Origin of the sequence: Flavobacterium sp. KMS (genome assembly GCF_000813005.1) — a bacterium.
Lineage (GTDB): Bacteria > Bacteroidota > Bacteroidia > Flavobacteriales > Flavobacteriaceae > Flavobacterium.
Genome location: NZ_JSYP01000002.1, coordinates 288,358 through 379,099 on the forward strand (window position 1 = coordinate 288,358; position 90,742 = coordinate 379,099).

At 33.1% G+C, this 90,742-nt stretch carries 81 protein-coding genes, 2 tRNA genes, 2 pseudogenes and 1 riboswitch; of the genes and pseudogenes, 41 read left to right on the top strand and 44 right to left on the bottom strand.

Annotation, left to right across the window (positions count from 1 at the left end):
* Positions 1-70 precede the first annotated feature (70 nt).
* The 12 genes from OA93_RS03970 to ahcY form a co-directional block, all read right to left on the bottom strand.
* The gene (locus tag OA93_RS03970) at positions 71-784 is read right to left on the bottom strand and encodes a 2OG-Fe(II) oxygenase (RefSeq protein WP_039111929.1); all 714 of its coding nucleotides are present in this window, start codon (positions 782-784) and stop codon (positions 71-73) included.
* 288 nt (positions 785-1,072) lie between these two features.
* Positions 1,073-1,939: a methylated-DNA--[protein]-cysteine S-methyltransferase gene (locus tag OA93_RS03975; RefSeq protein ID WP_039111828.1), complete on the bottom strand. Its 867-nt coding sequence runs from the start codon at positions 1,937-1,939 to the stop codon at positions 1,073-1,075.
* A gap of 263 nt (positions 1,940-2,202) precedes the next feature.
* Positions 2,203-2,664, bottom strand: coding sequence for a GNAT family N-acetyltransferase (locus OA93_RS03980; protein ID WP_039111829.1), 462 nt, complete (start codon positions 2,662-2,664; stop codon positions 2,203-2,205).
* A 33-nt stretch (positions 2,665-2,697) separates the two neighbouring features.
* Positions 2,698-3,651 (bottom strand): Fic family protein, encoded by a 954-nt coding sequence (locus tag OA93_RS03985; RefSeq protein WP_039111830.1) that lies wholly within the window; start codon positions 3,649-3,651, stop codon positions 2,698-2,700.
* A 41-nt stretch (positions 3,652-3,692) separates the two neighbouring features.
* Positions 3,693-4,025 (bottom strand): multidrug efflux SMR transporter, encoded by a 333-nt coding sequence (locus OA93_RS03990; RefSeq protein ID WP_035623719.1) that lies wholly within the window; start codon positions 4,023-4,025, stop codon positions 3,693-3,695.
* A 33-nt stretch (positions 4,026-4,058) separates the two neighbouring features.
* Positions 4,059-4,538 (bottom strand): hypothetical protein, encoded by a 480-nt coding sequence (locus OA93_RS03995; RefSeq protein WP_039111831.1) that lies wholly within the window; start codon positions 4,536-4,538, stop codon positions 4,059-4,061.
* 66 nt (positions 4,539-4,604) lie between these two features.
* Positions 4,605-5,639: a hypothetical protein gene (locus OA93_RS04000; RefSeq protein ID WP_039111832.1), complete on the bottom strand. Its 1,035-nt coding sequence runs from the start codon at positions 5,637-5,639 to the stop codon at positions 4,605-4,607.
* Between the two features lie 55 nt (positions 5,640-5,694).
* Complete coding sequence (locus tag OA93_RS04005; protein ID WP_039111833.1) at positions 5,695-6,330, bottom strand: hypothetical protein; 636 nt, start codon at positions 6,328-6,330, stop codon at positions 5,695-5,697.
* A 6-nt stretch (positions 6,331-6,336) separates the two neighbouring features.
* Positions 6,337-6,579: a hypothetical protein gene (locus tag OA93_RS04010; protein ID WP_240474658.1), complete on the bottom strand. Its 243-nt coding sequence runs from the start codon at positions 6,577-6,579 to the stop codon at positions 6,337-6,339.
* 418 nt (positions 6,580-6,997) lie between these two features.
* Entirely contained in the window at positions 6,998-9,316 is a 2,319-nt protein-coding gene (locus OA93_RS04015; RefSeq protein ID WP_039111835.1) for a patatin-like phospholipase family protein, read from the bottom strand.
* A 141-nt stretch (positions 9,317-9,457) separates the two neighbouring features.
* Positions 9,458-10,084 carry a hypothetical protein gene (locus OA93_RS04020; protein WP_039111836.1) on the bottom strand — a complete coding sequence of 209 codons (627 nt, stop codon included), beginning with the start codon at positions 10,082-10,084 and terminating at the stop codon, positions 9,458-9,460.
* Between the two features lie 121 nt (positions 10,085-10,205).
* Entirely contained in the window at positions 10,206-11,522 is a 1,317-nt protein-coding gene (gene ahcY / locus OA93_RS04025; RefSeq protein ID WP_039111837.1) for an adenosylhomocysteinase, read from the bottom strand.
* Between the two features lie 372 nt (positions 11,523-11,894).
* Between ahcY and OA93_RS04030 the strand changes: the two genes are divergently transcribed.
* Positions 11,895-12,527: a 4'-phosphopantetheinyl transferase superfamily protein gene (locus tag OA93_RS04030; protein WP_039111838.1), complete on the top strand. Its 633-nt coding sequence runs from the start codon at positions 11,895-11,897 to the stop codon at positions 12,525-12,527.
* Positions 12,528-12,760: 233 nt separating this feature from the next.
* Here OA93_RS04030 and OA93_RS04035 read toward each other — a convergent pair whose 3' ends face one another.
* The 3 genes from OA93_RS04035 to OA93_RS04045 all read right to left on the bottom strand — a co-directional run bounded on the left by OA93_RS04035 (position 12,761) and on the right by OA93_RS04045 (position 14,106).
* Positions 12,761-13,150, bottom strand: a complete 390-nt coding sequence (locus tag OA93_RS04035) for a group III truncated hemoglobin (RefSeq protein ID WP_039111839.1) — start codon at positions 13,148-13,150, stop codon at positions 12,761-12,763.
* A gap of 2 nt (positions 13,151-13,152) precedes the next feature.
* Positions 13,153-13,434, bottom strand: coding sequence for a hypothetical protein (locus tag OA93_RS04040; RefSeq protein WP_039111840.1), 282 nt, complete (start codon positions 13,432-13,434; stop codon positions 13,153-13,155).
* A gap of 75 nt (positions 13,435-13,509) precedes the next feature.
* The gene (locus tag OA93_RS04045; RefSeq protein WP_039111841.1) at positions 13,510-14,106 is read right to left on the bottom strand and encodes a Crp/Fnr family transcriptional regulator; all 597 of its coding nucleotides are present in this window, start codon (positions 14,104-14,106) and stop codon (positions 13,510-13,512) included.
* A 95-nt stretch (positions 14,107-14,201) separates the two neighbouring features.
* On the opposite strand from OA93_RS04045, the gene OA93_RS04050 reads away from it, so the two are divergent.
* The 9 genes from OA93_RS04050 to OA93_RS04090 all read left to right on the top strand — a co-directional run bounded on the left by OA93_RS04050 (position 14,202) and on the right by OA93_RS04090 (position 25,270).
* Positions 14,202-14,930 carry a geranylgeranylglyceryl/heptaprenylglyceryl phosphate synthase gene (locus OA93_RS04050; RefSeq protein WP_039111842.1) on the top strand — a complete coding sequence of 243 codons (729 nt, stop codon included), beginning with the start codon at positions 14,202-14,204 and terminating at the stop codon, positions 14,928-14,930.
* A gap of 32 nt (positions 14,931-14,962) precedes the next feature.
* A complete protein-coding gene (pnuC, locus tag OA93_RS04055) occupies positions 14,963-15,586 on the top strand; it encodes a nicotinamide riboside transporter PnuC (protein ID WP_039111843.1) in 624 nt (207 codons plus the stop codon).
* Positions 15,547-17,655, top strand: a complete 2,109-nt coding sequence (locus OA93_RS04060; RefSeq protein WP_039111844.1) for a DUF4301 family protein — start codon at positions 15,547-15,549, stop codon at positions 17,653-17,655. The genes pnuC and OA93_RS04060 overlap by 40 nt, the downstream gene beginning before the upstream one ends.
* The gene (gene arfB / locus OA93_RS04065; protein WP_039111845.1) at positions 17,655-18,059 is read left to right on the top strand and encodes an alternative ribosome rescue aminoacyl-tRNA hydrolase ArfB; all 405 of its coding nucleotides are present in this window, start codon (positions 17,655-17,657) and stop codon (positions 18,057-18,059) included. Before OA93_RS04060 ends, arfB begins: the two co-directional genes overlap by 1 nt.
* A gap of 283 nt (positions 18,060-18,342) precedes the next feature.
* Complete coding sequence (locus tag OA93_RS04070; RefSeq protein WP_039111846.1) at positions 18,343-20,523, top strand: TonB-dependent receptor; 2,181 nt, start codon at positions 18,343-18,345, stop codon at positions 20,521-20,523.
* A 278-nt stretch (positions 20,524-20,801) separates the two neighbouring features.
* The gene (locus tag OA93_RS04075; RefSeq protein WP_039111847.1) at positions 20,802-21,011 is read left to right on the top strand and encodes a hypothetical protein; all 210 of its coding nucleotides are present in this window, start codon (positions 20,802-20,804) and stop codon (positions 21,009-21,011) included.
* A gap of 65 nt (positions 21,012-21,076) precedes the next feature.
* Positions 21,077-21,793 (top strand): GLPGLI family protein, encoded by a 717-nt coding sequence (locus OA93_RS04080; protein WP_165572087.1) that lies wholly within the window; start codon positions 21,077-21,079, stop codon positions 21,791-21,793.
* 105 nt (positions 21,794-21,898) lie between these two features.
* Positions 21,899-22,594: a GLPGLI family protein gene (locus tag OA93_RS04085; protein ID WP_276203394.1), complete on the top strand. Its 696-nt coding sequence runs from the start codon at positions 21,899-21,901 to the stop codon at positions 22,592-22,594.
* A 9-nt stretch (positions 22,595-22,603) separates the two neighbouring features.
* Positions 22,604-25,270: a carboxypeptidase-like regulatory domain-containing protein gene (locus tag OA93_RS04090; RefSeq protein WP_039111850.1), complete on the top strand. Its 2,667-nt coding sequence runs from the start codon at positions 22,604-22,606 to the stop codon at positions 25,268-25,270.
* A 6-nt stretch (positions 25,271-25,276) separates the two neighbouring features.
* Here OA93_RS04090 and OA93_RS04095 read toward each other — a convergent pair whose 3' ends face one another.
* Positions 25,277-25,693 carry a hypothetical protein gene (locus tag OA93_RS04095; protein WP_039111851.1) on the bottom strand — a complete coding sequence of 139 codons (417 nt, stop codon included), beginning with the start codon at positions 25,691-25,693 and terminating at the stop codon, positions 25,277-25,279.
* Between the two features lie 155 nt (positions 25,694-25,848).
* Here OA93_RS04095 and greA point away from each other — a divergent pair, with 155 nt between their 5' ends.
* Both greA and OA93_RS04105 read left to right on the top strand, forming a co-directional pair.
* Positions 25,849-26,325, top strand: a complete 477-nt coding sequence (gene greA, locus OA93_RS04100) for a transcription elongation factor GreA (protein ID WP_039111852.1) — start codon at positions 25,849-25,851, stop codon at positions 26,323-26,325.
* Positions 26,326-26,389: 64 nt separating this feature from the next.
* Positions 26,390-26,776: an HIT family protein gene (locus tag OA93_RS04105; protein ID WP_039111853.1), complete on the top strand. Its 387-nt coding sequence runs from the start codon at positions 26,390-26,392 to the stop codon at positions 26,774-26,776.
* 70 nt (positions 26,777-26,846) lie between these two features.
* Here OA93_RS04105 and OA93_RS04110 read toward each other — a convergent pair whose 3' ends face one another.
* Positions 26,847-28,001, bottom strand: a complete 1,155-nt coding sequence (locus tag OA93_RS04110; protein WP_039111854.1) for a HAMP domain-containing sensor histidine kinase — start codon at positions 27,999-28,001, stop codon at positions 26,847-26,849.
* A 157-nt stretch (positions 28,002-28,158) separates the two neighbouring features.
* Here OA93_RS04110 and OA93_RS04115 point away from each other — a divergent pair, with 157 nt between their 5' ends.
* The 4 genes from OA93_RS04115 to OA93_RS04130 all read left to right on the top strand — a co-directional run bounded on the left by OA93_RS04115 (position 28,159) and on the right by OA93_RS04130 (position 30,943).
* Entirely contained in the window at positions 28,159-29,043 is an 885-nt protein-coding gene (locus OA93_RS04115) for a flavin reductase family protein (RefSeq protein ID WP_039111855.1), read from the top strand.
* A gap of 23 nt (positions 29,044-29,066) precedes the next feature.
* A complete protein-coding gene (locus tag OA93_RS04120; protein ID WP_039111856.1) occupies positions 29,067-29,438 on the top strand; it encodes a DUF3127 domain-containing protein in 372 nt (123 codons plus the stop codon).
* 76 nt (positions 29,439-29,514) lie between these two features.
* Positions 29,515-30,159 (top strand): leucyl/phenylalanyl-tRNA--protein transferase, encoded by a 645-nt coding sequence (aat, locus tag OA93_RS04125; protein ID WP_039111857.1) that lies wholly within the window; start codon positions 29,515-29,517, stop codon positions 30,157-30,159.
* Complete coding sequence (locus OA93_RS04130; RefSeq protein WP_240474661.1) at positions 30,146-30,943, top strand: MOSC N-terminal beta barrel domain-containing protein; 798 nt, start codon at positions 30,146-30,148, stop codon at positions 30,941-30,943. Before aat ends, OA93_RS04130 begins: the two co-directional genes overlap by 14 nt.
* On the opposite strand, the gene OA93_RS04135 is transcribed toward OA93_RS04130, so the two are convergent.
* The 13 genes and pseudogenes from OA93_RS04135 to OA93_RS04195 all read right to left on the bottom strand — a co-directional run bounded on the left by OA93_RS04135 (position 30,940) and on the right by OA93_RS04195 (position 41,105).
* Complete coding sequence (locus OA93_RS04135) at positions 30,940-31,650, bottom strand: HesA/MoeB/ThiF family protein (RefSeq protein ID WP_039111859.1); 711 nt, start codon at positions 31,648-31,650, stop codon at positions 30,940-30,942. The genes OA93_RS04130 and OA93_RS04135 overlap by 4 nt on opposite strands.
* A 70-nt stretch (positions 31,651-31,720) precedes the next feature.
* Positions 31,721-32,842: a 2-iminoacetate synthase ThiH gene (gene thiH, locus OA93_RS04140; RefSeq protein WP_039111860.1), complete on the bottom strand. Its 1,122-nt coding sequence runs from the start codon at positions 32,840-32,842 to the stop codon at positions 31,721-31,723.
* Positions 32,843-32,943: 101 nt separating this feature from the next.
* A pseudogene (locus OA93_RS04145) lies at positions 32,944-33,320 on the bottom strand (GxxExxY protein).
* Positions 33,321-33,466: 146 nt separating this feature from the next.
* A complete protein-coding gene (locus OA93_RS04150) occupies positions 33,467-34,240 on the bottom strand; it encodes a thiazole synthase (RefSeq protein WP_039111861.1) in 774 nt (257 codons plus the stop codon).
* Positions 34,221-34,859: a thiamine phosphate synthase gene (locus tag OA93_RS04155; RefSeq protein ID WP_039111862.1), complete on the bottom strand. Its 639-nt coding sequence runs from the start codon at positions 34,857-34,859 to the stop codon at positions 34,221-34,223. The genes OA93_RS04150 and OA93_RS04155 overlap by 20 nt, the downstream gene beginning before the upstream one ends.
* Positions 34,852-35,604: a hydroxymethylpyrimidine/phosphomethylpyrimidine kinase gene (locus OA93_RS04160; RefSeq protein ID WP_039111863.1), complete on the bottom strand. Its 753-nt coding sequence runs from the start codon at positions 35,602-35,604 to the stop codon at positions 34,852-34,854. Before OA93_RS04160 ends, OA93_RS04155 begins: the two co-directional genes overlap by 8 nt.
* On the bottom strand, positions 35,571-36,185 hold the full coding sequence (locus OA93_RS04165) for a thiamine phosphate synthase (RefSeq protein ID WP_052259370.1): 615 nt from the start codon (positions 36,183-36,185) through the stop codon (positions 35,571-35,573). Before OA93_RS04165 ends, OA93_RS04160 begins: the two co-directional genes overlap by 34 nt.
* Positions 36,186-36,244: 59 nt before the next feature.
* Positions 36,245-38,068 carry a phosphomethylpyrimidine synthase ThiC gene (gene thiC / locus OA93_RS04170; protein ID WP_039111865.1) on the bottom strand — a complete coding sequence of 608 codons (1,824 nt, stop codon included), beginning with the start codon at positions 38,066-38,068 and terminating at the stop codon, positions 36,245-36,247.
* 116 nt (positions 38,069-38,184) lie between these two features.
* A complete protein-coding gene (gene thiS, locus OA93_RS04175) occupies positions 38,185-38,391 on the bottom strand; it encodes a sulfur carrier protein ThiS (protein WP_039111866.1) in 207 nt (68 codons plus the stop codon).
* A 63-nt stretch (positions 38,392-38,454) separates the two neighbouring features.
* Positions 38,455-38,552: riboswitch (TPP riboswitch) on the bottom strand.
* A gap of 176 nt (positions 38,553-38,728) precedes the next feature.
* The gene (locus OA93_RS04180; RefSeq protein WP_039111867.1) at positions 38,729-39,289 is read right to left on the bottom strand and encodes a DNA-3-methyladenine glycosylase I; all 561 of its coding nucleotides are present in this window, start codon (positions 39,287-39,289) and stop codon (positions 38,729-38,731) included.
* Positions 39,290-39,295: 6 nt separating this feature from the next.
* Positions 39,296-39,760: a lipocalin family protein gene (locus OA93_RS04185; RefSeq protein WP_131474450.1), complete on the bottom strand. Its 465-nt coding sequence runs from the start codon at positions 39,758-39,760 to the stop codon at positions 39,296-39,298.
* Between the two features lie 23 nt (positions 39,761-39,783).
* Positions 39,784-40,428, bottom strand: coding sequence for a hypothetical protein (locus OA93_RS04190; protein ID WP_131474451.1), 645 nt, complete (start codon positions 40,426-40,428; stop codon positions 39,784-39,786).
* On the bottom strand, positions 40,425-41,105 hold the full coding sequence (locus OA93_RS04195; protein WP_039111870.1) for a queuosine precursor transporter: 681 nt from the start codon (positions 41,103-41,105) through the stop codon (positions 40,425-40,427). The genes OA93_RS04190 and OA93_RS04195 overlap by 4 nt, the downstream gene beginning before the upstream one ends.
* Before the next feature lie 167 nt (positions 41,106-41,272).
* Between OA93_RS04195 and OA93_RS04200 the strand changes: the two genes are divergently transcribed.
* Positions 41,273-43,402, top strand: coding sequence for a M3 family metallopeptidase (locus tag OA93_RS04200; RefSeq protein ID WP_052259371.1), 2,130 nt, complete (start codon positions 41,273-41,275; stop codon positions 43,400-43,402).
* A 63-nt stretch (positions 43,403-43,465) separates the two neighbouring features.
* On the opposite strand, the gene tsf is transcribed toward OA93_RS04200, so the two are convergent.
* From tsf to OA93_RS04230, 6 genes are all read right to left on the bottom strand, one after another.
* Complete coding sequence (tsf, locus tag OA93_RS04205; protein WP_039111871.1) at positions 43,466-44,428, bottom strand: translation elongation factor Ts; 963 nt, start codon at positions 44,426-44,428, stop codon at positions 43,466-43,468.
* 137 nt (positions 44,429-44,565) lie between these two features.
* Entirely contained in the window at positions 44,566-45,348 is a 783-nt protein-coding gene (gene rpsB / locus OA93_RS04210) for a 30S ribosomal protein S2 (protein ID WP_039111872.1), read from the bottom strand.
* 174 nt (positions 45,349-45,522) lie between these two features.
* A complete protein-coding gene (gene rpsI / locus OA93_RS04215; RefSeq protein WP_007808909.1) occupies positions 45,523-45,909 on the bottom strand; it encodes a 30S ribosomal protein S9 in 387 nt (128 codons plus the stop codon).
* Complete coding sequence (gene rplM / locus OA93_RS04220; protein WP_039111873.1) at positions 45,909-46,364, bottom strand: 50S ribosomal protein L13; 456 nt, start codon at positions 46,362-46,364, stop codon at positions 45,909-45,911. Before rplM ends, rpsI begins: the two co-directional genes overlap by 1 nt.
* Positions 46,365-46,556: 192 nt before the next feature.
* Positions 46,557-47,369: a ferritin-like domain-containing protein gene (locus tag OA93_RS04225; protein WP_039111874.1), complete on the bottom strand. Its 813-nt coding sequence runs from the start codon at positions 47,367-47,369 to the stop codon at positions 46,557-46,559.
* Positions 47,370-47,394: 25 nt separating this feature from the next.
* Positions 47,395-48,147, bottom strand: a complete 753-nt coding sequence (locus tag OA93_RS04230) for a ferritin-like domain-containing protein (RefSeq protein WP_039111875.1) — start codon at positions 48,145-48,147, stop codon at positions 47,395-47,397.
* Positions 48,148-48,379: 232 nt separating this feature from the next.
* Between OA93_RS04230 and OA93_RS04235 the strand changes: the two genes are divergently transcribed.
* Positions 48,380-49,408, top strand: a complete 1,029-nt coding sequence (locus OA93_RS04235) for a LacI family DNA-binding transcriptional regulator (RefSeq protein WP_039111876.1) — start codon at positions 48,380-48,382, stop codon at positions 49,406-49,408.
* Positions 49,409-49,528: 120 nt separating this feature from the next.
* On the opposite strand, the gene OA93_RS04240 is transcribed toward OA93_RS04235, so the two are convergent.
* The 3 genes from OA93_RS04240 to polA all read right to left on the bottom strand — a co-directional run bounded on the left by OA93_RS04240 (position 49,529) and on the right by polA (position 53,073).
* On the bottom strand, positions 49,529-49,882 hold the full coding sequence (locus OA93_RS04240; RefSeq protein ID WP_039111877.1) for a hypothetical protein: 354 nt from the start codon (positions 49,880-49,882) through the stop codon (positions 49,529-49,531).
* A gap of 12 nt (positions 49,883-49,894) precedes the next feature.
* A complete protein-coding gene (locus OA93_RS24925) occupies positions 49,895-50,095 on the bottom strand; it encodes a hypothetical protein (protein ID WP_123912103.1) in 201 nt (66 codons plus the stop codon).
* A 131-nt stretch (positions 50,096-50,226) separates the two neighbouring features.
* Positions 50,227-53,073: a DNA polymerase I gene (gene polA / locus OA93_RS04245; protein WP_039111878.1), complete on the bottom strand. Its 2,847-nt coding sequence runs from the start codon at positions 53,071-53,073 to the stop codon at positions 50,227-50,229.
* Positions 53,074-53,466: 393 nt separating this feature from the next.
* Between polA and OA93_RS04250 the strand changes: the two genes are divergently transcribed.
* The 6 genes from OA93_RS04250 (at position 53,467) to OA93_RS04275 (ending at position 57,962) form a co-directional block, all read left to right on the top strand.
* A complete protein-coding gene (locus tag OA93_RS04250; RefSeq protein ID WP_039111931.1) occupies positions 53,467-53,646 on the top strand; it encodes a hypothetical protein in 180 nt (59 codons plus the stop codon).
* A gap of 183 nt (positions 53,647-53,829) precedes the next feature.
* Entirely contained in the window at positions 53,830-54,504 is a 675-nt protein-coding gene (locus OA93_RS04255; RefSeq protein WP_039111879.1) for a response regulator transcription factor, read from the top strand.
* Between the two features lie 10 nt (positions 54,505-54,514).
* On the top strand, positions 54,515-55,849 hold the full coding sequence (locus OA93_RS04260; protein ID WP_240474663.1) for a HAMP domain-containing sensor histidine kinase: 1,335 nt from the start codon (positions 54,515-54,517) through the stop codon (positions 55,847-55,849).
* A 109-nt stretch (positions 55,850-55,958) separates the two neighbouring features.
* On the top strand, positions 55,959-56,153 hold the full coding sequence (locus OA93_RS04265) for a hypothetical protein (RefSeq protein WP_039111881.1): 195 nt from the start codon (positions 55,959-55,961) through the stop codon (positions 56,151-56,153).
* Between the two features lie 197 nt (positions 56,154-56,350).
* Positions 56,351-57,592: a metallophosphoesterase gene (locus tag OA93_RS04270; protein ID WP_039111882.1), complete on the top strand. Its 1,242-nt coding sequence runs from the start codon at positions 56,351-56,353 to the stop codon at positions 57,590-57,592.
* Between the two features lie 73 nt (positions 57,593-57,665).
* The gene (locus OA93_RS04275; RefSeq protein ID WP_035623602.1) at positions 57,666-57,962 is read left to right on the top strand and encodes a thioredoxin family protein; all 297 of its coding nucleotides are present in this window, start codon (positions 57,666-57,668) and stop codon (positions 57,960-57,962) included.
* 59 nt (positions 57,963-58,021) lie between these two features.
* Here the strand turns inward: OA93_RS04275 and OA93_RS04280 are convergent, their stop codons facing one another.
* Both OA93_RS04280 and OA93_RS04285 read right to left on the bottom strand, forming a co-directional pair.
* Positions 58,022-58,666 (bottom strand): polysaccharide deacetylase family protein, encoded by a 645-nt coding sequence (locus OA93_RS04280; RefSeq protein WP_039111883.1) that lies wholly within the window; start codon positions 58,664-58,666, stop codon positions 58,022-58,024.
* Positions 58,667-58,759: 93 nt separating this feature from the next.
* On the bottom strand, positions 58,760-62,035 hold the full coding sequence (locus tag OA93_RS04285) for a DUF2723 domain-containing protein (protein ID WP_039111884.1): 3,276 nt from the start codon (positions 62,033-62,035) through the stop codon (positions 58,760-58,762).
* 245 nt (positions 62,036-62,280) lie between these two features.
* Here OA93_RS04285 and OA93_RS04295 point away from each other — a divergent pair.
* Positions 62,281-62,351: transfer RNA gene (locus OA93_RS04295), tRNA-Gln, on the top strand.
* A 256-nt stretch (positions 62,352-62,607) separates the two neighbouring features.
* A tRNA-Gln gene (locus OA93_RS04305) sits at positions 62,608-62,678 on the top strand.
* 101 nt (positions 62,679-62,779) lie between these two features.
* Here OA93_RS04305 and OA93_RS04310 read toward each other — a convergent pair.
* Positions 62,780-63,604 (bottom strand): universal stress protein, encoded by an 825-nt coding sequence (locus OA93_RS04310; protein WP_039111887.1) that lies wholly within the window; start codon positions 63,602-63,604, stop codon positions 62,780-62,782.
* 176 nt (positions 63,605-63,780) lie between these two features.
* Here OA93_RS04310 and rimP point away from each other — a divergent pair, with 176 nt between their 5' ends.
* Genes rimP through infB form a run of 3 tightly spaced genes read left to right on the top strand, consistent with a single transcriptional unit; the run spans position 63,781 to position 68,442 of the window.
* A complete protein-coding gene (gene rimP, locus OA93_RS04315; RefSeq protein ID WP_035623815.1) occupies positions 63,781-64,245 on the top strand; it encodes a ribosome assembly cofactor RimP in 465 nt (154 codons plus the stop codon).
* A gap of 13 nt (positions 64,246-64,258) precedes the next feature.
* Positions 64,259-65,506, top strand: coding sequence for a transcription termination factor NusA (gene nusA, locus OA93_RS04320; RefSeq protein WP_035623592.1), 1,248 nt, complete (start codon positions 64,259-64,261; stop codon positions 65,504-65,506).
* A gap of 47 nt (positions 65,507-65,553) precedes the next feature.
* Complete coding sequence (gene infB / locus OA93_RS04325) at positions 65,554-68,442, top strand: translation initiation factor IF-2 (protein WP_039111888.1); 2,889 nt, start codon at positions 65,554-65,556, stop codon at positions 68,440-68,442.
* Positions 68,443-68,498: 56 nt separating this feature from the next.
* On the opposite strand, the gene OA93_RS04330 is transcribed toward infB, so the two are convergent.
* Complete coding sequence (locus OA93_RS04330) at positions 68,499-69,416, bottom strand: hypothetical protein (protein WP_052259372.1); 918 nt, start codon at positions 69,414-69,416, stop codon at positions 68,499-68,501.
* A gap of 399 nt (positions 69,417-69,815) precedes the next feature.
* Between OA93_RS04330 and OA93_RS04335 the strand changes: the two genes are divergently transcribed.
* Positions 69,816-70,589 (top strand): phosphatase PAP2 family protein, encoded by a 774-nt coding sequence (locus OA93_RS04335; RefSeq protein WP_039111933.1) that lies wholly within the window; start codon positions 69,816-69,818, stop codon positions 70,587-70,589.
* A 281-nt stretch (positions 70,590-70,870) separates the two neighbouring features.
* Here the strand turns inward: OA93_RS04335 and OA93_RS04340 are convergent, their stop codons facing one another.
* On the bottom strand, positions 70,871-71,260 hold the full coding sequence (locus OA93_RS04340) for an SPOR domain-containing protein (protein ID WP_039111889.1): 390 nt from the start codon (positions 71,258-71,260) through the stop codon (positions 70,871-70,873).
* Positions 71,261-71,480: 220 nt separating this feature from the next.
* Here OA93_RS04340 and OA93_RS04345 point away from each other — a divergent pair, with 220 nt between their 5' ends.
* The 11 genes and pseudogenes from OA93_RS04345 to OA93_RS04395 all read left to right on the top strand — a co-directional run.
* The gene (locus OA93_RS04345) at positions 71,481-72,809 is read left to right on the top strand and encodes a c-type cytochrome (protein ID WP_039111890.1); all 1,329 of its coding nucleotides are present in this window, start codon (positions 71,481-71,483) and stop codon (positions 72,807-72,809) included.
* A gap of 32 nt (positions 72,810-72,841) precedes the next feature.
* Entirely contained in the window at positions 72,842-75,898 is a 3,057-nt protein-coding gene (locus OA93_RS04350) for a TAT-variant-translocated molybdopterin oxidoreductase (RefSeq protein WP_039111891.1), read from the top strand.
* 38 nt (positions 75,899-75,936) lie between these two features.
* A complete protein-coding gene (gene nrfD, locus OA93_RS04355; protein ID WP_039111892.1) occupies positions 75,937-77,337 on the top strand; it encodes an NrfD/PsrC family molybdoenzyme membrane anchor subunit in 1,401 nt (466 codons plus the stop codon).
* Positions 77,330-77,854, top strand: coding sequence for a DUF3341 domain-containing protein (locus OA93_RS04360; protein WP_039111893.1), 525 nt, complete (start codon positions 77,330-77,332; stop codon positions 77,852-77,854). The genes nrfD and OA93_RS04360 overlap by 8 nt, the downstream gene beginning before the upstream one ends.
* An 8-nt stretch (positions 77,855-77,862) precedes the next feature.
* A complete protein-coding gene (locus OA93_RS04365) occupies positions 77,863-78,408 on the top strand; it encodes a cytochrome c (protein ID WP_039111894.1) in 546 nt (181 codons plus the stop codon).
* 30 nt (positions 78,409-78,438) lie between these two features.
* Positions 78,439-79,800: a hypothetical protein gene (locus OA93_RS04370; protein ID WP_039111895.1), complete on the top strand. Its 1,362-nt coding sequence runs from the start codon at positions 78,439-78,441 to the stop codon at positions 79,798-79,800.
* A 19-nt stretch (positions 79,801-79,819) separates the two neighbouring features.
* Positions 79,820-80,983, top strand: coding sequence for a cytochrome c oxidase subunit II (locus OA93_RS04375; RefSeq protein WP_039111896.1), 1,164 nt, complete (start codon positions 79,820-79,822; stop codon positions 80,981-80,983).
* Between the two features lie 31 nt (positions 80,984-81,014).
* Positions 81,015-82,811, top strand: a complete 1,797-nt coding sequence (locus OA93_RS04380) for a cbb3-type cytochrome c oxidase subunit I (RefSeq protein WP_039111897.1) — start codon at positions 81,015-81,017, stop codon at positions 82,809-82,811.
* A 71-nt stretch (positions 82,812-82,882) separates the two neighbouring features.
* Positions 82,883-83,905: a Holliday junction branch migration DNA helicase RuvB gene (gene ruvB, locus OA93_RS04385; protein ID WP_039111898.1), complete on the top strand. Its 1,023-nt coding sequence runs from the start codon at positions 82,883-82,885 to the stop codon at positions 83,903-83,905.
* Between the two features lie 109 nt (positions 83,906-84,014).
* Positions 84,015-84,938, top strand: coding sequence for a tRNA epoxyqueuosine(34) reductase QueG (gene queG / locus OA93_RS04390; RefSeq protein WP_039111934.1), 924 nt, complete (start codon positions 84,015-84,017; stop codon positions 84,936-84,938).
* A gap of 578 nt (positions 84,939-85,516) precedes the next feature.
* Positions 85,517-90,742, top strand: a pseudogene (locus OA93_RS04395) (hypothetical protein); the annotation flags it as partial.

Consider the following 90,742-nt stretch of genomic DNA (forward strand, 5'->3'; position numbering starts at 1 on the left):
GTGATGTTAGACGCACAGCGGTGCGTCTCTACAGATATACTGTGCATTGAAACCTCTGCACCTCTGCACCTTAATTTAACGCATCATGAAAAATAATCCCCAGCGTATGTCGCTCGCCAGAATGAATCTCACTAACACCATGTTTCATATTAACACGGTAATAACCTTTAGAACCTTTTACGGGTCTGAAATTGGTGGTAAAAACTAGAATATCACCTTTTTTTGGTTTCAGAACTATGGCTTTCGATTGTGCTCTGGGAGTCTGTTGTGTTAATACAAATTCGCCACCAGTAAAATCTTCATCGGGTTCGTTTAGAAAAAGTACAATCTGAATCGGAAAATAAACATCGCCATATAAATCTTGATGTAAAGTATTAAAACCGCTTTTGCCATATTTTAAAATTAAAACAGTTGCTTTTAATTGATTATTGGCGTGACATTGTTCGAGTAATTTCTCGTGCGTTTCTGGAAAAATAGTATTGATATTTAATACTTTCATCCATGCATTTGCAATTGGAGCAAGTTTAGGATAAATAGCTGTTCGAATTGTTTGGATTAAATCTGGCAATGGATAATTAAAATATTTGTATTCGCCTAAACCAAATCGATAACGTTCCATAACGACCGTTTTTCGGTATAAATTGGGATTTGAATAATCGAATTTCAAATCTTCACATTGATCGTTATTAAGCACATTAGGAATTATTGCATATCCATTTTCGTGCATAGATTTGGTGATGCTTTCCCAATTAAGAGAAGCAATTTTTGATTGTATATTTTGCATGGTAATTTTAGATGTTATTGAATTTATCATGAAGAATCATTCACATACAGTTTGTCTGTAGAGATGCACCGTAATGCATCTACGCAAAGAGTACTATATTTTTTGCCACAGATTAAAAGATTAAAATGATTTAAAATCTGCCATATCTGCTAAATCTGCGTGAAAAAAATTATGTATTATATTTTACCACAATTTCATTCTGTAGAGACGCACCGCAGTGCGTCTACGCAAAGATTGTCGACATAGAAATATGGAAATACATGACGTTAGACGTACTACGGTGCGTCTCTACAGATGTACGTTGTGTAGTGCAGGATTTACCTGTACGCCTTCCCAACCGATAATGGCTGTTTTTCGGGTATTTCCCCACATATATCCGCCAAAAGTTCCAGATGCTTGAATTACACGATGACAAGGAATAAGAAAAGCTACAGGATTACTGCCAATCGCGGTTCCTACTGCACGCGAAGCATTAGGTTTTTCTATTTGTTGTGCGATAGAACCGTAGGTGGAGAGTTGTCCCATGGGGATTTTGAGTAAGGTTTCCCAGACTTTTAATTGGAAATCAGTTCCTTTTAAATGCAGTTTTATTTCGGATAATTTACTCCAGTCATTCTGAAAAATAAATAGTGCATTTTGTTGTACCAAATCTAGTTTTCGGGAGAATGTTGCATTTGGGAATTTGTGTTGTAAATTTTCAAAACCAGTTTCTTCATTTTCGGCGAAAGCCATAAAACAAACGCCTTTACTAGTCGAAGCAACAATAATATTCCCAAACGGACTTTCGGCAAAACTGAAATTGATTTCTAGGTTTTTACCTCCGTTTTTATATTCGGCTGGCGTCATTCCTTCGATGTTTACAAATAAGTCATGAAGGCGACTTGTACCCGAAAGACCAGTATCGAAAGCGGCATCAGATAAAGTTGCCTGATTGTTTTCTTTGAGGATTTTTTTTGCGTGTTCGACACTAATATATTGCAAGAATTTCTTCGGACTTGTTCCTGCCCATTCGGTAAATAAACGCTGAAAGTGAAACGGACTTAAATGCACTTTTTCGGCAACCTCATCTAAGTTGGGTTGCTCCTTAAAGTTAGCTTTGATATAATCTATTGCATCGGCAATGCGATTATAATTAATGTTTTCCTGTGTATTCATTTCGTTCAATTTTATAATACAAATATCGACAGGATTCTTCGGTCATAAAATCCGAAACTTGCTGTTTTTTTACCGCAAAGTGCGCTAAGATTTACGCAAAGCACGCTATGTTTTTTGCTCGCAAAGTCGCAGAGACGCAAAGTTTTCTGCAATATTGTCACCCTGAGCGAAGTCGAAGGGCGTAAAGTACGTCGACAAAGATTGATTTAAAAATTTGTGTCTCTGCACCTTTGAGAGAGATTTACTCCGTTAGACTTTTAGTGTTATAATTGCTTCTCCATTTTGTAATTAATCAGTTCTACGCCTAATCTTATATTTCGTTGTTCGGCTTTTACAATAAAGCCTTTCTTTTCGAAGAATGGTTTTGCTGTTATACTTATGTCAGATGTTATGGTTTTTGTATGTTGTTTCTTTGCTTCAAGTTCTAATTCGGTTAAGATTTTATCAGCGATTCCTTGTCGTTGATATTCTTTATGAATGTAAAAGAAGTCGATGTAATTTCCATCTTTTAAAGTTCCAAAACCAGTAATTTTATTTGCTATAATTGCTAATAAAACAAATTGTGTATTGATAACTTCAATCCAGCGTTCGGTATTATCAACTCCCGAAATCCAAACATCAATTTGGACTGGATTATAATCGTCTTTGCAAACATGTTTTATAGTTTCGATATACAATTCCTGCATTTCTTTTAAATCGGAAATAGTAGCTTTTCGGAAGTTCATTGTATTTGTAATTAGATGATAAAGAAATTCAATTTATAGTAAAATGTACTTTGTTTTATTTTGATTTCCTTCAATTTTAAAAATCTTAAGTTCCACTCCTTTTTTTAAATCCCTACTTGCTGTAGCAGATGATATTTCTTTAAAAACATTCATATAATCTTTTCTTGTAAATTCACGAACTCCTAGCATCGAAAAGTAATCCAGGCGGTCTATATCTCTTATTGTTCTATTGTTGTAGTTCAATAAATTCTCCAACGATGTATTTATGACCCCAAGCATATACTCAATAAAGTGAGTTGATTTTCCAGTATTGTCGCTTGTTTCAAGTGATTTGTAATATTCTTTTTGGGTCTGGCTAATTAAAGTTTCAAAAGGTAAAAATTCAAAAACGGGATATTCATTCATTAAAATTAAGGTTTGCCATAATCTTCCCATTCTACCATTTCCATCTAAAAAAGGATGAATGAACTCCATTTCATAATGAAAAACACAACTTTTTATTAGAGTTAATTCATCTTTATCTTTTAAATAATCAAATAAATCATTCATTAAATGAGGAACATTGCCATGTGGCGGGGCAACATGTGTAACTTTTAAACCTTTTACTATTCCAACACCTTGTTTTCGATATTTTCCAAAATCAGGAATTAAACCTTTCATCAATGCAGAGTGTGCATTTAAAAAGCTTTTAGATGATGTTGATTTGTACTGATCTAATTTTTCATATACCTTAATGGCATTAAGAACTTCAAGGACATCTTTTTCAGGACCAATGACACGTTTGTTTTCTATTAAAGCTGTAATTTGTTCTTCTGTCAAAGTGTTTCCTTCAATTTGTAAAGAAGAATGAATTGTTTTTATTCTGTTTTGTTTTCTTAACTGAGGAGATTGCTTGTCTAAATTGACGGCGTTTAGTGCTCCAATTTTTTCAGAAATAGAACTGATAAGTTTTAATATAATTGGAGTAATGTCATATGGAGGCTTCATGATAGTATCATTTGATGCTATCAAAAGTACTATTTTTTAATCTAATGTGATGTAGTTTTAGAAAAAACATTGATCACAACAACGCCAATAATGATTAATGCTAATCCTATTATTGCAGGTAAATCGGGAGTTTGTTTAAAGAATACAGCTCCAATAATAGTAATTAATACAATCCCAACTCCAGACCAAATAGCATAGGCAACACCAACAGGAATTGTTCTTATAGCAAAGCTAAGGAAGTAAAATGCACCTGCATATCCTATAAAAGTTATTATACTTGGGATAAGTTGAGTAAACTGTTCTGATTTTTTTAATGCTGAAGTTGCAATGATTTCAAATATAATGGCAATTCCTAAAAATAAAAAGTTTTTCATAATTCACGTTTTTACAAAGTTAACCTTTGTGTTTTAGTGAAAAGAAGAATTTGTTGAATATTGTTTTATTTCATTCAAATCTACTTTTTGGATGAGTTTTTCAGAAATTGGATCATAATAGCGATAGGGAATACTAGGTCCTAACCCACGAAAAGGTCCATCCTTATGATTTAAAAAAGCCGAATATCTTCCGCAGCACTCTAATGTTATGTAGCTAAAATTTGAATCACAACTATTAACCTGAACATTAATCCATTGTGGGACTTTACCATTTCGCCATAAATAATCAATTACAGTCGATTTTGTAGCAGGATTAATTGAGCTTGATTCATTGATTTTATCATCAGGATAAATTTCTTCATCGTTTTCTAGCTCATTTCCATCGTATGAACAATTAGTTTTAATTATGAATTTACAATCGTATGGTAATTTGTTTATTACCATTTTCTGTGTAAAATCAATAAGACCATCAAGGGCTTTATCCAGATTGATTTTAAAATCTTCTTTTGTCATGATTTATTTGCTGAGAAGGATGCTGAAAATCCAATAATCTAAAAACTATTTAAGTTTCCCTTAACGTTAACGTATAGAAACACTTATTAATTGATATCCATTTTCGGTTCTCAGGAAATCAAAATGATCCTGCGTGGAATCTTTTTTATCACGGTGATTAATAATAATACTCTTCATTGGATATTTCCAGTCTTTGGATTCATTACAATTATTAAAGTACTGATTGTATTTGTCTGCTTCGTAGATAAATTGATTTAGGCCATTTGTTGTAACAAAGTAATCACAAGTTGGATTGCTAAGTTCTAGCAATTTATCTTTTATGAGTTTGTAGTTTTTATTAATGAACTTAGTTTTTGGTTCACTTATCCAGCCCACAGGTTCTTTCCAATAGAAAAATTCTTCATAGGAATGTTTTAGTAAATTCTCTTTGGATAAATCTGTGAGTAAATTGTTTTTTAGCCACAATTTAAATTCTTTATCATAATTTATAAATGAATAGTATTGTCCATCAACACCAAGGAAATTTTCTCTTATCGGGTCTAAGCTTGGTTCTTTTGATTTTTGTAAAGAATAAAAATTCAGCTCATCATTATATACAAAGTTCTCAATAAGGATTTTGTTATTGGTATTAATAAGATAATCCTTTCCACCAGCCCAACTAAAATGATTGCAACCTCCACCATGATTATCATTTACTTTTTCGGCGCCTTTTAATGCTATAATCATTCCGTTTATAACTTTGGTTATGCTGCTATATTCGGCAGGAATTACAATTTTACCATCACCATTAAACACGCCCATTTTATCAGTTTTTGGGTCTCGAAATCTAATAAAACCTTCATTCTCGCAATCAGGACCATTGTCGAATATATACAAACTATCTCGACCAACTATTTTTCCAGTCTTTGTTAGATAATAGTTTTTCCAACTTTCATTTTCTTCTTCGGAAACAACAATAATATCATCAAATTTATGGGCAATTGTCATTCCCATAAATTTAGGTTCGATTTTTATAATGCCGTTTTTATCTTTATATCCGGTATGCGTTGTGTCTTTATCCCAGAATGCAGTCCATGTATCATTATTTTGTGCAAATGACATACAGTTTATAAGGAGAAATATATAGAGGAAGAAAATGCGTTTCATTGCTGTTTATCTATTTAAAATCGTATTCGTAATTTATTTCTTTTAAATCTTCTTCTAGTAATTCCCAATCTTCAATTTCGTCTACAATAGACAAAACCATTTCTTTGGTCAGGATTTTACCTTGATAAATTTCGGTTACAGTTTTTAATGGAATTCCAGTTTCTTTATAAGATTCATCAAAATACTCGCTTGCCCAATCGATATATGTTTGCGGATTTCCATCAAAAATAGTTAGTAATTCTGCTGAGTTGTCATTATAATCTTCAATCGTTCCAACTTCCCAATTCTCGGTTTCGTTTGTCCACAAACAAAATGTTGTTCCAAAGGATGCAACAGGCTCACCAAAAATAAAGTCATTATAAATCTCAGGAAGGTTTTTAGTCAGATCACTTTTCTCGTTATGCTGATATTCGTGTGCAAAACCATTTATTACGCAATGATTTTCGAGAAAAAGAATATTCATTAAATCTCCAGATTCGTCTCTCATTTCGAAAAATTCTTCGCCTTCTCCCCATTTAGAGTTGTAGGAGTAATATCGATATTCCCATTCTTGGCAAATAATAGCGTCCAGAACTGAAATTGCTTTGCAGATATTCTGGAGTGAATTTTTATTAGGTAATAATTTAAAGTCTTTTGTAGAAATCATGTTTGTTTATATTTTATCAGTTCCGAACTGTATTTCTTTGGCTTCGTCATAACAATCGGAGCATAATATTTTGAAATCGGCTAAATTTTCAAATGCTTCATTCCACTCTTCGCCGTTATCGAGTAGCCATTGCTCACATGATCCACACCAGGCAATTTGCGGTAGATTTTCTTCGGCTTCGGAATAAAAAAAGCCAACTTTTTCTTTTTTGTCTATTGCCATTGCAAGATGTATACAGGCAAAAGACATATCTTTTGAACCATGTAGTTCACATATAACTTTTTCAATCATATTTTTAATCGTAATTAATCTAATCGGGTTTGTTTACATTATAGATAGTTGAGGTTTTAAAATATTCAAGTTCATTACGTTGATATGATTAACTAATTCTTGATTTGATTTTAAAACATTTTCTTTATCCTAATAATGTTTTATAGCTAATATATAAATATAATCTAGGAGTTAGTTCCTGAATGTAAAAAGAAAGGTCTTAAATTAATTTGATGATTTTGTTTGCGTGAGGGATAGGAGGTAGCTACCAAAGTAGCCCGGATAGCCCGACAGCATTAAAGAAAAGAGCCAATGAACTAATGCTCATCGGCTCTTTTTTTTAATGGTGGCACGCCCAAATTATAAAATTTAGATTTTAAAAAGAAATCCGATTTTTTTAAGGATTTAGTGATAATCCGACACTAAAAAACAATCTCACTTTATCGATATTATTTATCCAGGAAGTATCAAAATGGATTGGACCCAAAATGGATTGGTAGGAAATCGCGGCTCCTCCAGATATTACAAGGCTAGGGTCGAAGCCATCATCCCATTTTCCTTTTGGACTAAATGCCTTATTAATGTATTTATCAAAAGATTCAAACCCAACAGTTGCAATATTAAAATGGGGAGTAAGATAGATTTTTCCCATAAGATTTATTTGAGAAGCAATTTTTAAGCCCATATATTGTGAAACATTGAGTTCATCTTCATGTAGGCCAGGAAATGAAAAACGATTACTACCAGAACTTGGTATAATTCCTCCTAAGAAATATTTTGAAGCATAACCAAAATCTGAATATGAAATTTGATCGTCTTTAAGTTTATCCTCAAAAATAAAATAAGAATCAAACGCAATGATTCCTGTGATTTTCTTTCTTAAGAGGGCTCTCTTTTCAAAGCTGAAACCAAATTTTGTATAACCATTGGTTGCGCCAGATATGCTTGTTTGATCTGGGTCGTTAAAAGAGGTGTAGACATCTGTTAACAATGAGCGGGTTACATTTGCTTTTATAATTGTTCCATTTTCGGCAAAGAAAACTTTATCCATATTATTGTAGGCATAATGCATGTTTACTTCGATACTGTTTAAGGAGTAATCGGTGATATCGACCGAGTCAGGATTGTATTCTCTGTCGTATTTTGGTTTTAAATTGGCGTATTGATAGTGTAAACCATAGCCAAAATAACTTTTTAATGAATTTAAATTTCTGTTAATCTCATTATTAAATTCAAAATAATTATAAAGTACATTATCTGAAGCTTTACCATCAAAATAGATTTCTTGCCTTAAAAAAGCTCCATAAAGTTCAGATGACCACCACCAGTCTCTGTTTTTTCCGAAATTTTTCTGAAAATTGATTCTTGCTTTTGGCTGCTCAGCAATATCCACTGTTACAAGAAGACGAGATGCTCTGGCAAGAACATTTCTTGCGGTGTAATTAAAAATGATTCCAACGCCTCGGTAAGTATCGTAATGTACGGATGTGTTGAGTTGGTTTTTTGCGCGTTCATGTCCAAATAGAGTAACTCCTAGTTTGTCGCCATCTTTGATGAAATAACTGTATGTAATTTCATCAAAAAGATTGGTACCCATGGCTCTGTTAATGCCTGCTATTAAATCTTTGGTGGTATATTTTGTATTTGTTTTAAGATTTATTCTTCCTAATACCAAAGCAAGGTTTTCGGGACTAATTTTTTTGTAAACAATAGTGTCAAGAACAAATTCTGCGGGTATGTTTGGTAATTCGTGAATTCGTTGTGTGTATCCTTTTAATTTTTCGGATAATGCGATTAAAGCTGGAAGGTTTTCTGCTGTTGCGATTTTACCATCTTTGTAGATTTCATCGCTATCTGCAAAATCAGCGGTAGAAAAACGTAAGTTCGGCAAATGATCGACTAAGATAGTACAGAGTTTTCGGTTTGCTGGATTCTTAATGTTACTCGGGAACATACTGGTTTGTGTCAATATAGTCACAAGATTATTCAGTTTGTCTATAGGTTCCAATCCACCACCTACATCACTACCAATAATAATATCGGCACCCATTTGTTTGGCAACATCTGTAGGGAAATTATTCATTACACCACCATCAACTAATACTGTTTTTTCATATGCCATAGGCTTAAAAATAGCAGGCAGAGACATACTGGCTCTCATGGCATAAGCAAGATTACCTTTGCTTAGAATAACTTCTTTTCCTTCGGATAAATCTGTAGCCATGGCTCTAAACGGTATTGGCAGACTGTCAAAATCTTTAACATTATATACAGGATAGGTCAATTCAGCAAGGTATTCTCTTAAATTTTGATCATTTAACAGAGAGCCAACGCTGTTTAGTTTTTTATCTTTAATTCCTATTCCAACTAAATAGCGCTGAAATTCTCTTTTTTCCTCTACACTTACAGATCTTAACGACTGGCCTCCGCCAAGTAATTTATCCCAATTAATGTTTTTGGTTAATTTTTCGATACTATCGCCAGAATATCCCATGGCATATAAGCCTCCTATAACGCTTCCCATACTATTCCCAACAATAAGATCAGGAACGATGTGTAGAGAATCTAGTTTTTGTAAAAGCGGAATATGCGCAATTCCTTTTGCTCCGCCACCACTTAAAACCAAAACGACTTTAGGTTTCTTTTCCTGAGAAAAAATAATTTGCGGGAGAATAAGTAAAAATAAGAAGATGATTAAAAAAGTTGTTTTTTTCAAGTTTGTACTATTTAAGTATTTGAGAAATAGATTCTTATTTTAATTATTAAAAGTAAGTAGATATTTATAAACGTGCAATTTTTTGAGAGAAATGTTTTTTATGCCTGGTTGGGTGAGATTTTGATAAATTGTAGAGATAAATTATTGTAATTTAAAATATTGAAAGTGAGAATTACCGCATATCATCTCAGAAACTCCATTTTCTGTTTCAAAACCAATAAAATAAGCATTTAAAATCCCTGAATTTTCATCAATAGAATATCGCCAAACTTCTTTATTTTTATACACAAATTCTGTAAAGTTAGAATCATAGTCGATGTAAGTTGCAATTTCTGCTTTTTTACAAAAAATCACTGGCTCAGTTTTTATGAAACACCATTCTTTCGATTTTTTGTAAAGCTCAAAAAATAATATTTCATTGGAATTAATTGTTAACATTTCTCCAATCAAACCATTTTCATCGGGCATAACCCAATTTGAATCGGTGCTAATTTTTTTCCAATTTCCAGATATGTTTTTCAACAAATTTTCTCTGACGATTGATTTTAAAGAATCATATTTTTTATATGCAATTTGTCCTAGTTCGTTGTCGGGAATAATATGATGGGCAAAAAAAAATAATTGGATTGCTTTTTCATTTTGCCCCTTTTGTAAAAAAGATTCTCCTAAATCAAATCTGTCTTTTTGAAATTCATATTTAGAATTGCCTTGGGCGGTTAATTCAATAGACACAATTAAAAAAATAATGATAAAAATATAATTTTTCATGTTTTTTAGATTGTTACAATAATACAAAAACCCTCACATTTCTGCAAGGGTTCTAATATTCAGTTAATTTTAAAAATCTATCCCGAAGCTTCGGGACTATAATCTTAAATCTAAAATTAATCTAGTATCTGTAGTATTCTGGTTTGAAAGGACCTTCAACTGGAACACCAATATAAGCAGCTTGATCGTCACGTAAAGTTTCCAATTCAACTCCTAATTTAGCTAAGTGCAAAGCAGCAACTTTTTCATCTAAATGTTTTGGTAACATGTAAACGTCATTGTTGTAAGCAGCACTGTTTTTCCATAATTCGATTTGTGCCAAAGTTTGGTTTGTAAATGAGTTACTCATTACAAAACTTGGGTGACCTGTAGCACAACCAAGGTTTACTAAACGACCTTCAGCAAGAATGATGATATCTTTTCCAGCGATAGTATATTTGTCAACCTGAGGTTTGATTTCGATTTTAGATGCACCGTGGTTTTTGTTCAACCAAGCCATATCAATTTCGTTATCAAAGTGTCCGATGTTACAAACAACAGTTTTGTCTTTCATTTGCTCGAAGTGCTCTCCAAGAACGATATCTTTATTTCCAGTAGTTGTAATGATGATATCAGCATTAGCAATTACAGTGTTTAGTTTTTTAACTTCATAACCGTCCATTGCAGCTTGTAAAGCACAAATTGGGTCAATTTCAGTAACCGTTACAATAGATCCTGCACCTCTAAAAGAAGCAGCAGTTCCTTTTCCAACATCACCGTATCCACAAACGATAACTCTTTTTCCAGCTAACATTAAGTCAGTTGCACGACGTACAGCATCTACAGCAGATTCTTTACACCCGTATTTGTTATCAAATTTAGATTTAGTAACAGAGTCATTTACGTTAATTGCAGGCATTGGCAAAGTTCCAGCTTTTACTCTTTCGTAAAGTCTGTGTACACCAGTTGTAGTTTCTTCAGACAAACCTTTAATTCCAGCAACCAATTCAGGGTAACGGTCAATAACCATATTAGTTAAATCTCCACCATCATCAAGAATCATGTTCAATGGTTTTCTGTCTTCACCAAAGAATAAAGTTTGCTCGATACACCAGTCAAAATCCTCTTCGTTAAGACCTTTCCAAGCATAAACCTGAATTCCAGCAGCAGCAATAGCAGCAGCAGCCTGATCTTGAGTAGAGAAAATGTTACAAGAACTCCAAGTAACTTCAGCACCAAGAGCAATTAAAGTTTCGATTAAAACGGCAGTCTGGATAGTCATGTGTAAACATCCTGCAATACGAGAACCTGCAAGAGGTTGTTCGTCTTTATATTCAGCACGAAGCGCCATTAAACCTGGCATTTCAGCTTCAGCTAGTTCAATTTCTTTTCTTCCCCAAGCCGCTAGAGAGATGTCTTTTACTTTGAAAGCCACAAAAGGCATAGTTGTAGTACTCATTTATAGTATATTTGTAATTGTAAATTTTTTTTGCAAATTTACGGAATAACTTTATAATTTAACTAATTTCTAAAAGATTTGTGAAATGTTTAATCACTTAATCTTTTGAACATTAGATAAATAATATAATTGTCATATTGAGCATAGTCAAAATATGAAGCTATTTCCTGCTGTCCACTATATCTATTGCGGCGAACACCGCCACAATAGGATGCCGTTACCATCAGGGCTAGAAACGTAAGAGATTACAAGTGTATATGAACTTCTATTTCTTAATATAGCAAAAGAGAAAATTATAAATATTTGGCTTCAGAATATTTTCGACAGGAGCAAAATTTATAATTCATAATTTATAATTCACAATTAAAACAAATGCCTTTACATCAAACAATACAGTTTAACCCAACAACACAAATTTTAATTTGGAAGATAACCGAGTCTTTCGAAGAGTTGCTTGATAAAGTAGTTTTAAAAGAAAAAACACAACTTCGTTTAAACGGAATGAAATCTGATTTGCATAAACGAGGATTCTTAAGTGTACGTATGCTTATGCAAGAAGCAGGTTTTACCGATCTGGATTTGCATTATGACCAATTCGGAAAGCCGTATTTAAGTTGCCATAATCATATATCAATTACACATTCGCATAATTTTTCGGCAATAATTATTAGCGAAGAAACCGTAGGAATCGATATCGAACTCCAACGCGAAAAAATCTTAAGAATTGCTGATAAATTTGTAGATAGAGAATTCGATTATTTAAATTCCGATGCATTAGAAGAATACATAAAAAAACTCACCGTAATTTGGGGAGCAAAAGAAGCCATCTTCAAAATCCGAAACGAAAAAGGAATCAGTTTTAAAGACCATATTCGTGTAAATTCTTTCTCTCTGGAGGAAAACAAAACATTGGCAAGCCTACATTTTGATGATTTGGTAAAAGACTTTGTAGTGTACTATGAAGAAATAGAAAATTTTACTTTAGTCTACGCGCTGGAGAAGTAGTTTTTAGTAATTAGTATTCAGTCGCAGTTTTCAGTTTCAGTGAAAAAGTCTCGGTTTTCAGTTGCAGTATTCAGTAAAATCAAAATAATAATCTGCTAAAATCAGCCAAATCTGCGTGGTAAAAAATAGTCGCAGTATTTAGTTTCAGTAATCAGATGCGCACCTTTAATAATTCTTAGCGTTTCTTCGTGTTTCCTTTGCGAACCTTTGTGTAATAATCCACGTAATACAATCTAGGCTTTCGAGCGGTTTTCAAACATATTCAAATAAAGAAACGTACTCATTTTTCGAGCTCTTCGTTTAAGAGTATCTACATTTTCTCCTTCAAAAAGTTCTTCCAGTGTTTCAAACCACATATTTAGCCAGATTCCAAACTCATGCGATGAAATCTGATGGTTAAAATGATCATCAACTTTATTGTGCGCTTCAATAGGATTGCCTTTGTATTTTTTGACAGCGAATAAATTGGTTTCCCAAAAATCGGTTAGTTTCTCCAGGTGTTCATCCCAATCTTTAATCATATCATTAAAATAAAAGCCAATCTCAGTATTGGCTCTTATTTTTGTATAGAAAGTGTTTACCAGAAGCGATATATCTTCTCTGTTTTCTATTTGTTTTTTCATAACTAAATGTTATTTATAATAATAAACAAGATACTGAAAAAGACGCTTGTTATAATTAGGTTAAAAACCGTTTTATGGCTCATTTGTGCCAAGATAGAAGTATTAGCAATGATATTAGCAAATACAATTATTGCAAGCTGAATCATTTGTGTTACCGATGTTCCATTAGCCAGAACAAACATTGCTGCAGCTGCACCAAGACAGCTTTGTCCAATAATTGCCATAGTTGCAGAACCAATGTAACTTTTATTAAAATTTTCGAATGTTGAGTTATAAAGTGTCATGATATATAATTTTAGAGTAACAAAGTTACAGCCTACATATATCTTACATTTATGACTCAAATCATAAAGCAAAAACTATCGGTACACTTTCCGGTTTATAATTTTTAATTCGCCTTTCTTCTCTAAGGATTTTATGGCTCTTATAACAGTTTCAACCCGAAGTCCAGATAAATCACCAATTTGTTGTCGCGTAAAATTGATGAGGTGTCCATTTGCATCTTTCTTAAAATTAAAATTAGCAATAGCATAATCAATCAATCGTAATACACGATGTTCGGGTTCATGAGTAGATATTTCGGCAGCCATTACCGATTTGTAATACAACCGTTGTGCTAAGTTTTCGATGATTTTAATACTTATCGCAGGGTTTTCATTTAATAATTTCATGAAACTTTCCTTAGGAACACAAAGTATTTCGGCATCTTCTACAACAACAGCACTAGCGGGATACTTTTGATTTAAGAATAAAGGAGGTTCTCCAAATGATTGACCTTTATAGAAAATTCCCTGAATAAATTCCCGACCATCATCATTATAATTATTCATTTTTACTTCGCCCGAAAGAATCTGATAATAGTACGCAGGCAACTTACCTTCTTTAAAAACAACAGTTGTTTTTGTGAATTTTTTCTGTATTGCGTCGTATTTTTCTAGTAATTCAATAGCAATCATAGGTTTGTTTCTTTCGTTAGTTAAAGCGAATACACAAATATAATTGATTCGAAATAGTTCTCTTGCATAAAAAAACTTTTACTTTTACGCTCGCTATGGGACAAAAATTACAAAACATATATAAAGAAATACGTTTGGCCAAAGTTGAGAATCGAAAATTACTTGCGATTCTTTTGGATCCAGATAAAATTACTTGGCAAAACCTTGATAGCTTATTGCAAAAAATTAATCAATCGCCAGCAACACATATTTTTGTAGGAGGTAGTTTGGTCGAAAGTACTGTTTTGGAAGATTTAGTTTTTCAGTTAAAATTAAAAACTAATTTACCAGTTATGATTTTTCCTGGAGACCCATCGCAAATTTCACCACAAGCAGATGCAATTTTGTTTTTATCATTGTTGTCGGGTAGAAACCCAGATTATTTAATCGAATATCAGGTTCAGGCAGCGCCAATCTTAAAAAAAATGAATCTGGAGATTATTTCAACAGGATATATTTTAATTGAAAGCGGCAATGAAACTGCGGTTGCACGAGTAAGCAAAACAAAACCATTAGATAGAACAAATCTTGATTTGGCATTAGCAACAGCTCTGGCAGGCGAAATGTTAGGGAATAAATTAATTTACTTAGAAGCAGGAAGTGGGGCAAAGCAAGCTGTTCCGTTAGAAATGATTCAGCTGATTTCTCAAAATGTAAACATACCAGTAATTGTTGGTGGTGGAATTGTAGCTTTGTCACAAATTCAGAAAGTGTATGAAATGGGAGCAGACCTTGTAGTTATAGGTACAGCTTTTGAAAACGACATTCATTTTTTTGAATCGTAAACCTTTTTATGTAATAAAAACAAACAAGCTCAATGATTGATTTTTTTCTTAATGCGTATAAAAATGTTCCACTTTGGCATATTGGCTTAGAGTTTCTTGTTTTTGTTTTTGGAATCTTAAGCGTTTGGTTTGCCAAAAAAGAAAATATTTGGGTATATCCTACAGGATTAATAGCCACAGTAATTTCGGTTTATTTGCTTTATATAGCAGGTTATTTAGGCGATATGATGATTAATGGATACTTCTCGATTATGAGTATTTACGGTTGGTACAACTGGGCAAAAGGAACAAATCAAGAAGATACCTTGCCAATTACACGTACAAATATTAAGGAAAAATTAACAGGTATTATCTTGTTTTTTATTACAATTGTTGTAGTTTTCGGCATTTATAAATTTTTCGATTATGAGTTACATAAAGATAATTATATTGATATTCTTGCCTCAGGCATATTCTTTACAGGAATGTGGTATATGGCAAAGAAAAAGATAGAAAATTGGACTCTCTGGATTATCGGTGATATTATTGTAGTGCCTTTATATGCTTATCGTGGGTTAGGAATGTTATCATTCCAATATTTAATTTTTACAATTTTGGCTATTTCAGCTTATTTAGAATGGAAGAAAATCTTAAACAACAGGATACAAGAATATTAAAATTTGCTTTATTTGGTCCTGAAAGTACTGGTAAAACAACTTTAGCAAAGCAACTTGCCTCGTATTATGAAACGGAGTGGGTTCCTGAGTTTGCACGTGATTATCTTCAGGAAAGATGGGAAGAGAATCAGCATATTTGTGTTGAAGAAGATATGATGCCAATTGCTTATGGACAAACAAAATTAGAAAACGAAAAATTAGCTTTAGCAAATAAGTATTTATTTTGCGATACCAATCTTATGGTAACCAAGGTATTCTCAGAGATGTACTATGGTTTTTGTAATCCATTATTAAATGAAGCTGCATTAGAACACGAATACGATTTGTTTTTCCTTACCGATATAGATGTTCCTTGGGAAAAAGATGATATTCGGGATAGTCCAAAAGAACGAGAAAGTGTTTTTTCTGTTTTTAAAGAAACAGTAATCAATACCCAAAAACCGTATATAACCCTATCAGGAAATAAAAAATCACGCTTGGCCAAAGCAGTAGAAATAATTAATGATTTAACGATTGCTAAAGAATTAGGTTTTTCTTCGGCCGATTTTGTACAAATTTACGAGCACGGAATTCCTTTTGAAAAAATTAAAAAGCAATTAGCGATTTTTAAAAACGGAATAGACAAAAGTATTTTAATAAGCCCAGCGACAGTTTTAAACGGGATTTTGAATTTATCAGAGGCTGATTTTGAAATAAAAGCGGCTATGTTTGATGCTAATAAATCGAATTTAAAATTAAAAAAATTCGTTCCGGCTTCTGGGGCAGCAAGCAGAATGTTTAAATTCTTGAATGCATTTCTAAATGATTTTAATATCGAAAAGGAAAGCATTAATGCCTATATCAACAGAAAAAAAGAAAGTCAATTATCTCTTTTTATTATAGGGATGGATAAGTTTCCTTTTTTTGAAGCTGTGGATAAAAAATTAAGGGAAGTATATCCTGATTTTGATTCTTTGAACACAGATTATAAAAATTATTATTTTATAAAAATGTTATTGGCTTCGGATTGTTTTGATTTTGCAAATAAACCAAAAGCGGTCTTGCCTTTTCATCAATATAAAACTCATATTGCAAATCCTATCGAGGAACATTTGCATGAATGTGCTTATTATGCCAGTTCAAATTCTGTTTCTAATTTGCATTTTACAGTTTCAGAAATTCATCAGAGTCAATTTGAAGAGTGTGTTGCTGCTGTTAAAACAAAAATTGAGAAAGAGTCAGGGACAAAAATTGGTATCAGTTATTCTTATCAAAATAAAAGTACCGATTCAATTACAGTCGATTTAGAAAATCAACCAGTAAGAACGGATGACGGACAATTGGTTTTTAGACCAGGCGGACATGGTGCTTTAATAGAAAATTTAAATAATCTGGATGCGGATGTTATTTTTATCAAGAACATCGATAATGTAATCCAGAATCATATAGAGAAAATTGCTTTGTATAAAAAAGCATTAGCAGGAATTTTAATAGAATTGCAAAATAAAGTTTTTGGTTACCTAAATGATATTGAAAATCAACAGATAACTGAAGGAAAAATCGCTGAGGTAGTTTTGTTTTTAAAACAAAATCTAAACATAGAAGTAGCTATTGAAAAACTCACTTTTGAAAATAAAATAAATCGAATAAAAGAAGTTTTGGATAGGCCAATTCGCGTATGCGGAATGGTGAAGAATGAAGGAGAACCAGGAGGAGGGCCATTTTGGGTTCAGGACGAAGAGGGAGTAATTTCGCTTCAGATTGTAGAAGCTTCTCAGGTAGATTTAGCAGACAAAAACCAAGCAGCTATTTTAGCAAATGCAACTCATTTTAATCCGGTTGATCTAGTTTGCGGAATTAAAAACTATAAAAACGAAAAGTTTGATTTAACAAAATTTATAAATCATAACGCAGGTTTTATAGTCGAAAAAAGCGCAGGCAAAAATACTGTAAAAGGATATGAATTACCAGGATTATGGAATGGTGCAATGGCAAAATGGTTAACCGTTTTTGTTGCAGTACCGATAATTACTTTTAATCCTGTAAAAACGGTAAACGATTTATTAAAACCAGCACATCAACCACAATAATGGAAATAGAAAAGATTGTTACAGAACTAACCTATAAAGCTGTTCGTAGTAGTGGTGCTGGCGGACAGAATGTAAACAAAGTATCCTCGAAGGTTGTTTTGAGCTTTGATTTGCGAAATTCGCAAGCTTTATCTGAAGAAGAGAAAATACTTTTGGAAATAAAATTAGCAACAAGATTAACATTAGATACAGTTTTAATCTTGAATTGTGATGAAGATAGAAGTCAGCTAAAAAACAAAAGTATCGTAACAAAACGATTTCTGGAGTTGATTAAAAACGCTTTAATAATCCAGAAACCTCGAAAAGCGACTAAGATTCCAAAATCAGTAATTCGTAAACGTATCAAGGATAAAAAGAACGTTTCGGAGATTAAGCAATCTCGAAAGAAGCCAAATTTAGAATAAAATCCAAAAAAATAAATTCCAAATTCTAATAAAGATGATAGTAAAAACGAGTTTTTGGAATTTGGAATTTAATTTTTGGAATTTGTTTTTTAACACTACATTTGCACTGTCTCAAAGGGGTGCTCTAAATAACGAGCTGAGATCATACCCAAAGAACCTGAGCGAGTAATGTCGCTAAGGGAAAAAACGACAAGTCATAGCGTGCACACTATATTTTGTCGTGAAACATTTATTAATTTAACAAAAAGAATAATTCCCCCTTTTATTCGTAATTTTTTTACGGATGAAAATATTTTTTAAAGGTACTGAGGTACTAAGTTGCAAAGGTTCAAAGTTGAAAAACTATAAGCCATCTCTCTTTTTTCTATTCTCTTTTTTCTATTCTCTTTCTTCTTTCGCACAAGTACAAGATACTACCAAAGTAAATCAATTAGATAATGTGTTGGTTTCGGCAGTACGTGTTACTACGAAAACCCCTGTAAGTTTTAGTAATTTAACTAAAAAAGACATTAAATTCAGAAATTTAGGTCAGGATATTCCTGTTCTTATGAATTATATGCCATCGGTTGTTACGACTTCAGATGCTGGAAACGGAGTAGGTTATTCAGGAATACGCGTACGAGGTAGTGATGCTACGAGAGTAAATGTTACCATAAACGGAATTCCGTATAATGATGCCGAGAGCCAAGGAACATTTTGGGTAAATATGCCTGATTTTGCTTCTTCTGTAGAGAGCTTACAGTTGCAAAGAGGTGTTGGTACCTCAACAAACGGTTCGAGCGCTTTTGGAGCAAGTTTAAACTTATTGACAGATAATTATGCTACAAAAGCTACAGGAGAAATTGCTACTTCATTTGGTTCATTTAATACATTAAAAAACACAGTTAAGTTTAGTACTGGTTTATTAAATGACCATTTTGAAATTGCAGGACGATTATCGACCATAAAATCAGATGGATATATAGATAGAGCAAGCACAGATTTAAAATCCTATTTCTTGCAAGGAGCGTATGTGGGTAAAACAACCTTAATTAAAGCTTTGGTTTTTGGAGGAACCGAAAAAACGTATCAAGCCTGGAACGGAATCGATGTAGAAACTCTAAATACTGACAGAACCTACAACTCTGCAGGAAAGTTTAAAGATGCATTAGGGAATACTCGTTTTTATGATAATGAAACCGATAATTATAATCAAAACCATTATCAGTTACATTGGAGTGAATTTGTGTCCGAAAAATGGAGTACAAATCTTGCAGCACATTATACAAAAGGAAAAGGGTATTATGAAAATTATAAATATGATGAACCCGTTGAAGGTTATGGAGGGATTGAACCGACTAAACTAGTATATAATGATTTAGGAGAATTAGTTCCGGGAACAGATTTAATTCGCCAAAAATGGTTGGATAATGATTTTTATGGAACAACTTTTTCTGCAAAATATGTTACAGATAAACTAGATGTAATTTTAGGAGGAGGCTGGAATAGGTATGAAGGCGATCATTTTGGTAAAGTCATTTGGGCAAGAAATGCTTCTCAAACAGAACTTGGAGATCATTATTATGATGATCATTCGGTTAAAACTGACGGGAACATTTTTGCGAAAGCAAATTATCAATTAACCGATAAGTTAAGTTTTTATGGTGATTTGCAATATAGAAGTGTACAGTATAAAGCCAATAGTAAACAAACTGGTTTGGTCGATGATAATTTTAATTTCTTTAATCCAAAAGCAGGATTGAATTACGAAATCAACTTAAAAAACACCTTGTATTTCTCTTATGCAAGAGCCAATCGTGAGCCAAATAGAACAGATTACGAAGGAGGAAATGTAAAACCTGAGAAATTAAATGACTTTGAATTAGGATGGAGATATAATTCAGAGAAAGTACAATTGACTTCAAATGTGTATTATATGGCATACAAAGATCAATTGATTTTAACAGGAAGGTTAGATGATGTTGGTGCTTCAATTCGTGCTAATACCGAAAAAAGCTACCGTTTAGGGCTAGAAGTAGATGCAACGATTGCCTTGTCGGAGAAGTTTATAATAAGACCTAATTTTACATTAAGTAGTAACAAAAATGTTGATTTGGCTGTAGATGGGGAATATTATGGAACTACAAGTATTGCCTATTCTCCAGAAGTAATAGTAGGGAACATTATTGTTTATAAACCAATCGAAGGATTATATGTTTCGCTATTGCAAAAGTATGTTGGAGAGCAATTCATGAATAATATAGAATTACCAGCTGCAAAACTAGCAGATTATTTTACAAACGATTTGAATATTGCTTACGAGATAAAACCAAAATCTATATTTAAATCGATTACTATAACTGGTTTAGTAAATAATATTCTGGATAAAAAATATGTTTCAAACGGAGCCATGTGGGATATCTATCCGTCTTATTATCCGCAGGCTGGAATTAATTTCTTAGCTGGATTAACGCTTAAGTTTTAAATCAGTTTAGTTTTATATTAAAAAAAGCCTGAAAATTTTAATTTTTCAGGCTTTTCTTTTTTAGTTATAAATACGTAATGTACTTCCAGCTATATCTACACGATATTGTTTAAAATCTAGATTTCTTCATAGGATTGTTTAGCTTTTGATAAATATATTTGTATTTTTTAATATTTATATTGTTAATATAATATTAAAATGTAAGAATAATATTTATTTATTGATATGTTTACGATGGTTAACCAATAACACTATTAATAAAATTAAAAAAGTAAATTATGAAAAAATTAATATTTTCTGCTTTATTAGCGGTAGCATTTAGTGGGCCAGCAATGGCAAATACAGTAGAGTCTGATGTGGCTTCGACTTTTTTTGTAAGTAATTGTGGAGGTGTATATCATCGTACATATATAGAATTTTGTGACATAGGCCTTGAAGATGACGCTTCTGGTGAAGCTTGGGCAGCTTATAAAGAATGTCTTGGATAAATAAAGTTTATTGTTATTAATAATCCGTTTAGATGTTTAGTTTAAACGGATTAAAACTAAATTATATGAAATATAAATATATCCTTTTTTTCTTTTTTTCGATTGGATTAACTGCTCAAAATCTAGCTAAAGTAAATTATATAGTTATGCCAACTAATGGTTCTATAGAAAAAAATGAAACTATAATGAAAATGAGTGTATCATTCAATGGTGTTGATGAAGCATTAAAAAAATTAGAGTATGAGTTGTTGGTAAGTAATAATAGATCTTATTTTCATTTAATCTCAAGTCTTGATTTTAATGAAAGAGCTACAAGATTAGCAAGATCGCTTGCTGGGCGTAAAGAATATTATAGAGATAATAATAAAAATGAACTAATAGAGGTTGTTGATTTTTGGGGGGAATCTTTTAATGTTTTGGCGGATGTAAATAAAGAATGGGAACTTGTAAATGAAACAAAATTAATTAATGGCTATAAATGCTATAAAGCCATTACTGAAAGAAAGATTTGGCTAAAAAAAATAGATAATTTCGCGAAAGTAATAGCTTGGTATTGTCCTAGTATTCCGATGAATTATGGACCAAAAGGATTTGGTGGATTACCAGGATTAATATTGGAATTACAAGATGATAAAATAATTTATTTAGCTTCAAAAATAGAGATTGATGAGAAGTTGAAAATTAATATAGGTGAAATAAAAGGTAAAGTAATTACTGAAAATGACTATTATAAGATAGTAGAGAAAACGAACGAAAATAATATGAATGCGATATCAAAATAATAATTTATAGATTCAAGTTAGAGTAATTAAGAAATTTACGTTTTATAAGTAACCTAACTTATTTGCATCATAGAATATAAAAACTAAATCTTATGAAGTATAAATATATTTTTTTTTTCGATTGTAATAAACGCACAAAATAGTGCTAAAGTAAATTATATAGTTGTGCCCACTGGAGGATCTTTGGAAAAAAACGAAGTTATTGTAAAAGGTAAATTACGTGTGGATGGTATTGATGAAGAACTTAAAAAATTAGAATATGAGTTGTTAATTAAGAATAATAAGTCTTTTTTTTCTCTCTTTTCGGCTTTGGATATAAATGAGAGAATAACAAGAATGGCTAAGATATTCGCTGGACGATATGATTATTACAGGGATAATGATAAAAAGATAGTTTTGAAAATTATTGATTTTTCTGGAGAAATGTTTAATGTTTTATCTGATGATAATAATAATTGGCAGCTTACAAACGAAACAAAAACAATAAATGATTATTTATGTTATAAAGCATTAATAGAGAAAAAAATTCCTTTAAAAAAAACTGACAATACGGTACAAGTAATAGCTTGGTATTGTCCAGCTATACCATTAAGTTATGGACCGAAAGAATTTGGTGGATTACCAGGGTTAATATTAGAATTGCAAGATGATAAAATAATCTACTTAGTTTCAAAAATAGATTTAGATTCAAAAATAGATATTAAGATTAAAGAAGTAAAAGGAAAAACAATTACAGAAGATGATTTTAACAAAATAGTAGAGCAGACCCATCAGAATAATTTAAATGCAATATCAAAATAATACTTTTAAATGCTTCGTTATATACTATTCTTTCTTTTTTCAACTTTTTCTTTTTCTCAAACAAAAAGCTTTGTAGGGATAGTTTCTGATGATGTTAATAAACCATTAGAGTCTGCTAACGTAATCGCTAAACCATTGCAGGAAAATGCCAGTTTAAAATTTGCTATTTCAGATAATAGAGGACGTTACAAATTGGAGCTTGATAAAAAAGCTAAGTACGAGGTAACAGTTTCTTATATTGGGTTTATAGAAGAGGTTTTTATATTAGACCCTGAATCAGATAAAATTTCTCATGATTTTAAATTAAAACCCACAGGTGAAAACCTTAAAGAGATTGTGATTAAACATGATTTTAAGCCAGTTATAGTTAAAAAGGATACCTTGATTTTTGATGTGAAGGCATTCTCTAATGGAAATGAACGCAAAATGAAAGAAATTTTGGAAAAATTACCAGGAGTAGAAGTTGATAAAAATGGAACTGTAACTGTACAAGGAAAAAAGGTAACTAAAATGCTGGTTGAGGGGAAATCATTTTTTGGTGGTGGATCAAAATTAGCGGTAGAAAATATTCCAGCAGATGCCCTTGATAAAATTGAAGTAATTGATAATTTTAATGAGGTCGGATTTATGAAGCATGTCTCGGATACGGATGATTTGGCTATAAATGTAAAATTAAAAGAGAATAAGAAAAAATTTGTTTTTGGAGATATAGAGTCAGGAGCAGAAGTAGGTACCGACGAAAATGGGTTTTATTTGGCACATGCTGCTTTGTTTTATTATAGTCCTAAGGCTAATTTTAGTTTTATAGGTGACCTTAATAATATAGGTAAGAGTACTTTTACTTTTGATGATTTACTGCGATTTAGAGGAGGAATAAGTAGTTTTATTTTGGGAAGAAAGTCTTTTACTAATTTATATTCTTATGTTAAAGATAATACAGATATGGAAAAGAATAAGTCCCAATTAGGGGCTTTAAATTTTAGCTTTGATATTTCGCCTAAATTATCTGTTTCTGGATTCTCTATCTTTTCTAACGTTTTGACAAAGTCTAGGATAACTAATAAGAATGAGTATTTAAATAATAGTATTATTGATTATGAATACAAACTTCGAAATGCTGATAATAAATCAGTACTAGGAATTGGAAATGTAAAACTAGATTATTCTCCCAGTAATAAAGAAAAATGGTATTATAATGGACAATATCAGTCCAGCACAAATGATTTGTCTAGTGTTTTAACCTCCATAACAAATACAGATTCAAGTCTTTTTGAGACAATTAGTAAAGCAGATAATGTATCAGTAAAGCAATATATCGAATGGCATAAAAATTATGATTTATATCATACTACTACTTTTGTGATTAATCAAGCGTATGATAAACTTACACCGAAAAATTATTGGTCTACTAACCAACCTTTTTTGACAGGGTTGATTCCATTAATTAAAGATGAAATGTATAATGTGCAGCAGATTAATGAAATAAAAAATAATACTATTGATGCATTATTTAAGCATTATTGGGTTATTAATAATTTTAATCATCTATATGCTAATGTTGGTAATAATTTTGGAACATCTAAATTTGATACTTCAGAGAAACAATTTCTAACAGATGGTACTATTAATGACTTTGTGAATGCAGGTTTTGGTAATAATGTAAAATATCAATTAAATGATACTTATGTTGGTTTAGAATATAAATTTAAGATAGGTAAGTGGACAAATAAACCGGGTGTTTATTTGCACTGGTATCAGATGAAGACTAAACAAAATGATGAAAATATTTCATTGGGAAGAACGTTTTTTCAGCCACAATGGAATAGTGATTATGAGTTTAATAAGTCAGAAATATTGAATTTTGCATATAAATTAGTGAACAGTTTCCCCGAAGCCAATCAATTAGCCAATCAATATACTTTACAATATTATAATGCAGTTTATAAAGGAGATGCATTATTAAAGAATGAAAGATACCACTCGGCTAATTTGCATTATTCAAAAATGAATATGTACAGAGGGATTGTATGGAATGGAATGGTAAATTATTCGAAAAAAGTAAAAGTTATTCGGAATGAAGTTGAACTGGAAGGAATTAATCAATATAATACACCTGTTTTAACGGATAATCCTGAAACAAATTGGAATTTTGATGGTTCGTTCTCTAAAAAAATTTATCGATTTAATTTAAAATTAAATGTAAACCTTAGTTGGCTTGATTATACACAGGTTTTAAATGATATAGCCACAAATAATCAAAGAAATAACCAAGAAATAGGGGGCGTGTTTAGAACAGCTTATAAGAAGTGGCCTTATTTTAGTGTTGGTTATACTAAAGGGTATAGCGAATTTTTAAGTAGCTTGAAATCTAATTACCAAACAGATGCTATAAAATCAGAATTTGAGATTAATTTGTTTAAATTTTGGACTTATAAAATTGATTACAAAAATCTAAAAAATACAGATAATAATAATCAATCTAATTTCTATGAAATAATGAATACATCATTATTTTATCAAAAGAAAAATAGTCCCTTAGGATTTGAACTTACGGTAAATAATTTGCTTAATGTAAGAAAAAAAGAGACTTATTCCTTTTCGGATTATATGATTAGTGAACAAACAACTTATATTTTACCCCGAGTAATTTTGTTTTCGATAAACTATAAGCTGTAATTTCCCTTAATTATAAATACGTAATGTACTTCCAGCTATATCAACACGATATTGTTTCATAGGATACTCTTTATCCCCTAGTCCTGTAAATAAACTATAAACGCTTTTGTCACAAGAACAAACAGCATTTATGCCATCGATAGTCATAGCTACGCAACTTGATATCGCTTCATTAGGGCAAGCAGCATCAAAAACATTATATGAGGTTTCGCCAACTTTCATTACAATTAAACCTTTTGCTCCATAGTTAGGAATATATACAGGATTGCTTATAAATTTAAGATTAGAATAGGCAGGCAAATTCGTATCAATGGTAAGATTTACCGAATAATTTGGAATATTAGGATTTTTACTTCTGTCACGACTATCACTACAAGACATGAGCAGAACAACAAACAGGGATAAAAGCCAGAATTTTTTCATTATTATAAAAAGAATTAGTGAAACAAAATTAATTTAATTAGATTTGAAATCTATATGATTAACATATAATTATGTACTATTAAAAATAATAGTATCTTTGTAATAAGAAATCCCGTCCCGATGGGATTTTTTCTATTTATATAAACGATGAAGTTATGAGTAAAGTATCTTATTATACAGCAGAAGGATTAAAAAAATTAAAAGATGAATTGGAGCACTTAAAAAGTGTAATGCGTCCAAAGGCATCTCAAGATATAGCCGAAGCAAGAGATAAAGGTGATTTATCTGAAAACGCCGAATATGATGCAGCCAAAGAAGCACAAGGCCTACTTGAAATGCGAATTTCTAAGATGGAAGAAGTGTATTCGAATGCAAGATTAATAGATGAATCGCAATTAGATGTTTCTAAAGCGTTGGTGCTTTCTAATGTAAAAATTAAAAATCAAAGCAACGGTATGGAAATGAAATATACGCTTGTTGCAGAAAGTGAAGCAGATTTAAAAACTGGAAAAATATCAGTTACTTCTCCAATAGGAAAAGGGTTACTTGGAAAATCAGTTGGCGAAGTTGCAGAAATCACAGTACCAAACGGAGTTTTGAAATTTGAAATTCTTGAAATTACAAGAGACTAAATTTTTAGTTTAACTATTTAATCGTTAAATCGGTTAAACGATTAACCAAATAAACGAATAAACAATGTCAATATTTACCAAAATAGTAAACGGAGAAATTCCAAGTTATAAAATTACCGAAGATGATAATTTTTTGGCGTTTCTGGATGTAAATCCAAATGCTAAAGGACACACGCTTTGCATCCCGAAGAAAGAAATCGATAAGATTTTTGATATGGATGATGAATTATATCTAGGATTAATGCAGTTTTCTAAAAAAGTTGCAATTGCTCTGGAGAAAACAGTTCCATGTAAAAGAGTAGGAATGGCAGTAGTAGGACTTGAAGTTCCTCATGCACACGTACACTTGATTCCGCTTAACGAAATGGATGAAATGCGTTTCCATAATAAAGTATCACTTAGTAAAGAAGAATTTGAGGCTTTGGCCAAAAGTATTCAGGCTAATTTATAGGTCTTAAATAAGTATCTTTTAAATAAAATAAAACCACAAATTCAATTCATGAGTTTGTGGTTTTTTATTTTTAAGATGGAGAATTTATTTTGTAATTAAGTTGGATGATTGTTCCCTTTCCTATTTCAGATTGTAAAACCCTTATCTTTCCGCTATGATACTCCTCGACAATTCTTTTTGTTAATGAAAGACCTAATCCCCAACCTCTTTTTTTGGTTGTAAAACCAGGTTCGAATATGGTTTTAAATTGTTTTTTAGGAATCCCAATTCCAGTATCCGAAACGTTTATTTTTACTAAGTTTCCGTCTTGCTCAATTTTCAATGACAAATTGCCTTTTCCTTTCATAGCATCAATGGCATTTTTTACCAAATTCTCAATAGTCCAACTATGAAGAATAGGATTAATCATAACCATAATTGGATTCTCGGGTGTCTGGCAAGAAAAATTTACTTGTTTAGAGAAACGAGATTGTAAATAATCATAGGTGTTTACTGTTTCCTGAACAATATCTTTATTTTCAAGAACTGGGGTAGATCCTATTTTCGAGAAACGATCGGTAATAGTTTGTAAACGCTCAATATCTTTCTCAATCTCTAAAGTAATTGATTGGTCAATATTTTCAGTCTTTAAAAACTCGACCCAACCAATCAGAGATGATAATGGAGTTCCTATTTGATGAGCTGTTTCTTTTGCCATTCCTGCCCAAAGTTTATTTTGGGTAGCCATTTTGGTACTTCTGTAAAAGTTATAAACCAAGCCTCCAAACAAAAAGATAATCAATAATAAAGCAATTGGATAATACTTAAGTTTATTTAATAATTCGGAGTTGCCATAATATAGTTCCTGATGTTTTCCAGGAGCATACTCAATTACAATTGCCTCATTCTCCCGTTTTAGTTTGCTTAAAAAAGAACTAGCCTTTTGTTTATCTTTTATAACGGTTTCATCAATATTTACTGCACTTATAATACTGTCCTTCTCAGTTAAAATAATAGGAATCGAAGTGTTGTTGCTAAAAATTTGTAATGGTAATTCGACATCGGTATTTTCATCAGCATTAATCAATGTTTTTTGAGCATTAGCCCAAAGATTCATTTTTAAGCGTTCCTCATTTTTAAAAATCTGAAAAAAGGTATAAGTGTTCCAAAGAATTAAGGAAATAATCAAAAAGGAAGCACAAATAATGATCCATCGGGTTGTATTTCTTCTTTCTGAAAAAAACATAAATTAAATTTTGAGGTATAAATATAACGAAATAAACATAGTATATATTTTGTACGGGTACAAAGATTTTTATTTTTAAAATGAATAGACTTCTTTCGAAACTTAAACGATTTATGTACTTTTGTTGTCTTCTAAAAATGATTAGAAAAATAAAAGTATGATTAGTATTGATCCAAAGGAAATTCCGACCGCAAAAGTGCAAGGTTATTTACAAAGTGCAGTTGGACCAAGGCCTATTGCTTTTGCAAGTACTATAGATAAAGACGGAAATCCGAATTTATCGCCATTTAGTTTCTTCAATGTTTTTAGCGCCAATCCGCCTATTTTAGTTTTTTCACCCTCTCGAAGAGTACGTGACAATTCTATAAAACATACTTTGATAAATGCCGAAGCTACACGCGAAGTTGTTATTAACGTGGTTAATTATGATATTGTACAACAAACATCGCTTGCTAGTACAGAATATGCCGATGGTGTAAACGAATTTATAAAATCGGGATTAACACAAATCCCATCGGATATTGTAAAACCGTATAGAGTAAAAGAGTCGCCAGTACAGTTTGAATGTAAAGTAACTCAAATTATTCCGTTAGGGACAGAAGGAGGAGCAGGGAATCTTATTCTTTGTGAGGTGGTAAAAATTCATATTCACGAAGCAATTTTGGATGAGAATGGAGCAATCGATCAACATAAAATAGACTTGGTTTCCCGCTTAGGAAGTAATTGGTATTCAAGATCGAATCAAGGACTTTTTGAAGTCGAAAAACCCCTTACAACTCTAGGAGTAGGAGTAGATGCGATACCTGATTATGTAAAGGAAAGTCCTGTTTTTGACGGGAATGATTTAGGTAAATTAGGGAATATTGAAGCCTTGCCTACAACAGAAGAAGTTAGTATATTTGTGAAAGAAAACTTTTCTGTGAAGGGAGTATTGAGCTCAGATGATGATGTAAAAGTGCATCAAAAAGCTAAAAAGTATCTTGATGAAAACGATGTAATATCGGCTTGGAAAGTACTTTTGGCTAAGAAAATAAAAAAATAAATAACAATTAAATAAAAACGGAGATGGAAGTTACAGGAAAAGTAAAAGTTGTTAATCCAGAACAACAAGTTAGTGCATCATTCAAAAAAAGAGAACTTGTAGTTACTACAGAAGAGCAATATCCTCAACACATCATGATCGAATTTACTCAAGATAAATGCGATTTGTTGAGTAGCTATAAAACAGGAGATCCAGTAAAAGTTTCAATTAACTTAAGAGGAAGAGAATGGGTTAATCCACAAGGAGAAACTAAATACTTTAATAGTATCCAAGGATGGAGAATCGAAAGATTAGATACAGCTGCTCCAGCTCAAACTCCACCAATGCCTGCTGCAGAAGCTTTTGCTCCAGCAACAAACTTAAATGAAGACGAACCAGACGATTTACCATTTTAATCAATAGGTTTTGATTTTATAATAAACAAACCCGGCAATTTTTTCAAATTTGTCGGGTTTTATATTTTACTTAAAAATGTATCATTTATCCGAAGTTTTATTTTTTCCGCCAGTTTCAGAAGCCAATTATGATGGTATTTTGGCAATTGGAGGTGATTTATCTCCAGAACGATTACAGCTAGCTTATCGAAGCGGAATTTTTCCATGGTTTAATGAAGGAGAACCAATATTATGGTGGTCGCCAAATCCTAGAATGGTTTTGTTTTTAGATGAATTGATTGTGACCAAAAGCATGCGCAATATTCTTAATCGAAACATCTTTAAAGTTACTTTCAACCAGAATTTTAGAGATGTAATTTCAAATTGCCAGAAGATAAAACGTGATGGTCAAAACGGAACATGGATTTCTAATGACATGATTGAATCCTATTGTAAACTTCATGAGATGGGTTTTGCAAAATCGGTTGAGGTATGGGAGAATGATGTATTGGTAGGTGGTTTATATGGTGTAGATTTAGGACATGTTTTTTGTGGAGAAAGTATGTTCTCTAAAGTGTCTAATGCATCCAAAGTTGCTTTTATAGCTTTAGTAAATAAATTAAAAAATGAGAATTATAAACTCTTAGATTGTCAGGTTTATAATCCACATCTTGAAAGTTTAGGATGTCGGGAAATTGAACGTGATGTTTTTATGCAAATTTTAAATAATGATGAGTACTAGTTACATTGTAAAGGAACTTTATATCTATCCTATCAAAAGTTTGGCAGGAATTAGTTGTAAAAGCGCTAGGGCAGAAGAAATGGGGTTTGAAAATGACCGCAGATGGATGCTTGTTGATGAATTTAATCAATTTATTACTCAAAGAGAATATCCTTTTTTAAGTCAGTTTTATCCACAAATTTTGAATGGAAAAATGACAATAACATATCTAGACAAAAAGCATGAGTTTTTTATTGATGAAAATTTAGGAACACCTATTTCTTCGATGGTATGGGATGATAAAAGCGAAGTTGTTGAGGTAAATAAAACAACTTCTGAATGGTTTACTGCTCAGCTAGGATTTACTTGTAAACTAGTCAAAATTATTAATAGCGGAGATAGAAAACATACAAATTCAAAACTAGATACCACATTTAATGTTAGTCTTGCCGATGGTTATCCGTACTTATTAATCGGAAGCGAAAGCTTGGATAATTTAAATGAAAAGCTCGCAGAAAAAATAACTGTTTTAAGGTTCAGACCCAATATTGTAATTACGACTACTATTGCACACGAAGAAGATACTTTCGAAGCTTTTCAGATTGGAAATGGTAAATTCAAAAATATAAAACCTTGCGGAAGATGTATTATGGTAAATAATGATCCTAGTAAAGGTGTTGTGAAAAAAGAACCATTAAAAACATTAAGCAAGTACCGTAAAGTTGATAATTCAGTTTTCTTTGGTACAAATTTAGTGTGCCTGGAAAATGCTATTATTAATGTTGGAGATGCTATTGTTTTTTAGAAATTCAGTTTAGTAAAGTTCCAATTTATCGTGTCAAAAAGAACTAATTGATTATTTAATGTAGGTAAATCCAAAATTAGTTTTAATGTTTCGTGTGCCATCATTGTGCCGATTATTCCAGGTAATGTTCCAAGAACACCGTTGAGGTTACAATTTGGCACATCTTTAGGATCGGGCATTTCAGGGAATAAATCGCGTAAGTTTTTACTATTATTATGATTAAAAACAGCTACTTGTCCTTCAAATTTTAGAATACTTCCGTAGACCAATACTTTGTTTAAATTCACACATGTGTCATTAACGAGATATCGTGTTTTAAAATTATCCGAACCATCTACAACAATATCAAAATCCTGAATAATTTGAGACGCATTTTCTGGAGTTAATTTTTCTTCAAAAGCGATAACAGTAATTAATGGATTTAGTTTTTCGACTACGGTTTTAGCAGTCAGAGTTTTGGCATGACCAACAGCTTCTTCGGTATATAAAATCTGACGATGTAGATTATGAATTTCTATAATGTCAAAATCTATAATACCAATAGTTCCTACTCCCGCAGTTGCTAGATATTGCAAAATAGGACAGCCCAAGCCACCTGCACCGATAACTAATACTTTTGCTTGTTTTATTTTTTCTTGCCCAATATCACCAATTTCAGGCAACATCATTTGGCGGTTATAGCGTAAAAAATCTTGTATAATACTCATTCTATATGTTTAAAGTAAGAGGTGAAATGTGAAATGAAATTAAGATTCGAGAGTATCTGGTTTAATGACTTTAAGATATTTGACTATATGTTCTATCCCAATCTTTCCAAACTGGCTCATAACCTGATTCTTTGATGATTTTAGCGATTTCCTGAGCCGAACGTTCATCGCTAATCTCGAATTGTTCTAATGATTGTGGGTCAACGACATATCCGCCAGGATTAGTTTTTGAACCTGCACTCATACTCGTCGTTCCAATCGGAATAATATTATTTCTGAATTTTTCATTTTCACGTGTCGATATAGAAATTTCCAGATCTTCATTCCATAATCGGTACGCACAAATAAGTTGCGTTAAATCTTTATCATCCATAATAAAATTGGGTTCGATAATTCCTTCGGCAGGACGTAATCTGGGAAAAGAAACTGAATACTTAGTTTGCCAATATTTTTTCTGGAGATAATCGATATGCAAAGCATTAAAAAAACTATCGGTGCGCCAATCTTCCAATCCTAAAAGAACTCCTAATCCGATTTTATGAATACCCGCAGTTCCAATTCTGTCAGGAGTTTCCAGTCTAAAATCGAAATTTGATTTTTTGCCTTTAGTATGGTACTTTTTATAAACTTCCTGATGATACGTTTCCTGATATACCAAAACAGAGTAAACTCCAGCTTCATGAAGTTTTTCATATTCTTCAGCAGAAAGCGGCTGAACTTCGACAGAAATAATCGAAAAATGCTCTCTTATTTGATTAATTGCATTCAGGAAATAATTAATATTTACAGTATAATTTGCTTCGCCAGTTACCAATAAAACATGGTCGAATCCAATATTTTTTAAAGCTTCAACTTCCAGTTTAATCTCAGGGTCTGAAAGTGTTTTTCGTTTGATTTTATTGTCCAAGCTAAAACCACAATAGGTACAAATGTTCTGGCATTCGTTACTTAAATAAAGTGGCGCATACATTTGGATTGTTTTACCAAAACGTTTCTTAGTAAGTTCATGGCATTCTTGCGCCATTTGCTCTAAATAAGGCAAAGCTGCTGGTGAGATAAGTGCCAGAAAATCATCAAGATTTCGTTTATTTTTAGTCAAAGCGCGTTCTACTTCCTGTGGGGAGGTTTGGTATATTTTGGATTGGATGGTATTCCAGTCGTATTGATTAAAAACAGATTTGAATGTGTTCATTTGAATTTTGTTTGTTTCACGCAGATTTTACAGATTTAAGCAGATAAAAAATGATTTAATTTTTAATTGAATTTTACTGAATCTTATATCTGTTGATGTTTTTATATTTTATTAGCAATTCTTTTGATATCATTTAAAATGTTTAAAGTGTTGAAATTAACTAATAATCCTAGTTTTTTATTTGTGAGCCTTAGATAAGTGGCAAGCTGTTTATAGTGTATTGGAGCTATTTCTTCAACTGATTTTAATTCAATTATCACTTGTCTTCTACCAAAAGATCTAGTCTAAAAGCAGGTTCTAGTGTTATTTCTTCATAAAGAATTGTAACTTCAACTTGTTTCTGGACTTGTAAATTAATTTTTGTCAATTCATAAAACAAAGCGCTTTCATAAACAGATTCAAATAATCCTGGGCCTAAATTATTATATACTTTAAAAATTGCTCCTCGCACTAGATATGATATTTCATTCTCTGTCATTATCCTTTAATTTAAATTCGATTCAAAATTAAAGAATTTTCTTTCTTTTTTAATGTTTTACTTTTCAAGTAGATTTTAGCAGATAAACAAATAATAATCATTTTAAATCAGCTTAAATCCCCTTAAATCTGCGTGAAATAACTTTGTTAGTATAAAAAAGAAGTCAATGGGCTCGAAGCTACAGCTTGATTATATTGTTTTCCTAGTTTAGCCTCAAATGCTTTTCGACCTGCAATTACAGCTTCTCTAAAAGCTTCGGCCATTAATTCAGGATTTCCGGCTACAGCAATCGCAGTATTAACTAAAACAGCATCAGCACCTAATTCCATTGCTTTTGTAGCATCTGACGGGGCTCCGATTCCAGCATCTATAATTACAGGAACATTGCTTTGTTCTATTATAATTTCTAGAAAATCGATTGTTTTTAAACCTTTATTACTGCCAATAGGAGAGCCCAAAGGCATTACAGCGGCTGTCCCTGCATCTTCCAATCGCTTGCATAAAACGGGGTCTGCATGTATGTACGGCAGAATAATAAAACCTAGTTTTGCTAATTCTTCGGTAGCTTTTAAAGTTTCGATAGCATCAGGCATTAAGTATTTTGGATCAGGATGAATTTCGAGTTTTAGCCAATTGGTTTCAAGAGCTTCACGTGCTAATTGAGCAGCGAATATTGCTTCTTTTGCATTTCTTGCTCCCGAAGTATTTGGTAATAAATTAATCCTCGGATGTTTTAAATGTGATAAAATAGCATCGGTTTCAGTTTCTAAATCAATACGTTTTAAAGCAACTGTAACCAATTCACTTCCCGAAGCTAAAATAGCTTTTTCCATTTCCAGATTTGAGCCAAATTTTCCTGTCCCCAAAAACAAACGGGATTCAAGTAATTTGTCGCCTATTTTAAATGATGACGTTTGCATATAATTTTTCGTTAAGTTGTGTAATGAGTTTTCCTTTTTCGGGACTTTTGGTAATTATTCCAGAAACAGCAATTCCATGAACTCCAGTTTCTATTAATTGATCAACGTTTTCTAATGTGATTCCGCCAATAGCATAAATAGGAATTTCGAGATTGTTGGATTTGATTTTTTGTATGATTTCATGATATCCTTCTATGCCTAGAATCGGACTTAACTTTTCTTTGGTTTCTGTGAACTGAAATGGACCAAGACCAATATAATCACAACCATTTTTTATGTGATTTGTGATATCTTCGAATGTATTGGCTGTTCCGCCAATAATTTTTGTATTGCCTAATATGGCTCGTGCTTCGTCTATTTTTGTGTCCGAAAGTCCTAGATGTACACCATCGGCAGCAATTTGTTGAGCCAGATAAACATTGTCGTTGATGATGAAATTGGCTAGATATTCTTCACATAAAAATTTTACAGCTTCTGCTAAAGCAAAAGAATTCTTTGTTGTTTGGTTTTTAAAACGCATTTGTACCCAATCACAGCCATTATCTAACGCCTGATGAATATTGTACAATTGTGCCTCGATTGTATTTCCTTGTGAGATGTATTGTAGTTTATTATACATAATGATAGCCGATTAAGGTTGAAGTTGAATTCAAGTATTTTTCGATATAATTTTTGGCATTTATACAGGCTGATTTTAAATCTTGACCTAAAGCTAAATTAGCAGCAATAGCCGATGATAATACACAACCTGAACCATGTTTTGCGTAACATTTGGTGTTATTTGGCGAAAGCACGAAAACTTCATTTTGAGTATATAAATAATCAGTTCCAATTGCTTTGTTATTATGTCCGCCTTTTAATAAAATAGTCGTTGGAATTTGTTTGTTTAATTGACTTGCGTCAAAATTGAAATCAGGAAATAGCTTTTTTACTTCATTATAATTTGGTGTAATCAAATCAATTTTAGAAAGTATCTCGATTAAATCTGATTTGTTTTCGATGGTAATAAAATCAAATTCGGTTGTAGATTTTAAAACTGTATCCCAGACTATTTGAGTTGTAGGAGAAAGTTCTTTTATATTAAAAACAATTTCTTTTAAATAATGTAGAGAAGGCACAATCCCGATTTTCACCACCTTTATGTCATAATTTTCAAAAAGTGTTTTTATGGAACGTAACACAAAATCAAGAGATGTCCATTCTATTTTAAAGAATTCTTTTTCTGTCTGAATTGTATTTCCTGTATTTATGGCAAGTCCAGAAACATGATGTTGCTCAAAAGTTTTGCAATCTGCCAAAACTCCTGCGCCACCAGAAGGGTCAAAACCAGCTATTGTAAGTACGAAAGGACGATTTTCTGACATGATTTAAAATTTTTAATTGGATTTTCTACATTCCAAATACTTCCTAATAAAGCAACATTATCAAAACCACTTACCAGCGTTTTTTCTATGTTTTCAGTATTAATTCCGCCTAAAGCAATCAGTTTAGTTTTTGTATTAGTTCTGTCTTTTATGGCTTCAAACAAATCTGTTTTAGGAAGATAATCCTCTTTAGAAATACTCGGATAAACTGGACTCAAAAAAGCATATTCAAATTCGGGAGCTAATAAATTAAAATCGTGAATTGAATGGGTTGATGTTGATAAAACTATATTTTTAGACCTACATGGTTTTGTAAACCTTGCAGGAAAACCAAGATTGTTTTTTCTTTTCTCTTCTGTAAAATGGACTCGGTTAATCTTAAAGTTTTCTATCAATTCATGATGATTATGTAATACCAATCGAGATCGGAATTCGGGACTTATCTGTTCGACAAACGAAATCATTTCCTTTAGCGAATAATCTGGTTTTCGCACATGAAACAATTGTAATCCTTCCTCAAAAAGAGAATGGATTACATTGATTTCATTTGCTATAGCAGTTGGATTTGATAGAACTATCATAATCTTTCTTCTTTCCTCTATTTCTTGACTTTCTTTTCTCTTGCTTCTTTATTCTGAAATTAAATATAAATCTCTTTTCCTTGCTCAATAAACTCTTCCGATTTCTCTTGCATTCCTTTTACGGCTGCAGCCACATCACGTATTTCCTGAGATATTTTCATAGAGCAGAATTTTGGTCCACACATCGAACAGAAATGAGCGATTTTGGCACCTTCGGCAGGAAGAGTTTCATCGTGGAATTCTCTTGCTGTGTCTGGATCTAAGGATAAATTAAACTGATCTTCCCAACGGAATTCGAAACGAGCTTTGCTCAATGCATTGTCACGATATTGTGCTCCGGGATGACCTTTGGCTAAATCGGCAGCATGAGCTGAGATTTTATAAGTGATAACTCCATCTTTTACATCTTTTTTATTAGGTAAGCCAAGATGTTCTTTTGGGGTAACATAACAAAGCATTGCGCAACCGTACCAACCAATCATTGCAGCTCCAATAGCTGAGGTAATGTGGTCGTAACCCGGTGCAATATCTGTAGTTAATGGTCCAAGAGTATAAAACGGAGCTTCGTTACAATGCTCTAATTGCTTGTCCATGTTTTCTTTTATCATGTGCATTGGCACGTGACCAGGACCTTCTATAAATACTTGAACATCGTGTTTCCAAGCAATTTTGGCTAATTCTCCAAGCGTTTCCAGTTCGGCAAATTGTGCAGCATCATTGGCATCGGCAATAGAACCAGGACGTAAACCATCGCCTAGAGAAAATGCTACATCATATTGTTTCATGATTTCGCAAATTTCTTCAAAATGAGTATATAAGAAATTTTCTTTATGGTGAAACAAACACCACTTTGCCATTATAGATCCGCCACGAGAAACGATTCCTGTAACACGTTCTGCGGTAAGATGAATGTAACGCAATAAAACACCAGCATGAATAGTAAAATAAGAAACTCCTTGTTCAGCTTGCTCGATAAGAGTATCACGGAAAACTTCCCAAGTTAAATCTTCGGCGATTCCTTTTACTTTTTCTAAAGCCTGATAAATAGGAACTGTACCAATTGGAACTGGCGAATTACGAATAATCCATTCTCTGGTTTCATGAATGTTCTTTCCTGTAGATAAATCCATTATGGTATCTGCTCCCCAGCGACAAGCCCAAACAGCTTTTTCAACTTCTTCTTCGATGGTCGATGTTACAGCGCTATTACCAATATTAGCATTTATTTTTACTAAGAAATTACGCCCTACAATCATAGGTTCGCTTTCGGGATGGTTAATGTTGTTCGGGATAATAGCACGACCAATTGCTACTTCGCTACGTACAAATTCTGGAGTTATCTTGCTTTTTGGAGTATTAGCACCAAAACTATGTCCAACGTGTTGGCATTGCATGGCTTTGGTTTGCTCATTTAATAACTCAATGCGTTGGTTCTCGCGAATGGCAATATATTCCATTTCGGGAGTAATAATTCCTTGTTTAGCGTAATAAAGTTGCGTAACATTTGCGCCTTTTTTGGCACGTTTTGGTTGGTGTAAATATTCAAAACGCAAGTGATTTAAACTCTCGTCATTTAATCGAATTTGTCCGTAATCAGAACTGATTTCGTCTAGGATTTCTACATCATTTCGACCTAAAATCCATTCTTCTCTTAGGCGAGGTAATCCTTTTCGGATGTCTATCTCGATATTTGGATCTGTATAAGGACCCGATGTGTCGTAAATAGTTACTGAAGGATTCTTTTCGATTCCGCCATTAGAAAGTCTGGTTTCGCTAAGTATTACCTCGCGCATGGCCACTTTTATAGGATGTATTTCTCCGTTAACATATACTTTATTAGAGTTAGGAAAAGGAGTTCTGGATATTTTTTCTTCGTTAGTCATGTTTTTTTATTGAAAGATTGAAATATTGAAGAATTAAAAAATCAAGAGCAAAACTTTTGAAATAAGTTTGTAGCTACAATTTTTAAATCTTTAAATTTTTGAATAATTAAATTAATTTATCCTCCTTGCGTAGCAGAAATAATTAAAATATCGTCGGTTTCGTTTAGGATATGAGTATTCCAGATTGGTTTTGGAATAACAGTGTTGTTTATGGCAACGGCAATGCCATTTTGTTTGTTGGGAATTTCGAGATCGAGCAATGCCTGAACGCTAAGAGATTCAGCATTGAATTGTTTGGTTTGTTGGTTGATTTTTAGTTCCATTCCTCTAGAATTTAGTATATAGTTATACTTTAGGAATGGCTACAATGGCATATAGATATGCACGGAAGTCATCTTACTTTTCCCTACGCTAGTATGAACTAGATCAGGTTCAGAGGGTAAAATCTCAGCCTACTTTATTGTAGACACCCCTAAAGTGTGAAGCAAATGTAATAATTTTTTGTTTAAACGTTTAATGTTTAACGTTTAAAGTTGAAGAACAGTTTTTGTAGTTTAAAAAAAGCTACAAAAATATTTTTGAACCATTAAGAAATATAAGTGGAATTAAGTTTTTCTGAAACTGAAAACTGTGACTGCAAACTGTAACTATGACTGCAAACTATTTTTTTCTTGTCCAGCAATCTTCGATATGATCATTGATCATTCCTGTGGCTTGCATTTGAGCGTAGATAACAGTTGAGCCAACAAATTTAAAACCTCTTTTTTTTAAATCTTTACTAATAGCGTCAGAAAGTGGAGTAGTGGCGGGGACATCTTTTAAGTTTTTCGGATTGTTAATGATGGGTTTTCCATCGGTAAATTTCCAGATATAATCAGAAAAACTTCCAAATTCTTCTTGTATTTTTATAAATGCCTGTGCGTTGCTAACTGCCGAACGTATTTTTAATTTATTACGGATTATTCCTGTATCCTGTAGTAAGGATTCTATTTTATCTTCGGAATATTGTGCGATTTTTTTGTAATCAAAATTGTCAAAAGCAGTTCTAAAATTTTCTCTTTTGTTTAAAATAGTAATCCAACTTAATCCTGCCTGAAAGGTTTCGAGAGTTAAAAATTCAAATAATGACGCATCGTCGTAAACAGGAATACCCCATTCTTCGTCATGGTATTTTTTATATAAATCACTTGCAGAGCACCAGCCACATCTTATTGGTTCCATTTTTAATTATATTTTTTTAAATATTGAAATTTGTGAAACTGTTTCCTTTTCAGTTTTAGTTAAAAATCTAAATTTTAATGTGCTTTCGTTTAGCATTATAATTTCTGAATCTGTAGGTTCTGATTCTATGATATGCTCAGAGTCTTGTATATATTTTATAAGAGAAAGAGTGGATTCGTTTTTTATGTATTTTCCATTGTCTTCGATAGTATAGCATTCTTCTTTGTGTTTACTAAACAGTATGACTTTATATGTTCCGTCAGATAGGAATTCTATATAATCTTTACCGCATTCTGTTACATTGACACGGTCTGTAAAAATCTCGTGATCAATGGGGCCAATTCCGTATTGTAAAATTTCCCATTTACCAACAATTGAAGCATTGTTTTCATTGTTGCTGTCATTGCTACAGCTTGTAGCAGTAATTATTAATGTCATTATAAATAAAAAGAGAATGCTTGTTTTGTTCATTTTGTGATTGATTTCTTTGTGTTTTATTTTCCAATTTTCCAATGGTAACCTTTTACTGAAGGAATATAGGCAGAGGTTCCAATGATGATTAAGTCGTTATAAATTCTCTTATTGTATTTTATTCCGATAGCTTTTCCTGAAGTATACATTTTGTTTGCTTCAAATTTAATTTTCATTCGAGCATCAGCAAATTTAGCATCCGAAATTTTCTCAATAAACCAAGTAGAATTCCATTTGATATCGATTTCATCTTCGGCAGTTTTAGTTATGCTTTTTATTAATTTAACTCCTTCTTTTGGGATGTTATGGTCTTCAATTAATTCTTTTTGGGTTAGTGTTTCTCCTGTTTTACATACAGAAAGTAATTTTTTAAAATAGGTAAAACCTTTAAGTTTTTCAGTTTCTAAGTTTTCTATCCTTATGCTATCTTTTATAACAGCACCTTCTTCAGTAATAGTTTCATTATTTTTTGTTTTGTTAGGCGTGAATATAGTTTTTGTAATGGAATCTTTAGCCGAAGCTATGGTTTCTATTGTACTTTTTGAGATGTCCTTTATTTTTTCGGAAACAGTTGTTGTTGACTCTAATAATTGATCTCTATCATTTTTATTACAACTAGACAAGCAGCATAAAATTAAAATCAATAAAAATATATTGTGATGTTTCATGCGGTATGGTTGTTTTTCTTTTCTTCGGAATTATCTTCTTCCAGATATTTTTTAATCAAATGATGACCAGCATATATCAGTGGAGTTAATACTATTGCCAAAGTAAGTTTGAATGTATAGCCAGTTAAAGCTGATGATATAAAAGTATCGAAATTTATTTTTCCAGGTAACCAAAAAGCAATTCCTAAAACAATAAAAGAGTCAAATAGTTGAGAAATTACTGTTGAACCTGTTGTTCTAAGCCATATTTTATTTTCTCCTGTTCGTCTTTTAAAGAACCAAAACATCCATACATCTATTAACTGAGATGCCATAAATGCAATAATGCTACCTACAATAATCCACATACTTTGTCCGAAAACAGCTTGAAATTGTTCGTCATTTACAGGGCTAATGCCTTTTGCTGCAGGAATTACGATTGACATAAATAATATTAGAAAAGCATAAGCGATTAAACATGCTGTTATAAAAGATAGTTTTTTAACTCCTTTTTCTCCAAAATACTCATTAATCAAGTCGGTTGTTAAAAAAACAATAGGCCAAGGTAGGATTCCGATACTCATTACAAATGGACCAATTTGGATTAATTTCCCCCCAATTAGCTCTGCTACAACTGCATTGGTAATAAAAATTCCAGCGAGGATAACAAAAACAATTTCTTTCTTGGTTTTAAACATAGATAAATTTTAATATGCCAAATTTAAGATATTATTCGGAGTATTTATTTTTATAAAAAAACATTGTTGAGATGTATTTAAGATGTGGCTTTTTTCTTCGTTAGCTATTCTAATTATTGGCTATATTTGGGAATTGCATTTATTTTATAAAATATTAAATAACGTACATGAAAAAAATTGTCACTATTCTAATTATGGCTACATCTTTAACTTCTGTTCAGGCACAAACAAATTCACAAAATCCATTATTGCAAAAATGGACTGGTCCTTATGGTGGTGTACCTGCTTTTACAGAGTATAAAATAGCCGATTTTAAGCCCGCTTTTGATGTTGCTATCAAACAAAAAAGTAATGAGATTGATGCTATTGCTAATAATACAAAACCTGCTACTTTTGATAATACAATTGCCGAATTGGAACGTTCTGGTAAAACGTTGTCGAGAATTATGACGGCTTATGGAATTTATTCTTCAAATATTAGTACTCCTGAATTTGCATCGATACAAAAAGATATTGAGCCATTACTTGCTGCTCAATCTACTGAGTTTTATCAAAACAGAAAACTATTTGGCAGAATAGAAAAGTTATATAATTCTCCAGATAAAAAGAAACTAACCGGAGAACAACAAAGACTTATTTGGGTTTATTATACGGAGTTTAATAAACAAGGGGCAAATTTAAGTGATGCTGATAAAGCTAAAGTTGGAGAAATCAATAAGCAATTATCAACGTTATTTTCTAAGTTTAGCCAGAATTTATTGGCAGAAGAAAATAACCAATATGTTGCTTTGGTAACCGATGCAGATTTTGATGGTTTGCCTGACGGAATAAAAAAAGCTGCTATGGCCGATGCTAAAGAAAGAAAACTTTCGGCATTAGGTTGTATTGCTAATACACGTTCTTTTGTAGAGCCTTTTTTAACTTTTTCTACCAATAGAGCGTTGAGAGAAAAAGTTTGGAGAATGTTTATAAACAGAGGAGATAACGGAGATGAATATGATAATAAATCGACTTTGGTTGAAATTTTACAGCTTCGTGCTGCTAAAGCAAAACTTTTAGGTTATCCTACTTTTGCTCATTGGAATTTAACTAATAGAATGGCTAAAACTCCTGAAAGAGCGATGGCTTTAATGGAAGCTGTTTGGGAGCCAGCTGTAAATCAGGTTCACAAAGATGTAGCTGATATGCAGAAGATTGTTGTTGCCGAAGGAGGAAAATTTCAGATAGAACCTTGGGATTATCGTTATTATGCTGAAAAAGTTAGAAAAGCAAAATATGACTTAGATCAAAATGTGGTTAAGGAATATCTTCAATTAGAAAAATTACGCGAAGGAATGTTTTGGGTTGCGGGAGAATTATTTGATTTAAAATTTAAACAAATAACAGATGTTCCTGTATATCATCCAGATGTTAGAGTTTGGGAAGTCTCAAATATAAAGACGGGTAAAGTAGTAGGTTTATGGTATTTTGATCCTTACGCCCGTAAAGGAAAGCGTTCTGGTGCTTGGATGAATGCGTATAGAAAGCAACAAAAACTAGACGGAAATGTTCTCACGATAGTTTCTAATAATAGTAATTTTATAAAAGGAAATGATAATGAGCCAGTTTTGATTTCATGGTCAGATGCAACTACTCTATTTCATGAATTCGGACATGCATTACATGGTTTATGTTCAGATGTTACCTATCCTACATTATCAGGAACTGCTGTTGCAAGAGATTATGTAGAGTTTCCATCTCAAATCTTAGAACGTTGGTTAGAAACTCCTGAGGTATTGAATAAATTTGCTTTAAATTATAAAACAGGAAAGCCTATTCCTAAAGATTTGGTTGAGCGTATTGCAAAAGCAGCAACATTTAATGAAGGATTTTCTACTGTTGAGACAATTTCAAGTTCACTTATTGACATGAAATTACATTTAGCAGGAGATTCTGTTATTGATCCTACAGTTTTTGAGAAAGAAACATTGACTAAGCTTAATATGCCTAAAGAAATTGTAATGCGTCATCGTATTCCTCAATTTGGGCACATTTTTTCTAGTGATGGATATGCGAGCGGATATTATAGTTATTTATGGGCAGATGTTATTAGTGCCGATGCTTACGAGGCATTTACAGAGGCAAAAGGACCTTATGATAAAGATGTTGCTAAAAGATTACACGATAAGATATTTAGTGTAGGTAATACAACGGATCAAGAGGAAGCTTATAAATCTTTTAGAGGACATAATCCTGAGATTAATGCTTTAATGAAAGCTAGAGGTTTTGAAGCTCCAGTTACAAAATCAAACAAATAGTTATAATAAAAAAGAGAGACCGTTAAGTCTCTCTTTTTTTTATATGCGAATCTAGAATATAGATTATCCTAAAGTAACTCTTTTGAAACCTGTAATTTCAACGTTGAATCCTTTAACATAATCACCAACTTTTTTACTATCATCTTTGATGAAGTTTTGATCCAATAAAGCTTTTTCTTGATCTAAAGTAGTATTGTCAGAGATGAAACGTTGAACTTTTCCTGGAATAATTTTATCCCAAATTTGTTCTGGTTTACCTTCAGCTTTTAATTCAGCTTTAGCATCTTCTTCAGCTTGTTTAATAACTTCTTCAGTTAATTGAGAGAAAGAGATATATTTAGGAACATTTTTTAAAGTTTTTCCTAAACGTTTTGCCTCTTCATTTTCTTTTTCGATTACAGCAATACGAGCAGCAAGTTCAGAAGCAACGAAAGCAGGATCAAAATCTTTGTAAGATAATGTATCAGCTCCCATAGATGCTACTTGCATAGAGATGTCTTTAGTTAAAACTTCAGCGTTATCAATTGGTGCAGAAATTGCAGTTAATGCAGCAATTTTGTTAACGTGAACATAAGATCCAACGAAAGCTCCTTCTAAAATTTCAAAACCACCGATTTCGATTTTTTCACCAATAACACCAGTTTGCTCGATTAACTTTTCAGCAACAGTCATTCCGTTGAAATCTGAAGCTAAGAATTCTTCTTTAGAAGAGAAGTTTATTGCTTTTTCAACTAATTCTTTAGCTAAATTTACGAAGTTTTCATTTTTACCTACGAAATCTGTTTCGCAGTTTAAAGTGATGATAGCTCCTTTAGTTTTGTCAGCATTAATAAAAGAAACAGCAGCTCCTTCAGAAGACTCACGGTCAGAACGATTAGCAGCAACTTTTTGACCTTTTTCTCTAAGGTTTTGTATAGCTTTATCGAAATCTCCTTCAGCTTCAACTAAAGCTTTTTTACAGTCCATCATTCCGGCACCTGTAGTTTGTCTTAATTTATTTACGTCTGCAGCAGTAATTGTTGCCATATTGTATGATTTTTTATGAGTTAAAAGTAAAAATTCCAATCTTTAAATCTCAAATTCCAGTTTTATCAAATTATCAACTTAACGTTTCTAATTTTTTATGGGATTTGGAATTTAAAAATTGGAATTTAAATGTTTATTTATTCTTTTGTTTCAGCAGGAGCTTCAACAGCCTCAGCAGCTGGAGTTGCTTCTTCTGTAGCAGGTAACAATGATTCAGCCTCTTTGTCAGAACCTCTGTCAGAAAGACCTTCAACGATTGCAGCTGTAACTAAAGATAAAATTTTATCAATTGATTTAGAAGCATCATCATTTGATGGGATAACATACTCTACTTCTCTAGGATCAGAGTTAGTATCTACCATTGCAAAAACTGGAATGTTTAATTTTTGTGCTTCTTTTATTGCGATATGTTCAGCTTTGATATCTACTACGAACAATGCTGCAGGTAGTCTAGACATGTCTGCGATTGAACCTAAGTTTTTCTCTAATTTAGCACGAAGACGATCTACTTGTAAACGCTCTTTCTTAGAAAGTGTCATGAAAGTACCGTCTTTCTTCATTTTATCAATAGTAGCCATTTTTTTAACAGCTTTACGGATAGTTACGAAGTTAGTTAGCATTCCACCAGGCCATCTTTCAGTGATATAAGGCATGTTTGCAGCTTTTGCTTTATCAGCAACGATGTCTTTAGCTTGTTTTTTGGTAGCAACGAATAATATTTTTCTACCTGATGCAGCGATTTTTTTCAAAGCTTCATTAGCCTCTTCAATTTTTGCTGCAGTTTTATATAGATTGATAATGTGAATACCATTACGCTCCATATAAATGTAAGGAGCCATGTTTGGATCCCATTTTCTAGTCATGTGTCCAAAGTGAACACCTGCTTCTAGTAATTCTTTTACTTCTACTTTGTTTGCCATTTTTGTACTAGTTTACGTTCTGTTGATTAGCAATGCATAAATGGCGATTTTGTCGGCTTTATACATTTAGATGCTAAACTATTTCCTACCTCGATAGGAGAGCAACAACAACTGTGTTTTTTAAATTCAATAATAATTGATATGCCTTGTTCCAAATGAACAAGACAGGTAATATTAACGTTTAGAGAATTGGAATCTCTTACGAGCTTTCTTCTGACCGAATTTCTTACGTTCAACCATTCTTGGATCTCTTGTTAATAAACCTTCTGGTTTCAAGATAGCTCTGTTTTCAGCATTTACTTCACACATAACACGTGCTAATGCCATTCTTACAGCTTCTGCTTGACCAGTTGAACCACCTCCGTAAACGTTTACTTTTACATCAAAGTTGTTTACATTTTCTGTCATAGACATTGGTTGTAAAACTTTGTACTGTAAAGTTGCAGTTGGGAAATAGGTTGCGAATTCTTTTTTGTTTACAGTGATTTTTCCTGTTCCTTCTGAAACATAAACACGTGCAACAGCGGTTTTTCTTCTACCGATTTTGTGAATAACTCCCATTACTTAAGATCGTTTAGGTTAACAGTTCTAGGTTTTTGAGCTCCTTGTTTGTGCTCAGATCCTACAACAACATTTAAATTTCTGAAAAGTTCAGCTCCTAATTTGTTCTTAGGTAACATTCCTTTTACTGCTTTCTCTACTAATAATGCAGGGTTTTTTGCTTGCAATACTTTAGCAGTTAAAGTTCTTTGACCTCCTGGGTAACCTGTATGACGCATGTAAATTTTGTCATCCATTTTTGTACCTGTAAGGTTAATTTTTTCTGAGTTGATAACAATTACGTTATCTCCACAGTCAACGTGCGGTGTGTAACTTGGTTTGTACTTACCTCTTAAGATCATTGCAACCTTTGAAGCAAGACGTCCTAAGTTATGACCTTCAGCGTCAACAACAATCCACTCTTTAGTTACAGTGGCTTTGCTAGCTGAAACTGTTTTGTAGCTTAATGCGTCCATAATATTATTTTAATTAAACATTCCATCCCCAATAAAGGGGTTGCAAAAGTACAATTAATTATTTTAAAACCAAATACCTTAAAAGATTATTTTAACTACTGAAAATCAGGAGATATCTTTTTATTTAAAAGAATAAAAAAACCACCTTTACAATTAAGTAGAGATGGTTTGGATTTTTGCGACTATATTTTGTTACACAATAAACAAATTTGCTATGTCTACAACCTGTTGCGTAGTAAGTGGTTCATCATAGGCTTCTGAGCCTGCTGCGGCTCCAAATAAGGTTGCAGTATTGTATCCTGCCTGTACAGTTAATTCTTCTCCATTATATACAGCTTGGGTCGCAGATGGCATTCCTGCACCTCTCTCGTTACCGCTTATCCATCCTTTAAGGCCGCGTAATCGTCGTACTTCGGATGCGTGACGTGCTTCTACCGAATGTATTTGCAGTGCAGCTGTTAGTAAATCTGGCGTAGAAATTAAATTTCCTGCCTGACCTTTATAAGCTCTTACTCCTGTGTCTTCAAAGGCTTGTGCCAAAGCTAAAAATGTTGGATAATCACCAAATGGGTCAAAAGCGCCACCAACAGTAAAGTCAAAAGTAGGTTTAGGAACAAAGTTTGCACTTGCTGTTCCTCCCAATCCTGCAATTAAAAAATTTACATGGCTTGATTCGTGGGCAGCAATTTGTTGAAAAACTTTTAAATCGCGTCCGCCATTTTCAGATGCTGGAATAACTCCTGAATCTAATGCCATAGCATAAAATTCATTTTCAAGATATTCTAAGGTTAATGCAAATTGTAATGCTCCAATTGGTGTTGCTGGAGTTGCAGTTATATCTTTGGCTAAAGCTTTATTGGCTAATGAAGATAACCCGAATGGAATTGAGGCTATTGCCAAAGTCTTTCCGATATTTCCAAATTGTGTAAAGCTATCTCTTCTTGAGCCCGTGCTTCTCATTGCGCTTTCGTCGGCAAAGGTTTCTATAAATTTTAATATATTCATAATTTCTAGATTTTATGGGTTGTGGTTATGGTAAATATTTTGCTGTGAATGGAGTTGTTATAAATCCTCCCGCAACAGCTAAGATTTTAGATGGATCTTTCGCTACATCTAAACCAGTTGTGGCATTTACCACATCATCGCCCGCAAAATCTTTAGAATTTGGGTTTATTAAACTTCTAATTGCCGCAGCATGCCTTGCTTCTACAGAAACAATTTTTCCTGCCAACACCAAATAATCAGCACTTTTAATTAGTTTTCCTGCACCATTATATGCGGCAACTCCTGTATCTTCAAGAGCTTTAGCAGTTGCAAGTACTTCTGTACGACTGTTAAAATTCATAGATCCGTAATTAAATGCCAAACTAGGAAGTAATTGTGTGCTTGGATTAGGAAGTGCTCCGCTTAAAGCTGCCTTAAAAAAATCTCTGTGGATTACTTCGTGATGATATAAATCAGTAAGTACCTGACGTTCGATATCACTAAAAACACTATTAAAGTTTGATGCATTTACAACCTTAGTGTAAAAGTCGGCTTCTAGTTGTTCTAAGGCATATGCGTAGGTTAATACGCCGAAATCTCCAGAGCCTAAATCGAAGACACCATTTCTAATTCCAGGTAGTGAAGTGTCGTCAACAGGCATATTTTCATCATCGTCATCGTGATTACATCCTGCCAAAAGTAAGCCAGTGCCAACAATGGTTAAGCCACTGATCTTAAGAAAACTCCTTCTGTTGTTAAGTAAGGGGTTAACTTCATGGATTTTAACTTCGTTTTTCATAATTCAATTTCTTTAAGTGGTTGTTAATAGCAAATTATAATTATATGTAAATAGGTATAAACGAAATTTTTGGATGGGCGGTTTTAGATTTTGGCTTTTTTTTAATTTTTTGTTTAAATTATTTTAAGAAGGAGATGTAATTACTTGAAAATTTAAAGCATGTTTTGACTTGTTTTTGTTTTAATTTCCTTAATTCTACTATATTTGTATTAATTCAATAAAATTATCTTAAATGAAAGCTAAAGCAACTTTAAAACAAATCGCAAAAGAACTTAACGTTTCTGTGTCTACAGTTTCTAAGGCACTTAATGATAGTCCTGAAATTAGTGAGCAAACTAAAATTAAAATTAAAGAGTATGCCAAACTAAAAAACTATAAGCCGAATGTTATTGGTTTGAATTTAAAGAACCGTAAAACAAAAACTATTGGAGTTATTATACCTAACATATTAAACTCATTTTTTGCTAAAGTTTTTAGTGGTATCGAGAAAGTAGCAGATAAAAAGGGATATAATGTTATTACATGTATTTCTAATGAGTCTTTGGAGAAAGAAATTCATACGCTTGAAATGTTGAGTAACGGAACTATTGATGGTTTTATATTATCGGTTTCTGAAGAAGCTCAGAAATTACAAGAATACAATCACTTTAAAGAAATTATAAACGACGGAACGCCAATTGTAATGTTTGACAGGATTGCAGAAGGTGTAGAGTGTGATAAAGTGGTAGTAGATGATTTTGATTCAGCATTAAATTCAACGCAACATTTAATTAATTTAGGATGTAAAAATATAGCCTTGATTTCTTCTGTAGATAATTTAAGTGTTGGGAAATTGAGAGCAGATGGATATTTAAAAGCTTTAAATGACAATAATATTCCTGTAAACGAAAATATCATTCTTCGTACAGATTCTGAAGAAGATATGAAAAGTAAAATAGATGCCATTTTTGATCATAAAATAGATGCCATTTTCGCTTTAGATGAAAATGATTCAGTTGCAGCTTTAAGGGTTAGTTTGAAAAAAGGATATAAAGTTCCAGAAGATATATCGATAATAGGTTTTGCAGACGGAATTTTGGCTTCGAGACGTTTATCACCAAGTTTAACCACAATAAGCCAACACGGAATAGAAATTGGTGAAGTTGCTGCCAAACGATTAATCTCAAGATTAGAAGAAAAAGAAGGGGAGAGCAGCGATTACGAAACCATAGTAATCAAAACTAAACTGAAAGAAAGAGAATCATCAAGAAAATCTAAATAATAAAAAAATCCATTAGCCGCAGCTAATGGATTTTTTTTAGTTTATTTTTTTATTAAATGAACGCTCATTATAATTGGTTTAAATTCAATGTCTTTTTTATAATTACATTGTAAATTTTATTTAAGAATTTCTTCCAATTATAATTAATCCCAATATAAAAGGGAGGGCATAAAAAGCTAATATGACATAATTAGTATTTCTCAGATATATTTTATTCTTTTTATTAAGGTTAGAAGCCTCAATTAAAAGGGCAACAATTATTAAAAAAAGGATAAAAAGGGAGATAAAAAAAACTATATATGCTATTCCTATGTTGCCTGAATAATCTACAATCGAGTATAATAGTAAAAATACAAAAAGTGGAATAACTATTCTGATCACGAAGTGAACAATTATGTTGAATAGATCTGAGTCTGTATCTTCTTCTGGTTGAGTATTTTTAATCTCAAAAAGTTTATTTAATTCTTCATTCATGATGATTTTTATTTATTGTTTTTTGTATAATGCTACAAAAAAAGGCAATAATCCGGCATACGCTATAAGCTCTAGAAACCCTATGATTTGTGATAACCGATAGTGTACTTCTGGATCTATTGATATTGATGCAGTAGATTGTATAAACCAAAATAAATTTACTGTTGCAAGTATGCAAATTGATATTATTGCTAATAAGGTGTTTTTTTTCATTTTTATTTTAGAGAAGATTAGTCTTATTAATTTATATTTTTTGCAATGTATGAATTTTCTTGTTCATTATTTTGGTTTTTTAATGAAGAGACTTAATTGAGAAAAAAATGTAATAAACATTTTTTTGTTTTTTAATGTGCCTCTAACCAATCTTTCCCTAAACCTAATTCTACTTCTAGTGGAACTGCCATTATAAATGCGTTCTCCATTTCGTGTTTAATCATGGGTTGGATTTTTTCAAGTTCAGAGTTGTGTACATCAAACACAAGCTCATCATGTACTTGAAGCAACATTTTAGATTTCCAATTTTCAGATGTTAGTTTCTTATGAATGTTGATCATTGCGATTTTAATCACATCGGCTGCACTTCCTTGTATCGGAGCGTTTACAGCATTTCTTTCGGCTCCGCCACGAACAACTGCATTTTGCGAGTTAATATCTTTTAAATAACGACGACGCCCCAGAATAGTTTGTACATAACCATTTTCTCTCGCAAATTCTATTTGTTCCTGAATGTATGATTTTAATCTTGGGTAAGTTTTGTAGTATGCTTCAATCAATGTTGCGCTTTCGCTTCTTGATAATGAAGTTTGGTTGCTTAATCCAAAAGCCGAAACTCCATAGATAATACCAAAGTTTACAGTTTTGGCATGGCTACGTTGTTCACGAGTTACTTCTTCTAATGCTACATTAAATACTTTAGAAGCGGTAGATTTATGTATGTCTTCATGATTCTGGAATGCTTTTATCATATTCTCTTCACCACTTAAAGCAGCGATGATTCGTAATTCTATTTGAGAATAATCGGCAGATATTAAGGTGTAATTTTCGTCGCGAGCAATAAAAGCTTTACGTATTTGTCTTCCTCTTTCGGTACGAATTGGAATATTCTGTAAGTTAGGATTGTTTGAACTTAAACGACCAGTTGCAGCTACAGTTTGCATATAATCGGTATGAACTCTTTTAGAAACTGGATCTACCTGTAATGGTAAAGCTTCTACATAAGTATTTTGTAGTTTTACAAGAGAACGCCAATCTAGGATTGCAGCAACAATCTCATTGTCTTTGGCTAAATAGCTTAAGATTTCTTCGCCAGTTGCATATTGACCAGTTTTGGTTTTCTTTTGCTTTGCTCCGCCAATTTTTAATTTATCAAATAAGATATCTCCTAATTGTTTAGGTGATGCAAGGTTAAATTGTTCTCCTGCGATTTCGTAAATTTTAGCTTCTAATGTTTTAATATCCTTACCTAATTCTTCTGATAATGATTTTAAAAAGTCAACATCAAGTCTAATTCCTTCAGTTTCCATCGCAGCTAGAACACTAACTAACGGAATTTCGATTTCGTTGAATAATTTTTTAGTTCCGGTTTTGTCTAATTCTGTGGTGAATATCTCTTTAAGTTGCAACGTTACATCGGCATCTTCAGCAGCGTATTCCTTTATATCTTCGAGTGCAACATCGCGCATCGATTTTTGATTCTTTCCTTTTTTACCAATTAAATCTTCAATTGATTTTGGAGAATATTTTAAATATGTTTCTGATAAAATATCCATATTATGACGCATGTCTGGATTAATCAGGTAATGCGCAATCATAGTGTCAAATAATTTTCCTTTTACAGAAACACCATAATTCAATAATATTTTTAAATCGTATTTTAAATTCTGACCAATCTTTTCGATTGCTTCATTCTCAAAAAACGGAATAAATTTTTCAATCAATGCTTTTGCTTCTTCTTGGTTTTCTGGAAACGGAACATAGAATCCTTTTCCTTTTTCATAAGAAAATGAAATCCCGACCAATTCGGCGTGTAAAGCATCTAATCCTGTAGTTTCGGTATCAAAACAAACAGAAGTTTGGTTTTGTAAATTTTGTAAAAGCAATTTTAAACCTAAATCTCCTTGAATAATTTGATAAGAGTGAGGCGTGTTTTCTAGATTATTGTAAAAAGAAGTTCTTTGCGCTTCTGGATTTTCTTCATCAGTAGTAGCACTTCCAAAAAGATCAAATTGATCATCGTTTTTCGGTTGTGGTTTTTTGTATAGTTTAGCATCAGGAGCAGCTGCAGTAGCTGTTAATCCATTTCCATCTGCTTTAAAAAGATTGTCAAATTGTTCTGCCATTCTTCTAAATTCCAATTCTTGGAAAATAGCATCCGTTTTTTCGATATCAGGACGAGTTAATTCGTAATCAGATTCGTTAAAAGTTACAGGACAATCAAGTAGGATAGTTGCCAATGTTTTAGATAGTAAGCCTTTCTCAGCGTTAGCCTCGATATTTTCTTTCATTTTCCCTTTTAGCTTGTCAGTATTTGCTAGAAGGTTTTCCATTGAGCCATATTCTTTCAATAGTTTTTTGGCAGTAACTTCTCCAACTCCTGGAAGCCCCGGGATATTATCGGCAGCATCGCCCATCATACCAAGAAAATCAATTACTTGTTCCGGACGTTCGATTTCAAATTTTGCCAATACTTCAGGAACACCCCAAATTTCTATTCCATTACCCATTCGGGCTGGTTTGTACATAAATATATTCTCAGATACTAATTGTGCAAAATCCTTATCTGGCGTTACCATAAATACTTTATAGTTTTCTTTTTCGGCTTGCTTTGCAATAGTTCCAATTAAATCATCGGCTTCAAAACCCGCAACTTCTATAATCGGGATATGCATTGCTTTTAATAATTCATGTATATAAGGTACGGCAATTTTTATAGCTTCGGGAGTTACATCACGATTGGCTTTGTACTCAGGGAATATCTCATTACGTAAAGCACTTCCTCCTTTATCAAAAGCTACTGCTAAATGATCTGGTTTTTCTCTTTTTATCACATCCAAAAGTGAGTTCATGAACCCCATAATTGCAGAGGTATCCATTCCTTTGGAGTTAATTCGCGGGTTTTTTATAAAAGCATAATAGCCACGAAAAATTAAAGCGTAAGCATCAAGAAGAAAAAGGCGTTTTTGAGTTGACATAAAAAAAATATTAGTCTGTAAAAATAAACAATTGGGTTTTAAAAACGATTCGGTTCTTGAAAATTTAATCTGGATAGACTCAAATTAGAATTGAAATGTTTTATTAGAGATGCTTTTTTTACTATCTGTAGAATCGTACAGCAGTGCGCCTTTGGTAATGCTATTGTATTACTTTGTTCGTAAAAGTCCTGTAAGGTTGAATATTAAGAGCGAATCGTTAATGTCAAGTTAAAATTTTCAGATGACTGTTTTCTTCATTTTGTCTTCATATTACAGATGTAAATTTGGTGTATAAAATAAGAGATAATTAACTTTTAAATATTAGAAATCATGAAATCACAGATTCACGAAAACAAAAAAAACAAACTGCAAAACTTGAGTAAAAATTTAGTAATGTTATTAGTAGCAGTTTTAGGAACAAGTGCAATGGTTAGCGCAGCTACAACTCCGGTTAAAGCAACTCCAACAAAAGAAGTTAAAGCAACCAAACACCCAAAAGCAAAAACAGATAAAAAAACAAAATCTGAGAAAAAAGCAGCTCCTAAAGCAGAACCAATGAAAGCTAAAAAATAGATGTCGTTTTTGTTTTGCTTTAAATGAAGGTTGATAGCGGTAGGCAAAACAAAAAGGATAATTATTGATAAGGCTGATAAAGAAATTTATCAGCCTTTTTTGTTCGTACAGGCGTTAAATTTTTAATAATTAAAAAATTACGTTTTCATTATTTGCTTACTTTTAATTTATAAAATACAGTTTATGAATATTCTTATTGTCGAAGATAATAAAGAGCTTGCCATCGAGGTTAAAGATTTTTTGAGTGATGGTGGTTATGTATGTAAAATTGCTAATACGTGTAATGAAGCATTAGATGAAATTGGCGGAAATGATTATGATGCGATGCTGCTTGATTTAGGTTTGCCAGATGGAGATGGTTTTGATGTTTTAAAAGCGGTTCGAAAAACCAAATCTAAAATTGCAGTAATTGTTATTACCGCTCGTGGAGAATTAGATGACAGGATTGATGGGTTGCATCTTGGTGCCGATGATTATCTTACCAAGCCATTTGCGCTAACAGAGTTAAGTGCACGTTTGTTTGCTGTTATTCGTAGAATGCATGGGTATACTTTAAATGATTTAATTATACATGGATTTTCGTTGCAATTACAAGATTACAAAGTAAGTTATGATGGAACGCCGATTAATTTGACCAAGAAAGAATTTGATATTTTTCAATATTTAGTATTGAATAAAAATCGTGTAATTACCAGATTACAATTAACAGAACATATTTGGGGAGATATTCTGGAGATAAATTCAGATTCAAATTTTATTGATGTTCACGTTCGTAACCTTCGAAAAAAACTAGACAAACATACTACAATTGATTGGTTTGAAACAGTGAGAAATGTTGGATATCGAATTAATGCCTAGATAAAGTAATATGAAAATAAAGCATCAATTAGCCATTTTTAATGCACTAACACGATTGTTAGTGATTTTGATTTTATGGTTAATGCTGCCTATTTTAGTTCAGAATGTGGTTTATAGACACATTAATAATGGACTTATCGAAAAAAAGAAAAAGTTTATTGAGCATTTAAATCAAAATGAAATTGATGATTTTATCGAAAATGCAGATGATTCTACTGAAACATATTCGCAATTTTCGACTTTACATAGTGAGTTTTTGGTATTATCGAGATTACCAAAATTACCAAATCTAGAAAAGACCACTTTTGTTAATGAGAATAGGATTATCGAAGGTGAAGAAAATGAGTATAGGATATTACGATATCATTTTACTTACGAAAATATAGGATATCAGTTAGAGATAGGAAGCAGTTTGGCAGAAATAAAAGATCTTACTTTTATTATTAAGCTCTTTATTATTATTGTCTTAGTTGTAATTGTTTTGATAACATTCTTGGCAGATACTTTTTATATAGAGTATTTACTCAAGCCTTTTTATAAAATAATAGATACTAAAATACGTAGAGTAAATGAACCCGAAGCTTTTGATCATACTCCGATTAAGGCGCATTCGGCAGATTTTAGAGAATTAGATTCGGTTTTAAATCAAATGATGGATAGGATAGGAGAGCTTTTTAAAAAAGAAAAGCAATTTATATCCAATGTTTCTCATGAACTTTTAACCCCGATTGCATTATTAAAAAATAAATTCGAGAACTTATTACAAAATGAATCTTTGGATGATAATGCAGTTGATAAAATTGCAGGCTCACTCAGGACATTGGATATGCTGAAAAAAATAATCAATAACTTATTGCTAATTTCCAGAATCGAGAATAATCAATATGCCGCCAATGAAGCTATTGATTTTTATGAAATCGTAAGCGGATTGTACGATGATTTACAAGATAGGATTGATGATAAAGGATTGCAATTCTCTAATAAAATGGAGCATGATTTTAATTTTATGGGTAACAATACGCTCATGCATATCCTATTGTATAATCTAGTTACCAATGCAATAAAATATAATAAAGAGAACGGAAGTATTACTATTAGCGATGGGTTTTTAAATCAACATTACTATTTGTCTATTTCTGATTCGGGAATAGGAATGAATGAAACCCAAGTCGAAAAGATATTTAATCGATTTACCCGAATTAGTTCTGATCAGGATGGTCAAGGTTTAGGCTTGGCTATAGCCGATAGTATAGCTTCTTTTCATCATATAGAGATTAAGGTAACCTCGACTCCTAATGAGGGTACTACGTTTTTGTTATTGTTTCCAAATAGTGTCAAAGCCTAATTAAAAGTTAAAATTTTTAGGCAAGGTAAATCTTCATTTAATCTTCATTTAGCAGATATATCTTTGACCTATAAATAATGAAATAATAATAATCATAAAACTAACAATCATGAAAAAAGTATTAATGCTAGCTATAGCAGTTTTAGGAACAACAGCAATGGTAAATGCTCAAACAACTCCAGCTCAAACGACTCCAACAAAAGAAGTGAAAGCTACTAAACATGCTAAAAAGAAAGCAGATAAAAAAGCTGAAGCTACAAAAACTGAAGTAGCTAAACCAGAGGCTGTAAAAGCTAAAAAATAAGGGTTTGATTAATATTCTACTTACTATAAATTAGGGTTAATAATTTATATAAGGGGGTAGGTAGGATAATAGTTTTAGTAGGTGGAAAGCTGGTGAGTAAAATCACCAGCTTTTTTTGTTATTGTTTGCGTTAAAATTTTGATAACAAAAAGTTTTCACATATTCATTCTTTGTTACTTTGCTTAAAAATTTTTCCAATGGTCATTCGTTTTATAATTATTTGTGCTCTTTTTTTATTTATAGAGTTTTATTCTTTTCAGGCTGTTAGAACATTAATTAAGCTAAGATGGCTCCTGATAAGTTACCAAATAATAAGTTTACTACTTTTTATATTTATAATATATTCCTTTACGCAATTTGACCGTTCTATTGGGCAAACTAAGCAAACCATGTTTACAATGGGGTTGATGTTGGTCGTTTATGTACCAAAAATTGTAATAACATTAGTGCTTTTGGGTGAAGATATTTTTCGTGTAGGAGCTGGATTAGTTAATTATTTTATCGAGAATCCTAACTTAACGAAAGATAGCGTAATTCCGAGCCGAAGAAAATTTGTGAGTCAATTGGCAGTTGGTTTGGCAGCAGTTCCTTTTCTGTCTTTAATTTATGGAATTTTTGAAGGAAAATATAATTTTAAAGTAATCAGGCAAACTGTATTTTTTCCAGATTTACCAGATGCCTTTGATGGATTTACGATTACACAAATATCTGATGTGCATTCAGGAAGCTTTGATAATCCAGAGAAAATAAGTTATGCCATCGATTTAGTAAATGAACAAAACTCGGATATGATTTTGTTTACAGGAGATATCGTTAATACACATGCTACCGAAATGCATCCATGGTTAGAGACTTTTAATAAAATAAAAGATCCTAAATTTGGTAAATATGCGGTTTTAGGAAATCATGATTATGGCGAATATGTTACTTGGCCATCTGAACAAAAGAAAGATGAAAACTTTGAAGCTATAAAAAGCTTATACGGACAAATTGGTTTTCAATTATTATTGAATGAACATACTTACATTCAAAAAGGAGAGGATAAAATCGCTTTGGTAGGTGTTGAAAATTGGGGACATAATTTTAAAAAAGCGGGTGATTTAAATAAAGCTTCGCAAGGTGTTCAACAAGATGATTTTAAGGTGTTAATGAGTCATGATCCTAGTCATTGGGAGTATGAAATAAAAAATCATCCTAAGAATTTTCACCTTACTTTGTCAGGACACACACATGGAATGCAGTTTGGGATTGAAATTCCGGGCTATTTTAAATGGAGCTTGGCACAATATGTGTATAAACAATGGGCTGGCTTGTATGAAAACGCAGGTCGCTATGTATATGTAAATCGTGGTTTTGGATTTCATGCTTATCCAGGACGTGTAGGGATTATGCCCGAAATAACCGTGATTGAACTAAAAAAAGGGAAGGATGTGGCATAATTCGTTAAAAATGCTACATTTGTATATAATAATCTCTTTTTAGTAGATTTAAAAAGATTAAATAGTTGATTTTATGTCAAAATTTGGAGAACTTATAAATGCTCAAGTTCCAGTGTTAATTGATTTTTACACCGATTGGAACGAATCATCTGTGTCAATGCATCCTGTAATAAAAGATGTTGCAGCTGCGCTAGGCGATAAAGCCAAAGTCATTAAAATTGATGTGGATAAAAATCAGGAATTGGCTGATGCACTAAGAATAAAAGGACTACCTACTTTAATGATTTATAAAGAAGGTCAAATGATTTGGAGGCAATCCGGCGAATTGGATGCAAATACTATTATAGGGATTGTACAAGAACAATTCTAATTTCTTCTGGATACTAAACTTGTAGTATTCTTTATATGTTTTATTAAATGACCGTATGTTTAATAAATAACATCAAATATAAAATTGTTTTCCTTTAAATAATCTAATGTTTTTGGTAATGCAAATTTAAGGTTTTGCGATGCTTTAATGCTATCGTGAAAAACAATTACGCTTCCTGATTTTACATTTTTTATTACATTCTGTAAGCACTTTTCTGGAGATATGCTTCGGTCAAAATCTGCGCTTAAAACATCCCACATTATTATTTTATACCCCAATTGGCGTAATTGTGTCGATTGTGATTTGGTGATTTTGCCATAAGGAGGACGAAAAATCTTAGGCTGAAGATTTTCAGTAGAAGATTTCTGGATTTGTTTGCCGCATAAAAGACTATTGTCTAAATACGTTTTTGTGGTCGTTTTCCAGCCTTTTAAGTGGTCATAAGTATGATTTCCTATCGAATGACCTTCGGTGATTACTTTTTTGAAAATTTCGGGGTGTTTTTCGATGTTATTGCCAATGCAAAAGAAAGTGGCTCTGGCATCGCGTTTTTTTAGTTCAGATAAAACCCATTCTGTGATTTCGGGAGTTGGACCGTCATCAAAAGTTAAATAAACTTTATTCTCCTTATTAGGAATGTCCCAATAATAGTTAGAGAAGAATCGTTTTATCAGCTTGTTCGTCTTAATCCAGTAAAAACTCATTTTCTGAAATTTTAGTTTATGTAAAAATAAAAAATGTAGCGGTATTTTTCAATAGCGCTACATTTTTTAATTATTATATTTTTAGAATATTATTTATTCTTTTTCACGACCAAATCGCTCGAAAACATTTACATAAGTATTGAAAATTGCTTTTTGCTTGTTGTAAAAAGGTAAATCTTTACTTTCCTTCATTACTTGTAATAAGCTTCTGTATCTTTCGATATCAGTAATTATATCAATAGCCAGACTTGTTTGTTCAGATGGGTCTAAATGGCTGTAATAATCTAGATTTTCTTTGTATTTGTTTATTAACTTTTCTAGTAAATCATGTGCTTTGGCTTTTTCGCCAACATCATAATATCCTTTAGCAAAAGGCTCAACTAATGAGTAATAACCAAATTTATCTAATGGCATTTTTGTCATAGCTAAATTGATAATATTTTTGGCTTTGTCAATTTTACCTTCAGTAATTAATTGTTTCATTAATCTGGAAAGATTAGTACGATACGTGATACTGTTACGTCTTGTTTCTGGATCATGATAAATTTTATCGCTTTCGCTATTACCCCAATCCCATTTCATTACGATATCATACATTTTATCAGCGTCAATTTGCCCCATGTCCATTGGTCCGCCATCTTTATTAGGAACGGTTTTAATTGGGACAAGTTTATACACCATTCCGTCTAATTGTAGATAGTTTTTTAGCCATAAATAATCTTCATCGTCAAAAGCACCACCACTAAAATAAATTGGTCTTTTCCAATCGTTATTAGCTAATATATCAAGCATCATTAAACGATTTTTGTATAAAGCACTTCCTTTAATATCAATGTCGATATAAGGAACAATAGAGTCGTAATACTTAGGAGCAACTACCTTATTCTTGATAATATTATCCTTGTTTATAGTAAGACGGAGTTTATTAGTTGGATAAAAGTGAATCGTTTGTCCGTTTTGCATTTCAACTGTTGACTTAGGGTTTTTTATAAAATCAATAAAACCTTTAATGTCCCAACGACTATCTATTTTTGGAATATGCGCCACATAATCTAATTTATCACCTACATATTGTTCGTGAACAAAAGATATTGGTAATGCATTCGATTCGTATGTTTTTGTTTTCATCTGATCGATATACCAATCGGTCATGAATAGACTTGTATTTACGATTTTAACATCTGTTCTTATTTTCTCTATTTCCTGAGCGTACCATAACGGGAAGGTATCATTATCTCCAATGGTATATAAAATCGCATTAGGATCGCATGAGTTTAAATACGCTTTAGCCATTGCTACAGCAGTATATTTATTAGATCTATCGTGATCATCCCAGTTTTGAGAAGCCATAAGTATCGGAGCAGCAAGTAAGCTACCTGCAATAACTATAGGTCCGGCAATTCTTGGTGCTATATATTTCTGCAGGGTTTCATAGAGTGCGTAGACCCCGAATCCTATCCAGATTGCAAATACATAAAAGGATCCGACTAATGCATAATCTCTCTCTCGAGGTTCAAAAGGTCTTTCGTTTAGGTAAATTTTTAATGCTAAACCAGTAAATAAGAATAAAGCTAATAGGACATAGAAACTTTTTAAATCTTTATTTGCATGGTACATTAAACCGATTAAACCAAGGATGAAAGGCAAGAAAAAATAAACATTTCTTCCTTTATTATTTAATACATCCGATGGTAAATTGTCTTGAGAACCTAAATGAATTGAATCCATAAATTTGATTCCACTAATCCAGTTTCCATCTAAATTATCATATTTCCCTTGAGTGTCACTTTGGCGACCTACAAAGTTCCACATTAAATATCTCCAGTACATATATCCGAATTGGTATTCGAACATAAAGCTAAAGTTGTCTGCAGTTGTTGGTTTTTCAACAATTAAATAATCACCATAACTTCTTAAGAATTTCACATAACCCTCATTATCAATTTGTTTTTGAGCGTATGCTTTTCTAAATTCAGTGATTGTTTTTTCAACTTCATGTCTAAGTTGAGCAGTTGCTTTGTTAAACTCATCTTCAGATAATTGACTTGGGTCGATACCGTATTTTTGCAAATCATCTTCATAAGGGTAATTTGGGTTTATCTTAAATGCAGGAGGATTAGTAAAGTTAATGTAGTTTTCTACATGCTCAGTACTCCACATTCTTGGTAAAAAAGCTTTTTGTGCATCGTCAGTATTTTGTACTGCGTTTTTATAATTATTGGTAATAATATATTTACCAGTTTTATAGTCTCTTTCGTAATTCGGTTTTTTGTCTAGATAAGGAGTGTTTTTATCTAATCCTGCAAAAACTTCCGTGTATTGAGGTCCGTAAAACAATGGGTTTACACCGTATTGTTCACGGTTGTAATATGCAAGTACTTCGGTCGCATCCGAAGGTTTGTTTTCGTTAATTACAGTATTAGCATTTGCTCTGATAGGTAGCATTAACCAAGTAGAGAATCCAATTAAAATGAATAAGATACAAAGAATTATAGTGTTGTAAAAAACAAGTCCTTTTTGTTTTGTGTAACGTAATCCAAAATAAAAGAAAGCGATAAAAGCTAAGGCAACAAATATAGTTCCTGAGTTAAAAGGTAATCCCATTTCGTTAACCATGAAAATCTCGGTTTTACCAAAGAAAGCCATCGTTAAAGGAAGTAATAATATGAAGATAAATAATAAGACAGCTACAACTACTATATTGGCAACAATGAAGTTTTTGATAGTAACTTTTTCGTAGTTTTTAAAGAAATAAAGAAATCCAATTGCCGGAATTGTAAGCAAAGCCATGAAGTGTACACCAAATGAAAGACCTACAACTAATGAAATAATTAGTAACCATTTATTTCCTCTTGGAGTATTCATGTCTTGTTCCCAACGTAATCCCAGCCAAAAAAGTAAAGCGATTAATAAGGATGCCATAGCATAAACCTCTGCTTCGACAGCATTAAACCAGAAACTATCAGAAAAAGTATAGGCTAGAGCCCCTACAAAAGAACTTCCTAAAATTACAATAGCGTTATTTTGATTTACTTCGGCAAAACGACCAACTAATTTTTTAAGGATAATAGAGGACGACCAGAACATGAATAATATTGTAAAGGCACTTGAAAAAACAGACATCATATTAACCATTAATGCCACATGCTGGTTATCTATTGCAAACATTGCAAAGAAAGCACCCATCATTTGGTATAAAGGGGCACCAGGAGGGTGACCAACTTCAAGCTTTGCTGCTGTAGCGATGTACTCGCCACAATCCCAAAAACTCATGGTAGGTTCGACAGTTAGGGTGTAAGTTATTAAAGCGATTGTAAATGTTAACCAACCAATAATTGTATTCCATTTATTAAAGTTGAATTGTGCCATATTTAGGTATTAAAAATTTGTCCTTATTTTATCTTACAAAGAAAATGTTTTTTTATGTAATCAAACTAGCATTAACAAATTTTTCTAAAAAAGTAATTATAAAAACTAACATGTTGTTTTTGAATAGGTTTCGAGAAACGGCGGAGCTTTGTTCGAAAAAAAATCAATTTTTTTTCAAATTTTTGTTCAAAAAGTTTGCGCAAACTAAAAAAAGCTCTAAATTTGCACTCGCTTAACAGCACTGCTGGTCTATGGTGTAATGGTAACACAACTGTTTTTGGTGCAGTCTTTCAAGGTTCGAGTCCTTGTAGACCAACATAAGAAGCCTCTCAAACGAGAGGCTTTTTTTATGGAATTAAGTCAGATTTCTTAGGAGATTTAAAAAAAAAATAAAACTTCATGGGAGGTGATGATATGTTTAAAAAGAGAGATTGCTGTTTGGTAATCTCTCTTTTTATTTGATTTTTTTTCAATTTGATTTTTTTGTAAAAAGGTTTTGTTGTATGGTGCGATATAAAAAATTTGCACAAACTAAAAAAAGCTTTAAATTTGCACTCGCTTAACAGCATTGCTGGTCTATGGTGTAATGGTAACACAACTGTTTTTGGTGCAGTCTTTCAAGGTTCGAGTCCTTGTAGACCAACATAAAAAGCCTCTCAATTGAGAGGCTTTTTTTATGGAATAAATTTAAGGATTTTTAAATCTTGTATTTTTGTGAGATGATTTTTTTTGTTTTTTGTTTGTCTAGATTTTAAAAGTCATTACAGGGCGTACTGCATGATTTACTAAATCTTCGCTAATGCTTCCGTTAAAGAAGTGTGCAAATCCAGTTCTTCCATGTGTGCACATTCCGATTAAATCAGCGTCAACACTATTAGAGAAATTTATAATGCCGTTTTCTATATTAGTATCGTTGTAAATGTTGGTTGAATAATTATTAAGATTGAATGGAGCGATAAAATCATTCATTATTTTCTCGGCAACATGAGTCGGTTTGAAACTATTTGGAGTGCAAATCATGACTAAATGTAATTTAGAATCGAAGAATTTAGTGAATTCAATCAATTTTTTAAAAGGTTTTTCAGTTTCTTTTGAGAAATCTGAAGCAAAAACAAAATTTGTAGTTTTGAAAGTTTCCATGTGTTTTTTAATGACCAAAACTGGAATTTCAGAATGACGAACTACTTTTTCAGTATTCGATCCTATAAGTAATTCTTCAAATCCAGAAGAGCCATGTGAACCCATAACTATTAAGTCGATTTCGTGTTCATTACTTACTTTTGCAATTCCTTCAGCTGGTCTGTCGAGTTTTACCATCTCAGTTATTGTAAGTCCGTCTAGGTAGGGTCTCTCGGTGATTTTAGAAAGCATTTCGTTGGCTTTTTTCATAAATAACATGGTCTCAGGGATGCTGATTCCGCCAGTAATTGCATCATTCATTTGGCTAGGTAATTCTAGTGTATGAAGTATGATTATCTCAGAGTTATTTTTTTTAGCGATTTGTGCAGCGGCTTTTAAAGCGTCTTCTGCATGCTCAGAAAAATCGGTAGGAACTAAAATGCGTTTCATAACTTTGTGGTGTTAAATTATGTGAAAAATCATTTATTTTAATGCTTTAATAAAGATAAGAAATATTTTTACAGCAATCAATTTATTTTGATTTATAAAAAAACACTATATTTGCACCGTTATTTATTAAAATCTAAATAATGAGGGGACTAAATGTCCCCTCTTTTTATAAAAGTATGACATTTAAAGAAAAAGTAAACGTATTAATAGCTGAAGGTCTCTTAGAAAAACCATCAATTTTTTTAATAGACTTAACCATTACCGATGCTTTCAAGATAATTGTATCTTTGGATGGAGATAATGGTGTGCTCTTGCAAGACTGTATTGATGTTAGCCGTGCTATTGAGAATAATTTGGACAGAGAAGAACAAGATTTTTCTTTGGAAGTGGCTTCGGTAGGAGTTGGTTCACCATTAAAAATGGTTAGACAATACAAGAAGAACATTGGTAGAACATTGATTGTGAATACTAATGGTGAAAAAATTGAGGCTGAATTAGTTGATGCTAATGAAGATTTCATAATTTTGTCTTGGGAAGCAAGAGAACCTAAGAAAATAGGAAAAGGAAAAGAAACAGTTCAAAAAGAGCAACAAATACCTTATACAGAAATTAAAGAGGCAATTGTTACAGTAACATTTTAATTAAAGAATTCGCATGGAAAATTTAGCATTAATCGATTCATTCTCAGAGTTTAAAGATGATAAACTTATTGATCGTGTAACGCTTATGGCAATTTTAGAAGATGTATTTAGAAATGCATTGAAGAAAAAATACGGTTCAGATGATAACTTCGATATTATCATAAATCCTGATAAGGGAGATATGGAAATTTGGAGAAGAAGAGTAATCGTTGCCGACGAAGATCTAGATTTTGAAAATGAAGAAATTACTTTGACTGAAGCAAGAAGAATTGAAGCGGATTTTGAAATTGGTGAAGAAGTTTCTGAAGAAGTAAAATTAATTGATTTAGGTAGAAGAGCTATTTTAGCTTTGCGTCAAAACCTTATTTCTAAAATACATGAACACGATAATACAAATCTTTACAAGCAATTTAAAGATATTATTGGAGATATTTATACTGCCGAAGTGCATCATGTTCGCCCAAGAGTTGTAATTTTGGTGGATGATGAAGGAAATGAAATTGTTTTACCAAAAGAAAAACAAATCCCATCTGACTTTTTCCGTAAAGGAGATAATGTTCGTGGTATTATTGAAAGTGTTGAATTAAAAGGGAATAAACCTCAAATTATTATGTCTAGAACTTCTGAGAAGTTTTTAGAGAAATTGTTTGAACAAGAAATTCCTGAAGTTTTCGACGGTTTAATTACAGTTAAAAATGTAGTTAGGATTCCTGGTGAAAAAGCAAAAGTAGCGGTAGATTCTTATGATGACAGAATTGACCCGGTTGGAGCTTGTGTAGGTATGAAGGGATCTCGTATTCATGGAATTGTACGTGAGTTAGGAAACGAAAATATAGATGTTATTAATTATACTAGTAACATTCAATTATATATTACTAGGGCTTTAAGTCCTGCAAAAGTATCTTCAATTAAGATTAATGAAGAAACAAAAAGAGCCGAAGTTTTCTTGAAATTAGAAGAAGTTTCTAAAGCTATCGGTAGAGGTGGTCATAACATTAAACTAGCTGGTCAATTAACAGGCTATGAGCTTGATGTTATTAGAGAAGGTGATGTAGCAAGCGGTGAAGACGATGACGTAGAATTAACTGAGTTCTCTGATGAAATCGAAGATTGGGTTATCGAAGAGTTTGCTAAAATAGGATTAGATACTGCAAAAAGTATTTTAAAACAAGAAGTAGAAGATTTAGTAAGAAGAACAGACCTAGAAGAGGAAACGATTTTAGATGTAATGCGAATACTAAAAGAAGAGTTTGATAGTTAGTCTATCTTTCTCACAACACAACGAATAGGTAATAATAAAAAGGTTTTATGTCTGAAGAGAGAGTAATAAGAATAAACAAGGTTTTAAGGGAATTAAATATTTCATTAGAAAGAGCTGTGGATTATCTAAAAGATAAGGGAATTGCTATTGATGCAAATCCAAACGCAAAAATTTCTAATCAGGAATTTAATATCCTACAAAGCCAATTTGCGGGCGATAAGGGAAATAAGGAGGCTTCTAAAGAAGTTGGTGAGGAAAAGAGAAAAGAGAAAGAAGCATTGCGTGTAGAACGCGAAAAAGAAATTGAAGACAAACGCAAACAAGACGAAGAGCGCCAAAAACAACAAGAGGTTATAAAAGCGAGAGCTGTAGTAACTGGTCCAGTTCAAGTTGGTAAAATTGATTTAAATCCGAAAAAGCCTGCAATTATTCCAAACACTCCTTCAGTAGCAGAGCCAGAAAAAGTTGAAATACCTAAGGAAGTTGTAAAGCAAGAAAAACCTGTTCAAAAAGAGGTAGTTCAACCTGTACAACCACCAGTTCCTGTTGCTGAGAAAAAAGAAGAAAAACCTGTCGTTGAGAAAGTTGTTGAGAAAAAAGAGTCTAAGCCAGTTGTAGTTGCTCCAGTAAAGGAACCTGTTGTAAAAGCAGAACCTGTTGCTCCAGTTGCGCCTCCTGTTGAAGAATCGATAACAACACAATATCAAAAATTATCTGGTACTACTCTTACTGGTCAAACAATTGATTTATCTCAATTTAATAAGCCTAAAAAGAAAAAAGAAGATCCAAAGATAACTCCTAATAAACCAGGAGCTCCAGGAGCAGCTGCAAATAACGCTAATAAAAATAAGCGTAAAAGAATTGCTCCTAAACCAGGTGCGCCTAGACCGGCAACGCCACCAGGAACACCAAATCCTAATAAAATCACTCCAAATACAGGAGGAGCTGGAGGAGGTTTTAATGCTAACAGAAGTGCAAGACCAGGTTTTGTAAAAGGAAACCGTCCTGCAATCGTTGCAAAAGTAGAGCCTACTGAAGAGGAAGTAAAAAACCAAATTAGAGAAACGCTTGAAAAACTACAAGGTAAAGGTGGAAAATCAAAAGCTGCTAAATACCGTAGAGATAAGAGAGACACGCACCGTCAGAAATCTGATGATGAGCAAAGAGCTTTAGACGAAGGAAGTAAAACTATTAAAGTTACTGAGTTTGTTACTGTAGGTGAAATTGCAATTATGATGGATGTGCCAATTACTAAAGTTATTGGTACTTGTATGTCACTTGGTATCATGGTTACCATGAACCAGCGTCTTGATGCAGAAACATTAACTATCGTAGCCGATGAGTTTGGTTATGAAGTTGAGTTTATTACTGTAGATATCGAAGAAGCTATTGAAGTAGTTGCAGATAAAGAAGAAGATTTAGTTGTAAGAGCGCCAATTGTTACTGTAATGGGTCACGTCGATCACGGTAAAACATCTTTACTGGATTATATCCGTAAAGAAAATGTTATCGCTGGTGAGTCTGGAGGAATTACACAACACATTGGAGCATACGGTGTAACATTGGATAATGGTCAAAAAATCGCATTTTTAGATACACCAGGTCACGAGGCGTTTACCGCGATGCGTGCACGTGGAGCTCAAGTTACCGATATTGCTATTATTGTAATTGCGGCGGATGATGATATCATGCCACAAACAAAAGAGGCAATTTCTCACGCACAAGCTGCAGGAGTACCAATTATATTTGCTATAAATAAAGTTGATAAGCCAAATGCTAACCCTGAGAAAATTAAAGAAAGATTAGCAAGTATGAATTTACTTGTAGAAGATTGGGGAGGAAAAATCCAATCGCATGATATTTCTGCAAAAACAGGATTAGGTGTTAAAGACTTATTAGAAAAAGTATTATTAGAGGCTGAGATTTTAGATTTAAAATCAAACCCTAATAAAGCAGCACAGGGAACTGTTGTTGAGGCTTTCTTAGATAAAGGAAAAGGATATGTTTCGACTATCTTAGTACAACACGGAACGCTTAAAATTGGAGATTATATGCTAGCTGGAAAACATCATGGTAAAATTAAAGCCATGCATGATGAAAGAGGGCACACAGTTCTAGAAGCTGGTCCGTCAACTCCAGTATCTGTTTTAGGTTTAGATGGTGCGGCAACTGCAGGTGATAAGTTTAATGTATTTGAAGATGAAAAAGAAGCAAAACAAATTGCATCTAAACGTTCTCAATTAATGCGTGAACAATCTGTACGTACACAAAGACATATTACATTAGACGAAATTGGTCGTCGTATTGCTCTTGGTCAATTTAAAGAATTGAACGTGATCCTTAAAGGTGACGTGGATGGTTCTGTTGAAGCATTATCTGATTCGTTCTCTAAATTGTCTACTGAAGAAATTCAAATTAATATTATCCATAAAGGAGTTGGAGCGATTACTGAAACTGACGTTATGTTGGCTTCTGCATCAGATGCGATTATTATCGGATTTAATGTTCGTCCAGCAGGAAATGCAAGACAGTTAGCAGATAAAGAAGAAATCGATATCCGTTACTACTCTATTATTTATGCTGCTATCGATGACTTAAAAGATGCAATGGAAGGAATGTTAGCTCCTGAAATGAAAGAAGAAATTCTTGGAACTGCAGAAATTAGAGAGATATTCAAAATTTCTAAAGTTGGATCTATTGCAGGATGTATGGTGATGGATGGTAAAATTGCAAGAAACTCTAAAATCAGAATTATTAGAGAAGGTGTTGTAGTATTTACTGGAGAGTTATTGGCATTGAAACGTTTCAAAGACGATGTTAAAGAAGTTTCTAAAGGATACGATTGTGGTATTCAAATTAAGAACTTCAATGATATCGAAGAGCGTGATGTGATCGAGGCTTACCATGAAGTAGCAATCAAAAAGAAATTGAAATAGAATTTTATATTTTCAAAAAAAAATCCCGACTTGTCGGGATTTTTTTTTGTTATGTGCTAGAATTTCTTTTTGCCAAAAGAATAAGATACGGTTAAAGAAGGTCCGTTATATCCCCATTTTAAATAACCTTGTGCTCTGTTTTTTTCTGCATCTACAGTGAAGTTTAGTCCTGTATAACCTAAAGCGAGATCTAAGTTCTTTACGACTTCATACATGAGGGAGAAATTGTAACTAATGATTTTTCCATCTATGTTGTCTATTTTTACAGAAAGATAACTAACATTGCCATTGAGAGCTAGTCTATCTGTAAAAGCATATCCACCCCATATTCCTATATCTGGTAAAGGTGCTGTAAACCCAAAGCTATCTTCATAGCCAATACTTGCGGTATTTCCTTCGAAGTTGATACCGACATCACTTTTTAGAACGTGTACTCCAAGCATTAAGCCTAATTCATATTTCGGACTAGTAAGAAATGCATAGCCATATGAAATCATATAGATATTCGTATCAAAAAAGGCTGTAATATCTGAATTAACCGTATAGGTATGATCTTTAAACTCGATATCTTTTTGTAGTGTATGATGAGAATCACGATTTAGGTTAAAGTAACTGAGGTCTAATCTTGATCTACGAGATATTCGCCATTGTAAATTAGCTAAGAAAGTAGTTGTTGATTCGCGGAAGCCTAAATCATCTTCAAAATCTATTGTTGTTCCAAAAGTATGATTTTGATTTCCTACTTCAACCTTAGTGTTGTTTATGGGAAAAAAAATACCAGCAGTAACCTTAAAGCGCTTAACAAACCATGGCGGAGTAGGTTTTTGTTTTTTGAAGGAATTGAAATCATTAATGGATCCTTCTTCTATTGTTAAATCTTGAGGGTCTAGGCTATAAAGAGAGCTGTTAAAAGGCTCATTTGGCAGACTAGCGACTTCTTCTTGTGAACATGCTAGAATTGGCAGTAATAACATTCCAAATAACAGTGCGCTTGTTGAAAAAACTTTTGATTTCATGATTATGTTTTTTTAAGATGTTGGCTTAGTTGTATTAGGTAAAAGTTAATTATGTGAATGTGACTACAAAATTCAGTAGTTTATTGATATAAAACGTAAATATTAAGAATGGATAGGTTGCAAATTAGAATATGAAACAGAAAGATGAAATATGTTTAGATGCGACAAAAGTATTATTCCGTCCTTTATATAAGTGTTACTTGTTATTTGTACTCTAAATTACAAGAGTATTGGTAATCAAATGTGTTTTGTTTTATATGGTATAAATTAAAAAGGGTTAAGGAATTTTTATCATGAAAATGCTTTTGTTGTGTTAAAGGAGCTTTTGTGGTGTAAATGTTTTTAATCAAGTTTTTTATGAGGTTTAAAATATTTCATATTATTAAGGGATTAACGTCTTTTAAAGTTAATTCAAAAAATGTTGCTTACAATTTTACAAATGTTGAGCAGCTAAGAGAAGTTATGCCAGGTTTGTTACAGGGGTATTTGTCTGAGGAAGAAATGCCAAATAGTTTAATGTTGTTACCGTCACCTCCAGAATATACTTCTGCGTCTTTTTCTATTGATTTAGAATATGCAAAAAGAGCAGCTGAATCTTATGATGATATGCGATTCATGCAAGCTAAGAAGGATGCAAATCTCTCTTTTCCCGCAGCGGCAAAATCTTTTGAATCAACTTTAGGGATTGAAATTAGTAAAGAAAAGACGCCTAAGCTTTATATACTTATGCGTAGAATAATGACAGATGCAGGTTTGTCAACCTATGCGGCTAAAAATCATTATAACAGAGAGCGTCCATTTGTGATGAATAATGTCAAAACTTGTACTCCGGAGCAAGAGGAAGTTCTTCGTAAAGTTGGTTCATTTCCTTCTGGTCATTCTGCTGTGGGGTGGGCGTGGGCATTAGTATTTAGAGAAATTTTCCCTGAGAATGAAAAAATGATTTTGGAACGAGGGTATGATTTTGGCGAAAGCCGTATTATTTGTCATGCGCATTGGTATAGCGATGTAGAAATGGGTAGGGTGATGGGTAAGGTGACTGTGGATAGGCTTAGAGATAATGCAGATTTTCAAAAAGATTTGGCTGCGGCTAAAAAAGAAGTGAGGCAATACAAGAGTAATATACTTTAAGAATGGAGTTTGTTTTTAATGGGAGAAAATAATAATTGTACCTAAGAATTGGGGGAGAATGAGGATGGTTGGTATTTGGAAATAATGAGCTTAAAGTAAAGGTTGTATTGATTAAGAATTTTAGATTTTTAAGTTTTATCTATTTGGATATGTGTGATTTGGGTAGTTTTTTAGAGCTATTTGGTAAAGTAAAACCGCCTTTAGTTAAGGCTAATAAAAAAGACAGAATCCATTCAAGTTGAATGGATTCTGTCTTTTTCTTATGTGTTAAAATGATGATTTTATTTGCCTGGTTTGATAAGAAATACATTTTTATATCTCTTTTTTATGTCGGCTAAATTTCTCTCAGCTTCAATTTTACTTTTAAAATTTCCAACCATAACTTTATAGTTTGGGGTGTTGAAAATTATTGTTCCATCGATGTTTTTGAACTCTTGTTTGAAGTCAATCAGTGTTTTTTTTGCTTCTTCACTCTTGCCGCTAAAAATCTGGATTTTGTAACTGTCGTTAACGCTAATTGACGGGTTAATTTTACGTTTTTCATTCAATAATTGCTCGAATTTGGGGTCTTGGTTTAGTGCAATGTTTTGATCTTGTGCGTTAATGTTATATGCCAAAACTAGTAGTAATGATGTGTAAAGTGTTTTCCTTCTAGGGGTTAAAATTCTCATAATGTGATGGTTTTTATGCAAAAATAGTATTTAATATATAAATGGATATTAGAAAAATTATTTAGAATTGATATAAATTGGTATTTAAGACTATTTTAAGGTTTTGAGAATAGTTCTTAAATTGTATTTTTGTGCAAGTTTTAAAAGAAGGTATTCTTTTTTGTGTAATTCGTATACAGAAAAAACCGTACCAAATTTTAGTAGATAATCATTATACAATATGGAAAAGGTGGGTAACCATAATTCGATCTCAAGGAAATTATTTTTAAGCTTAGGGCTAACGTTAATTTTCTCGCTAACTTCATTTGCACAAGATGCTGCTGCTCCAGCAGCGCCTGATGCTGCTGCTACTGTAGCAACTCAGGGAGGTGATCCGGTAAAGGGTAAAGAACTTTTTAATGCAAATTGTGCTGCATGTCATAAACTAGATGGGAAATCGACAGGTCCTGAATTAAGAGGCGTGTCGGCAAAACATGATAAAGCTTGGTTGTACAAGTGGATTCATAATAGCTCTGATTTGATTAAATCAGGTGACCCAGTTGCTGTGAAGCTTTTTGCTGATCACAACAAAGCAGTGATGACTCCATTTCCTCAATTATCAACAGGGGATATTGATAACATTATTGCTTATACTTCTGAGCCTAAGGCTGAGCCTAAAACTCCAACGGCAACTGCTGCTGTTCCGGGTACAGGAGGTGAAAGTGGGGCTATTTCTAATAGCGTAATCCTAGGGGCGCTTGCTCTGGTAATGGGTATGTTAGTAGTGATGCTTTACTTAGTAAACAATGTATTAAGAAAAGTTGCGAAAGCAAATGGAATCGATGTTGCTCCAAAAGAGCCAAGAGTTTCATTATGGAAAGCGTTTGCTAGAAATCAATTTTTGGTTTTAGTTGCTTCTATATTCTTGTTATTGGCAAGTGGTTATTTTGTGTATGCTTACTTAATGCAAGTAGGTGTAGATCAGAATTATGAGCCAATTCAGCCAATTCACTATTCTCACAAAATTCACGCAGGAGATAACGAAATCAATTGTAAATATTGTCACTCTGCTGCTCGTGTAAGTAGGACTGCTGGTATTCCTTCTTTGAATGTTTGTATGAACTGTCATAAAAACATATCAGAGGTTGCTGAATCTACTGCTACTCCTGAGTACAGCAAAGCATTCTATGATGAGCAAATCCAAAAATTGTATAATGCAGTTGGATGGGATAAAGCTACTCAAACATATACAGGGAAAACACAACCAGTAAAATGGGTTCGTATTCATAATTTACCTGATTTTGTATACTTTAATCACTCACAACACGTTTCGGTTGCTGGTATCGAATGTCAAACTTGTCACGGTCCAGTACAAGAGTATGAAATCATGAAACAGTATTCTAAATTAACAATGGGATGGTGTATTGATTGCCATAGAAAAACTGATGTTAAGATGGAAGGAAACGAGTATTATGCTAAAATACATGAAGAGCTTTCTAAAAAATACGGTGTAGAGAAATTAACTGCAGCGCAAATGGGAGGTTTAGAGTGTGGTAAATGCCACTATTAATCAAATTATTAAGATTTTAATATTTATATACAATGTCATCAAACAAAAAATACTGGAAAAGTGTTGAAGAGCTAGACGAAAATAGTTCTATTGTTGAGGCGCTTAGAAATAACGAATTTGTTGAAGAAATTCCTACTGATGAATTTTTAGGAAATGCAGATGCATTAGCATCGTCTTCAACTTCACGTCGTGACTTTTTAAAGTACGTTGGGTTTAGTACTGCAGCAGTTACGCTTGCAGCTTGCGAAGGCCCTGTTCACAAATCGATACCTTATGTACTGCAACCAGAACAAATCATACCAGGTGTAGCTGATTATTATGCAACAACTGTTTTTGATGGTTTCGATTTTGCTAATCTTTTAGTAAAAACACGTGAAGGGCGTCCTATTAAAATTGACAATAACACAATTTCAGGAGCGAAATTTTCAGCCAATGCTAGAATCCATGCGTCTATATTATCATTATATGATAGTATGCGTTTGAAAGAACCTAAATTGGAAGGAAAAAATTCAACTTGGTCTGCTGTTGATTTAAAAATTAAATCTAGTATTGCTGAGGCGAATGCTAAAGGTGGTCAAATTGTATTATTAACAAATACTTTGGCAAGTCCATCTACTGAAAAATTAATTGCTGAGTTTATAGCTAAAAACCCTAATGCAAAACATGTTGTTTATGATGCGGTATCGTCATCATCTGCTTTGGATGCATTTGAAACAGTTTATGGTGAAAGAGCTTTAGTTAATTACGATTTCTCAAAAGCTTCACTTATCGTTTCGGTAGGAGCTGACTTCTTGGGAGATTGGCAAGGAGGAGGGTATGACTCAGGTTATGCACAAGGACGTATTCCTAGAAATGGAAAAATGTCTCGTCACTTCCAATTAGAAGCAAATATGACTTTGTCTGGTGCTGCTGCTGATAAGCGTTTACCTATGTCGACTGCAAATCAAAAACAAGCATTAGTTCATATATATAATGTTGTAACAGGTTCTTCTGTAGCTGTTAATTTAGACAGTCAGTTTAAAGCAGAAGTAACTAAAGCGGCTCAACAATTAAAAGCTGCTGGTTCAAAAGGAGTATTAGTATCAGGAATTCAAGATAAAAATGCTCAGTTATTAGTTTTAGCTATCAACCAAGCGTTGGTGAGTGAAGCTTTTACAACTTCTGAAACAAGACAAATCAGAAAAGGATCTGATGCTAAAGTAGCTCAATTAATTAATGATATGAAAGCAGGTAGCGTTCATACATTACTTATGAGTGGAGTTAATCCAGTTTATACATTAGCAGATAGCGAATCTTTCGCTGCAGGATTGAAAAAAGTAAAAACATCTGTTGCTTTCTCTTTAAAACAAGATGAAACTGCTGAGCTTGCAACAATTGCTGCTCCAGTTCCTCATTACTTAGAGGCTTGGAACGATGTATCTATTACAAAAGGAACTTATGGTCTTACTCAACCGACTATTCGTCCTATATTTGATACAAAACAATTTCAAGATGTTTTGTTATCTCTAACAGGAAATTCTGGAACATTCTACGATTATATCAAAGCAAATGCTTCTGGAATAATTGCAGGTTCTACTTGGAATAAAGTTTTACACGATGGTATTTTTGTTGGAACTGCTTCGGCACTTTCTGCAGGTTCTGTTGATTATAGTGCTGCTGCAAATGCAGTATCACAATCTAAAGCTTCTGGTGATTTCGAATTAGTATTATATACTAAAACAGGAATGGGAGATGGACAACAAGCAAACAACCCTTGGTTGCAAGAGTTTCCAGATCCAATCACTAGAGTTTCTTGGGATAATTATGTAACTGTTTCTAATGCTGATGCTAAGAAGTTACAAATGTCTAATGAAATTGTTGCAAATGGAGGTTTAAACGGAAGTTATGCTACTATTACAACAGCTGATGGAGTAAAATTAGAAAACGTACCAGTAATTGTTCAACCAGGACAAGCGGTAGGTACTATTGGTTTAGCTTTAGGTTACGGACGTAAAGCTGCTCTAAAAGAAGAAATGATTGTAGGTTTAAATGCTTACTCTTTATATAAAGGTTTTAATGATGTACAATCTGTTAAGCTTGCAAAAGCTAGTGGAGAGCATGAGTTTGCTTGTGTTCAAGGTCAAAAAACTTTAATGGGAAGAGGAGATATTATAAAAGAAACTTCTCTTGAGATATTTAATACTAAAGATGCTGAATTTTGGAACGAACAACCAAAAGTATCTTTAGATCACAATGAAGTAGCAGCTACATCTGTCGATTTATGGGATTCATTTGATCGTTCTACAGGACATCACTTTAATCTTTCAATTGATTTAAATGCTTGTACAGGATGTGGGGCTTGTGTTATCGCTTGTCACGCTGAAAATAATGTACCAGTTGTAGGTAAAGACGAGGTAAGAAGAAGTCGTGATATGCACTGGTTGCGTATCGATAGATATTACTCTTCTGAAAGTACTTTTGCTGGAGATAACGAAAGAAAAGAAAATATAGCAGGATTGTCAAGTTCATTGTCTACATTTAACGAAATGGAAAAAGCTGGAGATAATCCACAAGTTTCTTTCCAGCCGGTAATGTGTCAACATTGTAATCATGCACCTTGTGAAACTGTTTGTCCAGTTGCTGCAACTTCACATGGTCGTCAAGGACAAAACCAAATGGCTTATAACAGATGTGTTGGTACTCGTTACTGTGCAAACAACTGTCCATATAAAGTACGTCGTTTTAACTGGTTCTTGTATAACAAAAACAGTGAATTCGATTATCACATGAATGATGATTTAGGTCGTATGGTATTGAATCCAGACGTAAACGTTCGTTCTCGTGGAGTTATGGAAAAATGTTCTATGTGTATTCAAATGACACAAGCTACAATATTAAATGCTAAGAAAGAGGGTAGAGCTATCGTTGATGGAGAATTCCAAACAGCTTGTTCTAATGCTTGTTCTTCTGGGGCTATGGTATTTGGAGATGTAAATGATACAGAAAGCAAAGTTACTAAACTAGCTGCTGATGATAGAATGTATCACTTATTAGAGCATGTAGGAACAAAACCTAATGTGATTTATCACGTTAAAGTTAGAAATACTTAGTACAAAAAATTATTAATTAAGAAACAATATAAAGGATTATGTCGTCTCACTACGAAGCACCCATTAGAAAACCTTTAGTTATAGGTGATAAATCTTATCACGATGTAACTGTAGATGTAGCTGCACCTGTTGAAGGTAAAGCAAATAAACATTGGTGGATTGTATTTACAATCGCATTAACAGCTTTCCTTTGGGGATTAGGCTGTATAATTTACACCGTATCTACAGGTATCGGAACATGGGGATTAAATAAAACAGTTGGTTGGGCTTGGGATATCACAAACTTTGTTTGGTGGGTAGGTATTGGTCACGCCGGAACTTTGATTTCTGCAGTATTATTACTTTTCCGTCAACGTTGGAGAATGGCGATTAACCGTTCTGCCGAAGCAATGACAATTTTCTCTGTTGTACAAGCAGGTTTATTTCCAATTATTCACATGGGACGTCCATGGTTAGCATACTGGGTATTACCTATACCGAATCAATTTGGTTCATTATGGGTAAACTTTAACTCACCATTACTTTGGGACGTTTTTGCAATCTCTACGTATCTTTCAGTATCATTAGTTTTCTGGTGGACTGGTTTACTACCTGATTTTGCTATGCTACGTGATAGAGCAATTACTCCTTTTAATAAAAGAGTTTATTCTATCTTGAGTTTTGGATGGAGCGGTAGAGCAAAAGATTGGCAACGTTTTGAAGAAGTATCTTTAGTACTTGCAGGTTTAGCTACTCCACTTGTACTTTCTGTACATACAATTGTATCTATGGACTTTGCTACATCTGTAATTCCAGGATGGCATACTACAATTTTCCCTCCTTACTTCGTTGCAGGAGCGGTTTTCTCTGGATTCGCAATGGTAAACACCTTGTTGATCATTATGAGAAAAGTTTCTAATCTTGAAGCTTATATTACAGTTCAACACATCGAATTAATGAATATCGTAATCATGATTACGGGTTCTATTGTAGGTGTTGCTTATATTACTGAGTTATTTGTAGCTTGGTATTCAGGAGTAGAATACGAACAATATGCATTCTTAAACAGAGCTACTGGACCTTACTGGTGGGCATATTGGTCAATGATGACATGTAACGTTTTTTCTCCACAGTTCATGTGGTTCAAAAAATTAAGAACGAGTATCATGTTCTCATTTATAATTTCAATTGTTGTAAACATTGGAATGTGGTTTGAAAGATTCGTAATTATTGTTACTTCTTTACATAGAGATTACCTTCCATCTTCTTGGACAATGTTCTCACCAACATTTGTTGATATTGGAATTTTCATCGGAACAATTGGATTCTTCTTCGTATTGTTTTTACTTTACTCTAGAACATTCCCAGTTATTGCTCAGGCAGAGGTGAAAACTATTTTGAAAGGAACAGGAGATAATTACATTAGAGAAAGAGCAAATAAAGATTCACACCATGAGTAATAAAGTAATATACGCCATTTATAATGACGATGATATTTTGATGGATGCTGTAAAGAAAACTAGAGCTGCACATCATCATATTGAAGAAGTATTTACTCCATTTCCGGTACACGGATTGGATAAAGCAATGGGCTTAGCGCCAACAAGATTAGCAATATGTTCTTTTATATACGGATGTATTGGTATAACAGTTGCGACTACGATGATGAGTTATATTATGATTCACGACTGGCCTCAAGATATTGGTGGAAAACCAAGTTTCAGTTTCATTCAAAACATGCCTGCATTCGTGCCGATTATGTTTGAGATGACTGTGTTTTTCGCAGCTCACTTAATGGTAATCACTTTTTATATGAGAAGTAGATTATGGCCATTCAAAGAAGCAGAAAATCCTGATGTAAGAACAACAGATGATCATTTCCTAATGGAAATCGCTGTTAATGATAATGAAGAGGAATTAGTTTCTTTTTTCCAAAACACGGGAGCTGTAGAAGTTAAAGTAATAGAAAAGAATTAATTGTAGCTATGAAAAGTATATATAAAATAACACTTTTAGTTGGTATAACTATTTTAGTTTCATCTTGCCACAATAATTCGGCACCAAACTATCAGTACTTCCCTAATATGTATGAATCTTTAGCGTATGAACCATATGCAGAGGCTAATATTTTTAAAGGAGGAAAGGAAGGACAACTTCCAGTAAAAGGAACTATTAACAGAGGTTTTGAACCTTATGAATATGAGAATTCTACAGCAGGTTATGAATTAGCAAAAGCTAATTTGAAATCACCTTTAGATTCTTTAGATAGAAATTCAGATAAAGGAAAAGAACTTTTTGAAATCTATTGTATGAGTTGTCATGGTGCAACTGGAAATGGAAAAGGTAAATTGGTAGAAAGAGAAAAATTTCTTGGAGTTCCTAGTTATAAAGACAGGGTAATTACTGAAGGAAGTATTTTTCATGTTGAGACTTACGGATTAAATGCAATGGGTTCTCATGCAAATCAATTAAGTACTCACGAACGTTGGTTAGTTGCTGACTATGTTCTAAAACTAAAAAGCCAATTATAATAATTGTTGAACAAACTGATCGTATTAGATATGTATACATTTTCAAGTAAATTAAAAACTTTTTCTTTCATCTTAATGGCTGTAGGTCTTTTGGGTATTGGGTATGGTTTTTTAAATGCACCTAAAGATATTCAAGAAGTTGAAAAAATACTAGCTGCTGAGTCTCATGGTGGTCATGGAGAAGCGACTCATGAAACTGCTGAGCCAGCTCATGATGCACATGCTGAAGGAAAAAAAGAACACGCTCAAGTTGGTGCTGCAGATGAGCATACAAAACATTTAAACCATGTTTTACACCAATTGCAAAATAAACCATGGTCAGCATTATATGTTGCTTGTATTTTCTTTTTGCTGCTTTCTATGGGAGTTCTTGCATTTTACGCTATTCAACAAGTTGCGCAAGCAGGATGGTCTCCGGTATTGTTTAGAGTTATGCAAGGTATAACTGCTTACTTACCTGTAGGTTCTGTAATATTTTTTATAATTTTAGTGTTTTGTGGACTGCACTTCAACCATATGTTTGTATGGTTAGGAGATGGAGTAACAGATCCTAAAAGCCCAAATTACGATGCAATCATTGCTAATAAAGCAGGATATTTAAATTTTCCTTTTTGGATTATTAGAGCTGCAATATTCTTGATTGGATGGAATTTGTATAACTACTATACTAGACAAAGATGTCTTGCACAAGACGAAGCTAAAGATGATTTGAACTACAAAAAGAATTTCAAAATGACTGCTGGATTCTTAGTGTTCTTTATCGTTTCTGAGTCTATTATGTCTTGGGATTGGATTATGTCTATCGATCCACACTGGTACAGTACATTGTTTGGATGGTATGTGTTTGCTAGTTTCTTTGTAAGTGGTATCACTACAATTGCATTAGTGACTGTATACTTGAAATCTAAAGGATATTTAGAGCATGTAAATACAAGCCATATTCATGACCTTGCTAAATTTATGTTTGGTATTAGTGTTTTCTGGACTTATTTATGGTTCTCACAATTCATGTTGATTTGGTATGCAAATATTCCTGAAGAGGTAACTTATTTTGTTACAAGAATTCAACTTTATAACCTTCCTTTCTTTGGAGCTGTTGTTATGAATTTTCTTTTCCCATTGTTGATTTTAATCAATACTGATTTCAAGAGAATTAGCTGGGTAATTGTTATGGCTGGAATTGTAATTTTATTAGGACATTATCTTGATTTCTTCAATATGATTATGCCTGGTACAGTAGGTGATAGATGGTTTATTGGTGTTTCAGAAATTGCATCAGTACTTTTCTTCTTAGGTTTATTTATTTTTGTAGTTTTCACTGCATTAACTAAAGCTCCTTTGTTACCAAAAAGAAATCCATTTATAGAAGAAAGTAAACATTTTCATTATTAATATTTAAAGAAATAAACAGATGACAAGTTTGTTGGTAATTATAGTTTTAGTTTTATTAGCTGTAGCATTATGGCAATTGACCAAGATATTTGATCTTACTCAGGTAGGAGCAAAATCGGACGATTCTCAGGTTGCATCTGATAATGATAATAATGTTCAAGGGTATTTAATGTTCGGATTTTTAGCATTCATTTATATTTTTACAATATATGGATTGTTAAAATGGGGACCATTAGTATTACACACACCAGCTTCTGAGCATGGTAGTTTGGTTGATAGCCTTATGAACATTACTTGGGTTTTGATTTTTGTAGTTCAATTTATAACTCAAGGATTACTTTATTATTTTTCTTTTAAATATAAAGGAGAAAAAGATAAGAAAGCATTATATTTTGCTGATAATAATAGATTAGAGGCGCTTTGGAGTGTTATTCCAGCAGTTGTTTTGGCAGGATTAATTCTTTATGGATTATATGCTTGGAATAATATTATGTTTGTTGACAAAGATGAAGATACAGTTGTTATCGAATTATATGCTCAACAATTTAAATGGACTGCAAGATATGCTGGACCTGATAATGTTTTAGGTAAAGCTAACGTAAGATTAATCGAAGGTGTAAATACTTTAGGAGTTGATATGTCTGATCCATATGCACAAGATGATATTGTGGTTTCAGAATTACATATACCAAAAGGAAAGAAAGTACATTTCAAGATGCGTTCTCAAGACGTATTACACTCAGCTTACATGCCTCACTTTAGAGCGCAAATGAACTGTGTTCCTGGTATGGTTACAGAATTTGCTTTCACGCCAGTTTACACAACTGCAGAATATAGAGACTTAGAGTACATGGTAAAGAAAGTTGCTCATATTAATGAACTGCGTTCTAAGAAAAGTGTTGAACTAGTTGCAAAAGGAGAAACAGCTCTTGACCCTTATACTTTTGATTATTTATTACTTTGTAATAAAATTTGTGGAACATCTCACTACAACATGCAAATGAAAATAGTTGTTGATACACCAGAAGAGTATAAAAAATGGTTAAGCGAAAAAGCTACATTAGCTCAGGATATTAAAGCAGCAGTTGCTCCAGCTCCAGCAGAAGGTGCAGCAGGAAGCACTGATACTACCAAAGTTGATACTACCGCTAAAGTAGAAGCTCCTAAAGTAGCTATGAAATAATATTTATTTAAGAAATTTAAAGTATACATATATGTCAGCAGAAGGTCACGATCACGGACAAGATCACGAACACGAACACCACCATAAAGAGACATTCATTACTAAATATATCTTTAGTATTGATCACAAAATGATTGCCAAACAATACCTTATAACAGGTATTATTATGGGGGTAATTGGTATTGCAATGTCCTTGCTTTTTAGAATGCAATTAGCATGGCCTGAAGAGTCTTTTAAAATATTTAATGTTTTATTAGGAGATAAATTTGCACCAGATGGAGTAATGACTAATGATGTTTATCTTGCATTAGTTACCATACACGGAACCATAATGGTATTCTTTGTATTAACGGCTGGTTTGAGTGGTACTTTTAGTAACTTATTGATTCCGCTTCAAATTGGTGCAAGAGATATGGCCTCTGGATTCATGAATATGATTTCATACTGGTTATTTTTCTTATCAGCAGTTATAATGTTAAGTTCTTTATTTGTTGAAGCTGGACCTGCTTCATCTGGTTGGACAATTTATCCTCCATTAAGTGCTTTACCACAAGCAATTCCTGGTTCAGGAACAGGTATGACATTATGGTTAGTTTCTATGGCAATCTTTATTGCTTCATCATTGATGGGGTCATTAAACTACATCGTAACTGTTATTAATTTAAGAACAAAAGGTATGTCTATGACAAGATTACCTTTAACTATATGGACATTCTTCGTAACTGCTGTTATTGGAGTTATTTCATTCCCAGTATTATTATCTGCTGCATTATTATTGATTTTTGACAGAAGTTTTGGTACTTCTTTCTTCTTATCTGATATTTATATTGCTGGAGAAGTTTTACATTACCAAGGAGGTTCACCAGTTTTATTCGAACACTTATTTTGGTTCTTAGGACACCCTGAAGTTTATATTGTAATCTTACCAGCGATGGGACTTGTTTCAGAAATTATGGCTACGAATTCTCGTAAACCAATTTTCGGATACAGAGCGATGATTATGTCAGTTTTAGCAATTGCATTCCTTTCAACAATCGTTTGGGGACACCACATGTTCGTTTCTGGAATGAATCCATTTTTAGGATCTGTATTTACATTTACAACATTATTGATTGCAATTCCTTCTGCTGTAAAAGCATTTAACTGGATTACAACTTTATGGAAAGGTAACTTACAATTTAATCCTGCAATGTTGTTCTCTATCGGAATGGTTTCTACTTTCATCACTGGAGGTTTAACAGGGATCATCTTAGGAGATAGTACTTTAGACATTAACGTTCACGATACATACTTTGTAATTGCTCACTTTCACTTAGTAATGGGTATCTCTGCCCTTTACGGAATGTTTGCTGGTATTTACCACTGGTTCCCTAAAATGTATGGTAGAATGTTAAACAAAAACTTAGGATATATTCACTTTTGGGTAACTGCAGTTTGTGCTTACGGAGTATTCTTCCCAATGCACTTTATCGGATTAGCAGGTTTACCAAGACGTTACTATACTAATACAAACTTCCCGTTATTTGATGACTTACAAAACGTAAACGTTTTAATAACTGTGTTTGCTTTAGTTGGAGGAGCTTTCCAATTAGTGTTCTTATACAATTTCTTTAGTAGTATTTTCTACGGTAAGAAAGCAGTACAAAACCCATGGAAATCTACAACTTTAGAGTGGACTACACCAGTTGAGCATATTCACGGTAACTGGCCAGGAGAAATTCCTCACGTTTACCGTTGGCCATATGACTATAGTAATCCAAACTATGACGTTGATTTTGTACCTCAAAACGTACCAATGAAAGAAGGAGAAGAAGTTCTTCATCACTAAAAATATTTAAAACCTCTACTCATAGTAGAGGTTTTTTTTTGACTTCCTTTTTCTTTCTCTATCTTTGCTAAATGAATGAAAATTTAGATCCAACAACGAACCGCTATAACTCTGAAGAGTTTGATCTTGAAAAAAAATTAAGACCGCTTTCTTTTGATGATTTCGCGGGTCAAGATCAGGTTTTAGAAAACCTGAAAGTCTTTGTTGCTGCAGCTAATCAGCGTAACGAAGCATTAGATCATACGCTTTTTCATGGTCCTCCGGGACTTGGAAAAACTACTTTGGCAAACATACTTGCTAATGAATTAGAGGTTGGTATAAAGATTACATCAGGGCCAGTTCTGGATAAACCTGGTGACTTAGCTGGATTACTTACTAATCTCGAAGAAAGAGATGTACTATTTATAGATGAAATCCATCGTTTGAGTCCTATTGTTGAAGAGTACTTATATTCGGCAATGGAAGATTTTAAGATAGATATTATGATAGAGTCTGGGCCTAATGCAAGAACAGTTCAGATTAATTTAAATCCATTTACCTTAATCGGAGCAACAACACGTTCAGGTTTGTTAACAGCACCTATGCGTGCTCGTTTTGGTATCTCGTCACGATTACAATATTACACTACAGAGCTTTTAACTTCAATTGTAGAAAGAAGTGCTTCGATATTAAAAATGCCAATTTCTTTAGATGCTGCAATCGAGATTGCAGGTCGTAGTCGTGGAACACCTCGTATCGCAAATGCATTATTGCGTCGTGTTCGTGACTTTGCACAAATTAAAGGAAACGGAACTATCGATTTAGCTATTGCACAATATGCATTGAAGGCATTAAATGTCGATGCACATGGTTTAGACGAGATGGATAACAAAATCCTTCTTACCATTATTAGTAAATTTAAAGGAGGGCCAGTTGGATTGTCTACATTGGCAACAGCAGTTTCCGAAAGTAGCGAAACCATTGAAGAAGTATATGAGCCATTCCTAATTCAGGAAGGTTTTATTATGAGAACTCCACGAGGACGTGAAGTCACTGATAAAGCATACAAACATTTAGGTAGAATAAATACCAATATTCAAGGCGGATTATTTTAATTTTTTTTGAAGCTATTTCCTGCTGTCCGCTATATCTTTTTCTGGCTAAAAAACCAAAAAAAGGATGTCGCTCCCATCAGGGCTAAAACCGTTTCATATTAAATTTACATTGATAAATTCAAAAAGTACATATTCACAATTTATTAAATCCGAAGCCAAAAGGCTTGGGTTCTTATCTTGTGGAATTTCTAAAGCAGGATTCTTGGAACAAGAAGCCCCAAGGTTAGAAAATTGGCTTAATAAAAACCATAATGGTCAAATGGCCTATATGGAAAATCATTTTGATAAGCGGTTAGATCCTACTTTATTGGTTGATGATGCCAAAAGCGTAGTGTCGCTATTACTTAATTATTACCCTTCCGAAACTCAGGAGAATGATAGCTTTAAGATATCGAAGTACGCATATGGACAAGATTATCATTTTGTAATTAAAGAAAAACTCAAAGAATTACTTTTTTCCATTCAAGAGCAAATAGGTGATGTTTCTGGTCGCGTATTTGTTGACTCTGCTCCAGTTTTGGATAAAGCTTGGGCTGCCAAAAGTGGTTTAGGCTGGATAGGCAAAAACAGTAATTTAATTACACAAAAAGTAGGCTCTTTTTACTTCATTGCCGAACTTATTCTCGATTTAGACTTAGAATATGATTATGCCACTACAGATCATTGCGGTTCATGTACAGCTTGTATCGATGCTTGTCCCACACAGGCAATTGTTGCTCCTTATGTAGTTGATGGGAGTAAGTGTATTTCCTATTTTACAATTGAACTCAAAGAAAATATTCCACAAGAAATGAAAGGGAAATTTGATGATTGGGCATTTGGTTGCGATACCTGTCAAGATGTTTGTCCTTGGAATCGATTTTCTAAAGCACATTCAGAACCACTGTTTAATCCTAACCCAGATGTTATGGCAATGTCGAAAAAAGAGTGGTTAGAGATTACTGAAGAAACCTTTCAAGTGGTATTTAAAAACTCCCCTTTAAAAAGAACAAAATTTGATGGTTTAAAACGAAATATCAATTTCTTGAAATAGCCTTTTTATTTTGGATAATTTGTTAATTAGGGGTAGATGTTCTGTTTTAATTGTTAATAAAATTATTTTTTAAAGTAAAATTTGCAATAAAATTGAGTATAAGTTACTCGTAAAAGTATAAAATACGCAACCCTACGTTGCGTATTTTTTTATTCTATTATTTGAACTTTAATAAGTTATGAATTTTTGCGTTGAAGTTAGTGCGCGAAATGACTTTTATTGTTGTTATAAAAACTTTTAGTTGCTAAATTGTTAATTTTTTTCTCGATAAAATCTACATTTATTCGAAAAAAAGAGTACTTCAACGATAAAACAGGTAGTTCGACGAGTTATCTAGTTATTATTTTACCCTTTATATACTTTCGCCCCACCAAACTACCTATTTCTATAATCTTAAAGACGAATTTGAGTCGAAGCTAATTTATTTATGGCCCTTATTTTATTTTTCTTTTATAAAATTTTGAAAGATCTTTTCCTTAGATCTTCGGTAGAACAATCCCTCTTATTTAATTTATTCTCTTCGAATTCCTTCATTGGGTTTTCGAACAGTCATAGTATTACCTCAAACAAAACTGTTTATGTATAATTCTACTCTTAAAATGCTTAATTTTTTTAAGCAAACCTTTTTCATTGTATTTCTTTTATTTTCAACTAGCTTATTTTCACAGATTTGTGGAACGCCAGGAGGAGATGGTCCCGTTACAGTATCAAGTTCTATAAATACTTATTATCCTGTTAGTGATAATACAACTTTAAGTAAAGGAGCTCAATCTATAGTTTTAGGCAAAGTGCCTACAACGGATAAGCATAATAATGTTTTCGGTACAATACAAATATCTGCAGGGGATTTGATTTTGATTATCCAAATGCAGGATGCTATTATTGATTATAGGAATGATGCCAATTATGGTTCAGGAAATTCAAATAGTGGTCCTGACAATTTAGGGGGTACAGGATTTACACTTATTGGTAATACAGGTGTTTTTGAATATGTTATTGCAACCAATAGTGTTCCGTTAGCAGGGGGTAACTTAACTTTTAAAGGTACTGGTACTAATGGAGGTACTTTTAATAGTTTTTTTAATGCGGATGCAACACCTACGAGAGGGAAGAGAACATTTCAAATTGTTAGAGTACCACAATACTCTAATTTAAAGCTTACCTCTAAGATAACGACACCACCATTTAATGGTATAGCAGGTGGAGTTATTGCTTTTAATGTTTCTGGAACTTTCGATTTTAATGGATTTTCTATTGATGGAACAGCAAGAGGATTTAGAGGAGGATATAGCCCTATAGCTTTTTCAGGTGTAAATGATGCGACTTCTTATGTTGGTGATGCTTCAAAAACTTATATTTCAGGGAAAGGAGAAGGAATCGCAGGAACGCCTAGATATATGTGGGATGGTTATAACCAGGTAGATAATAAAGTTGAAGGTATGCCAGCAGGTTCTTCAGGTAGAGGAGCTCCTGCCAATGCTGGTGGTGGTGGTAATGACCACAACACCGGTGGCGGTGGCGGTGGTAATGGTGGTTTTGGTGGTTTAGGTGGTTACGGTTGGCAAGGAATTGGAGGACAAACTTGGCCAACTTATACTGGGGGAGGAAGACCTGGTTTTAGATCCTACCTAGATGCTACACCAGAATTAACAAGACTTATAATGGGAGGTGGCGGTGGCGCTGGAGATGCTAATAATGCTATCGATGGTGTAAAAGGAGGTGTCGGAGGAGCTATTGTACTTATTAATGCAGGAACAGTTCAAGGTAATGGGTTAATTGAAGTTAATGGAGGAAATGGTGCTCCGGGTGCATATGGTGGTACACCAGATGGAGCTGGAGGAGCTGGAGCTGGAGGGACAGTATTGTTGAATATTTCTAATACCAGTACTGGAGATATTACAATTAATGCAAAAGGAGGAAATGGAGGGAATACAGAAAATGATACTAAAAACGAGCACGGACCAGGTGGTGGTGGTGGTGGTGGAATCATTAGACATAATCTTGAGGGGACTGTAAAAATTACTACCAATGTAATTGGTGGTTTGGCAGGTAAAACTAATAAAGGAAGTGGAACTGGTTCTAATGTCCATGGTGCTAATGAGGGAGTAAATGGACATGTATCGACTTTTATCTCTAAAGATCTACCGCCAAATTTACAGGTTAACTCAAATTGTTTTCCTATTCTGGATACCAAAGTAAAATCGTTACCTAAAGCATCAGCTTGTAATTCGATTGGAGAGAAGGTTTCTTATGAAATACAAATAAAAAATACAGGGGTAGGAAATGCTGCCGGGGTCGATTTAGACTTTTATTTTCCAACAGGTATCGAATTTGATTCTGCTACCGCAACATATTCAGCAGATACTACTGGTCCTTCAGGTGCTTTAAGTAATACAGTTACATCTAAGAATAATCCTGTGTTTGGAGGGTTTAATATTGCTCAAAATGGAGTGGTTACGATAATCTTGGTTGGGAAAGTTATAGCGCCTATTGCTGCTGGTACATATAGTTCTAATGCACAAGCTTTATACTTTGATCCTACACGTACAACTGCCAATCCTACTAGAAAAATTACGGCAGCTGTAAACGCGTATGGTACAACTATAAATAAAAAATATGAAGGAGTTAACCAAATCGATGTGCCAGGAACGAACTTTAAAGGCGATGGCGCAACTGTAACAGAAGATGATATAAAAATATTTGCTTTGCCAGATGTTCCTACAGCTGAAGTGGTACAATCAACTTGTGATACACCAACAGGAACAATAACGGTAAAAACTCCTGCAAATGGTGAAGGAATAAGTTATACATTAAAAGGAACTAATCCTGTAACAGCACCAGTAATTAATACAACAGGAATCTTTTCGGGCTTAGTGCCAAATAATTATGTAGTGACAACTACAAATGCTAATGGATGTACTTCGGTTTCTACTGATATTATAACTATTAATGCAGTTGCTGGGGCACCAACAACTACAGGAGTTTCTACTTGTCAAGGAGTAAAAGGATCATTAAAGGCTACTTCTACATGTTCAGGTACCATACAATGGTATACATCGGCTTCGGGTGGGACTGAAGTAGGTAGCGGAGCATCTTTTGATCCAACTACAGTTACAGGCTTAATAGATATAAATAAGGCAGGAACTACAGTTTTTTATGCAGCTTGTGGTAGTGGCACAGGTTGTCGAACTGCTACTAATTTTGTTATTAATGCAATACCAACAATTACACGAACAACACCTGCGGGACAATGTGATACTGGAGAAGTGATTTTAGGCGCTACAGCCTCTTCAGGAACAATTAACTGGTATAGCACAGCAACTGGAGGAACATCATTGGGGACAGGTACAAGTTTTACAACACCAAGCTTAACTACTACTACAACTTATTATGTTGATGCAACTGATAACGGATGTGCTACAGCAACAAGGACTGCAGTTAAAGCATCGATAAATACTAGGCCAACAATAAATTCAACTACAGAAGCCTCTAGCTGTGGTATGGCAGCATTAACACTAAAGGCAACTGCATCAACAGGAGCTGATACTATCAGATGGTATGCGGATCCGGTAAGTGAACAGGTATTAGGAACAGGAGCAGAATTTATTACTCCAAACTTATCAACTACGACTACTTATTATGTAGGTGCTACTACGACCGAAGGTTGTACTACAACATCGAGAATTGCGGTTGCAGCAGTTATAAATGATGCCTCAACAATTGTGCTTACCAGCGGTACACAAAATCCGGTAGTTTGTACAGGAATAGCAATTCCAACTACGGTTTATACTTTTGGAGGAAGCGCAAAAAATGCCATAGTAACAAATTTGCCAACAGAGTTAAAGTCCGTTGTCGATTTAACAGCAAGAACAGTAACTATTTCAGGAACTCCAACGGCAAATGCTAATTATACGATAACAACAGTTGGACATACAATGCCATGTCCAGCAGCTACAATAAATGGAGTAGTAACGATGAATGCATCGATTCCAAAACCAACATTAACTACATTAACACAACCAACTTGTACGACTGCTACGGGAAGTTTTGAGATTACTAATTATAATCCAACGTATACTTATACGGTATCGCCGTCAACAGGAGTTAACCGAAATGGAGCTACAGTAACAGCACCAGTAGGAAGTTATACTGTAAAAGCTACCTCTGGAACTTGCGCATCTGTAGAATCGGTTGCTGCAGTAATTAATGCACAACCAGCTACACCGGATATGCCAGCAGTAAGCGCTGTAACACAACCAACGTGTGCAACAGCTACAGGAAGTTTTACAATTACGAATTACGACCCAACTTATACTTATACAATCACACCGTCAACAGGAGTTAACCGAAATGGAGCTATAGTAACAGTACCAGCAGGAAGTTATACTGTAAAAGCAACATTAGGGACTTGCGTATCAGCTGAATCAGTTGCTGCAGTAATTAATGCACAACCAGCTACACCGGATATGCCAGCAGTAAGTGCTGTAACACAACCAACGTGTGCAACAGCTACAGGGAGTTTTACAATTACTAATCATAACCCAAATTACACTTATACAATAACTCCATCGCTAGGAGTTTCTCAAACAGGAGCTACAGTAACAGCTCCAGCGGGAAGTTATACTGTAAAAGCTACCTCTGGAACTTGCGCATCTGTAGAATCGGTTGCTGCAGTAATTAATGCACAACCAGCTACACCGGATATGCCAACAGTAAGTGTTGTAACACAACCAACGTGTGCAACAGCTACAGGAAGTTTTACAATTACGAATTACGACCCAACTTATACTTATACAATCACACCATCGGCAAATGTTGTTCGAAATGGAGCTGCAATAACAGCGTCAGCAGGAAGTTATACTGTAAAAGCAACATTTGGAATTTGTGTATCAGCTGAATCGGTTGCTGCAGTAATTAATGCACAACCAGCTACACCAGCTATGCCAACGGCTACAGAGCAAAATTTTTGCTTTGTAGATGCTAAAAAAATCAAAGATTTAATTGCTACAGGATCAGGTATTCAATGGTATAATGCTCTAACGGATGGTATTTTGTATAAAGAGACTGACTTATTGGAATCAAATACATATTATGCTAGTCAAACAACTAATGGATGTGAGAGTGAAAGAATCGCAGTAAAAGTTATTGTAACAGAAACTCCTATTGCAGGAACGTTATCAGGAAATCAAAATATTTGTATAACAGAAAATACTGCTTTTTCATTATCAGGAGGTGCTGTCGGAGGAAGATGGAGTAGTAGTAATACGGCAGTAGCTACAGTAAACGCATCAACAGGAGCAATTGCTGGAGTTGGAACTGGGGTAGCAACAATTAAGTATACAGTAACTGGAACTGGAGGTTGTGATGATGCTATTGCAGAAAGAGTTGTAACTGTTAGCTCTTTGCCTACAGCGACAATAACAGGAACATTAGAAGCTTGTTTAACTACTACACTAACAGCGGTTACCAATGCGGTTTCTCCTAGTTATGTTTGGTACAAAGATAATTCAGTTATCAATGGAGAGACAGCTTCAACATTAGTTGTAACTTCAAATGGAGATTATAAAGTAAAAATCATAAGTGGTTCTACTTTTTGTGAAGAAACTTCTACTGCTTCGACAGTAGTTGTAGCTGATACAGAGAAACCAGTTATCACATGTCCAGCAGCTATTAGCCAAGTTGCTGATTCAGGACAATGTGGAGCAACCGTTTCTATTGTAGATCCAACAGCAACCGATTATTGTTCAACAACATTCACCTTTGCAGGAGTTCGTTCAGACAGTAAATCATTGACAGATTTATAT

What these genes read in the sequence shown, in the direction of transcription:
- OA93_RS03985 (WP_039111830.1), bottom strand. Translation starts at nt 3,651, where the DNA reads ATGAAGCCTCCATATGACATTACTCCAATTATATTAAAACTTATCAGT.
- OA93_RS03980 (WP_039111829.1), bottom strand. Translation starts at nt 2,664, where the DNA reads ATGAACTTCCGAAAAGCTACTATTTCCGATTTAAAAGAAATGCAGGAA.
- OA93_RS04105 (WP_039111853.1), top strand. Translation starts at nt 26,390, where the DNA reads ATGTCAATATTTACCAAAATAGTAAACGGAGAAATTCCAAGTTATAAA.
- OA93_RS04155 (WP_039111862.1), bottom strand. Translation starts at nt 34,859, where the DNA reads ATGTATAATAAACTACAATACATCTCACAAGGAAATACAATCGAGGCA.
- OA93_RS04090 (WP_039111850.1), top strand. Translation starts at nt 22,604, where the DNA reads ATGCTTCGTTATATACTATTCTTTCTTTTTTCAACTTTTTCTTTTTCT.
- tsf (WP_039111871.1), bottom strand. Translation starts at nt 44,428, where the DNA reads ATGGCAACAATTACTGCTGCAGACGTAAATAAATTAAGACAAACTACA.
- thiS (WP_039111866.1), bottom strand. Translation starts at nt 38,391, where the DNA reads ATGGAACTAAAAATCAACCAACAAACCAAACAATTCAATGCTGAATCT.
- OA93_RS04230 (WP_039111875.1), bottom strand. Translation starts at nt 48,147, where the DNA reads ATGAAAAACGAAGTTAAAATCCATGAAGTTAACCCCTTACTTAACAAC.
- arfB (WP_039111845.1), top strand. Translation starts at nt 17,655, where the DNA reads ATGGAAATAGAAAAGATTGTTACAGAACTAACCTATAAAGCTGTTCGT.
- OA93_RS03995 (WP_039111831.1), bottom strand. Translation starts at nt 4,538, where the DNA reads ATGACAAAAGAAGATTTTAAAATCAATCTGGATAAAGCCCTTGATGGT.
- OA93_RS04280 (WP_039111883.1), bottom strand. Translation starts at nt 58,666, where the DNA reads ATGAGTTTTTACTGGATTAAGACGAACAAGCTGATAAAACGATTCTTC.
- rpsI (WP_007808909.1), bottom strand. Translation starts at nt 45,909, where the DNA reads ATGGGAGTTATTCACAAAATCGGTAGAAGAAAAACCGCTGTTGCACGT.
- OA93_RS04360 (WP_039111893.1), top strand. Translation starts at nt 77,330, where the DNA reads ATGAGTAATAAAGTAATATACGCCATTTATAATGACGATGATATTTTG.
- OA93_RS04235 (WP_039111876.1), top strand. Translation starts at nt 48,380, where the DNA reads ATGAAAGCTAAAGCAACTTTAAAACAAATCGCAAAAGAACTTAACGTT.
- nrfD (WP_039111892.1), top strand. Translation starts at nt 75,937, where the DNA reads ATGTCGTCTCACTACGAAGCACCCATTAGAAAACCTTTAGTTATAGGT.
- ruvB (WP_039111898.1), top strand. Translation starts at nt 82,883, where the DNA reads ATGAATGAAAATTTAGATCCAACAACGAACCGCTATAACTCTGAAGAG.
- OA93_RS04060 (WP_039111844.1), top strand. Translation starts at nt 15,547, where the DNA reads ATGGAAGAAAATCTTAAACAACAGGATACAAGAATATTAAAATTTGCT.
- OA93_RS04350 (WP_039111891.1), top strand. Translation starts at nt 72,842, where the DNA reads ATGTCATCAAACAAAAAATACTGGAAAAGTGTTGAAGAGCTAGACGAA.
- polA (WP_039111878.1), bottom strand. Translation starts at nt 53,073, where the DNA reads ATGTCAACTCAAAAACGCCTTTTTCTTCTTGATGCTTACGCTTTAATT.
- OA93_RS04030 (WP_039111838.1), top strand. Translation starts at nt 11,895, where the DNA reads ATGCCTTTACATCAAACAATACAGTTTAACCCAACAACACAAATTTTA.
- OA93_RS04260 (WP_240474663.1), top strand. Translation starts at nt 54,515, where the DNA reads ATGAAAATAAAGCATCAATTAGCCATTTTTAATGCACTAACACGATTG.
- OA93_RS04000 (WP_039111832.1), bottom strand. Translation starts at nt 5,639, where the DNA reads ATGTCATTTGCACAAAATAATGATACATGGACTGCATTCTGGGATAAA.
- ahcY (WP_039111837.1), bottom strand. Translation starts at nt 11,522, where the DNA reads ATGAGTACTACAACTATGCCTTTTGTGGCTTTCAAAGTAAAAGACATC.
- OA93_RS04070 (WP_039111846.1), top strand. Translation starts at nt 18,343, where the DNA reads ATGAAAATATTTTTTAAAGGTACTGAGGTACTAAGTTGCAAAGGTTCA.
- rplM (WP_039111873.1), bottom strand. Translation starts at nt 46,364, where the DNA reads ATGGACGCATTAAGCTACAAAACAGTTTCAGCTAGCAAAGCCACTGTA.
- OA93_RS04050 (WP_039111842.1), top strand. Translation starts at nt 14,202, where the DNA reads ATGGGACAAAAATTACAAAACATATATAAAGAAATACGTTTGGCCAAA.
- pnuC (WP_039111843.1), top strand. Translation starts at nt 14,963, where the DNA reads ATGATTGATTTTTTTCTTAATGCGTATAAAAATGTTCCACTTTGGCAT.
- OA93_RS04265 (WP_039111881.1), top strand. Translation starts at nt 55,959, where the DNA reads ATGAAAAAAGTATTAATGCTAGCTATAGCAGTTTTAGGAACAACAGCA.
- OA93_RS04075 (WP_039111847.1), top strand. Translation starts at nt 20,802, where the DNA reads ATGAAAAAATTAATATTTTCTGCTTTATTAGCGGTAGCATTTAGTGGG.
- OA93_RS04010 (WP_240474658.1), bottom strand. Translation starts at nt 6,579, where the DNA reads ATGTCTTTTGCCTGTATACATCTTGCAATGGCAATAGACAAAAAAGAA.
- OA93_RS04165 (WP_052259370.1), bottom strand. Translation starts at nt 36,185, where the DNA reads ATGATAGTTCTATCAAATCCAACTGCTATAGCAAATGAAATCAATGTA.
- OA93_RS04185 (WP_131474450.1), bottom strand. Translation starts at nt 39,760, where the DNA reads ATGAACAAAACAAGCATTCTCTTTTTATTTATAATGACATTAATAATT.
- OA93_RS04310 (WP_039111887.1), bottom strand. Translation starts at nt 63,604, where the DNA reads ATGAAACGCATTTTAGTTCCTACCGATTTTTCTGAGCATGCAGAAGAC.
- thiC (WP_039111865.1), bottom strand. Translation starts at nt 38,068, where the DNA reads ATGACTAACGAAGAAAAAATATCCAGAACTCCTTTTCCTAACTCTAAT.
- OA93_RS04340 (WP_039111889.1), bottom strand. Translation starts at nt 71,260, where the DNA reads ATGAGAATTTTAACCCCTAGAAGGAAAACACTTTACACATCATTACTA.
- OA93_RS24925 (WP_123912103.1), bottom strand. Translation starts at nt 50,095, where the DNA reads ATGAAAAAAAACACCTTATTAGCAATAATATCAATTTGCATACTTGCA.
- OA93_RS04045 (WP_039111841.1), bottom strand. Translation starts at nt 14,106, where the DNA reads ATGATTGCTATTGAATTACTAGAAAAATACGACGCAATACAGAAAAAA.
- OA93_RS04190 (WP_131474451.1), bottom strand. Translation starts at nt 40,428, where the DNA reads ATGAAACATCACAATATATTTTTATTGATTTTAATTTTATGCTGCTTG.
- OA93_RS04005 (WP_039111833.1), bottom strand. Translation starts at nt 6,330, where the DNA reads ATGATTTCTACAAAAGACTTTAAATTATTACCTAATAAAAATTCACTC.
- OA93_RS04195 (WP_039111870.1), bottom strand. Translation starts at nt 41,105, where the DNA reads ATGTTTAAAACCAAGAAAGAAATTGTTTTTGTTATCCTCGCTGGAATT.
- OA93_RS04180 (WP_039111867.1), bottom strand. Translation starts at nt 39,289, where the DNA reads ATGGAACCAATAAGATGTGGCTGGTGCTCTGCAAGTGATTTATATAAA.
- OA93_RS04370 (WP_039111895.1), top strand. Translation starts at nt 78,439, where the DNA reads ATGTATACATTTTCAAGTAAATTAAAAACTTTTTCTTTCATCTTAATG.
- OA93_RS04365 (WP_039111894.1), top strand. Translation starts at nt 77,863, where the DNA reads ATGAAAAGTATATATAAAATAACACTTTTAGTTGGTATAACTATTTTA.
- OA93_RS03990 (WP_035623719.1), bottom strand. Translation starts at nt 4,025, where the DNA reads ATGAAAAACTTTTTATTTTTAGGAATTGCCATTATATTTGAAATCATT.
- OA93_RS04285 (WP_039111884.1), bottom strand. Translation starts at nt 62,035, where the DNA reads ATGGCACAATTCAACTTTAATAAATGGAATACAATTATTGGTTGGTTA.
- OA93_RS04275 (WP_035623602.1), top strand. Translation starts at nt 57,666, where the DNA reads ATGTCAAAATTTGGAGAACTTATAAATGCTCAAGTTCCAGTGTTAATT.
- OA93_RS04330 (WP_052259372.1), bottom strand. Translation starts at nt 69,416, where the DNA reads ATGTTATTACTGCCAATTCTAGCATGTTCACAAGAAGAAGTCGCTAGT.
- OA93_RS04120 (WP_039111856.1), top strand. Translation starts at nt 29,067, where the DNA reads ATGGAAGTTACAGGAAAAGTAAAAGTTGTTAATCCAGAACAACAAGTT.
- OA93_RS04035 (WP_039111839.1), bottom strand. Translation starts at nt 13,150, where the DNA reads ATGAAAAAACAAATAGAAAACAGAGAAGATATATCGCTTCTGGTAAAC.
- infB (WP_039111888.1), top strand. Translation starts at nt 65,554, where the DNA reads ATGTCTGAAGAGAGAGTAATAAGAATAAACAAGGTTTTAAGGGAATTA.
- OA93_RS04375 (WP_039111896.1), top strand. Translation starts at nt 79,820, where the DNA reads ATGACAAGTTTGTTGGTAATTATAGTTTTAGTTTTATTAGCTGTAGCA.
- OA93_RS04225 (WP_039111874.1), bottom strand. Translation starts at nt 47,369, where the DNA reads ATGAATATATTAAAATTTATAGAAACCTTTGCCGACGAAAGCGCAATG.
- OA93_RS04130 (WP_240474661.1), top strand. Translation starts at nt 30,146, where the DNA reads ATGATGAGTACTAGTTACATTGTAAAGGAACTTTATATCTATCCTATC.
- OA93_RS03970 (WP_039111929.1), bottom strand. Translation starts at nt 784, where the DNA reads ATGCAAAATATACAATCAAAAATTGCTTCTCTTAATTGGGAAAGCATC.
- OA93_RS04040 (WP_039111840.1), bottom strand. Translation starts at nt 13,434, where the DNA reads ATGACACTTTATAACTCAACATTCGAAAATTTTAATAAAAGTTACATT.
- OA93_RS04115 (WP_039111855.1), top strand. Translation starts at nt 28,159, where the DNA reads ATGATTAGTATTGATCCAAAGGAAATTCCGACCGCAAAAGTGCAAGGT.
- thiH (WP_039111860.1), bottom strand. Translation starts at nt 32,842, where the DNA reads ATGAACACATTCAAATCTGTTTTTAATCAATACGACTGGAATACCATC.
- rpsB (WP_039111872.1), bottom strand. Translation starts at nt 45,348, where the DNA reads ATGGCAAACAAAGTAGAAGTAAAAGAATTACTAGAAGCAGGTGTTCAC.
- OA93_RS04345 (WP_039111890.1), top strand. Translation starts at nt 71,481, where the DNA reads ATGGAAAAGGTGGGTAACCATAATTCGATCTCAAGGAAATTATTTTTA.
- aat (WP_039111857.1), top strand. Translation starts at nt 29,515, where the DNA reads ATGTATCATTTATCCGAAGTTTTATTTTTTCCGCCAGTTTCAGAAGCC.
- OA93_RS04200 (WP_052259371.1), top strand. Translation starts at nt 41,273, where the DNA reads ATGAAAAAAATTGTCACTATTCTAATTATGGCTACATCTTTAACTTCT.
- OA93_RS04020 (WP_039111836.1), bottom strand. Translation starts at nt 10,084, where the DNA reads ATGAAAAATTATATTTTTATCATTATTTTTTTAATTGTGTCTATTGAA.
- OA93_RS04270 (WP_039111882.1), top strand. Translation starts at nt 56,351, where the DNA reads ATGGTCATTCGTTTTATAATTATTTGTGCTCTTTTTTTATTTATAGAG.
- OA93_RS04250 (WP_039111931.1), top strand. Translation starts at nt 53,467, where the DNA reads ATGTTATTAGTAGCAGTTTTAGGAACAAGTGCAATGGTTAGCGCAGCT.
- OA93_RS04255 (WP_039111879.1), top strand. Translation starts at nt 53,830, where the DNA reads ATGAATATTCTTATTGTCGAAGATAATAAAGAGCTTGCCATCGAGGTT.
- OA93_RS04335 (WP_039111933.1), top strand. Translation starts at nt 69,816, where the DNA reads ATGAGGTTTAAAATATTTCATATTATTAAGGGATTAACGTCTTTTAAA.
- nusA (WP_035623592.1), top strand. Translation starts at nt 64,259, where the DNA reads ATGGAAAATTTAGCATTAATCGATTCATTCTCAGAGTTTAAAGATGAT.
- OA93_RS04160 (WP_039111863.1), bottom strand. Translation starts at nt 35,604, where the DNA reads ATGTCAGAAAATCGTCCTTTCGTACTTACAATAGCTGGTTTTGACCCT.
- OA93_RS03975 (WP_039111828.1), bottom strand. Translation starts at nt 1,939, where the DNA reads ATGAATACACAGGAAAACATTAATTATAATCGCATTGCCGATGCAATA.
- OA93_RS04380 (WP_039111897.1), top strand. Translation starts at nt 81,015, where the DNA reads ATGTCAGCAGAAGGTCACGATCACGGACAAGATCACGAACACGAACAC.
- OA93_RS04080 (WP_165572087.1), top strand. Translation starts at nt 21,077, where the DNA reads ATGAAATATAAATATATCCTTTTTTTCTTTTTTTCGATTGGATTAACT.
- OA93_RS04135 (WP_039111859.1), bottom strand. Translation starts at nt 31,650, where the DNA reads ATGAGTATTATACAAGATTTTTTACGCTATAACCGCCAAATGATGTTG.
- greA (WP_039111852.1), top strand. Translation starts at nt 25,849, where the DNA reads ATGAGTAAAGTATCTTATTATACAGCAGAAGGATTAAAAAAATTAAAA.
- OA93_RS04240 (WP_039111877.1), bottom strand. Translation starts at nt 49,882, where the DNA reads ATGAATGAAGAATTAAATAAACTTTTTGAGATTAAAAATACTCAACCA.
- OA93_RS04095 (WP_039111851.1), bottom strand. Translation starts at nt 25,693, where the DNA reads ATGAAAAAATTCTGGCTTTTATCCCTGTTTGTTGTTCTGCTCATGTCT.
- rimP (WP_035623815.1), top strand. Translation starts at nt 63,781, where the DNA reads ATGACATTTAAAGAAAAAGTAAACGTATTAATAGCTGAAGGTCTCTTA.
- OA93_RS04110 (WP_039111854.1), bottom strand. Translation starts at nt 28,001, where the DNA reads ATGTTTTTTTCAGAAAGAAGAAATACAACCCGATGGATCATTATTTGT.
- OA93_RS04150 (WP_039111861.1), bottom strand. Translation starts at nt 34,240, where the DNA reads ATGCAAACGTCATCATTTAAAATAGGCGACAAATTACTTGAATCCCGT.